Genomic DNA, 86429 nt, shown 5'->3' on the forward strand with positions numbered 1-86429 from the left:
GCCGGCGGACGCCCAGCGAATTAAAGATATCGCCAATATTCAGGGGGTGCGTTCGAACCAACTGATTGGTTACGGCCTGGTGGTGGGTTTGCCCGGAACCGGCGAGAAAACCCGGTATACCGAACAGACTTTCAAAACCATGCTGAAAAACTTCGGCATCAACTTGCCGGACAACTTCAGGCCCAAGGTGAAAAACGTGGCCGTGGTGGCAGTGAATGCCGATATGCCTGCCTTTATCAAGCCGGGCCAGACTTTGGATGTCACCGTGTCCAGCCTGGGTGAGGCCAAGAGCCTGCGTGGCGGCACCTTGCTGCAGACCTTTCTGAAAGGGGTTGATGGCAATGTGTATGCCATTGCCCAGGGCAGCATGGTAGTCAGTGGTTTCAGTGCTGAAGGTCAGGATGGCTCTCAGGTTATTCAGAACACACCGACTGTGGGTCGTATTCCCAATGGCGCGATTGTTGAGCGCAGCGTGCCCAATCCTTTTGCCAGTGGCGATTTTCTGACCTTTAACCTGCATAGAGCTGATTTCACCACCGCCAGAAATATGGCGACTGCAATCAACAGCTTACTGGGGCCTGAAATGGCCAGAGCGCTGGATGCTTCTTCTATTCAGGTGAATGCGCCAAGAGATGCTTCTCAGCGGGTGTCATTCCTGGCAACGCTGGAGAATATTCAGGTGGATCTGGCTGAAGAAGCCGCCAAGGTGATAGTGAATTCACGTACCGGCACCATAGTGGTTGGCGAGAACGTCAGATTGTTGCCAGCGGCGGTCACCCATGGTGGCATGACGGTGACTATTGCTGAATCACTCAATGTGTCTCAGGGGAATCCTCTGGGGGGCGGCGATACTGTGGTGACACCTGAAAGCACCATAGGTGTGGAAGAAGACAACCGCCGCATGTTCCTGTTTAACCCCGGAACCACGCTGGATGAGTTGGTCAGGGCAGTTAACCTGGTGGGCGCTGCGCCTTCCGATGTACTGGCAATTTTAGAAGCTTTGAAAGTGGCAGGCGCTTTGCATGGTGAGCTTATCATCATCTGATTTCCGGCACTGGCCATGGATAAGCTTTCAAATTCGGCACAATATCTTGACCTCGGTGCCCTGGATAATCTCAGGGCCCGGGCACAACAGGATGACAAGGCAGCCCTCAGGGAAGTGGCGCAGCAATTCGAAGGTATCTTCGTACAAATGCTGATGCAAAGCATGCGGGATGCCAACGAAGCCTTTAAATCAGACAGTCCTTTCAATACCCAATACACCCAGTTTTATGAGCAGATGCGTGACCAACAGATGTCGGTCGAGCTCGGCGCTCAGGGCGCACTCGGTCTGGCAGACCTTATGGTGCAGCAGTTGTCTCCGGTTGAGTCGGGCATTATGCCGGCCAGTGTGCTCAGAGGCGGCTTCAATGGTCCGGTTGTATCTCAGTCTGCTTCAACACTGGAGTCGTTACCGGCTCAATCACAAACACAGCTTAAGCCACTGAGCGAAAAGCTGGACGAAGTGATCAGTGGCAAATCTTTGCCGTCGCGGCAAGCCGGAGAGGAAGCGGTGCGCTTTGCCTCCCCTGAGGAGTTTGTCAACGCCCTGCATCCTTTGGCGCAACAGGCCGCCGATAAGCTGGGCACCGAGCCGGAAGTGTTATTGGCTCAGGCCGCTCTGGAGACTGGCTGGGGCCAGAAAATGGTGCGCCGTGGTGATGGCAGCCCCAGCAACAACCTATTCAATATCAAAGCTGACAAGCGCTGGGATGGTGAGCACGCCAGAGTGTCTACCCTGGAGTTTGAACAGGGAGTTGCTGTGCGTCAGCAGGCTGACTTCCGTGTTTACGACTCCCTGGCAAGCAGCTTTGAAGACTTTGTGAACTTTATCAGTAGCAGCGACAGGTACAGTGATGCCCGTGCTGTGGCCTCAGACCCCAATCAATTTATCAAAGCGCTGCAGCAGGCGGGTTATGCAACTGACCCGGATTATGCGGACAAAGTGATTGGTGTGATGGGCAGAGTAGTTGAACAAGTGGCGTCCGGTGTTGCCGGGATTACCGTTAACAAGGCGTCCGGAGGATAACTAGATGGGTGTAGATTTACTGAATATTGCCCGTACAGGGGTATTGGCGTCCCAGTCACAACTGGGTGTGACCAGTAACAATATCACTAACGTCAACACTGAAGGGTATCACCGCCAGGTTGCTCAGCAGTCTGCCCTGTTACCTCAGCAGATTGGTGGCAACTTTTATGGTACGGGTACCTATGTCAGTGATGTAAAGCGTATCTATAACGAGTTTGCATCCCGTGAACTGAGACTGGGCCAATCTACCCTGAGCCACGCCGAAACCAGTCATACCAAGTTGACCGAACTGGATGCCCTGTTTTCTCAGATAGGCAAAGCCGTGCCACAGGGACTGAATGACCTCTTCAGCGATTTGGGGAATCTGGTGGATCAGCCCGAAGACCTGGGGATCCGTGGCGGGGTGCTCAATTCTGCCGGTCAGCTGGCCAATGCCATTAATCAGATCCAGTCAGGACTGGATGGTCAGATGCAGTACACCAATGACCAGATAGAAGGTGTCACCAAGCGGATTAATGAAATTTCCTCTGAGTTGGCCAACCTTAACGGTGAACTGCTGAAGACCGGCGAAGGCAATATGCAGCTGCTGGATGAGCAGGACAGATTGCTTAAAGAGCTCAGCGGTTATGTTCAGATTAATGTTATTCCTCAGGAAGGTGGAGTTAAGAGTGTCATGCTGGGCGGCTCCGCCATGTTGGTGTCCGGTCAGGAGGTGATGACCGTCAGCCTGCAGGATGGTGACCCATTCCCACAGGAGCCTAAATTGGCTGTAGAGGTGGGCGGTAATCCGGTGGCCATTGATGGCACCAAGGTCGGTGGCGAACTCGGTGCTTTGTTCCAATATCGGGATGAAACCCTGTTGCCATCGATGCATGAGGTTGGTCAGCTGGCGCTGGGTGTTGCCGATGCATTCAATGAAATGCAGAAGCAGGGCCTGGATCTCAACGGTGAAGTTGGCAGCAACATCTTTAACGATATCAATGATCCTCTGGCCAGTTTCGGCAGGGTAGGTGCTGTGTCTGATAACGCAGGTACGGCCGCGCTGTCGGTAGAGATAACCGATACCGCTGCGCTTAATGGCACGCAATATGAGCTTAGCTTCACCGCGCCTTCAACCTATGAACTGAAAGATTCACGCACCGGTAATGTTCAGAATTTGACCCTGAGCGGAACCACATTGACCGGTGGTGATGGCTTTACCATCAATATCGATTCCGGTGCCCTGGCCGATGGTGATGAATTCATTATTCGTCCCACTGCCGGTGCTGCAACCGGCTTAAAAGTCGAAATGACCGACCCTAAAGGTATAGCGGCGGGCACAGGCGTCAGCGCCGATGAGAATAATGCCGGTGATGTGGAGGTACAGATCACCAGCATAGACAACCGCGGTGCGGCCAACTTCCCGGTGACCGGCAGTGAGCTGACCTTTGAAATCAACACCGCCACCAACCAATACCAGGTGTATGACAAAGATGGCAATGCGGTGGGTGGCCCCACGGCTTACACGCCACCTTCCATCAGTGCATTCGGCTTTACCTTCGACGTCACTGCCAATGGCACAAGTACTGAACGTTTTACCTTCGACTTATCAATCAAGCCAGGTGACAACAGTAATGCTCTGCAGATGGCCAAGTTGAATGAAGCCAAGTTGATGAATGGCGGTAAGTCCAGCTTTGCCGACGTGTATGAAACCACCAAGCAGAATGTGGGACACAAAACCAAGTCTGCTGAAGTAAGCATGGAAGCTGCGGAAGCCGTTTACCTGCAGGCACAGGCCAGGGTGCAAAGTACATCTGGCGTCAACCTCGACGAAGAAGCCGCCAATCTGATGCGCTTTCAACAGTCTTATCAGGCTGCAGCCAGGATCATGACGGTATCTCAACAGATTTTCGACAGTCTTATCACCTCGGCGCGGTAGGAGATTAGGTTATGCGTATTTCAACGACTCAAATGTTCAACCAGAACATTAACAGCATTCTGAAGCAGCAAAGTTCTGCCGCCGGAGTACTCGAGCAGCTTTCCAGCGGCAAAAAGGTGAATACATCTGCCGACGATCCTGTGGCGGCCAACGGCATAGATAACCTGAATCAGCAAAATGCGCTGGTGGATCAGTATATGCGCAACATTGACTATGCCACTCACAGACTGTCTTTGGCGGAAACCAAGTTGGGCGCGGCTGAAGAGATGTCCATGTCGATGCGGGATCAGATCCTCAATGCCGTCAACGGCAGCTTGAGTCAGTCAGAGCGGCAAATGATTGCCGATGAGATGCGCGACACCCTGGAAGAGCTGCTGAATCTTGCCAATACCAAGGATGAAACCGGCAATTATCTGTTTGCCGGTTACAAAACCGACACCCTGCCTTTTGAAACTGATGTAAACGGTGAATATCTGTATGCCGGAGACGACGGCAGGCGCGACGCTGCAGTGGCGAATGGCGTGGTGGTGGCAACCAATATTCCTGGTGACCAAGCCTTTGTTTTTCCTAATGCACTTGGTGATTATTCCGTCAATTATTTGGCTGGACAGACAGGTGAATTTGAAGTCAAAAGCGCCAAAATCACCAATCCGGCTACCCATGTGGAGCAGGACTATACCTTCAACTTTATCGATAACGGTGCGGGTGGCGTCAATCTGGAGGTCAGGGATCCCGGCAACGGCCTGGTGACCACTGTAAATAACTTCGATTCCGCTAATCCCGTGAGTTTCAATGGTATTGAGGTCAAGCTCAGCGGTACCCCGAAAGCCGGAGACAGCCTGACTTTGACGCCTGAGCCAGAGATCAATCTGCTGAATAATTTCGCCGACGCGATCGCGCTGCTGGAAACAGAAGACATTAATACTCCGGCCGGTAAAGCACAGTTGGCACAGCTTTTGAATAACACTGATAGCGGTCTTAACCAGATCAGTATTGCCAGAGGCGAGACTGGTAACAGTCTAAAGAGCTTTGACAGTTATGCCTCCAGGCACGAGGAAGAGAAGTTGGCCAATACCGGCGCTCTTTCTCTGCTGGAAGACCTGGATTACGCCTCGGCCATTACCGAGTTCGAAAAGCAGCAGTTGGCTTTGAATGCGGTGTCGAGTGTGTTTGGCAGAGTCAGTAATTTATCTCTGTTTGATTATCTCTAGAGATTTAGCTGACCAAGTGCAAAGCGAATTTAGTTTGAAGATTAGCCAAGCTCCAAGCCTTGGCGTTACAACTAGGAAGAGGAACTGAAAATGGCTATTACTGTTAATACAAACGTAACGTCCATGAAGGCTCAAAAGAATCTGAATATGTCCAGCAGCCACCTGTCAACGTCTATGGAGCGTCTGTCCAGTGGTCTGCGGATTAACAGTGCAAGAGACGATGCGGCAGGTCTGGCGATCTCCAACCGTCTGAACTCTCAGGTTCGTGGTCTGGAAGTGGGCATGCGTAACGCCAACGATGCTATCTCTATCGCACAGATTGCCGAAGGTGCGATGCAGGAGCAGACCAACATGCTGCAGCGTATGCGTGACCTGGCAATCCAGGCGGAGAACGGTGCAAACAGTACTGATGACTTGCAGGCACTGTTGGATGAGATTAATCAGCTGAAGTCAGAGATTACTGCTATTGGTAACAGTACTGCCTTCGGTAATACCAAGCTGATGACAGGTGGTTTCTCAGCAGGCAAGCTGTTCCAGGTGGGTCACCAGGATGGCGAGGATGTAACTATCTCTGTGAACACCAATAACGCCAGCAGCTTGTCAGTTAACGCCATTACGGTAATGACATCTGCCGGACGTGACTCTGCTATTGGTCGTATTGATGATGCGATCAACAGAATTGATACCCAGCGCGCGAAGTTGGGTGCGGTGCAAAACCGTCTGTCCCACAACATCAGTAACAGTGCCAACACTCAGGCCAACGTTGCCGATGCGAAAAGCCGGATTGTGGATGTCGACTTTGCTAAAGAAACATCCACCATGACCAAGAATCAGGTACTGCAACAGACAGGTTCGGCCATGTTGGCTCAGGCAAACCAGTTGCCACAGATCGCCCTGTCTTTGCTGGGATAAATTGGTAAATAAAAAGATTTGCACCGATGAAATTGAATTTCTTTGGTGCGTTTTTTGTTTTTAAATCATAATGTTAGTTATGGATATTCCGTTAGGGGTAAATTTTTAAAAAAAGGCTAAAGTTCATCCAATTGGTGCCGTTAAAGTGACTGTAACGAGAAAGACCCGCCTGGCTTGACATGAAAGACAGGCATGTTTCCAAGCCAGGTTATTCAAGAGGATAGGATTATGGCGATTACAGTTAACACGAACGTGACCTCACTGAAGGCGCAAAAGAACCTGACCATGTCAAACAACCATCTGGCTACGTCCATGGAGCGTTTGTCCAGTGGTCTGCGGATTAACAGTGCCAAGGATGATGCCGCCGGTCTGTCGATCTCCAACCGACTCAACAGTCAGGTACGTGGCCTTGAAGTGGGTATGCGTAATGCGAATGACGCTATCTCCATTGCACAGATTTCTGAAGGTGCGATGCAGGAGCAAACCAACATGCTGCAACGTATGCGTGACTTGGCCGTTCAGTCGGAAAACGGTGCCAACAGCACTGCTGACTTACAGGCCCTGCAGGATGAGATTACTCAGCTGGCCACAGAGATCACTGCAATTGGTGACACGACTGCTTTCGGTAACACCAAGCTGCTGGATGGCGATTTTTCTGCCGGTAAGCTGTTCCAGGTAGGCCACCAGGACGGAGAAGACGTTGCTATCTCTGTAGGTGAAAGTAACGCTGGCTCATTATCAGTCAATGCCCTGACAGTAACTACCTCTGCGGGTCGTGACTCTGCAATTGGCAGGATTGATGCGGCGATTAACTCTATCGATACCCAGCGCGCAAAACTGGGTGCGATTCAGAACCGTCTGAGCCACAACATCAGTAACAGTGCCAATACTCAGGCCAACGTTGCAGATGCCAAGAGCCGTATTGTAGATGTGGATTTCGCGAAAGAAACCTCCACCATGACCAAGAATCAGGTGCTGCAACAGACTGGTTCGGCCATGTTGGCTCAGGCTAATCAGCTGCCACAGATTGCGCTCTCCCTCCTCTAAGTTTGAGGAAAGCACCGAAAATCTGAGGTTTGGAGGGAGATTCGGTGACGGATCTCCCTTCGTGCTTTGAAGTTAAAGCACATTGAGATAGCTAGTTGAGGTGAGAAATCGCTATGGATATTCAAACAGCAACGACATCAACTCTCGCTAAGCAGGATGCAAGTGGGATTCAGGTCAAACAGTCGCAGCAAATGCAGCCTGAACTGGACCCACGTGGCACGATCAATGCAGTGGAAGAAAGTGCCAAAAAAGAGAATGCGAAAGAGCAGCCCACCGAGAAGCAGCTTGAGGATTTGGCAACTAATATGTCAGATATGATGTCCATGATGCGTAAAGGCTTGGCCTTTCGGGTGGACGACAGTTCGGGCACCAGTGTGGTGAGTGTTTTGGATGTGGAGTCAGGGGAAGTTTTGCGTCAAATTCCCAGCGAAGAAGCGTTGGAGCTTGCGGCAAAACTGACTGAAGTCACAGGACTTTTGATGAAGACGGAGGCATAAAGCTTACGTCTTCCACTTTTCAGAGGTTGTTATGGGTCTGACGGCAACAGGTATAGGTTCAGGGTTAGATATTACCGGCATTGTGCAGGTATTGGTTGATGCGGAAAAGGTTCCAAAGGAAGCCATTTTCGACAAAACCGAACAAACCATTGAGTCCAAGGTGTCGGCGATTGGCACCCTGAAAAGTAAATTGTCCACCTTCCAGGACGCGCTTGAAAAGCTGAAAGATGGAGACAGTCTTAACCAAAGATCTGTGTCTACAGGTGACAGCAGTTTTTTCACTGCCGAAGCGACCAAATCAGCTCAGCCTGGCAGCTATAACATTATTGTTGAGCAATTGGCGCAGGCTAACAAAGTCGGTGGCACCAATGTAGCTGATGCCACTGCCGGAGTGGGTGAGGGCAGTCTTGACTTTACCGTCAATGGTGCAAGCTTCAGCGTGGATATCGCCAGTGGTGATGATTTGGCCGCCATTGCCTCCAAAGTCAACAGTGCCGCAGACAATGTAGGTATTACTGCCGCCGTGGTGAAAAGCGATGCCGGCAGCCGATTGGTGTTCAGCTCCCAGGAAACCGGCACTGACAGTGCTGTCAATGTGACGGCGACCGATACCACTGGAACTGGGCTTAACGATATGTTTGGCACTGGCAACCTGGAGACTATTCAGGACGCCAAAGACTCCATTATTTATATTGATGGCCAGAAACTCACTTCTCAGTCCAATGAGGTGGAGGGGGCGATTTCAGGCGTCTCTTTGACATTGACCGATGCAGACCTCAATGAAACCAGCACCCTGACCATTGCACAGGATAACGAAGCTGTGACAGCAAACGTCAATGCGTTTGTGACAGCTTACAACGACCTTATCAGTTCCATTGATAACCTCTCCTCCTACGACGCCGATAAGAAAGAGGCCGCTGCTTTGCAGGGCGACTCTATGATCCGCTCGCTGGAGTCTCAGCTCAGAAATACCATCAGTGAACGAGTCGATGATGGCAGCGGTTCAACTATCGCTCTTTATGATATCGGCATCTCGGTAGACAGATACGGCAAGATGTCGGTAGACAGCAGCAAGCTATCCGACGCTGTCGAAAACGATATGAGTAAGCTGGAAAGTCTGTTTTCCACTGAAACTGCCGGTTTGGCAAATCGATTGGATACCACGGTTGAAAGTTATGTCAAAGCCGGTGGCGTGATCGACAGCCGTAAAAACTCATACACGTCTGAACAGCAAAGGCTGGATGATCAGAGAGAAGCCTTTGCCAGAAAAATGGAACTGTTGGAAGCACGGCTACTTAAGCAGTTCAATGCTATGGATCTGGTGGTTGCTCAGCTTAACCAGCAGAGTGCCGGACTGGCGGACAGACTGAACTCTCTGCCCGGCGTAATCGGCTAAGGATGTGATGATGCAGGCGTTGGATGAATTGAATACTCAGCTGACTGAGTTGCTCGGCAAACTTACAGCTTTGCCGGCTGAAGATGAAAATGCTGACAACTTGGTATCAGATTTGCTTGCTTTAGTAGGCAAGCGTCAACTTTTACTCAATACCTTGTTGGCCGACGAGAGTTTTACAGACAAAGCCTATCTGCAGCAGCAATTGGCATTAACTGAAAGCTTTACCCGTCAGTCGACAGAGATGAGAGCCCATCGTCAGGCCCTGTTGCATCTCGGGAGTAAGAGCAAACGTCAGGTTAATGTTTACAAAGCGATAGATGCAAATAGGTAGGTGAGTTATGAGAGGATCGCTGCAGTCATATCGAAAGGTTTCGCTGGAAAGTGAAATTGCCGTTGCATCGCCCCACAGGATTATTCAGATGATGTTCGCCGGGGCGCTGGAGAGACTGGCGCAAAGCCGTTATGCCATTGAACAGCAAGACTTTTCCAATAAAGGTATTTTGATTGGTAAAGCCGTGGGTATTATCAATGGATTGAATAACAGTCTGAATATGGATGAAGGTGGTGAGATTTCAGATAATCTCAGTGAGTTATATAGCTTTATGCTCCGCCGTATCTCCGAGGCTAATTTGAACAATGATGTTCAAGCCATCGACGATGTTATGGAAATCTTGCGTAACATCAAAGAAGGTTGGGATGCTATCCCTGAAGATCAGCACCATATGACTTCTCACAGTGAAGCTGTGTGACCAGGGATATCGACCAGTAAGGCGCATCAATGCGCCTTTTTGACGTTTGACGGTTATTTGACGTTATTGTCGCATTCGAAGGCTTGAATTGAACTATCATTAGGTTACCGAGCAATTAGAGTGCACAGAAACTTGCGTCCGGGGCATCGATATAAGAATATGCCCTTGGTAAAATACTCAGAACAGAAAGCTGTGCCCCACCAAAACAGGGTGTCTGAGCAACTAACATCAAGAATAAATGCCACAAACCCGATAACTGAGCTTTACGGCCTACTGAATGATGCAAACAGAACAACAAATCTTAATTGTCTCAAAGCCGTCAGAGCGGTTAACCCGCCTGAACTGTATCTTTGAGTTTTTGGGCGAGCAGGTTGAACACCTGTCCATGGATGAACTTTCAGCCAAGCTGGATGCGACTCGTTTTCGGGCCCTTATCATCTCTTTGGATAATGTTTCCTTTGATGATGCGAAGTCCATCTCGGCAAAATTTCCCTGGCAACCTATGTTGCTGCTGGGCTCAGTAGACGGTGCACTTGCCGGTAACATGCTGGGTACCATTGAAGAACCTTTTAATTATCCCCAGCTCACTGAGCTCCTCCATTTCTGCCAGGTTTTCGGCCAGGCCAAGCGCCTTGAAGTGCCTACCAGTGGTAACCAAACCAAGCTGTTCCGTAGCCTGGTTGGTCGAAGCGAAGGCATTGCCCGGGTTCGTCATCTGATTAATCAGGTTGCTGGCTCGGATGCTACAGTGCTGGTGCTGGGACAGTCAGGTACAGGTAAAGAGGTGGTTGCCCGTAATATCCACTACCTGTCTACGCGACGTGATGGCCCCTTTATTCCGGTGAACTGTGGTGCTATTCCGCCTGAGCTGCTGGAAAGTGAACTGTTCGGTCATGAAAAGGGCTCTTTTACCGGGGCTATCAGCTCCCGAAAAGGCCGTTTTGAACTGGCTGAGGGCGGTACCCTGTTCCTCGATGAAATTGGTGATATGCCGCTGCAGATGCAGGTTAAGTTGCTGCGAGTGTTGCAGGAGCGGGTATATGAGCGGGTCGGTGGCACCAGGACATTGAAAGCGGATGTACGGGTAGTCGCTGCGACTCACAGAGATCTTGAAAAGATGATCGAGGGGAATGAGTTCCGTGAGGACCTCTTCTATCGTCTGAATGTGTTCCCGGTAGAGATGCCATCACTGAGCGAGCGTGCGGAGGATATTCCGCTGTTGCTGCAGGAGTTGGTCAGCCGGGTATATAACGAAGGCCGTGGTAAGGTTCGTTTTACCCAGCGTGCCATTGATTCCCTGAAAGAGCACAGCTGGACGGGTAACGTCCGTGAGCTTTCCAACCTGGTTGAACGCCTGACCATCCTGTATCCGGGTGGCCTGGTCGATGTAAATGACCTGCCGGTGAAATATCGTCATATCGATGTGCCTGAATACTGTGTTGAAGTCAGTGAAGAGCAGATGGAGCGTGATGCGCTGGCGTCTATTTTCAATGACGAAGAGCCGGTAGAAATTCCCGATTCCCGCTTCCCCAGTGAGCTGCCTCCTGAAGGGGTTAACCTTAAAGATCTGTTGGCCGAACTTGAAATCGATATGATACGCCAGGCGCTGGAGCAGCAGGACAATGTGGTTGCCCGGGCTGCTGAAATGCTGGGTATTCGCCGTACGACTCTGGTCGAGAAGATGCGTAAATACGGTATGGGTAAAGATTAAAGTCCATAAATAACATTGGCTTAAAAGTAAGTCTTTTGTTGGCATAGTGAATGCATAAACCCCGTCAGAAACGTTTTTTTGACGGGGTTTTTTATGTCAGCGAACTCTTTGGCTTCGTTTACTACCATAGAGCACACGGGAAAGCAGTGGATCCCCATGCAGGAGGCGGCCAATATGTCGTCCCGCATGGAGCATATTCTGCAGGCCATGCCTTCAGGAGTGATCCTGCTGAATGGTGACGGTGTTGTGTATGAGGCCAACCCGGTTGCGGTGGAGCTTCTGGGGGAACCCCTGGAAGGAGAGCGCTGGCTGAATATCATCAAGCGATCTTTTGCGCCTCAAGATGATGATGGTCATGAGGTATCGCTGCGAAATGGTCGTCGGGTCAAACTGGCGATGACACCTCTGGACCCAGAGCCTGGTCAGCTGATTGTATTAACTGATCTGACTGAAACCCGCCTGCTGCAAAAAAACCTGTCTCACCTTCAGCGGTTGTCAGCGCTGGGCAAAATGGTTGCCACGCTGGCGCATCAAATCCGTACTCCTTTATCTGCCGCACTTCTGTATGCCTCCAATCTTGGTAGTGCCACGTTGCAGCCCGACTCCAGAAACCGCTTCCAGCAAAAGCTGGTGGACAGGCTCAATGATCTTGAGCGTCAGGTAAACGACATGCTGCTGATGGCTAAAGGTCGCCAGGATGGGATGGCGGAAAGCCTGCAATTGCAGACGGTACTGCATGCTGTGATGGCCAACTGTGAGCCCATCGCCAAACGTCAGTCTGCAGTCATTAGCCGTGATGAACGCAGTGAGGGTATGGTCCTTGGCAACAGCAATGCCCTTGCCAGTGCCATTGGCAATCTGGTGATGAACAGTCTGGAAGCGGGGGCGTCACAGGTTGCCCTGGTCACCCGGGAGCAAGGTGGCAGTCTTATCTTGCAGGTGATAGACAACGGCAAGGGATTGGATACCAAGTTGCAGCAACAGGTATTGGAACCTTTCTTTACCACTAAGGCACAGGGAACCGGACTTGGGCTGGCCGTGGTGCAATCGGTTATCCGCAATCACGGTGGCCAGCTACAGCTGAGTTGCCAGCCCGGCAAAGGTTGCATAGCCACAGTGACTCTGCCTTTGTGTCAGCACAGTCAGGCAGCTGAAAAACAACCGGAGGTAATCTGATGGTACAGGCAAAAATACTGCTGGTTGAAGACGACCACTCATTGCGTGAAGCGCTGCAAGATACGCTGATGCTGGGACAGTATGAATGTATTACCTGCTGTGACGGTGAAGAGGCCATTATTGCGCTCAAATCCAATACTGTAGATATGGTGATTACTGATGTTCAGATGCCTGGGGTAGATGGCATGGGGCTGCTGAATTTTCTGCAGCAGAATTATCCTAAGATCCCTGTGTTGCTGATGACGGCGTATGCCACGGTTAATAATGCGGTCAATGCGATTAAGCTGGGGGCCGTGGATTACCTGGCCAAGCCATTTGCGCCGGAGGTACTGCTCAATCAGGTTAGTCGTTATCTGCCGCCAAAAGCGCCGGGCAATGACCCTGTGGTTGCCGATGAACGCAGTCATGCGCTGCTGGCGCTGGCTCAGCGTGTTGCGACTTCCGATGCCTCTGTGATGATTACTGGCCCAAGCGGCAGTGGTAAAGAGGTGATGGCTCAGTATATCCACAGACACAGCAACCGACAGGATGAACCCTTTGTCGCTATCAACTGTGCGGCCATTCCTGAGAATATGTTGGAAGCCACTTTGTTCGGCTATGAGAAGGGCGCCTTTACCGGTGCCTATCAGGCCTGTCCCGGTAAGTTTGAGCAAGCTCAGGGCGGCACTTTGTTGCTGGACGAGATCTCCGAGATGGATTTGGGACTGCAGGCCAAGTTACTGCGGGTGCTGCAGGAGCGGGAAGTGGAAAGACTGGGTGGTCGCAAGACTATCAAGTTGAATGTCAGAGTACTGGCCACATCCAACCGGGACCTCAAGCAGATGGCTGCTGAAGGCGGGTTCCGCGAAGACCTTTATTACCGAATCAACGTGTTCCCGCTGGCCTGGCCTGCATTGTGTGAGCGTCCAAAGGATATTCTGCCTTTGGCTGAGCATCTGCTGGGACGTCACAGTCAGCAACAGGGAATGACTCATACGCCAATACTGGATGATGACGCCAGACATAAGTTGCTTGCCCATCGCTGGCCGGGGAATGTGCGGGAGCTGGATAACGTGATGCAAAGAGCATTGATCCTGGCTCAGGGAGGCAGGGTGGTTGCCGACGACATTATTCTGGATCTGCAGGATGTGCCCATGGCTATGAGTGCGCCTGTTGAGCAACCTATTAGTCAGGACGCATCGGCAGATAGTCTTGGACGGGAACTGCAGGCGCAGGAGCATGTCATTATTCTGGAGACGCTGAGTCAGTGTAACGGCAGCCGTAAACAGGTGGCCGAGAAGCTGGGGATCAGTGCCAGAACCCTGAGATACAAGATGGCGAAAATGCGCGAATTGGGCATTGAACTGCCTGCCTAATATTTAACTCTTTCCTATTTATCAATATTTAAGCAGGCCAATTGGCCTGCTTTTTCAGTTTGGCAAACTAATTGCATTAACTCATATAAGGGATATTGACTCGTCAACAATTCGACGCCAGGAGTCCAGCATGCAGATTACAGACAACCCACTAATGATGGAAATGCAACGCCTCAGAGGAGAGGTTGCGCCTTCACAGGGGCTTGAAACTCAGGTTACCCAGCAGGTCAACAACACCAGTGGTGCCGATTTCAGTGCTTTGCTGTCTCAGGCTCTGGGGACAGTCACTGAGCTGCAGTCAAACTCTGCTCAGCTGGCTACCCGTTTAGAGATGGGGGACTCCAGAGTCACCCTGTCCGACACTGTGATTGCCAGAGAGAAGGCCAGCGTCGCTTTTGAAGCAACAGTGCAGGTTCGCAACAAGTTTGTTGAGGCCTACAAAGAAATTATGAGCATGCCGGTGTAATGCCAGGACAGGAGTGAGCTGTGAGTACTGAAATGGTTGTGGGCAGTGGAGATTCGGCAGACGCCGCCACTGCACAGGAAAACAAACCCGGCGTGGTTGCCAGTATGGGCGGAGTGGATGTGTTAAAGCAGATCACTATGATTCTCGCGCTGGCTATCTGCCTGGCTGTTGCCGTGTTCATTATGTTCTGGGCGCAGGAGCCTGAGTATCGTCCGCTGGGCAAGATGGATACCCAGCAGATGGTTGAGGTACTGGATGCCCTGGATAAGGCCAGAATCCCCTACGAAATTGACGTCGATGTTATCAAGGTACCGGAAGAGCAGTATCAGGAAGTCAAAATGCTGCTGTCCCGGGAAGGTGTTGATGCCATTGGTGCCGGTGAGCAGGACTATCTCAGCAAGGATTCAGGTTTTGGTGTCAGCCAGCGTATGGAACGTGCGCGTCTGAAAGCCAGCCAGGAGCAGAATCTGGCTCGTGCCATCGAAGAGCTCAACAGTATTAACCGTGCCAAAGTGATTCTGGCGCTGCCCAAGGAAAATGTATTCGCCCGTCACCGCAGTCAGCCAAGCGCGACTGTGGTACTGACTACTCGTCGTGCCGGCCTTGATCAGGGGGAAGTGGACGCGGTAGTGGATATTGTGGCGTCAGCGGTTGAAGGTTTGGACCCGACCCGGGTGACAGTAACAGACGCCAACGGCCGTTTGCTTAACTCCGGCAGCCAGACAGGTGTCTCTGCCCGTGCCAGACGCGAGCTTGAGTTGGTGCAGCAGAAGGAAGCTGAATACCGGGCCAAGGTTGAATCCATTCTGATCCCTATTCTGGGCCCTGAGAATTTTACATCTCAGGTTGATGTGAATCTTGATTTCACTGCCGTGGAAGAGACTGCACAACGTTATAACCCGGATCTGCCTGCTCTGCGCAGTGAGATGACGGTTGAAAACAACTCCAACGGTCAAACCATTGGCGGCATTCCCGGTGCATTGACCAATCAGCCCCCTATGGAAGCCAACATTCCACAGAATGCGGCAGATGCTGCGGCAGCCGGCTCAGAATCCAGTGGCAGTAGCCACAGAGAGGCAACCCGCAACTATGAGCTGGATACGGTTATCAGTCATACCCGTCAGCAGGTGGGCAATGTTCGTCGTGTCAGTGTGTCGGTGGCTGTGGACTTCAAAGCTGGTGCTGCCGCTGAAAATGGCGAAGTGACACGGGTTCCCCGCACCGCCGAGGAGCTGGCCAATATCCGCCGCTTAATCGAGGGAGCTATTGGTTTCAGCACCCAAAGAGGCGATGCCATCGAAGTGGTAACAGTGCCCTTTATGGACCAATTGGTGGAGTCTGGCCCGGCGCCGGAAATGTGGGAGCAGCCCTGGTTCTGGCGAGCAGTTAAACTGGTATTGGGGGCGCTGGTTATTCTGGTGCTGATCCTGGCTGTGGTAAGGCCTATGCTTAAGCGTCTGATCTACCCCGATGCGGACAATATGCCTGATGAACCGGGACTGGGTAATGAGCTGGCAGAAATTGAAGATCAATATGCTGCTGATACCCTGGGTATGCTCAAGCCTCATGACTCTGAATACTCCTATGCAGAAGATGGCTCCATTACCATTCCTGATCTGCACAAGGATGACGACATGATTAAAGCAATTCGGGCTCTGGTAGCCAATGAGCCGGAATTGTCGACCCAGGTGATTAAGAACTGGTTGGCAACAAATGAATGATAAAGTGAAAGAAAAAGGCGGTGAGGGCGGAGCCTTCAACGTTGAAGAACTCTCTGGCATTGAGAAAACGGCAATTTTGCTGCTTAGCCTGAGCGAATCCGACGCTGCATCCATTATGAAGCACCTTGAGCCGAAAGAGGTTCAGATGGTGGGTAAGAATATGGCGGCAATGCGGGACTTTGGTCAGGAAAAGGTGATTGCCGTTCACAAGCTGTTTCTGGACGATATTCAGAAATACTCCTCCATTGGTTTCAACAGTGAAGAGTTTGTGCGTAAAGCACTGACTGCTGCACTGGGTGAGGATAAAGCCGGCAATCTGATTGAACAGATTGTGATGGGCAGCGGCGCCAAAGGTCTGGAGTCACTCAAATGGATGGACCCACGTCAGGTGGCGACCATTATTGCCAACGAACACCCGCAGATCCAAACCATTGTATTGTCCTATCTCGAACCGGATCAGGCCGCTGAGATCTTCTCTCAGTTCCCTGAAAATACCCGTCTTGACCTGCTGATGCGCATCGCCAACCTGGAAGAGGTTCAGCCAGCGGCTTTGCAGGAATTGAACGACATTATGGAGAAGCAGTTTGCCGGTCAGGGCGGTGCTCAGGCCGCCAAGATGGGTGGCCTGAAAGCGGCGGCCAACATTATGAACTTCCTGGATACCGCGGTGGAGTCTCAGATTATGGAGACTATGCGCGAAGCAGACGAAGAGATGGCACAGCAGATTCAGGATCTGATGTTCGTGTTCGACAACCTGATCGATGTCGACGACAGAGGTATTCAGGCCTTGCTGCGTGAAGTTCAACAGGAAGTGCTGATGAGAGCGCTTAAAGGTGCCGAGGAAGGACTCAAGGAAAAGATTCTGGGCAATATGTCCAAGCGTGCGGCAGATATGCTGCGTGACGACCTTGAAGCCATGGGCCCAATCCGTATCAGCGAAGTGGAACTGGCTCAGAAAGAGATCCTCGGTGTTGCCCGTCGATTGGCTGATGCCGGTGAAATCATGCTAGGCGGCGGTGGTGGCGATGAGTTCCTCTGATACTGACACCAAGGTTGTAACAGCTCGCAAGCCCTATTTGAGCGGCGATGATACCCGGGTGTTTGAAGCCTGGGATTTGCCCAATGTCGGCATGTCAGATACTGCTCCGAAGTCGGATGCTTTTGGCTACAAAGAGCGCCTTGGCCGACCTGATGAGGAAGAGCCCGAGAACATGATGCCGCCCACCATGGCGGAGCTGGAGCAAATTCGGGCTGAGGCTGAGCAGGAGGGCTTTGCCGAAGGAAAGGAGAAGGGCTACCGCGAAGGCCTGGAGCAGGGTCATACCCAGGGGCATGAACAGGGCATGGCAGAGGGGTTGGAGCAGGGGCGTCAACAGGGATTCGATGAAGGGATGCAGCGCAGCACAGAGGTGCTGGCCAAACTCGAGTCCGCCATGGCTAAGCTGCAGGCTCCTTTGGCGTTACTGGATACCGAAGTGGAAATGGAGCTGGTGAAGTTTTCCATGATGTTGGCACAGTCTGTGGTGATGGCAGAGTTGAAAACGCATCCAGAGCATGTGCTCACTGCCTTGCGTCAGGGCGTTGATGCCCTGCCCATTAAGCAGCAACAGGTGAGTATCAGAGTTCATCCTGAAGATGCCCGACGGGTGGGCGAAGCTTACAGCCACAGCCAGTTGGAAAAACAGGGGTGGGAGATTGAATCAGACCCTACCTTGAGTGAAGGCGATTGCCTGGTGCAGACGCAACGTTCTCAGGTTGACCTGAGACTGTCTGAGCGACTCGCCAAAGTGCTGGCTATGCCGGATGAGCAGCTGGCTGAACTGCAGCGTGACTATGACAATCGCAGGCATGAACTCGAGGCATCCAATCAACTCAGCCAGCAATCCATCAATAAGGAACAGCCCATCGATGGCAATGCTGTTGACGTTGAGGGTGTTGCTGAAAGCTCTCTCACTGAGGAGCCTGTGCAGGAGCTTCAACCCGATGACACATCCCCTTTGAGCAGTGAGCACCAGCCGATTGCCGGCGACGAAGGTGAATCAAACACTGCAGAGCAGGCTGATAAGCAGGAGGCTGATGATGGACAGCAGCAAGAGCCAACTGCTGACTAATATCCGTAAGCAGCAACACAGTATTCCCCCTTATCGTCCGGTAGCCAGCGGTCAGCTGGTACGCGTGGTGGGGTTAACTCTGGAGGCTTGTGGTTGCCGCGCGCCTGTAGGCAGTCTGTGCGCCATTGAGACCATGGGTGGTGAGATGGTCGCCGAAGTCGTGGGCTTTGATGATGAACTGCTTTATCTGATGCCGGTGGATGAACTCCTGGGCGTACTGCCCGGAGCCAGAGTCACACCACTGGGGGAGAAAAGCCGTCTGCCGGTCGGATTGGCACTGCTTGGAAGAGTATTGGATGGCAGTGGTCAGCCTCTTGACGGGCTGGGGCCGCTTAAAACCAGCGAAACGGCACCGGCACATAGCCAACCTATCAATCCCCTGGCCCGCGAGGCTATCACTCAACCTTTGGATGTTGGGGTACGGGCAATCAATGCCATGTTGACCGTAGGTAAGGGCCAGCGTATGGGGCTGTTTGCCGGCTCGGGTGTGGGTAAAAGTGTGATGATGGGCATGATGACCCGTGGCACGGCTGCCGATATCGTGGTGGTTGGTCTGGTGGGGGAACGTGGCCGTGAGGTGAAAGAGTTTATTGATGAGATCCTGGGTGAGCAGGGGCGGGCAAGATCCGTTGTCGTTGCTGCACCGGCTGACAACTCGCCATTAATGCGTTTACGTGCCTGTGAAACGGCAACTCGTGTCGCTGAGTATTTCAGAGAACTGGGGTACAGCGTACTGCTATTGATGGATAGTCTTACCCGATATGCTCAGGCGCAGCGGGAAGTGGCTTTGGCAGTGGGTGAGCCGCCTGCAACCAAAGGATATCCGCCATCAGTATTTGCCCGTTTGCCCCGCCTGGTTGAGCGTGCAGGCAATGGCGCCCCGGGAGAGGGCTCAATTACCGCTTTCTATACGGTACTGACCGAAGGGGATGACCTGCAGGATCCTATTGCCGATGCCGCAAGGGCGATTCTGGATGGTCATATCGTGCTGTCCCGAACCCTGGCAGACGCCGGACATTATCCCGCGATTGATATTGAAGCTTCTATCAGCCGGGTCGCGCCCATGGTGATCTCACCTGAGCATCTTGATGCTATGCGTAAGGTGAAGCAAACCTATTCCCTTTATCAACAAAATCGCGACCTTATTTCTATTGGTGCTTACAGTCAGGGCAGTGATCCCAGAGTGGATAACGCCATCAGGTTACAACCGGCGATGAATGCTTTTTTGCGTCAGACCATGAAGGAGACCGTTTCGCTGGAAAGCAGTCAATTGATGATGACTCAAATGGCCGCCCAGTGTCAGGTCTAGCGTCGGTTGTAGTCAGGGAGAAGTTGAATGGCGAAAGATCCTTTGTTCACCGTGCTCTCTTTGGCCAAAGAGGCTGAAGATCAGGCTGCACTGCAGTTGCGGGCTGCCCGGGGCGAGCTGCAAAAGCGTCAGGCTCAACTGCAGGCATTGAACAGCTATCGTCTTGAGTATATGCAGCAGCTGAAAGATAAAGCCGGTGGCCATATCAGTGTGACTTTTTACCAGCAGTTTCATAAGTTCATCAAGCAGATTGATGATGCAATTGAGCAGCAGGTTAACTCGGTTGCCGAAGGCCAGGAGATGCAACAGCACAGGCAGCAAAACTGGCTGCAAAAACAGCAAAAGCGGAAAGCGGTAGAGCAGCTACTGGACAAAAAAGCCAAAGCTGCCGAGCAAAGGATGGTGAGACTGGAGCAGAAGCAAACCGATGAGTTCGCCATGCAACAGTTTCATCGGCGTCATCTGAGATAATGTCCGGTGCCAAACCTGTTCTTGACTCCTTCCAGTTCTAACTTCTTATCGATTTAACCACACTAACCTAAAGTTTTTGGCAAGGTATTTGCTTTATATATTCCAGTCTATTGTGACTGTCGGCGGAATGACACAGGGCCGACAGAATAGCGGAGGTTAATATGCAGCAGGTCAGTTCTATTCTTTTGGGTGGTAATAAAGCCCCTTCCGGCTCGAACAAAGAGAGCCAGGCGGAAGGCTTTTCAGAGATGTTTTCCGAGATCCAGAAGCAATATCAGGACGCCGAAACCCATGAGGCAGCCAAGACCCAGAAAGGCTCTGTAACCCTTGATGGAGCTGAAGAAGTCAGCACTGTGGACGAGTCTATGTTGGCGCAGCAGGGCGTGTCTGATGAGGAGACCCGTGCAGAGGAATCTGATGAAGAGTTGAAGCTGGCGGCTGAAGAACAGGTTGAGTCTGGGCTCACAGGCTCAGAAGATACTGAAGGTGATGCTATACCTGCTGCAGTGGATCTGCTGTTCGCGCAAATCGGCCTGGCCCAGAATTGGCAGACTAAGCCAGAGGGGGGCGTTGAGTTGCCGCCTGAGGGGGAAATAATTGTCCACCTCCAAAGCAATCCAGGCAAAGTCGAAGGGTTGGAGCAGCTGATGACTCTGCTGGGCAGTGATGAGGTTGACCCTGCTGAGATTGAAAAACTGCTTACTCAGCAGCCAGAGCTGAAAAGCCTGATTGGGGCGTTATTGTCCTCTGACCCGGAAACAAAAGCTAAAGTGGACGCAGTGTCCGCCCTGAACAAAGAGGGAGAGCTTGATCTGCAAGCCCTTTCCAAGCTGACCGATATTCCTGTCACCAGCCTGGCCAAAATGGATAAGGCTGAGTTGCAGGCTCTTATTTCAAAGCTGGATATGTTGCCGCCAAAGATACAGCAACAACTCACGGCTTTAATTGAAAATAATGTGCAGCCTATCAAGGCTGAAAACAGTGTTGGCAAGGGTGGAGAGCTGCAAATCAGTGGTCGTGAAGCGCAGACTCTTAATACCGCTGCACAGACTGCTGAATCGATAAAATCTGTGACTGGATTGAACGCCGCTACTTCTGTGGCAGTCTCGTCTCAGGCAGTGCCGTCCGCAAACAGTAAAGAGCTGTCGAAGCACAATCCTGATATCAAATTACTCACGCCTGAGCTGGTTGGCAAAGGTGAAAAGGTCAGCTTGTCCGATGCTGCAGTCCAACTGCAAAGGGCTGAATTGACGCTAACCGGCGGGGATGTGGAAGATGCCGCAGAAAGAGTCAATCAACTGACGCAGAACCAGGGGGCCACGACTCAAACTCACCGCAGTGAAGTTCCTCAATTCCAGCTTTCTGTGCGTCAGGGGCAGGAAGCTCAAGTGCAACAGCAGAATATGGTTCAAAAGTTTGCGCCTTTGATGCAGCAGCAACTGGTCAATATGGTGAGCAAAGGTATTGGGCAGGCAGAGATTCGACTGGACCCGCCTGAGCTGGGGCAGATGATGGTCAGGATCCAGGTCAATGGTGACCAAACTCAGGTGCAGTTCCAGGCTATGCAGCAGCAAACCCGGGATATGCTGGAACAGGCCATTCCCAGACTGAGAGAAATGCTGCAGTCACAGGGAATGGAGTTGGCAGACAGTCAGGTTTCATCCCAGGACAGTTCATCCGGTGGTCAGGGCGACGGTGAAGCCAACAGTGCTTCAGCCGGGAATAACCCGGATTCGGATGAAAATGCAGCAGACGTTCAGACAAGTACAATAAATCCGACCCGCACAGGAACCTCAGGTATAGATTATTACGCCTGAGTGAGTAACCTATACTGGAAGTCAGGAGTCGGAATATAAATGAAATTATTCCGGGACTTAGCGGGTAGATAAAACACAAGGATGCAAATATGGCTGACGAATTGGAGTTGGAAGAAACAGAAAAGCCCAAAGGTAAGGGCAAGCTGTTTCTGATTATCGGTATTGTGGTGGTTTTACTGGGCGGTGGCGCAGCAGCATTTCTGATGATGGGAGGCGAAGAGCCTGCCGCAGAAGCAACTGCAGGCGGAGAAGCCGTTGAACAGGTTGAAGAAACCAATACCGGGGAAGCCAAGTATGTGGGAATGCCCAGACCCTTCCTATTTAACCTCGCCGGACCTCAACGAAGTCGGCTGGTCGAAATCAAAGTGCAGTTAATGGTACGCGGTGATGACAATGAAGTGACCGCCAAGAAGCACATTCCCCTGATTGAAGACGCGCTGCTGTCCACATTCAGTACCGCAGATGTCAGCAAGTTAAAAACTCAGGTTGGTAAAGATGACCTGAGGCAGAAAGCCCTGCTGAACGTGCAGAACACCCTGAATCCGGTTGCCGGAAAGAAAGTGGTGGAGAAAGTACTGTTCACCGGTTTTGTAATGCAGTAACCCGTTACCAGAGGCCTTAGCGTGACCGACTTATTAAGCCAAGACGAAATTGATGCTCTGCTCCATGGAGTCGATGACGTTGAAGAAGATTCTCCCGGCGATGGTGGGGGTTCCACCCAGTCGTTTGATTTTTCTTCGCAGGATCGAATCGTCCGTGGTCGGATGCCGACCCTTGAGCTGGTGAATGAGAGATTCGCCCGCCACCTGAGGATCAGCATGTTCAATATGATGCGTCGCGCAGCCGAGGTGTCTATTAACGGCGTGCAGATGCTCAAGTTCGGTGAATATGTACACACTCTGTTTGTTCCGACCAGCCTTAATATGGTGCGCTTCAACCCACTGAAAGGCACCGCACTGATTACCATGGAAGCCAGGTTAGTCTTTATTCTGGTGGATAACTTCTTCGGTGGTGATGGCCGCTTTCACGCCAAGATTGAGGGCCGGGAATTCACTCCAACCGAGCGCCGGATTGTGCAACTGCTGCTGAAAATCATCTTTGAAGATTACAAGGATGCCTGGGCACCGGTAATGGATGCCGAGTTCGAATATCTGGACGCTGAAGTTAACCCGGCGATGGCTAACATTGTGAGCCCGACAGAAGTTGTGGTGATTAGCTCCTTCCATATCGAAGTGGACGGTGGTGGTGGTGATTTCCATATCACCATGCCGTACTCCATGATTGAGCCGATTCGTGAGCTGCTGGATGCCGGTGTTCAGAGTGATACTCAGGATACGGATATTCGTTGGTCCAAGGCTCTGCGCGAAGAAATTATGGATGTGGAAGTCGGCGTTGAGGCTCAGGTAGTCGAGAAGACAGTGAGTCTGCGGGACGTGATGGAGCTGAAAGCGGGTGACATTATTCCGGTGGAGATGCCTGAATACATCATTATGGATGTTGAAGAACTCCCCAGTTTCCGCTGTAAACTCGGCCAGTCGAAAGACAACCTGGCATTAAAGGTCTACGAAAAGATACCGCGGCCTGAAACTGTGAAATCAGAATTGCAGCTGATTACCCGTAAAGGGAAATCCAAAAATATAGATGACTTATAAGGTGTTTGTATGAGTGAAGAAGATATCGGAGATGATTGGGCTGCTGCCATGGCCGAGCAGGTCGAAGAGGAGGCTGCTGCACAGGCGGTAGAGCTTGATGAGCTTAAAGATGAGTCCAGCCCGCTGTCTGATGAAGAGCAGGCCAAGCTGGACTCGATTCTGGATATTCCTGTGACCATTTCAATGGAAGTGGGGCGCAGTTTTATCAGTATTCGTAACTTGCTGCAGTTGAACCAGGGCTCAGTGGTTGAATTGGACCGGGTGGCTGGTGAGCCTCTGGATGTGATGGTTAATGGCACCCTGATCGCCCACGGCGAAGTGGTTGTGGTTAACGACAAGTTTGGTATTCGTCTCACAGACGTGATAAGTCAGACAGAGCGGATCAAGAAGCTCAAGTAAGCAGGCAAGTAATGATGACAATAATGGCGGCCTCTGCGGCCGCTCAGACGGCGACACCTTCATCCAACCTCGCCACCATGGCCAGCATGGTGGGTGGTTTGATTTTGGTGCTTTTGCTGATCTTCGCGCTGGCCTTTTTGGTTAAGCGTTTCAATCTGGTTCCCAGCAGTAACGGCAAGATGAAAACCCTGGCGGTAACGCCTTTGGGACAAAAAGAGAAGTTGGTGTTGGTGGAGGTCGGGGAGCAGCAGTACCTGCTGGGCGTAACTCCTCATCAAATCAATCTGATAGACAAACTTGAACAGCCCTTAGAGATAACCCCCACAAGTTTTGCTGAACAACTGCAAAAGGTGAGATCACAGCAATGATGAAAAGGATGGTCTGGTTGGCAGGGATGCTGCTGATGATATTGAGCAGCGCGGCGTTTGCAGATAATGGCATACTGCCTGCTGTCACTGTCACTCAAACTCCCGACGGCGGCACTCAATACTCCGTGACCATGCAGATCCTGCTGTTGATGACAGCGCTGAGCTTCCTGCCCGCCATGGTCATCATGCTCACCTGCTTCACCCGTATTATTGTCACTCTCTCTATTCTCAGACAGGCAATCGGTCTGCAGCAAACCCCGTCCAATCAGGTATTGATTGGCCTGAGTCTGTTTATGACTATGTTTATTATGTCACCGATTTTCAGCGAGATTTACGATGTCGGTGTAAAGCCCTATATGGATGAGCAACTGACACTGCAGCAGGCCTATGACAGGGGCAAAGAGCCGCTGAAAGCCTTTATGCTGGCTCAAACCCGGGTGACAGATCTCAAGACCTTTATTGATATTGCCGGTTACGACGATATCAGTACGCCGGAACAGAGTCCCATGAGTGTCATAGTCCCGGCGTTTATTACCAGCGAGCTTAAAACCGCTTTCCAAATCGGCTTTATGTTGTTTATCCCATTTCTGGTGATTGACCTGGTAGTGGCCAGTATTCTGATGGCCATGGGTATGATGATGCTGTCTCCCATGATTGTGTCGTTGCCTTTTAAAATCATGTTGTTTGTGTTGGTGGATGGCTGGACTCTGGTAATGGGGACGCTGGCCAATAGCTTTGGACTCGGCACATGACACCAGAATCCCTAGTCGATATCTTTCGTGAAGCCCTGGCGGTGATTGTGATGATAGTCTCCGCCATCGTCGTTCCTGGCTTGTTGGTGGGATTGGTGGTCGCCGTATTTCAGGCAGCGACCTCCATCAACGAACAAACTCTGAGTTTTCTTCCCCGTCTGCTGGTCACCCTGCTGGCGTTGATGTTTTTGGGCCACTGGCTTATTCAGAAGTTGATGGATTTCTTTATGCAGATGGTGCAGTTAATCCCGGTTGTGGTGGGGTAGCTTTTGGATATCCTGATGGATACCATCAACAGTGCGTTGGCTGCGTACCTGTGGCCCTTTGTTCGCGTGTCTTCCATGTTGATGGTGATGGTTGTTTTTGGTGCGACTACCACGCCTGCAAGGATCAGGCTGCTGGCCGCTGTAGCTATTACCTTTGCCATTGCCCCTATATTGCCTCCCATGCCGGGAATAGAGCTATTCTCTCTGGCAGCAGTGTTTGTGATCGCCCAGCAAGTTCTGATTGGCAGCGCCATGGGATTGGTGACCATTCTTATCGTACAGACCTTTGTGCTCACGGGGCAGATTATTGGTATGCAGACCAGTTTGGGTTTTTCCTCCATGGTCGACCCGTCTTCCGGTCAGCAGACTCCAGTGGTAGGTAATCTTTTTTTGCTGCTGACGACCATGATTTTTCTGGCGGTGGATGGTCATCTGACCCTTATTCGCATGGTGGTGACCAGCTTTGAGACTCTGCCGGTTTCCATGGAGGGGATAAGCGTCGAGAACTACCGTACTTTGGCGGAGTGGGGCAGCACCATGTTCACCAATGCGCTGACCATGGCGATGTCCTCAATTGTAGCGCTGTTGATGATTAACCTCTCCTTTGGGGTAATGACCCGGGCAGCGCCCCAGCTCAATATTTTTGCCATTGGCTTTCCTATTACAATGATCAGTGGTCTGATCATTCTGTGGCTGACGCTGTCACCTGTGATGGCCCATTTTGATCAGGTCTGGACCAGTGCTCAAATCCTGTTGTGTGACATTGCCAATCTGCAGTGCCGCGTGGATGGAGGGCTCTGATGGCGGAGAATGATACCAGTCAGGAAAGGACTGAAGAGGCCACCCCCAAACGATTACAGGATGCGAAATCCAAAGGGCAGGTGGCCAGATCCAAAGAGTTGGGCACGGCCGCTGTGTTGCTTGCCGCTGCGTTTGGATTTTTGATTACCGGCCCCTCACTGGCGTTGGCGTTGGACAGCGTCATGACCCGCTTGTTTACCATGACGCGGGAGCAGGTATTCGACACCAACCATATGCTGAATATCTGGCAGATAGTGTTTGCCGAGCTGGCCATGCCTATGCTGGTGTTTATCAGTATTCTTGCTGTGGTCTCTTTTGTGGGGAATATCTTGCTGGGGGGAATCACATTTTCCTCCTATGCCATTATGCCCAAAACGTCCAAAATGAGCCCTATTAACGGCTTTAAGCGAATGTTTGGTATTCAGGCGCTGGTGGAGTTGGGCAAGGGACTGGCAAAATTCTCTGTGGTAGCGATAACGGCTTTTACCCTGCTGTATATCTATTTTGAAGAGATTCTCTCCCTGTCTAAGGAGTATATGCCGGGCAATCTGCATCATGCGCTGGATCTCCTTGTGTGGCTGTTTATCCTGCTCTGTTCATCGATACTGATTATTGTGCTGATTGATGTGCCGTTTCAGATCTGGAATCACAATAAGCAGCTGCGGATGACCAAGCAGGAAGTGAAGGACGAGTACAAGGACACTGAAGGTAAGCCGGAAGTCAAAGGTAAGGTCAGACAGCTGCAGCGGGAGATGGCACAGCGACGTATGATGGCTGAGGTGCCAAATGCTGACGTTATCGTTGTTAACCCGGAGCATTATGCGGTTGCGATCAAATATGACATCAGCCGTTCTTCAGCGCCTTTTGTACTGGCCAAAGGGGTGGATGAAGTCGCATTCAAGATCCGTGAAATTGCACGGGAGTATGAAATTCCTATCGTCTCAGCGCCGCCGCTTGCAAGGGCAATTTACCACACTACCAAAATCGACCAACAGGTCCCTGAAGGTCTGTTTACCGCGGTGGCACAGGTACTTGCTTATGTATTCCAGCTTAAGCAGTACCAGCAGGGGAAAGGCCGACGTCCCACTCCGATCCCTTTTAATCAGCCTATTCCCGATGAGCTGAAACATTGATCTCTGGTGCTGTCTCTGTCATCTAAGATTATCCGGGCTAACCCTTTCAAACATTGCACTAATTAAACTTGGTGCGCAATTTGCTTTTCCACTGGTGATGTCAATTATCAGTCGGAAGTTGAGATGGATGTAAAAGCCACTTTAGGGCGGGTGAAAGAGGTCAGGCCCAAGCACCTCAAAGGCATAGGGACCCCAGCATTGGTACTGGCTGCCCTGGCTATGGTCGTACTGCCCATGCCTGCCTTTTTGCTGGATATTCTGTTTTCTTTCAATATTGCTCTGGCTTTGGTGGTGTTGCTGGTTGCCATCTATACCCAGCGTCCTCTCGATTTTGCCGCATTCCCCACAGTACTGCTTATTGCGACGCTGCTCAGACTGGCACTGAACGTTGCTTCCACCCGGGTGGTTTTGCTTGAAGGCCACAACGGTGGGGACGCGGCCGGTAAGGTGATTGAGGCGTTTGGCTCTGTGGTGATAGGTGGCAACTATGCCGTGGGCCTGGTGGTGTTCCTGATCCTGATTATCATCAACTTTGCCGTGGTCACCAAAGGTGCCGGTCGTATTTCAGAAGTGAGTGCCCGCTTTACTCTGGATGCCATGCCAGGTAAGCAGATGGCGATTGATGCCGACCTTAACGCAGGCATTATCAATCAGGAACAGGCCAGGCAGCGACGTGATGAAGTCACCAAAGAGGCTGATTTTTACGGTGCGATGGATGGTGCCTCAAAGTTCGTTAAAGGGGATGCCATTGCGGGCATCATGATCCTGGTTATCAATATTATCGGTGGCTTCGTTATCGGCATGCTGCAGCATGATCTGGATTTCTCCACCGCAGCCGAAATTTATACCCTGCTGACCATAGGTGACGGACTTGTCGCGCAAATTCCGGGTCTGTTGCTCTCTATTGCCGCCGCTTTGATGGTGACTCGTCAGAATGAAACCGGTGATATGGGCCAGATGGTGATGAGCCAGATGTTTGACAGCCCAAAGGCACTGGCTATCGCTTCTGGTGTATTGCTGATTATGGGGCTGGTTCCCGGCATGCCGCATCTGGTGTTCCTGAGTTTTGCCGGTTTAACAGGTTACGGTGCCTGGTACATTCGCAAACGGGCCGAAGTTAAAAAGCAGGAAGCACTGGAGAAGGCCAAGGAGGGCGAGCTGGACCCCATGAAGAGTCAACCCAAAGAGCTCAGCTGGGATGATGTACAGCATGTTGACACCATAGGCCTGGAGGTGGGCTATCGACTTATCCCTCTGGTTGATAAAGGGCAGGGCGGTGAACTGCTGGGCCGAATTAAAGGAGTCCGTAAAAAGCTGTCTCAGGAGCTGGGTTTCCTGGTGCCTGCAGTGCATATTCGCGACAACCTCGACCTGGCGCCTAACGCCTATCGTATTTCACTTATGGGAGTAGTTGTCGGTGAAGCAGAAGTACGCCACGACTGTGAGCTGGCAATTAACCCAGGCCAGGTGTTTGGCAAGCTGGAGGGCACGCCAACCCGGGATCCGGCCTTCGGTCTGGAGGCTGTGTGGGTAACACCTCAGCAGCGTGAACATGCGCAAACCCTGGGTTATACCGTTGTTGACGCTGCCACAGTGGTGGCGACACATATCAGTCAGTTGTTGACCAACAATGCTTCCAAGTTGCTGGGTTATGAAGAAGTTCAGCAGTTGCTGGATATGCTCAGCAAGCAATCACCCAAGCTGGTAGATGGCTTTATTCCTGATGTGATGAGCCTGGGTAATGTGGTCAAGGTGATGCAGAACCTGCTCAATGAAGGTGTTTCTATCCGGGATATGCGCACCATTATTCAGACTCTGCTGGAGTATGGCAGCAAGAGTAATGATACCGAAGTTTTGACCGCCGCTGTTCGTATCGCCTTGAAGCGGATGATAGTGCAGGAGATAGCCGGACCTGAAGCTGAAATCCCCGTCATTACTTTGGCGCCAGAGCTGGAACAAATGTTGCATCAGTCTATGCAGGCAACCGGAGGGGAAGGCCCGAATATCGAGCCCGGCCTTGCAGAGCGAATGCAGCAGTCACTGGCAGATGCGGCTCAAAGGCAGGAAATGGTGGGGCAACCGGCAATTTTGCTGACATCAGGCATGCTGCGTTCCACCCTGTCCCGGTTTATTAAGTACACCATCCCCAATATGCGGGTGATCTCTTATCAGGAAGTCCCTGATGAGAAACAGATAAGAATTGTGTCTGCCGTCGGTCAATAGAGGGTTGATAAGTGAAGATAAAACGATTTTTCGCAAGAGATATGAGAACGGCCCTGGCTCAGGTTAAAGATACCCTGGGGTCTGATGCCGTCATCATGTCCAACAAGAAAGTGGCCGGTGGCATCGAGATTGTCGCTGCAGTTGATTATGACGACCCCAAGCCAAGACAAAGTCCGGCGGCTCCCGCAACCATGGGTATGAACGAGGATAAAGTTTCCATAGGTCAGAGCAATGTGGTTAAGACTCGCAGCAATGCACCTGCACAGGCTCAAAAGGTCCCGGCAGACTCGCTGCAGGCTCTGCTTGAACGTCAGCAGCAAAGGTTGAGTGAACAAAGTCGTCAGCCTGAACCTGAGCCGGAACTGCCTGCCTGGGCTCGCGGCCTGACAGAAGCGGCGCAGCCACAGTCTCAACAACAATCAAGACCAGAGCAACTTCGTGCTCAGGCACCATCGCAGGCACAAATGCAGGATGTGGCTCCCGGCGTTGCCGAGTTACGTGAAGAGATGTCAGCGTTGCGTGCGCTGCTGACTCACCAGGTTTCAAGCCTGATGACGGAGCAAAGGGAGCGTCATGATCCCGTCGGTGCCATGTTGCAGCAAAGATTGCGTCAGGCAGACTTTTCTCCTGAGTTGGCGGCGAAATTATCAGCACTCAGTCAGCATTATGAGCCAGCTGAACTGGTAAAAACTCTGCCTCAGAGCCTGGCGAATATGTTGGATAACCGGGGGGACGATATCGTCAAGCAGGGCGGTGTTATCGCTTTTGTGGGTCCAACCGGAGTGGGTAAAACGACGACGTTGGCAAAAATAGCCGCCAGATTTGCCGCATATCATGGGGCCGATCAGGTTGCACTGATAACAACTGATCATTATCGTATCGGTGCCTATGAGCAACTGGCAACCTATGGCAAAATAATGGGGTGTCCGGTAAAGCAGGCTCATGATTTTAATGAACTTGAGCAGGTTCTTTATCAATTCCGTAACAGGAAACTGGTGCTGATAGACACAGCCGGTATGGGCCAGAGAGATATGCGCCTGTATCAGCAACTGGACAATTTGGCTGCGAACAAACGCTTACCCATCAGAAGCTATCTGGTGATGTCAGCGACAGCGCAACGCAAAGTCATGCAGGATGCAGTGAAACATTTCAAGCGAATTCCTCTTTCCGGTGCAATACTGACAAAGCTGGATGAGTCTGTTTCTTTGGCCGGTGCTCTCAGCGTTTTGATTCAAAACGCATTGCCATTGAGCTATGTGACGGACGGGCAGCGGGTACCTGAAGACCTCAGTGTTGCCGACACCCTGGCGCTGGCTAAACAGGCGCTGGCGGTGCTGGAGCAAAGAGACGAAGAGGAATTCATGCCACAATCTGGCCGGTCAGAAGAGATGACCTATGCATTTGAGTAGAGAGATGACCCGGGATCAAGCAAGCGGTTTACGTACTATGAATCAACCATATAACGAAAAAGTAAAAGTAATAGCCGTAACCGGTGGTAAAGGTGGCGTTGGAAAAACCAGCGTATCGATTAACACCGCGGTTGCGTTGGCAGAAAAGGGTAAACGTGTTCTGGTTTTGGACGCTGATCTCGGTTTGGCCAATGTCGATGTCATGTTGGGCTTAAGAGCCGAGCGAAATCTGTCGCATGTATTATCCGGTGAAGCTGAACTGGACGATATCGTGGTGCGTGGTCCCAAAGGGATTGGCATTGTGCCGGCGACATCCGGTACTCAGGGCATGGTGGAATTGAGCCCTGCACAGCATGCGGGTCTGATCCGTGCTTTCAGTGAAATGCGCACTCAGTTTGATGTACTGATTGTGGATACTGCGGCAGGTATTTCAGACATGGTGCTGAGTTTCTCCCGTGCGTCGCAGGATGTGATGGTCGTGGTTTGTGATGAGCCTACCTCCATTACCGATGCCTACGCATTGATCAAAATTCTCAGCCGTGAGCATGGTGTATTCCGCTTTAAGATTGTCGCCAACATGGTGCGCAGTTTACGTGAAGGAATGGAGCTGTTTGCTAAGCTGAGTAAGGTTACTGACAGATTTCTGGATGTGGCTTTGGAGTTGGTTGCGACAATTCCCTTTGATGAAAACTTGCGTAAATCAGTACGTAAGCAAAAATTAGTAGTAGAGGCGTTTCCAAAATCACCGGCTACTATTGCTTATCACGGACTGGCAAACAAGATAATCAGCTGGCCGGTTCCCCAACAGCCCGGGGGACATCTTGAGTTCTTCGTAGAACGTTTGGTTCAGCGTCCAGAATATCAAGGGGACAGGGCGAGTGAATAAAGCCGCAGCGTATACCTGCTTTGACAATAAAACCGCTATCGTCGAACAGTATGCACCGCTGGTCAAAAGAATTGCGCATCATCTCTTGGCCAGGTTACCGGCCTCGGTGCAGCTGGATGACTTGCTGCAGGCCGGGATGATAGGTCTGCTGGAAGCTGCCGCCAAGTTTGACGGCAGCAAAGGCGCTAAGTTTGAAACTTTTGCCGGGATCCGTATTCGTGGCGCCATGTTGGATGAGATACGGCGTGGGGATTGGGTTCCCCGTTCAGTTCACAAGAATCAGCGTATGGTCGCTCAGGCGATGGATGAGTTGGAGCAGGAGCTGGGTCGGGACGCAAAAGATGCAGAAATTGCCAGTCGACTTGATATGTCGCTGGATGAATACCATCATATTCTTAACGATGTTTCCGTCGGGAAAATCATAGGGATAGAAGATTTAGGGGGCACGACTGATTATCTGACTCACAAAGAGGACCTCGATGACGGTTCCTATGAGTTGGTCGCTCAGTCTCAGTTCCAGTCCGCAATGGTAGAGGCGATTAAGCAGCTGCCGGAGCGAGACGCACTGGTGTTGTCGCTTTATTACGATGAAGCACTGAACCTTAAAGAAATTGGTGCCATACTTGAAGTCAGTGAATCGCGAGTCAGCCAGATCCTGAGTCAGGCATTACTGAGACTCAAAGCAAAGCTCAAGCATTGGACGCAGACATAATATTAATAATCGAGCAATTACTAAGGCTCATCGGAGGAAACCTTGGACAAGAATATGAAAATTCTCATTGTTGATGACTTTTCAACCATGAGACGGATCATCAAGAACTTGTTGCGCGACCTGGGATTCAACAACACTCAGGAAGCAGATGATGGATCAACCGCACTGCCTATGCTGCAAAAAGGCGATTTCGATTTTGTGGTGACAGATTGGAACATGCCGGGCATGCAAGGTATCGATTTGCTTAAGGCCATTCGCGCCGATGACAGCCTGAAACACCTTCCCGTACTCATGGTTACCGCCGAAGCCAAGCGCGAGCAGATTATTGCTGCTGCCCAGGCCGGTGTGAATGGCTATGTGGTCAAGCCTTTTACAGCGGCAACGCTGAAAGAGAAGCTGGATAAAATCTTCGAACGACTGGGCTAAGGTAGGCGCGGATGCAGCAGGAAGGGATGTCTGGACTGATTAGCCTGGAAGACGCTCAACGCCTGGTTGAGCTGCTCAGTGCCGGAGAGCAGGAGCAGGCTGATGAGCTGTTCCGGGAAATGGCTTCACCTTTACAGAAAGATCTGTTTGACGAGGTGGGCAAACTCACCCGGCAATTGCACAGTGCTTTGGTGGACTTTCAGGTAGACAGCAAGTTGCAGGAGTTGGCTCAGTCTGAGCTGCCTGACGCCAAAGAGCGCCTGAACTTCGTTATCGATATGACTGAAAATGCGGCCAATAAAACCATGGACGCAGTTGAGGAGTGTTTGCCGCTGGCCGATGCGCTGGCAGTAAACGTTCAGCAGGTACAACCGTCGTGGGACAAGCTGATGCGCCGTGACCTGGACATTGCCGAGTTCAAGAGTCTGTGTCACGACGTTCAACAGTTTATTCAACGCACTGAGCAGGACTCATTACGGGTCAAAGATCTGCTCAACGAAATTCTGCTTGCGCAGGACTTCCAGGATTTAACCGGTCAGATGATCCGCAGGGTGATTCAGCTGGTGAAAGATGTAGAAACCAATTTGGTATCGCTACTGACGGTCTTTGGGGATATCCCTCATTTGGAATCTGAGCCAGAGAAACCTTCGGGTATCGAGGCAGAAGGACCGATTATGAACGCCGAAATGCGAGAGGATGTGGTCGCCGGACAAGATGAAGTCGACGACCTGTTGTCGAGTCTCGGGTTCTAAGCTAAGGAGTCAATTGAATGGCCTTTGATGTGGATGAAGAGATCCTGCAGGATTTTCTGGTCGAAGCCGGGGAAATTCTGGAGTTACTCCAGGAACAGTTGGTATCCCTTGAGAACAATCCGGATGATACGGAGTTGCTCAATGCGATTTTCCGTGGTTTTCATACAGTTAAAGGCGGCGCCGGATTCCTTGGGCTGAACCCCATGGTGGCAGTCTGTCACGAATCAGAAAATACCTTCGACTTGCTGCGAAATGGCAAGCGTGCCGTGACACCGGAATTGATGGATATCATTCTCCAGGCTGTCGATACCATTAATACCCAATATGAACAGACACAGTCCGGTCAGGAACAGGAAGATGCTTCAGATGAACTGCTGGACAACCTGAAGTTGCTGGCCAGTGGCGCTCCTTTACCCGCAGAAGGTGGTGAAGAGCCTGCTGCTGAATCAGAAACCGCAGAGGAAGTGGCTGAGGCCGCACCGGTGGATGACGATGGCCTGTTTGAGCCTGAACCGGCTCCAGCTCCTGAGGCCAGTGACGGTGGTTCGATTGATGAGATCGACGAGGGTGAGTTCGAAGCCATGTTGGATGCTCTTCATGGCGAGGGCAACGGACCCGGTGCTGAATCTGAGCCTGAAGCCAAGTCCCAGGCTCCTGCATCTGACAGTGACGACATTACCGATGATGAGTTTGAAGCTCTGCTTGATGAGCTCCATGGGTCAGGCAGTTTTAAAGGTGAAGCCGGCGGCGATGAGAAGGCGGCAGACGCCGCTCCATCAGATGACATCACAGATGATGAATTTGAAAAGTTGTTGGATGAACTTCATGGCGAAGGCACTGGGCCAAGCCTGAAAGAGACTGAAGCTCCGGCTGCTGCAGCAGCGCCCAAAGCGGCCCCCAAAGCTGAAGCCAAGCCTGAGTCCCCCAAGGCTGCACCCAAAGCCGCTCCGAAGGCGGCAGCTCCCGCGGCTAAATCAGCTCCTGCCCCTGCTAAAGATAAGGCGCCGGCTAAAGCCGTCCCTCAGGGGGAAACCACAGTACGTGTGGACACTGCACGCCTTGACCAAATTATGAATATGGTAGGTGAGCTGGTACTGGTGCGTAACCGTTTGGTCAGTTTGGGCATCACCCGTGAAGACGAGGAGATGAGTAAGGCGCTGGCTAATCTGGATCTGGTGACCGGTGATCTGCAGGGTGCGGTAATGAAAACCCGCATGCAGCCCATCAAGAAGGTGTTTGGCCGATTCCCCCGCGTGGTAAGGGACCTTGCCAGAAGTTTGAAGAAAGATATTGAACTTGTGATGGTGGGTGAGGAAACCGACCTGGATAAGAACCTGGTTGAAGCGCTGGCGGATCCTCTGGTTCACCTGGTTCGAAACTCAGTGGACCACGGTATTGAAATGCCGGATGTGCGCGAGAAGAACGGCAAATCCAGAACCGGTACCATTACCCTGTCTGCAAGCCAGGAAGGTGATCATATCCTGCTGACCATCGAAGATGATGGCGGTGGTATGGACCCGGACAAGCTTAAAGAGATTGCGATTGAGCGTGGTGTTCTGGACGAAGATGCCGCATCGCGTATGTCAGATAACGAAGCCTATAATCTGATTTTTGCGCCCGGCTTCTCTACCAAAACCGAGATTTCTGATATTTCCGGCCGCGGTGTGGGTATGGATGTGGTGAAAACCCGAATTACCCAGCTCAATGGTACCGTGAATATCGACTCTTCCAAGGGCAAGGGCACCATACTGGAAATTAAAGTACCACTGACGCTGGCGATTATGCCGACGCTGATGGTCGAAGTATCCAAGCAGGTGTTCGCTCTGCCTCTATCCAATGTGAATGAAATCTTCCATCTGGATTTGACCAAAACCAATGTGGTTGATGGTCAGCGTACAGTGAATGTCAGAGACAAAGCGGTGCCGCTTTTCTATCTGGAAAGCTGGTTGACCAAGGACAGCGCATTCAAACATGGCGATAAGTCTTTTGGCCATGTGGTGATAGTGCAGTTGGCCAATGTATTGGTGGGCTTTGTGGTTGACTCTCTGATTGGCCAGGAAGAGGTGGTGATTAAGCCTCTGGGCAAACTGTTGCAGGGAACACCTGGCATGGCCGGTGCGACGATTACCTCTGATGGTGGTATTGCACTGATTTTGGATATTCCCGGACTGATAAACGCGTACGCAAAAAAACAATAACAAGCCGAAGGATTTAAATGGCGATCAAAGTACTGGTTGTCGATGACTCCAGCTTTTTCAGGCGTCGAGTGTCTGAAATTGTTAACCAGGATCCTGGTCTGGAAGTCATCGGTGCAGCCACTAATGGGGAAGAGGCAATTGCCATGGCCGCCCAATTGCGGCCGGACGTCATCACCATGGACGTTGAAATGCCTATTATGGATGGGATCACTGCCGTAAGACGCATTATGGCGACGACTCCGGTTCCAATTCTTATGTTTTCCTCTCTTACCCACGATGGTGCCAAAGCCACGCTGGATGCCCTTGATGCCGGCGCGCTGGACTTCTTACCCAAGCGCTTCGAAGATATCGCGACCAATAAGCAGGAAGCTATCACGCTGCTGCAAAATCGCATAAAAGGGATTGCCAGACGCAGAGGTGGCAGTGTTGCCCCTGTCAGACCAAGTTCAGCTGCTGGCCCCACGACGGTCAGAGAGTCTTTGGTAAACCGCAGGCCAGAGCGTGTGCCCCCAAGCCCAGTGTCCGGCCCTGCTGTTGGCAGCGCTCCTGTACCCAAACGGTTTTCAAACGCTTCGGGTAAACGCTACAAAGCTTTGCTGATTGGAACCTCGACCGGCGGGCCTGTGGCGCTTCAAAAGGTGCTGACGCAGCTACCGACCAATTACCCATTGCCGATCCTGCTTATCCAGCATATGCCAGCAGCATTCACGCCGGCTTTTGCCAGTCGTTTGGATGGTCTGTGTAAGATTCGGGTGAAAGAAGCTGAAAACGGAGAGATGTTGCAGCCGGGTTGCGCCTATCTGGCACCCGGAGGCATGCAGATGATGATCGAAAAATCCGGCGGATATGGTCGCATTAAAATTCTCGCCGGTAAGGCCGATATGAATTATAAGCCGAGTGTGGATATCACCTTTGCCTCAGCATCTAAAATTTATGGTGGGGATATTCTGGCGGTAGTGCTCACTGGCATGGGGGCTGACGGTCGGGAAGGCTCACGTATGCTTAATAACCTTGGCGCGACAATCTGGGCTCAGGACGAAGCCAGTTGTGTGGTTTATGGAATGCCTCAAGCTGTGGTTAACGCCGGCCTTGCCAGCCATATAGTGGGTATTGAGCAGATGGCTGATGCGATTTTGAAAGAGTCATTCAATGGTTAAGTTGTCACCAGTTACTCTGCTGTTGGTGCTGGCGCTGGCAATCAGTATTGGTTGCCTCACCTGGACCGGCTTTATGTTGGTTAAACAGTGGGATGTAAACAACAAGCTGCAAGCTGAAGTGACTGAGTTAAAAGCGTCTCAGGTGATGCTGATGGTGCCTGATAACCAGGCGCAGCAATTGTCTGACTGGCTTGGCAGGAATCCCGAGCAGGTGGATGAGTTACTGGAGATGGCCAGAGACAGCGAAAGTCTCAGTGTCGAAATTGAAGGCGATGCTAACTCTGGTTCCAAAGCTGCAGTTGCTGAAACCGTCACTCCAGTACAAACGCCTTTGAGGCCTGAGGCTGCTTTGCAACAACCGCCTGCGCAGGGTGTAACAGTCGAATCAGTGAATGACCAGGGTATTAAAATTATTCGTTTGCCCCATGGTGGTATCCGGGTAACGACGCGCGACGATAACTAAATAAAAACGTATTTAGGGTAGAAATTGAAGGTCTGGACGATAGCCAATCAAAAAGGTGGGGTAGGGAAAACCACCACTGTAGCCAGTCTGGCCGGTTTGTTGGCGAGACAGGGGCAAAGAGTGCTGATGGTGGATACCGATCCCCATGCCTCTCTGGGGTATTACCTGGGGATTGACTCTGAAGAGGTCCCAGGCTCTTTGTATGACCTGTTTCTGGCGCATAAGAGCCTGAATACAGAGCAGGTAAAAGGGCTCATTGTCCCGACTCTGGTGGAAAATCTGGATTTGTTACCAGCGACTATGGCGCTGGCAACTCTGGACAGAGCATTGGGGCATCAGGAGGGCATGGGGCTGATTTTACGCAACATGCTTAAGCTGCTTGATGATGACTACGATGTTGCCATTATCGACTGCCCACCGGTTCTGGGGGTTCTGATGGTAAACGCCATGGCTGCAAGTCAGCATATTGTGATCCCGGTACAGACTGAGTTTTTGGCGATAAAAGGGCTGGACCGCATGCTTAAAACTATGGAGCTGATGGGGCGCTCCAAGCATACACAATATAGCTTCACCATAGTGCCGACCATGTATGATCGACGAACCAAGGCGTCGCCGGCGGCATTGCAAAAGCTGGGTGAAGATTACGGCGACAGTCTTTGGCCTGATGTTGTGCCGGTTGATACTAAATTCAGAGACGCCAGCCTGGCTAATTTACCGGCACCTCAGTACGCACCATCCAGTCGAGGTGTTAAAGCCTATGACAAGTTATTGGATTATTTAATTGCCGGGGAATTTGACCATGTCAGCAACGGGTGATTCCGCGGTATTTGATTACTTCAGTTTATTGCTGAAAGAGCCGATATCATCTATTGGGGATGACGAGGCGGATTTAGCTGTGGCTAAACCTGACCTGGATAGAAGGCCAACGCCTGAAATAGAGCCCGTTGCCAAATTGATGGCTGAAGACATCGACAATTTGATGACAGCGACTCTGGATAAGCCTGAGGTTGACAGGGCTGTGCTTGAGCGCTTGTTAGCGCCCGTGGTGTCACCTGAAGTAGCGACCGAGAAGGTTGGCCCAGGAGTCATGACCTCACCTGAGGTTAAGATAGCGCCCCGGGTAAAGGTGAACACCAAAGCTCAAACCAAAGCGAAAACCAGCGCCAAAACGGAAACCGGAGTTGAAGAGAGTTCGGTAAGCAAGCTGGCTGAACCTGAGGTTAAGACTAAGCTTAATGCCAGCGCGGAAGAGCCAGTCAGCGCCAAAGAACCTGTCAGGCGTCTGGCGGATATCGTGGCTGAAGATCTTGCTGGCTTGACCAGTACCAAGGTTACCCCAGAGACGCAAACGGGCAGCGTACCCCCTGCGAATACCGGGTTACTTGCCGATAATCTGGAAGATGATTTCCAGGTGTTGTTTTTCAAAATTGCAGGTTTGACGCTGGCAGTTCCTCTGGTGAGCCTGGGTGGGATCGTCAGGCTGGAGAAGTTGAATCATATTATTGGTCGTCCAGCCTGGTATCTTGGGTTGCAGAACCACAGAGGTGAGCAGATTAATGTCGTGGATACCTGCGCCTGGGTGATGCCGGAACATATAGATAAAGAGTCGGTTGAATCGAAAAATTATCAATATGTTGTACAATTAACAAAGAGCAACTGGGGTTTGGCTTGCGAATCCCTGTTGAATGCGACCCGAATCGACAAGTCGCAGGTCAATTGGCGCACCAAACCAGGGAAACGCCCATGGTTGGCGGGGGTCGTCAAGGAACAGATGTGTGGCATTTTGAATGTAGACGCTTTGATTACTATGCTTGATGCAGGGTTAGGGTGTCAGGATCCGATTGGCTGAGGTAATTATGACCGAAACTAGTAGCGTAGCAGCAGTGGCAACCAAGGAAGACGCTGTATTGCAATGGGTAACGTTTCATCTTGATAATGAAACGTACGGCATTAATGTGATGCAGGTGCAGGAAGTGTTGCGGTACACGGAGATTGCGCCGGTTCCAGGTGCGCCGCACTACGTGCTGGGCATTATCAATCTGCGTGGTAACGTGGTTACCGTGATTGATACCCGTTCTCGCTTTGGTTTGCCTTCCACCGAGGTTGACGACTCTACCCGGATTGTGATCATCGAGGCTGAAAAGCAGGTTATCGGTATCCTGGTAGACAGTGTTGCTGAGGTGGTTTATCTGCGCAGCAGTGAAATTGATAACACGCCTAATGTTGGCACTGAAGAAAGCGCCAAGTTCATTCAGGGGGTTTCTAATCGTGAAGAAGAGCTACTTATTCTGGTGGACTTGGATAAGCTGCTGACAGACGAAGAATGGGCTGATTTGAAAGAGATGTAGACCTCAGCTTCATATTAAAACCCGCTTATATGCGGGTTTTTTTGTACCAGTGACTGGGAAAATGACCTTAGGGTAGAGTAGATTTTTGGTATCTAAATTGCAGGAATCAACCAAAATGAAGAATCGGTGGCAGAATTCTGACACGCCATTCTTGGTTTATGTTGGCTAAAGTGAGAGTCCTAATGTCGGTAAATCCTGAATTATTGGTTGTAGTCGCGGTATTCCTGATCGCTTTATTGAGTTTGGGGATATGGGTAAGACAAGGTATGCGTTTGATGACTGGCAAACTTGAAGCAACAACTCTGGTGCTGAGAGAAGCGGAGAAACAGACTGAGCAGTTGCGTCAGGAGTTAACAGAGCTAAGAAGTGGGACTATAGGTGTGGGACGTCGTGTCCTCGATCTGGAAAAGTCACTCAAACAACAACAGGCCCGATTGGAAGAGAGTGCTGAACAGGATCCCGGGGCCAGACTTTATACCAGGGCGGCGAAGATGGTCGGTTTGGGGGCGGGGGTTGATGAACTTGTCGCTGAGTGTGAATTGCCCAGAGCTGAGGCAGAGTTGCTGTTGAGACTTCATCGTAAGGCGGGATAAGTTGCGTTGTTAAACCCAGCAAGCCTCCCCGGGGACTGTGGAAAAGTAAGCTGGCGCGGACCCTGTGTTGCCCCTATAAAGTGACATCTATACCTTCATCCTCCCATCCGGGAGGTGTTTTCCCTTCCAGCAGATATATAAAGGCCAATAGTTCAGCCACGACCCGATATATTTCCTCCGGAATTGCTGTTCCCTCGTCCAGCATCGACAGGTATTCGCACAGGTAGGGATCTTCATGAATTGGGATTCCTGCTTGCTTACCCAGGGCGATCAGTGACTCTGCATTAACGCCTTTTCCTTTGGCTAATAGAATAGGGGCGCCTATACCTTCGTAGTGGAGTGCTGTTGCCTTTTTTATTGTCATTATCTATTTCGCCTCGTCGGTGTCACTGAAATGGCCGTCTGTCTCGTTGATAACGGCCTGTAATGGTGCCAGTTGAAACCCAAGGCGAGTCAACCTGGAGCAGATAGCTGGGAAAAACGTGTGGGCTTTTGCTACCCACTCCTCGCTTGGCAAGCTGAGTTTAATTGTCAGTCGTTGCAGCTGATTTGATATATCGGCGATCACAGGCCCTTTTTCTGACATCAATGAAAGCTTGAGCTGCCAGCCGCTTTCGGCGAGAGAGGAGTTACTCCCGGGGCTCTGATGATATGTTTGTACGGTTAACTGAGATAACCGAACTTCCCCCGAGCCTTTTTCGCTTTGATAAGGCAGCAACCACTCGTGCTTTCCAGCGTTATGGCTATGGTTTCTCAGCTGGATGCTTTGCAAGGCTGTGAACAGGTCTGCCACTGAGGAGAGGCTGTTTGTACTGCGTTGTAAGGGCTCACTTTGTCGATATCGCTTGCTGATATTGGATGATTGCCTGCCGAGTAATGAGAGCAGCAAGCTGGCCAGAGGCGAAGCGCTTGCAGGTTGCTGACTGTTGAACTCGAGAAGGTGCGCTTTAATTAGTGCAGGGTTAAATAACTGCAGCAAGGTCGGCAAGGGGGAAAGCGAAAGCTGGGATTGACGGTCTGAATGATACAGGTAAGCGAGAGAGCGAAGGATAAGCTCTGAAGATGAGCATTGTACGGCTGGCTTTATGATGCCCAATGAAGAAGGTTTTTCTATTGTATTTAATTGCTGTCCTGAGCCATGCAGTCGGGTCACCTTTCCCTGGAGGATGGCTGGATAAAGGAAAATCTTTGTAGTACTGCTGTTTTCGAGGCGAGCGAAAATAACCGGGTCGCCTTGCAAAAGGTGCGGCAGTGACAGACGCAATGTTCCCAGTTCTATTTTCCCTTGCTCTGTTCTTAGCTGAAGGTAATCCGATGGCTTAATGCTGTGCTGGATAGCAGCCAATTGCCTGGGGGACAGAGTGAGCTGTTCACCCGCTCCAAGACGGTAAAGCACTGCTTGTTCACCCAAGAAACCAAGCAACATGTTGGATTGGGGAAGCGGCGTTTTAGACAGATATTGAACACCGCCGCTCATCACTGTATGAGGGCCGATCCTGACAGCAGTTTGCCAACCAGTTGACTCGCTCACGGCATTTCTAGGCGAGCTTAAGGGTGTTATTGCATTTTCAGGGGATTTGACTGTATTGAGCATGTCTGATCCCATATTCGACTGAATAGACACTATTATTCACAAATAAAAATTGATTCTGTTTTCACAGTCAGTATCCTTTCCCGGCTAAGGCTATTTTAACCCTTGGAGCGATATTTGACTCTGCAGAGCGTCGCCACAGGGGAAAAGGGCACATATACAAAAGCGATAAAAAGCGCTTATGGACTTATCGTCATCTGCGCCGGAATACTTTAGGGCGATACTCTGTTCCGGTGACAACAAGAGAGAAATATGAAATATCAGCTGATATTTATGGTGCTTTTCGCCGGACTAGGGTCTGGCTGGGCGTCAGCGCAGGAGCAGGAAAGCTCCACTACCGATACCATTGAAGTGGTTTACGATGATCCCAGAGACCCATTGGAAGGTTTTAACCGCGCCATGTGGGACTTCAACTATGACTATCTGGACAGGTATATCGCCAAGCCTGTTGCTCATACCTACAAGGACTATGTGCCGGATCCGGTTAAGCTGGGCCTGATCAACTTTGTGTACAACCTGGAGGAGCCCTCCAGCCTGGTAAACAACACGCTTCAGGGTAAGTGGGGCTATGCGGCCAACGCCGGTGGTCGATTTGTAGTTAATACCACCATAGGTCTGGCCGGGCTTATTGACGTCGCCGACATGATGGGACTGCAGCGTAAGCAGGATGACTTTAATGAAGTACTTGGTTACTACGGTGTGCCTAATGGTCCCTATGTGATGGCTCCTGTATTGGGTCCTTATGTTACCCGTGAAATCGCGACAGATTGGGTGGATGATCTATACTTTCCTTTGTCGGAATTGACCTTTATTCAATCGGCATTGAAATGGGGTATTAAAAGTCTGCATGCACGAGCAGATGCTATCGATCAGGAGCGTTTGATTGACAACTCGCTGGATCCCTATACCTTTGTAAAGAATGCTTATTTTCAACATATGGATTATAAGGTTTATGACGGCAATGTCCCTGTAACTCAGGACGATGACGAATTGCTGGATGAATACTTAGACGAGCTGGATTAACCCCGACAACAATAAAAGGGTAACCGGCCAGAAGGATCTGACATGGCGTTACCCGATGTATCCGTGTTGTTGGTGGAGGACGACCCGGTATTCAGAAAATTAGTCGCAGACTTCCTGCACAGCCGTGGTGCTGCAATAACGGAAGCCTGTGATGGTCAGGATGGCATCGATAAGTTCCAACGAGCTGATTACGATGTGGTGCTGGCAGACCTCTCCATGCCCAATCTCGGCGGGCTGGACATGCTGAAAGAGATGTCCCGCATTAAGCCCGGCACTCCCTCTATCGTCATTTCAGGCAATAATGTCATGGCTGATGTTGTTGAGGCATTGAGGATCGGGGCCAATGACTACCTGGTGAAACCTGTGATGGACTTGCTGGCTATCGAGCAGGCAATACATCAATGTCTGCAACATAGAATGACGCAACCACTGACTGCCGATCTCGAAATGCTGTCGCATCAGGAGCTGGAGGATAACCTAGAACTGCTAGCGCAAAATGCCCAGGCAGCAGGGCAGATTCAAACCCAACTCTTCCCCGAACCTGTTCAAAAATCCGCCCTGGCGGAAGTGTCCTATACCCTGTTTAAGCAGAGTGAGGTCAGCGCTTACTTCGTTGATTCCGCCATGATTGGCAAGCGCCATATGATGATGTACATGGCGCATTTCAATCCTGAGGATAACCGCTCCGCATTTGCTTCAGTGTTGCTCAGGAGTTTTATCAATCAAAAACTTAAGGCTCATCGCAACGGTGCTAACAGCGTAGTGCTGGAGCCATACAATCTGCTTTGTTATCTCAACGATAGATTGGTGAAGTCGGGGTTGGACCTTACAGTCGATATGATTTACCTGGTAGTGGATACAGAGCAACACAGAGTCGCGATTGCTCAGGCTGGCCAAGGACTAAGATGTTACATCCGCAATTCAGAAGGGATTATGCCTCTGGCGATGCATGACTCATTGCAGTTGGGAATACTTGGGTGGGGGAAGCCAAGTTCCCAGTTTCGCAGCCTTGAGATAGGTGAGTCACTCTGTATTGTCAGTCATGCTGCAGAGCATAAAGAAAGGCTTCTTGGTAACAGGTTCACTGGGTTGACCTATGACTCTGGAGTCAGTGGTGGGGGCTATATTCAACTGTCACTGAACTGATTTTTCGTTGGTCGCCACAAGGCAGATTCAATTGCCATTGAACCAATAGAAAACGCCTCGATGAGAGGCGTTTTTTAATTCAGAAACGAACCGCCAAATTAAGCTTTAGGAGCGTCTTTAATAATGGCTTCGTGCTCACCGGTTACAGCGATCTCTTCTTCCAGTGCTTCTTCTTCGTTTTTATGGTGGCTTTCTTCAGCACCATGCATCCAATCAACCAGCTTATCAGCCATGAAGTACAGCAGGACTGCAGAAACTGTTGCCGTGATTGCGATACCAGAGAAGATAGCCATGGCGTTTGCCAGCTGGTCTTCCTGAGAACCACCGCTGCCAATCAGAGAGCCAACCAGACCAGCGACTTTGTTTGCGGCCGCAATAAACAGGAACCAGGCACCCATCATCAGCGAGGCGATACGCAGCGGAGCCAGTTTGGTCACCATGGACAGACCGATTGGAGACAGACACAGTTCACCCATGGTGTGGAAGAAGTATGCACCTACCAACCACCACATGCTTGACTTGTTGGTTGGGTCACCATCCATTTCAACTACGGCGCCCATCATAAATACAAAGCCCACAGCCAGCAGAAACAGACCCATGGCAAACTTCACTGGGGAGTTAGGCTCTTTGCTGCCCATGCGCACCCAGATGGACGCGATAACAGGAGCAAACAGTACGATGAAGATAGCATTCAGGGACTGGAAGTAAGTGGTTGGAACTTCCCAGCTGCCAATGTAGCGGTCGGTAAAGTCATTGGTAAACAGGTTCATCAGACCACCGGCCTGCTCGAAGCCAGCCCAGAAGATGATGGTGAACAAGCCCATGACCATGATGACTTTAATACGGTCACGCTCTTCTTTGGTCAGAGGCTCTTTGCGGACTTCTCCACGTTCGGCAGCACGCTCTTTTTCCAGCTTGGCTGCTGGCACAGTACCAATGTCACCCAATAATTTCTGGGCGAACAGGAACTGGATAATCAGCGAAAGCACCATACCAATACCAGCACAGAAGAAACCAGCCTGCCAGTTGTTCACGAAGATCTCTTCGCCATTAACGATTTCAGTATGACCGAAGTGAGTGTAGGCCCATGCAACAACGAAGCCGGACAATGCCGCACCCAGGTTAATCCCCATGTAGAAGATGGTGAATGCACCGTCACGGCGATGGTCGCCTTCTTCATACAGGTCACCCACCATGGTGGAGATGTTTGGCTTAAACAAGCCGTTACCCAGGATCAGAATACCCAGGCCGATATAAAATACTGTAGTCTCAAGACCCGGAACCCAGGCGTGCGGGGCGGCCAGAGTGAACTGGCCAATGGCCATCAGTGCACCACCCAGATAAATAGCTTTACGCTGACCCAGATAGTTATCGGCCAACCAACCACCAATCAGGGGGGTCAAATATACCAGTGCGGTAAAAGTACCGTAGAGGGAAAGGGCATCTGCCTGGGTCCAACCCAGACCACCACCACCTTGATTTTGAACCTGATCAACCAGATACAGTACCAGAATGGCACGCATCGCGTAGTAACTGAATCGTTCCCATAGCTCAGTTGTAAACAACAGGAACAATCCCTTAGGGTGACCCAATACAGTCCCCTGGGGTTTTGCTGCGCTCATTAAAACTCCACCTTCAGCTTGTGTACGTCTGACCGGCTACATTGGCCGTCAGAATTTATCGGCAAACTGACTTTTCCACGACAGCAACGACAAATGTCAGGTCTGGGTTGCTACCACCAAAAAGGCAATTCACTGGACTTTTTTATAGTTGTCGGCATCGAAATGCCCAAAATGCCCAGTTTATATACCCTTTAAGCAGGGTAGAAGTCAACGAAAGAGGGTGTTTGGCTGATGTTTATCTTGACCTGAACGTACCGGTCAATTTGAACGAATCAAAGGTGTGCTACTGAGACTTTTGCGTTACAGGATTAACCAAATTGATACAAGGTGATACAAAGTGACCAGCCGGTTAATGGATGCTTTTAAATAGGTCTGCATTTTAGTACTATTCATGGCGGCAAATGGATTGCTGAGCCCATCTTATTGATACCGTGAGAGTTGCAAATGAATGCCTGGTACCTGCTGTACTGTAAGCCCAAGAATGAAATACGGGCACAACAAAATCTGAATTTGCAACATATCCAGACTTATCTTCCTATGGTTCGACAAAAACGAACCCTGCGAGGTAAAGAAGTCGTCGAGTCTGTGCCTCTATTCCCCAATTATATTTTCGCCCGATTTGATCCTGCGGTGACCAGTGTCGCCCGTATTAAATCAACCCGAGGTGTCGCCAGTATTATCGATTGCCGTGAGCAGATGACACCCTTGTGCCACCTGGTTTTTGCGTTGCGCAGGCAGGAAAAAGCACTGGGGATCCTTAATGAGGATGGTATGCCACTGGAAGAGATAGCGACAGATCTTGATGTTGAAATACCTGAGTTCCAGCCTGGTGAAAAAGTGAAATTCAAAGATGGTCCTTTTGCAGCCCTTGAAGGAGTGTTTGAGCAAAAGAGTGGCGACAAAAGGTGCATGGTATTGCTGCAGGTTCTGGGGAAATTGCAGTCAACAAAGGTATCGATTGAGCAACTGGTCAGAGTAGAGGTTTGAGATATCCCCTTTTGTGCGTGTAAGACATTTGCCATAGCTGACCTCGTTCATTTCGAGTTCAGTTAAATAAATAAAGAATAAATTCGCGGAAATTGTGACTGGGTGGCGAATAACTGACTAAACAGAGTTCCAACCAGAGACATTACGCACGATAAAAAATGTGTTGGTTACTCATTGGTCACCATCAAAAAACAGAGCCTGTTATAATGCGTCGCTTAAATTTTGGGGCTTGGGAGTGAATCAAGCTCTTGAGTGACGTTAAGCGCTTTGAAATTTGCGCGGGGAAGGCGAGTTGTTTACGAATAGCTATTGCAACGAGTAGGTATTCGTAAGTTACTAAAAATTAGATGTTTAGAGGAATCTAAGGGCAATTTGGAGGCCGTAATCCATGGGCGGTAGCGTGTCTAAAATGCTATGAATGAACAGTTTCTGTTCATTTACGAAAGCCGACCCCCCGGGGCCGCCACGCGGGTTGGTAGTGCGTCTAAAGCCTTAACCAGGCTTGAGTACTTGCCTCAATCAGCAGTGAAACATGCTCTGCTAGAACCTAGAACCTAGAACCTAGAACCTAGAACCAAATTCTGCTCATCCCTTGAGCATTCAAAATAATTCCAATCGTTAATCTTGTTGTTTTTGCCACGGAGAGACCGGTGTTTAACAAAACCAAAACCCTGATCATTGCAGGCCTTAGTGCTTTGGCAATCCTGACGGGACAGGCCAATGCCATTACCCCATCCCCCCAAATGATTGAGCAATTCAAGCAACTGCCAAAAGCTGAGCAGGAGCGACTGGCTCGTCAATATGGTATTGACCCATCAATGCTCAATGGCACAACTGGAGGGAACAACAACCAGACATTGGAAAACCCCAACTTGGTTAACCCTCGCACCGGGATGCAAATGGGCAACGACCCAATGACGTCAATGCAAGTGCAGGAAGGGGACCAAAAAAAACAGCTCACTTTTGAGGAAAGTGAAGAGAAGCAAGAACTGAAGCGTTTTGGTATCGACCTGTTCGCTGGCGAACCCACTACTTTCGCACCAGTATCAGATGTACCTGTTCCTTCCGAGTACGTGGTGGGTCCTGGCGATAACATCAAGGTACAGCTCTATGGCAAGGACAATAAAGAACTTAACCTGATGGTTAACCGTGACGGCACCATTCAGTTTCCTGATTTGGGCCCAATCTCAGTTGCTGGATTAACCTTTTCTGAATTGCGTCAATCTCTGGCGAAACAAATTAAAAACCAGATGATTGGCGTTGAGTCCAATATCACCATGGGTGAGTTGCGTTCAATCCGTATCTTTGTTGCAGGCGATGCTTATAAGCCCGGGTCATACACTGTTTCCAGCTTGTCCACCGTTACTCAAGCCTTATTTGTAGCCGGCGGAGTCAACGACATTGGTTCCTTGCGTCATATCCAGGTCAAGCGAAACGGTAAACTAGTAGGGTCATTTGATCTCTACGACTTGCTAATGAAGGGCGATGCATCCGGTGATGTACGTTTGCAGTCAGGTGACGTGGTATTTATTCCTCCTGTTAAAGATCAAATCAGAGTGACAGGAGAGGTGCGTCGTCCAGCAATCTATGAGCTTACTAAAGGCGATACACTGGCTGATGTTTTGACTATGGCCGCAGGTCTCAAATCCGGTGCCTATCCAAAGTCCAGCTCAATTGAACGATTCAATGCTCAGGGATTGAAATCTGTTATCAATGTTGACTTAACACTTGCTAAAGGAAAGCAGCTTAAAGCCCGCGGTGGTGATGCTCTGAATGTTAAAAGCGCATCAAACCAATTTGAAGACGCGATTACTGTTGTTGGCGCTGTAGTGCGTCCAGGTAAATACCAATGGTATCAAGGACAGCATGTCAGTGACCTGTTGCCATCAATCTGGGGTGAGCTGGCGATGTCCGCTGACCTGGACTTTGGCTTGATTATCCGAGAGAAGAACGATTTCGGTGATATTGAAGTCCATCAATTTGCCCCAGGTCTCGCCATCATTAATAAAGATGCTTCCCAAAATCTGGAGTTAAAGGCTCGTGATAAAGTCATTATCTTCAATTTCAATGACGAAACTCAAAATCGTTATGCGCTGAACAAGCTGGTTAAAGAACGTGTTGAGAAAGTTACCGCACTTTCCGGTGACAGCTTGATTGGATCAGATCTTTTCAAGGCTGGTTTCTCTCAATTGCAGCAAAGAACGCTTTCACAACGCCATGAATTGGGCGGTGTGGTGATCAGCAGTGACTCTGAAACTATGTCTGATGAGCAGCAAAAGCTAATTACTGGTGAAGTGAACAAAATGCTTGCCAACATGTTTGAAGATGCCGATCTCATTAAGCTTAGCGGCGAGATGAACCGTAATGAGCTGCTCTATCCGATAATCATCAAATTGAACAGCCAGGCCAGGGCTGGCGACCCTGTTCAGGTCGTCGCTATCAATGGCGAGGTTCGTGCTCCAGGCTTATACCCATTATCAGTTGGTGGAACAGTGAATGACCTGGTTAAGGCAGCCGGTGGCTTAAAAGAAGGAGCCTATACTACTCGTGCTGAGTTGACCCGTACCGTAACCAGCGATGCAGTTTCTACAATTGAACATAAAACTGTTGCCCTTAATCAAGCGCTAAAAGGTGAATCAAACGCCAATATCTTGCTGGAAGGCCGCGATATATTAACTGTTAAAACTACCCCAGATTGGCAGGATTATCAGTCTGTCGAAGTTCGTGGTGAAGTGAAGTTCCCAGGCGTTTATAACATCCGACGTGGTGAAACCTTGGCCGATGTTCTGAATCGTGCGGGCGGTTTTACTGAGTACGCTTACCTTCCTGCTTCCGTGTTCGTCCGTGAGTCAGTGCGGAAACAGGAACAATTGGAAATTAAAAAGCTTGCTGATCAATTACGTCGTGATATCGCAACCCGTGGTGTATCGAAAGACGGTAACGTAGTTAATTATGCTGATGCCCAATTGATGCTAACTGATTTAGAGAACATCCAACCAGTAGGCCGCTTGGTTGTCGATTTACCTGCAATTGCTCTTGGTGTTCAGCAAGCTGACCTGCAGTTGGAAGATCAAGATGTGCTGTATGTTCCATCTACCCGTCAAACAGTATCTGTTATGGGAGAAGTGCAACACGCAGCTACTCACAGATATAAGAAAGGGCTAACAGTAGATGACTATGTAGATATGTCTGGTGGTCCCCGTCGTCGTGCTGATGATGGACGCACATATGTATTGAAAGCTGATGGCAGCGTAATGCTCCCAAGCGCGTCGATGTGGTTTAACAACCGAGATGAACTCATCCCTGGTGATACAGTCATCGTTCCTCTGGACACTGAGTACAAAGACAACCTGACACTGTGGAGCCAGGTTACCCAAATCATATACAACACCGCAGTAGCAGTCGCCACAATCTCAGGACTATAACAAAGCGTAGGAACTTAAGGAACTAGGTTCTAGGACGCCTCTTCGAGGTGCTAGGACCCAGAACCCAAAACCTAAAGTAATAGGTATGAAATTCGAGAATCTTGACGTATGGAAGCGTACATGCCGGTTGTCTTGCAATATCTATAAGGCACTTAGAGACTGTCGTGACTTTGACCTTAGAGATTAGATGACACGTGCAGCTGTGTCTATTGCTTCAAACATTGCAGAGGGTGAAGAAAGAGAAACTCAGGCTGAGTCTGCAAGATTTCTCTACTTTGCAAAAGGTTCTACAGGTGAATTTGTCACTAAGTTATATATTGCTATAGAGATCGGAGTTGTTGAGAAAGAATCAGGCTTGCTGCTAATAAAAGAAGCAAAGGAAATCTCAGCAATGATTGCAAGCCTGAAAAAAATTCGAAAAGGCAGTGTGAAAGAAGATGCTGCTGACTACAATTTAAACCTAGAACCTAAAAATATGACCAATCAAATTCAAAATCATCAGAATTGCAATGATGCTCAATTCACGCAGTCTATGCGGGATGACGAAATCGACCTGCGCGAACTTTTCTCAGCTATTTGGCAAGGTAAATGGCTAATTATTGCTGTTACAGCAGTATTTGCTGTCGGTTCTGTAATTTTTGCACTGAGCCAACCGAATATTTATAAATCAGAGGCCCTGCTCGCTCCCGCTGAATCAGATAACAGTGGTGGTGGTCTGGCAGCTTTAGCAGGTCAATTCGGTGGCCTAGCAAGTATGGCGGGCATTAATATTGGCAGTGGTAGTGTTGACAAGTCGCAGTTAGCCATAGAAGTGATGAAGTCTCGTCAGTTCATCAGTGATTTTATTCAAAAGCATAAGATTCTTCCTGAATTGATGGCGGCAGAAAAATGGGATATGCCTAACAATGAATTAGTTTATGACCCTGAGCTGTATGATTCTGAATCAGCAAATTGGGTACGAGACGTTAAAGCGCCATTTAAGTCAGAACCTTCAATGCAGGAAGCCTTTAAAGCGTTCTCGAAGATGTTTTCCGTTAATGCTGCTAAAGATACAGGTATGATAACCGTGTCAGTTGAACATTTGTCACCGGTAGTCGCCCAACAATGGGTCAACTGGTTGGTTGCCGATATTAATCAGGTAATGAAACAGCGTGATGTCGAAGAAGCTGTTCGTGGCCGAGATTTTTTAGAAGACCAGCTTAGAAAAACCAGTATTGCAGATATGCGCACTGTTTTGTACCAATTAATGGAAGAGGCACAAAAGACAATTATGTTTGCGAATATAAGGGAAGAGTATGTGTTTAAAACGATAGATCCTGCACTAGTTCCTGAAGAAAGATCGAAACCAAAGCGGGCACAAATATGTATTTTGGGTACTATGCTTGGCGGAATACTTAGTTTGATGATTGTATTTGCAAAATATTTTATAGATGTTAGGGTGAAATAAATCGTTATCATACTCAAAGGAATTCAAACTTGGATATTGATGTCTTTGAACCAATTTATCATTCATACTAGAAAACTCAATTTATGTTGCTTTGAGATATGATTAATTGGATAGCCTAAACTAAAATAGACACTTTGAAAATGAGTGAATCTAATGTTCGTTGGATTGGGATAAGCAAAGAATTTAGTCTTGAAGGATGAAATGATGGAATATGTTATACCTATAATTGCGACATTTGGAATTTCATTTGTTGCGATTAAGCTGATAAAGCCTATCGCGGTTAAAGCAGGACTAGTTGACTTACCAAGTGATAGAAAACTGCATGTTGGAGCAATACCACTAATCGGCGGGATCTCAATTTTTATTGGTGTGCTGATGGCATCAATGTTTTTTATTGAACAAAGCCAGTCATTCAACATCTACCTTATTTCGGCGGCATTGATCCTATTTTTAGGTGTACTTGATGACAAATACGATCTATCGGTGAAACTTCGTATTTCTGCTCAGATTTTAACTGCGTCTCTCATGATATTTGGTGCAGGATTCTATCTTAAGAGCCTTGGCCACATAGTTGGACCGACCGAACTGTTTCTGGGACCGGTGGGAGTAGTTGTTACCATTGTTGCGGTGCTTGGAGCGATAAACGCATTTAATATGGTAGATGGGATTGATGGATTAGCTGGTATGTTAAGCCTTGTAACTTTCTCTGCGCTAGCTTTTCTTTTGAGTCGAGTTAACAATGACTGGTACTTGTTACCGGTTCTATTTATTGCAGCTCTACTTGCCTATTTGATGTTTAATTTAAGCTGGCCAAAGAATCTTGGTAAGATTTTTATGGGCGATGCTGGTAGTATGTTAATAGGCTTAACTATAGTCTGGCTTCTTGTAATTGGGACATCTGAGGAAGTAAGCGCATTTAGACCAGTAACCGCATTATACCTTATTTCTATACCGCTTATGGATATGGCTGCAATTATGTACCGTAGGCTAAAAAAAGGGGTCTCTCCTTTTAAAGCTGATCGCGAACATCTTCATCATATATTTGAGAGAGCGGGATTCAATAGAAGAGAGACGCTAGTTATTATAACAGTCTTGGGTGGCTTCTTAGCATCTCTGGGTTGTGGTGCTGAAATAGTTAATGCTCCAGAGTGGTTGATGTTTTTGATATTTATATTGTTATTTATTATTTATTGTGTAGCTTTAAATTATGTATGGCAAATATTGAGCTGGTTTAGAAGAAAAGTGTAAGTGGCTCTTTTGTGTTAGTGCTTGTCAGGAATTGTAGTAATATATTTTGTAATTTAAGTGTGGTTTTTTATGAAGTTTGAATTAAGTAAATCTAAAATTGCGATAATTGGGCTAGGCTATGTAGGACTTCCTCTTGCCGTTGAGTTTGGAAAGAAATTTACGACTGTTGGTTTTGATATCAATCAAGGCCGAATTAACGAATTATCTCAAGGCAACGACAGTACGTTGGAATGCTCTGATAATGAGCTGGCTGAGGCAACACATCTTACTTATACCACGTCACTTGAAGATTTGTCTGAGTGCAATGTTTATATTGTTACAGTACCAACCCCAATTGATGAACATAAACAGCCGGATTTATCTCCTCTGATTAAAGCCTCAGAAGCTTTGGGTAAAGTGATTCGCAAGGGCGATGTCATTGTTTACGAATCAACCGTATACCCTGGAGCTACTGAAGAAGACTGTATTCCGGTAGTAGAACGTGTATCGGGGCTTAAGTTTAATCAGGATTTTTTTGCAGGTTACTCGCCAGAGCGTATAAACCCGGGCGATAAAGAGCACCGTGTAACCAATATTTTAAAGGTTACGAGTGGATCTACGCCTGACGTGGCAAAATATGTCGATGAGCTTTACAAATCCATCATTGTTGCAGGCACCCACAAAGCCTCTTGTATCAAGGTGGCTGAAGCGGCAAAAGTGATTGAAAACACTCAGCGAGATGTAAACATTGCGCTGATTAATGAACTTTCAATCATATTCAATAAGCTCGGCATTGATACGCTGGAAGTGCTTGAAGCAGCTGGTACTAAATGGAACTTTCTGCCCTTCCGCCCAGGCTTGGTTGGCGGCCACTGTATAGGCGTAGACCCTTATTATTTGACTCATAAAGCTCAGACAGTCGGATATCACCCTGAAATGATCCTCGCTGGTCGTCGCTTAAATGATGGTATGGGCCAGTACGTTGTTTCGCAGTTAGTAAAAAAAATGCTTAAGAAGCGTATTCACGTTGAAGGTGCAAATGTTCTGGTGATGGGACTTACCTTTAAAGAGAATTGCCCCGACCTACGTAATACCAAGGTCGTTGACATCATTAGTGAGCTCAAGGATTACAACATCAATGTGGATATTGTTGATCCTTGGTGCGCCAATGATGAGGCTGAGCATGAATATGGCCTTAGCCTGTGCCGGAAACCTAAAGCTGGGCATTATGACGCTGTGATTTTGGCTGTAGCCCACAACGAGTTTAGCGATATGGGCGCAGGGGCGATTCGCGACTTTGGTAAACCAAACCATGTGCTTTATGACTTAAAATACGTGCTTGCCAAAGAAGACGTTGATATGCGTCTATAATTTTGTCTTCTCACAGCTGGGTGTTGGTATTTTTCCTAGCACCTAGCACCTAGCACCTAGCACCTAGCACCTAGCACCTAGCACCTAGCACCTAGCACCTAGCACCTAGCACCTAGCACCTTATAGTATTATCGGAATCATCATGTCTCGTTACGAACAAATTCAACAACAACTTATCGAATCACCAAAAATCTGGCTTGTTACTGGTGTGGCCGGTTTTATTGGCTCCAATCTGCTTGAGAAATTGCTTAAACTCAACCAAACCGTTATTGGTCTCGATAACTTTGCTACTGGGCATCAGCACAACCTGGATGAAGTAAAGTCGCTGGTATCTGTGGAGCAGTGGGCCCGCTTTAGCTTTATTAAGGGCGATATTCGTGATTACAAAACTTGTGAACAGGCGGTCGAGGGCGTTGACTACGTGCTGCATCAGGCTGCATTAGGCTCTGTGCCTCGCTCCATTGCTGACCCAATTACCAGTAACATGGCCAACGTCACTGGCTTTTTGAATATGTTGCAAGCAGCAAAAGAAGCTAAAGTTAATAGCTTCACTTATGCGGCTAGTAGTTCAACCTACGGCGACCATCCAGCACTGCCAAAGGTTGAAGAGAACATTGGTAACCCTTTGTCACCGTATGCTGTCACTAAGTACGTTAACGAGTTGTACGCTGGTGTTTATGCGCGCACCTACGGCTTTAACACCATAGGCCTGCGCTATTTCAACGTATTCGGTCGGCGCCAAGACCCGAATGGTGCCTACGCTGCTGTAATTCCGAAATGGACAGCAGCTGCAATTAAGGGGGAGGATGTTTTTATTAATGGCGACGGAGAAACCAGTCGTGATTTTTGCTATATTGATAATGTTGTACAGATGAATATTCTGGGTGCGACAGCCCCACAAGAAGCTAAAAACGAAGTGTACAATGTTGCACTTGGTGATAGAACCAGCTTGAATCAACTATATCAGTCGATAAGAGATGCACTGATAGGTAAAGATATAAAAGTAAAGGGTAATCCTATTTATCGGGAATTTAGAATTGGTGATGTAAAACATTCTCAAGCAGATATTAATAAAGCAAAAATCAAACTGGGCTACCTACCTGCATATAAGATAGCAGAGGGTATTGAAGAGGCGATTTCTTGGTATATCAATAATATAGAATAATAAATTTTGTCAAATATCAACGTAAAAACTCTGAAAGCTCTAATTTATATTGTGTCCTTGATTTTCTTTACAAAAACATTAGGGTTTTTCAAAGAGATTTATTTGGCATCAAAATTTGGAGTTGGTACAGAGATAGATAGTTATACTTTCGTATTTTCACTTGCTAACTGGCCGATATCATTAGCTTTAAGTCTATTGACAGTTCTTTTAATACCTATATTAAATGATAAAGATACGAACGATAAGGATAACTTTTTAAAAGAAATATTTGGTTCAATAATTTATACCTCGGCCACTGTTTCACTCGTATTTTTTTTGTATTTCTATTTCTATGGTAAGAATTATAATGCATCAAATGAAATAAATAATATCGTTAAAGAAATTTATCCAATCTATATACCATATATTTTTATCTCTCTACTCGCAGCGTTCTTTTCAACTGTGATGATGGCTCATGGAGATAATAAAAATAGCCTGTTTGAATCGTGTGTTCCAATCGCAACTTTAATGTTGACTGCACTATTTTCGACCTATTTAGCAGTTTCATATGGTGTTTTATTAGGAGCTGTTTTTCAATTCATATTGTTGTACACTTTTGTCTCGAAGTTTGTGATTTATCCGAGATTTAGTTTTAGAAATAGTGGGTGGAAGAAGATTAAACTCGGTGCGTTCACATTAATTGTCGGGCAAGTGTTAATAAGTTCGACAACGATTATTGATCAATTAATAGCATCTAATCTTTACACAGGTTCTCTCAGTAGCATATCATATGCAACTAAAGTTTCTTCAATTTTTATGGTTATTGTATCTTTAGCTATTACAAGAGCAATGTTGCCAATCATTTCTAAGAGTATTGCTCTACCTAATAATCCAGTAGACAAAGCGTATATTTTAAAGTGGTGTTTAGGGTTGTTCTTCTTGGGGGGCATAATTACTACGGTTTGCTGGATATTTTCATATGAAATTATCGAAATAATCTATTTTCGTGGTGAGTTTAGTGAAAATGATATAGTTCTGGTATCTAAATTACTTTCCATATCTGTTTTGCAGTTTCCATTCTATTTTTCAGCAATGGTTTTGGTCTGTTTCTATAACGCGAAGCGCATGTACAAAGTGATAATGTTTAGTGGAGTCGTGGGTTTTATAGCAAAATTGTCTTTTTACTATATAAATAGAGCAAGCTTTAATTCTGAACTAATAATGCTTTCCACTGTTTTTATGTATATTACTACGTTTTTGTTTCTTTTGATTTTACTCATTTTTAAGCGTGAACTCTTCGATGAATAACAAGAAAATACTAATAATAACACAAAGTCTTGCGATGGGAGGTGCTGAAAGAGTATCTTCAACATTGGCTAATTTGTTAGCAGAGGAGTTTGAAGTAGAATTAGCTACATTTGCAAATGGAAATATTGACTTTTACTCATTGAATAGGAAGGTGAAACGGGTAGAGTTAAATTTAGATCAAAACTCAAACTGCTTTTTCACGGGCTTGAAGAATAATATTATAAGAATTTATGTTCTGAGAAACTATATAAAGCATTCTAAATCGAGTACCGTTATTGCAATGATGTCAATGCCGACTATACTAACGGCTATAGCTTGTATAGGACTTAAAGTAAAACTTATTGGCTCAGAACGTTCTTACCCTCCTGCAATGCCCTTAGGAACATTATGGGAGTCATTGAGAAAATATAGCTATAGTCGCTTAGACAACCTAATTGTTTTAACAAAGGAAAGCAAGCGCTGGTGTTTAAAAAATACATTGGCCAAATCGATTAACATTATCCCTAATCCTGTAGTTTACCCATTGCGGGATGTTGAACCAATAGTTTCAGTTGATAAATATATCAAGCCTGGTATGAAGGTTATCTTAAGTGTAGGGAGACTAAGTATTGAAAAGAACCAAAAAGACATTATACAAGCATGTTATGATTCTAAGTTGTTCGAAAAAGGTTGGTATTTGTTTCTGGTTGGTGACGGTTCCGAATTAGAAAGTTTGAAGCGCTTATCGGAAGATTTGGAAGCTTCAGAACATGTAATTTTTGTTGGCAAAGTGGGAAATGTTGGTAATTGGTACAAAAGGGCAGATATTTATGCCTTAACCTCATTGTTTGAAGGTTTTCCCAATACATTAATCGAAGCTATGTCTCAAGGCACTGCTGTAATTAGCTATGATTGCGATACGGGCCCCCGAGACATTATAACTAACAATGTAGATGGAAAGTTAATAGAGCCAAATCTTGGTTCGTTAACTGAGGCTCTGGTATGGCTGGCAGAAGATGAAACTTTGAGGGGCCAGCTAGGTAGAGAGGCTACTAAAGTAAGAGAAAGATACAGTATCGACAATACTTTGAAAAAGTGGATAGTGAATTGCTTTTTATGAAAGCTATGTTCTTACAATTATCTCCCGAGTTAGTGTTCCAGTTTATATTACTTTATATTGTCATATTTCTGATTTTATTTAGACACTTTAATCTGTTCGAAACGATTCTAATCTCGGTTGTAAAGAGTGCTTTTTTCCTGCTATATTTTAGTGGGGTCTTGGATTTTTGGACTCATTTGGATGATGTTACTTACTACGTTGATGGCCAAAAAATACTAAATAGATTTTGCCATTCGGGTTGTCTATTTACTACAGATATTTTTGAGTATGCGTTTGCCCTGTCTGGCGGCAGGCACATCCTATATTCTTTATATAACGCAACAGCACAATACATACTTGGACCATTCTATAGTTCAGCTGTGTTTTTTAACATAGTTTTATCTGTTTTATCTGGCGTACTAATAAAATATATTTTCACATTGTGCGGATATAGTAGGCAATACTCGAAATTACTTGCTCTTTTCTACATACTCCATGTGGACGTCTTTGTATGGTCAGGAATGATAAATATTAAAGGAACTCTCGTAATATTCTTGACGATCCTTTCTTTTTATATTGTATTTCGTTTTATAAAGAACGGAGGGTATAGATATATTTTTGCTTTCATTGTGGTGACGCTCTTACTTTCGTTGCTAAGATTTTATATTCCTGCTTTAATAATTGCTTCTGTAGTATCTTATTTCATATCAAGTAATTTCAGGCTTAAATATTTTGTTCTGTTGACCACTATTTTGATCGTGGTTTCATTTTATCTATGGCCATATGTAAATCTGTCAATAATAGAGCCAGCTACGGTTGTTACAGGGGTGTTTAGATTTCTTCTTACCCCGCAACCATGGTCAATTGAACCAACATATAAATATTTGTTTATTCCATCGATAATCAATTTAATTTTATTCCTTCCTATGGTTTTTGGATTGATACTGATACTTCGAGATAAAGGCTATGTACGGATCCTAGTAATTTATTTTTTGATATGTGTTGCTCTCTACTCCATGATTCCTGAGTTACAGGGACCTAGACATAGGTACCAATTGATTCCTTTTATTGCATTGTTCCAATTTAATTTCCTATATTATCTCTTAAAAAGAAAGGTTTGAAAGTAGTTTATGTGTGGATTTTCAGGTTTTTTTACCGTTGATGAAAAGATGGTTTGTGAGCATGACCCATATCAGTTGTTAGCTAGAATGGGAGAGAGTATCTATTCTAGAGGTCCAGATGATCATGGAGAATTTTTCGACGAAACTAGTAATATTGGTTTTTCACACCGGCGACTATCAATTCATGACCTGTCACCTCTAGGGCATCAACCAATGGTTAGCAATAGTTCTAGATTTGTGATAGTTTTTAATGGTGAAATATATAACTTTAAGCAAATAAAATCTGAGTTGGAAGGCTATTCTTTTAAAGGTAAGTCTGATACCGAGGTTTTACTGGCTTCAATTGAAGTATTTGGTATTGAAGAAACACTGCTTAAATTAGAAGGTATGTTTGCATTTGCATTATGGGATAGACAAGATAAGGAACTAATTCTTGCTAGGGATAAATGTGGTGAAAAGCCACTTTATTACTATAATACCGGAGATAGCTTGGTTTTTGGGTCTCAGCTTAGTCCTTTAAAGTTTTTTCCTACATGGAAGGGGGATATTAATCGAAGTTCGATCAACTACCTACTTAAGCATAAGTATATACCGGCACCACACTCGATCTACCTTAATACATATAAGTTGCAAGCCGGTTTTTACATGTGCTTCAAGGTAGTTGACAATCAAATTCGTGATCGAAAGTACAAATATTGGTCTTTAGACAGTGTAATCAGTGCCAATAAGAACTCATCTGACGTTAATATCGACAACGCAGTGTTGACTCTTGATTCTCTCTTGAATGAGTCAATTAGAAATCAGATGCTATCGGACGTTCCACTTGGTGCATTTTTATCAGGAGGGATAGACTCCTCTACTGTTGTTGCCATTATGCAAAGGAACTCATTGAAACCAATTAAAACATTCTCTATTGGTTTTGATGTTGAAGGCTATAATGAAGCAGAATTTGCGAAGGAAACTGCGCAGTTTTTGGGAACTGAGCACTCTGAACTATATGTCAGTGAAAAGGATGCTTGGTCACTTTCTCCCCAATTATATGAGGCCTACGATGAACCTTTCTCTGATTCGTCGCAAATTCCCACATTATTAGTTAGCAAAATGGCAAGGGAAGATGTCACTGTCGTTCTATCCGGCGATGGCGGTGATGAAATCTTTTCGGGATATGAACGTTATCGATTTGCAAACAATCTCTTCAATAAGGTCGATTCGTATCCTCGTCAACTGAAATCACTATATTCAAATTTGACAAGAGCTTTGCCTCGAGGTGTAGTTGAAAAGTTAGTAGGCCAAGTATTTAATAGAGCAGATTTAGTCGATACTATTTACTCCGCTGATAGATATTTTCAACATAACAATTTTATAGATTTCTATGAGGATGTAATTTCCGATGTTAAACAGCCCCAAATGTTTACAAAGATTGAAAATAATGAAAGTGTTTTTAATGCCTATTTAAATAATGAGAGTTTGGACTCATTATCTAACATTGAAAAGGCTATGTACTTAGATTTTGTAACATATTTAAGCGATGATATTTTAGCAAAAGTCGACAGAGCCTCAATGCACCATAGCCTTGAAACTCGAGTTCCGTTTTTGAACAAGGATATAATAAATTTTGCTTGGTCTTTACCACTAGACTTTAAAGACAATGGATATGAACAGAAGCATATTCTAAAACTAGTTCTGGAGCGTTATGTACCGAGGAAGTTGTTTGAGCGACCTAAGAAAGGTTTTGGCGTCCCTTTATCTAGTTGGCTTAGGGGGCCTCTAAGGGATTGGGCTGAATCTCTGATAGGCTCTAAAGAAACAAGGGCTAAGAACTTTTTTGATTACTCACTGGTTGATAAATTATGGCATGAACACCAAATGCTTATTAGAGATCATAGTGCACGACTTTGGAGTATTTTGATGTTCTTGTCTTGGTACGAAAATACAGAGCATTCTTATATCGAACGCAAATTTTAATTTATGGGTCAGTTAGATGATCACCAAAATATTTTTTCATATTTTTTCTTTTATTTATTTGAAGTTACGTGGAGGTGTTGCTCATGCTAGATGGTGTGGCGTTACAGTTGGAGAGAGGTGCCGCATATTTAGTAATGAATATGGCAGCGAACCATTTTTAATTGAAATTGGTAATGATGTTACGATATCTACTAAGGTTATATTTGTCACTCATGATGGGTCATTATCGTTGGTAAAAGACCATAATGGGCGAAGATTTAAGTTCTCTCCTATAAAAATAGGCAACAACGTTTTTATCGGTTCGGGTTCCATTATTATGCCTGGAGTTACTATCGAGAATAACGTGGTTGTCGGTGCCGGTACTATTGTCACAAAATCACTAAAGTCAAATACAGTTTATGTTGGGAATCCAGCACGGAAGATTAAGAGTTTTGACAGTTTTTATCGCGAAAAAATATCACTTGATCCGCTACCCATGAAAACTGATACAGAATCATACAAGCAATGGGTTTTGCGATGTGTCAAGAAATAAAAAGATATCTATTTATTCTTCCCTCTACGACAATTGGTGGTGCAGAGCGAGTTTTATTTAATATTGTCAGACATTTAGGGAAGTATACATATAACAGTGTACAAGTAGTTTTTATTACAAAATCTGAAAATAATGACTGGGAAGCTCATTCTTGGTCTGAAAATGTAGTTTTCAAGTATATTAACGAAAGAAAAGAATTTAGAGGTTTCTTAAAGTACTTTCTTTGTAGTTTGTTCGAAACTTCAAAAGTGTACAATTACGCTGTTACTACTCATGTACACACGAATTCCTTTATTTGTCTGTTAAGAAAACTTAAGGTGTTAAATATTAAGAAGCACATTGTCCGCGAGTCAACACTAATATTTGAACGTTTTTCCGGTAGGCAATTATTTGTTTTTAAACTTCTTTATCGCTTCTATTCAAATATAGATTTGTTGGTGTGCCAAACAGACGAAATGAGGTTATCCCTTCTTACCAATGTTCCTAAACTTTCACATTTTTCTGTGAGAGTAATAAGTAATCCGTTGAATCTTGAGTTTATTCGTTGCTCATTGAATAGTAGCTATGTTGACACTGATAGTGAAAGCTTTAGAATTCTTTATGTTGGCAGATTGCATAAGGTAAAGAGAGTTGATTTACTTTTGATGTCAGTGTTTTGTTTGAAGAAAATCTCAGACGTTAATTTCAAGTTAATTATTGTTGGCGATGGCCCAGAGAGGGCGAGGCTGGCTGAGCTGGCAAACTCCTTGGGTGTTCAAGCTAACGTACTTTTTCTTGGGAGGCTGGACTCTCCATATTCGATAATGGCTTCTTCGGATCTTGGTATTTTAGTATCAGAGCGTGAAGGTTTTCCAAATGTTCTGTTGGAAATGATGTGCAGTGGTACAAAAAACATCTTTAGTACAGATTGTACTGCTAGTGTGTTAAATCTCCCAAGGGTTAATATTATAAGTTCTGACCCAGACCAAATTGCAAATCAAATACATAGGGTTATTTTAAGTAATAGTGATAATAGTGATTTCTTTAAACGTTACGCTACTTCTTATGATGTTGACCGGTATTGTGATAAATTGTTTGATTAGTTTATAATTTTTGGTGGTGTATAATGAAGGTGTTGCATATAATCACTGGCTTAGGTTCTGGCGGAGCAGAGAATATGCTTTATAAGATTATTAAAAGCCAAGCAGAACACGAGCATCTGGTTATTTCAATAAATGGTGGAGGTGAATTTTACGACAGATTGATTGATCTTAATGTTATGGTTTTAATAATTAACAAAGTTGACTACCTCAAGGTTTTTCCGTTATATCTTTTGAGAAAAAAAGTATCAAATTTTTCGCCCGACGTAATAATGTCATGGATGTATCATAGTTTTATTTTTTCTTTTATTTTTAAATCGGCACGATGTAACATTTGGAATGTAAGACATTCACTATCTGATTTGTCAAAGGATAAATTATTGACACGTATAGTTATTAAGTTAACATCTTTGCTTTCTTCCAAACCCGACTTTATATGTTTCAATAGCATTCAGAGTTTAGAGCAACACAAGCTATATGGATATAACAATAATTTAAGGTACATACCAAATGGTTTTGATATCGAATTATTTGGGAACTATAGTTATAGTTCTGATGTCATAAAGTTTACTAATTTCTCTAGATACCATCCTGTGAAGGGGATTGAACGACTGATTCACGGATTTCTTAATTTTGTTGAAGTTTCAAATGCCAATGCAGAGTTACATTTATACGGTACCGGTATTTCCCAAGAAAAATTTGATCTATCGATGTACTCTAGTTCCCTTATTAATCGAGTCATTTTTAATGGGAAGTGCGATTTTGTTCCTGCTACGATGTATAAGCATGATGTATATATCTTGTCATCTTACAGTGAGGCATTTCCTAATGTAATCGGCGAGGCTTTATTGTCTGGGTTATTCGTTATATCCACAGACGTCGGAGATGCTTCTAAGATTATTAGGCAAGGGGAGGATGGGGTCTTGATTAGCAGTGAGTCTTTTGATGAGGAATTTTATGATGCCCTGATTTGCTCATTGAATTATATTCGAAATGATACACTGCGACATGCTCGACATAAATATGTTGCTGAAAATTTCAGTATTCAACAGATTTCGGAAAACTATAACGAATTATATGAAGGTTTTTGATGAGGGTCACTATCGTCCAGAACTCACTTAAAACTGTAGTGCTATTTAGGTCCAATTATATTCGCAAGATGTTGGAAAATGGAGACGAAGTTTGTGTTATTGCTCCTTGCGATTGCCTTTTATCACTAAAGATACTACGTAGTATCGGTGTTGAAGTTTACAATTTAACTCCTGGTCGCGGAATATTTTCTAAATTAGGATTGATACTTAAGCTTAACTATTATGTTTTGAAAGAAAGAATCAGGGGTTCTTTTTTTATATGTCACTTTATATCAACATTTATACTTATTTTTTTTTCGATTTCCCCTTTTAATAGGCGGTTTATAGTTTATGTGGAGGGCTTGGGTACTTTATTTGAATCAAGTCTTTGCTTCAGGTTTTTAATAAGGTTCTTATTTAAGTTGAGTTCTGGTTATAATTTATTATGTAATACGAATGAACTTAAAGAACTCAATCTTAGAGCGGAAAATAGTTATGTGACGAATGGTATAGGAATTGAACTAAATAGGTTTAAGAGGAGAGTCCCATTTTCGCCCATGCCGAGTGGTAAGATAAGGATGCTATATGTAGGAAGGTTAATCAAGGATAAGGGTGCCCAGATAGCGGTAGAGGTTCAACGCAAGCTTGAGGAACTAGGTTTAGACGTTGAGCTTAATTTTGTTGGTGACATTTATCCGAGCAACCCTAGTTCTTTTACAAACTCTGATATTTCAAAGATTAAGGAAGAGTTTGGTGGTCGCGTCAAGTTTCACGGTTTTACTGATGATGTGATAGCATGGTATGAAAACTCTGATTTGTTGTTACTACCCTCTGTACGGGAGGGGTTTCCAGTCTGTGTAATGGAAGCTTCAATGGTTGGCATACCTACATTTGGATTTAGTGTTCCTGGGATGCGAGATGCTATTGTGTGTGGAGTCAATGGACAACTAGTTTCAGAAGGTGATTTAGACGATTTGGTTGAAAGCATCAGATTTGCAGCTAATAAAATTAGGCTTGCAGAGTTCTATATTACTGCACAAGAATATGCTATTTCGAACTTTGACCGAGACGTGAAAAGCAATTACCTAGTTTCTATGGTTAACACTCTTTCTTGCAAAAGGAATTAGGAGCGTAGGGCTCCATTTTTGCAGGCTGAGTGTGTGCGATTTTTAGAATGCTTAAGTAACTCTTATGAGTGAGTTGCTTTTTGGTATTCATATGGTAGTGGTATTTTTAATTATTTATCATTTCCTCTTGTTGCTAATATTGTCTCGTCCCACTGTGAATGTACTACATTGAACTTTTGATGCTTAAGAGTATAGTCCTTGCCTTAAATTATGGAGTGCTATTACTAGCGAGTCTTATTGTTTAGGTTAATTATTTGTGATCTCGGAAGTGTTTTTTGGGGAATGTAGAACGTGCCTCCAAATTGTCATTTAAACCTTTGGCGTGATAAGTGTAAATATTGAACTCGGAATTTTGATTGCAATTTTAAGCAAGTCAAGGCAGTGGTGGCCTACAATCCTATTTTTTTGTAATGTAACCTTCTGGATCTAGAGTGTTTTAAATGCTTTGGGCTGATGGCTGCCTACTTTATATCGGTTCTTGTGATTGTTGTTTAACCAAATTGCTTTGTTGGTGCCCTTTTCTAGTAAAAGTAAATTGTTTTTGTTTTTAACTTTCTCTAGGTAGAGCGCAGGTTGCTCAATTTAAATAGATAAGGCTGATAGTTATTCCCTATCACAAGGTTAAGTGTTTAGTGTGCTAATTTTAATTTTCTTATTTTATAAGATGCATAACGTTAGGTGAGACGTTTTATGCGTAAAGGTCTTCTGCTGGCCGGAGGCACTGGTTCTCGGCTTTTCCCTATGACTCAGGTCGTGAGTAAGCAGCTGCTGCCTGTCTATGACAAACCCATGATTTATTATCCTCTGGTCACCTTGATGCTTGCTGGGATCCGCGATGTACAGCTGATTTCAACCAGTCGTGATATCCCTTTGTTTGAAGCGCTGCTGGGTGATGGCAAGCAGTGGGGAATGCAAATTAGTTATGCCGTGCAATATCAGCCCTTGGGTCTGGCCGATGCCTTAAGAGTAGGGGCGCCATTTATTAAAGGCGAGCCTTGTGCCCTGGTATTGGGGGATAACCTGTTTTATGGTCAGTCGCTTGAAGAGCAGCTTACTGAGGCCAGCCAATGTCGGGGGGCTTGTGTATTTGCCTATCATGTAGCCAATCCATCCGCCTACGGGGTTATCGGCTTTGGCCCCAATGGGCAAATTGAAGGAATCGAAGAGAAGCCGGCTGAGCCAAAGTCAAAGTATGCTATGCCGGGTTTGTATTTCTTTGACCATAGAGCCGTTGAATTTGCAGCTGAGGTTTCTCCATCTGCGCGGGGTGAGCTGGAGATAGTCGATGTGGTGAACCGATATTTGGCGTTGGGCGAACTCGAGGTGTGTAAACTCGGCAGAGGCGTCGCTTGGCTAGATACAGGTACGCCTGATGCGCTTGCGGAAGCAACTCAGTATGTTGCGGCACTGGAGAAGCGGCAGGGCCAAAAGGTAAACTGCCCCGAGGAAGCTGCTTGGCAACAGGGCTGGATTGGAGATGAAGAGTTGAAGCAACTGGCAAGTCAAATCGGCGGAAGTTACGGTGCTTATTTACTGGGTTTGCTGGAGCGTACGTGAGTTATCTTCAACACCTATTATCCACGAGAGAAAGCTGAAAATATGAAGGTTAAAGAGACCTCTTTGCCTGGTGTACTGTTATTCGAGCCTCAAGTCTTTGGGGACAGCAGGGGCTTTTTTATGGAGACCTTCAGGCAAGCCGATTTTGATAAAGCTTTGCTTGAATATGGTCAAAATCCCGTTACATTTGTTCAGGATAATCACAGTCGTTCGTGTCAGCATGTATTGCGCGGGATGCACTATCAAGAAATGTATCCCCAGGGTAAGTTGATTCGAGTGCTTCGAGGCCAAATATTTGATGTTGCCATCGATATTCGTGACGGCTCTGAGACCTATGGACGGTGGTTTGGGCAGCATTTATCTGAAGAGAACAAACTGCAGATGTGGGTCCCTCCAGGCTTTGCTCATGGTTTTTATGTGCTATCCGATATTGCTGAGGTAGCTTACCGCTGCACTGAATATTACATGCCTGAATCAGAGCGAATTGTCGCTTGGAATTGTCCTAAATTAGCGATCAATTGGCCGTTGGGCGGTGAGCCGCTGTTATCTGAGAAAGATATGCTGGCACAAGGTTTGGCATAGCAAAACCTTGTGCCGAGATGTACTAGAGCGAGAGCAGCAATTACGCTGGTGGGATCTTTTTTAGTCTATAAGCTTCTGCCAGAGGTCCCTGGACTCTGTTTCCATCAGAATTCAACATGAACAGCTGATTTTCACCAGCGAGGTACCTGTGTCCGTTGCTCAGCACGATTTTGTTCCCTGCCACGTTCCATTGAAAGGTACCTGTTTCAGTGAACTTCCCGCCTTTTTCCCCCTGATAGTCACTTCGAAGCTGGTATTTCCCATTTTTTTCAAGTGTTAACTCTGTGCCAATTCCTGAGCAACTAGCGCAGGGAAGCGTCCCTGTGCATGTGCCTGACCAGTCCAAAGATGTTTTGCTGCTGTCTGCAATACTAGTTGCAGGTTCAGCCTTGTGTTCTGTACTCAGTTGTGTGGTTACCTGGGCACAAGCGGTTAACCCAACACAACATAAAGCTGTCAGCACAACTGATTTTCTGAGTTTCATAACAGTTCCAAGTGTATGAGGTATCAAATCGACATGATAAATATACCAAGCAGCAGATCCCAGAGCATATGAATTTCTGTTTAATTGCTGGTTGTAAATCTGTTGTATCTTGGTCTTTCAAATATCTTTCTCTGACTCATTTGTGCGCTTGCGGTAAACTTGCCGGCAATTGATTTGGTGTTGGTATCTATATGGCAGTTGTATTGGTAACTGGGGGCGCGGGTTTTATTGGTGCTCATTTTTGTAATCTACTCATGTCATCCTGGGGGGATGAGGCATCAAGCTCTAATCACCTGATTGTATTGGACTTGATGACTTATGCTGCCAATCCTGACTATTTAGCTGCTATTGCAAAGCGAAAAGACTTTACGCTGGTAGAAGGCAATATCTGCGATGAAGTGTTATTGCGTCGGATTTTCGATGAGCATCAAATCGACACTGTGATTAATTTTGCCGCAGAATCTCACGTTGACCGTTCTATTCATGACGCTGATGAGTTTGTACATACCAACTTTGTCGGTACTTACACCTTACTAAAGGTTTGTCGACATTATTGGACTTTGAGTGATGGCATGTTCAAAGCTGGGTGTCGATTTCATCAAGTCTCCACTGATGAAGTGTATGGGACGTTAATGCCCGACGAGCAGGCATTTACCGAGAATAATGCTTTTTTGCCGAACTCCCCTTATTCAGCCAGTAAAGCAGCAGCCGATCATATGGTCAGAGCTTTCTTTCAGACTTGGGGGCTCCCGGTGACGACCAGCCACTGCTCCAATAATTTTGGTCCTTTTCAGTACAAGGAGAAATTGATTCCTTTGACTATCGAAAGGCTGCTGAATAACAAGCCCGTGCCTGTTTACGGCGATGGCTTACAGGTCAGAGATTGGTTGTTTGTGGCTGACCATGTGGCAGGAATCAATTTGATTTTGGCGAAAGGGCAAATAGGTGAGCACTACAACATAGGTGGTGATTGGGAGTTGACTAACCTTGAACTGATACATCGATTGTGTTTTATGCTGGAGGGCAAGTTTGCTAAGCAGCCTGAACTTAGAGAGCACTTTCCAAATGCTGAAGCCATTGTATTGGGGCAATCTGCAAAGTTGATCACCCATGTCGCCGACCGCCCAGGTCATGACCGCCGCTATGCAATAGACCACTCCAAATTGCAAGCCTTGGGGTATCAGCCTGAAGCCAATTTTGACCAAACCCTCAGTGACACTGTGGATTGGTATCTGGATTACTTCCGCGATAATTAACAGTGAGCATAGCCTTTCGTTAAGTCTACTTTCATTTGGTTATTAAACACTTGAGACGTTAACTGGCATAATGGCTGCAATTTAGTGATTTACAGGAGTGATCATGACTTCTCCCTATCTGAGTCAGGAAGAGTTAGAGCTGTTGGTTGATATAGCCAAAGAAGCTGGTGAAGCCATTATGGATATTTACATGGCTGATGAGCGCGGTATTGAGTTAAAGGATGATAATAGTCCACTGACCACTGCGGATCTCGCCAGTCATAATGTGATATGTCGTCGACTCGAGCAGACGTTTCCGACGACTCCTGTGATGTCCGAAGAGTCCAATGAGATCCCTTTTGAGAGGAGAAGTACATGGAGCAAATATTGGCTGGTAGACCCGCTTGATGGCACCAAGGAGTTTATTAACCGCAATGGTGAGTTCACCGTCAATATCGCGCTGATCGTTGACGGTCAGGCCGTCGCTGGTGTGGTTTATGTGCCGGTAACCGGTAAGTGTTATGTCGGTGAGTTGACACAAGGAGCTCGGGTAATTCATCAGGGCAAGAGCATAACATTGGTTGGTAATACCGCTGGTAAACGGGCTCCTGTGGTTGTGGGGAGTCGCTCTCACCCCTCTCCTGAGCTGGCTGGTTATCTGGAACGTTTGGGGGAGTACACTATTTTGCCGGTGGGCAGTTCTCTCAAGTTTTGTATGTTGGCAGAGGGTAAGGCAGACCTTTACCCAAGATTGGGCCCCACCAGTGAGTGGGACACTGCTGCTGCCCAGGCAGTGCTCGAGAGTGCAGGGGGCCAGGTGGTTGACTATGTTTCCGGTGAGCCCCTCAGATATAACAGCAAAGAGTCTTTACTTAATCCCTGGTTTGTTGCGTGCGCCCCTGGTGTTGGGCCTGTAGTTGAGTAAGCCAAGGTTTTGGTTTGGAATGGGGTTGAAGCCTGAACGTTACGATTGGCCGGAATTGATTGGTGTTAGATGGATAGTATTTGGACTGTTAGCAATGCGGAGGGAATCGCATGACCTTTTGGCTTAAAAAAGTCGTATCTCAACTTATTATGCCGATACCTTTGACGCTGTTGCTGCTGGTGATGGCTTTGGTGTTTTGGCGCAGCGCTGGTAAAAAGCTGGTGATCGCTGCAATGCTTCTTTTGGGAGCTTTGTCCTCCAATGGGGTTAGCAATTGGTTGACTGGTATGTTGGAGCAAGAGTATCAGGTTAACAATGCCCCTATGTCTGACGGATGTGTGGTGATGGTTCTGGGCAGCGGTATGGACGACAGTATTGAAGGCAAAGCTTTACACCAACTTTCATCCGTTGGGCTGGCAAGACTCAGCGAAGGGCTTCGACAGTTAAGCCTAGGTCGCGATTGTATGTTGGTAACCAGTGGTTGGTCGGGGGAGTTAAGCAGGAACTCCTATGCCAGGGTTGCGGCAGACGCAGCCGTAGAGTTGGGTGTTGACCCAGCCAGGATTATTCAATTGCCGCTGGCAAAAGACACGATAGAAGAAGCCCAGTATTTGAAAATGGAACTGGGAGATGTCCCGTTTCGTTTAGTGACATCCGCGGCTCATATGCCAAGAGCTATAAAGATATTTGAGCATGCGGGAATGCACCCTCAGGCTGCGCCAGCGGACTTCAGACGTCGAAGTTCGCACTGGTGGGTACTAAGTGCAGATAATTTACTCACATCTCAGAGGGCAATTCATGAGTGGGCAGGGCAGCTATGGTTTAACCTCAAGTATGATGATGGACAAGCTAAACACGATGACTGATGTTCTATTCGTCCGCCCCGTAAATAAGCGTAATGGCATAACCCTGTCTGCTGTTGGAGCTGTGCTCCTGTCACTGGCTTTCTGGTTATTTGTTAGCTTCCCGCAGGGTTTTGCCCCCGGCCTGGTACTTTTCACGTTTGGTGCTATTTCTCTAATCCTTGGGGTCAGCAAACTGGGCGAGCCAGAAATAAGCTTTGAATTGTCTCAGTCAGGTTTATTGTTTCGACATCGCAAAGGCCAGCTGTATGTGGATTGGAACAATATTCAGCGAATGGATATTCCGAGGGTGACTCAGGGCGTGGACATTACAGAGTTACCTTACATAGGGATAAAGCTCAGGCAGATAAACCCTGTGCTGGACTCTATTTCCCCCAGGTTGGCAACCGGTTTGGTGAGTGAACAGCGCCCTTTATTGATGACCGCCACGACCCAAACGGATGATCTTGGCAAACTGGAGGATCAGTTAAGCGCCGAGTTTACCCCTTATGAGTCCAATGGCGACAGATACCGTGGTGTATTGGCTATGTTTGGCCACAGATGTGAGTTGCTGAGTGATACTCTGGGTTTTCACCTGTTTTTGCCTCAGGACAGTATGGATAGAGACCTGGGAGAGTTTTTAGCTTTGTTGAAGGAGTTCAGAGCTAAAGCATGCCAATATGAACTCGATGGTGTGGCCCCGTAGCACTGGGTATACCTTTAAGTTAGTCAGGCTTTTTGTAGCTTTTGTGTGATATGGGGCTAAATAAAAAACGCCCCGCAATCTAATGTGGGGCGTTTTTCTACTCAATGAGTAATCTGTGCCAGAGGCTTACGCCTGGGCTTTATCCAGATCCATAATCTGCTGTAATTTTTGCTCATCCACCAGATTTGGATTTTGCAGCAGCTCAGTCTGCTCTTTAACTCTCACCCCGATGAACTGGCCGCCTTCAAAGATCTCCATTTGACTGCTGGCTACTTCACCTTCAACCGTGCCACTACCTGTGATGGTTAACTTTTCGCACTGAAGCTTACCTTTAAAGTAGCCGGAGATTTTTATCTCTCTGCACGCTACCTCGCCGTTAATCAGTCCCTGTGGCTCTATGGTAATGCTGGATTCGGACTGGACAGTCCCATGGATTTCACCGCCGACCAGAGCGTCACCCGAAAACTGAGACTCGCCAGTTATTTTGGTACCTTGAGCAATATAGGTCAGTCCCGCCTGTGATTTCTTTTTTCCGAACATAATTATTATTGGCGTTTGTTATTTTAGCTTCTGATGTTACCTGCTCAGTCTAAAGTTACAAGCCTTAAAATTTGACACTTTAGTCATAAATTTGGCAACGGGCCAGATTGGCAGCATTTAACGAAAACGCCATGGAGATAGCACTCAGCTATCAGTTGTTTAGGTGGGAATTAACAAAAGAAAAGGGCCATTAGGCCCCTTCCTGCTTACTCACTGTATCCATTAGGATTTTTGGATTGCCACTTCCAGCAGGAGTTGGCCATATCCTCGATGGAATGAGTTGCTTCCCAGCCAAGATCCGTTCTGGCTTTATCAGGATTGGCATAACAGGCGGCAATGTCACCCGGGCGACGGGGGGCGATTTGATAAGCAATAGACTGACCGCAAGCTTTTTCGAACGCCTTTACCATATCCAGCACACTGTAACCGGTTCCGGTCCCAAGGTTGTATGTCACCAGGCCTGGTTTGGTAGCCAACTTATCCAACGCTTTAAGGTGGCCCATTGCCAGATCCACTACATGGATATAGTCACGTACCCCGGTTCCATCATGTGTGTTGTAGTCATCGCCAAATACACTCAGGTATTCGCGTTTACCTACGGCAACCTGACTGATAAATGGCATCAGATTGTTTGGGATATCATTGGGGTCTTCACCAATTCGACCACTGGCGTGAGCGCCAACAGGATTGAAGTAACGCAGGCGGGCAATGTTCCAGCTGTTATCTGAGTGGTGAAGATCAGCAAGGATATGCTCTACCATGAGTTTGGACTGGCCATAGGGGTTGGTAGCCCCGGTAGGAAACTCTTCAGTGATCGGCAGGCTGGCAGGATCTCCGTATACAGTTGCAGAAGAGCTGAATACCAGATTCTTAACCTTATACTCAGCCATTACCTGACACAGAATTACCGTACCTGTCACATTGTTCTCATAGTAACGCAGAGGTTGCGCAACCGACTCTCCCACAGCTTTCAAGCCAGCGAAATGAATCACGGCCTCAAATGAATAGTCGGAAAACAATTTTTGCAGCAGTGGTTTATTGAGAATATCGCCCTGGACAAAGGTCACAGACTTACCAGTGATCTCTTCGACCCGTCTCAATGACTCTACGCTGGAGTTTGATAAATTATCCAGTACCACAACATTGGCTCCGGCGTTAAGCAACTCTACTACAGTGTGGGAGCCAATGTAGCCGGCACCGCCAGTAACAAGAATCGTCATTACTTCAATCCTTTCGCTATGGTTTTCAGGTAAGCAGTGAACTCTTCGCCTATGGCAGGGTGACGCATACCGTATTCCACTATGGCCTGCATATAGCCAAGCTTGTTACCACAGTCATGGCTTTTGCCTTTCATGTAGTAAGCGTTAACAGTTTGCTTCTCCATCAGCATGGCAATGGCGTCGGTCAGTTGGATCTCATCACCAGCACCCACTGGAGTTTTCTCCAGCAGGTCCCAGATAGCTGCTGGCAATACATAACGGCCTACAACAGCCAGGTTTGATGGGGCATCATCCAGGCTCGGTTTTTCCACTAACTGGATAAGGGGATGAGATTCCCCTTGAGCTAACTTGTGCCCATCCACATCGGCAATACCGTACTGATTAACCAGTTCATGGGGGACGCCTTCCACCATGATCTGTCCAATTTCGGTTTCATCAAACAGGTTAACCATTTCCGCCAGGTTGTCCTGACTAGGGTTTGCGCTGGCGTCATCAATTATGACATCCGGTAACAGCACAGCGAATGGCTCATTACCCACAATTGGGCGGGCACAAAGAATGGCGTGCCCGAGACCTTTCGCCTGTGCCTGACGGATACCAATAATGGTGACCCCTTTAGGACAAATACTTTGTACTTCTTCCAGCAGTTGTCTTTTAACCCGTTTTTCAAGCTGGGCTTCCAACTCGAAGCTGGTGTCAAAGTGGTTCTCAATTGAATTTTTACTGGCATGGGTCACCAGCACAATCTCTGTAATACCGGCCGCGATCGCCTCGTTGACCACATGTTGAATCAGCGGTTTATCGACTACCGGTAACATCTCTTTCGGAATAGCCTTGGTGGCAGGCAGCATACGGGTTCCCAGCCCAGCCACTGGTATAACGGCTTTTCTGACTTTGTGCTTAATCATGAGCGACTAACATCTCCATTTTTCAGTTGAGCCATATTGTAATTGCAGAGGTTACAAACGCCATCATTAACTTAATTGAACTACTGCCAAATTCGATTTTTTATTGACGCGTCAACAAAACCCAACAGTGGAAGTTGTGGCTATACACTTGATTGTAGGTGAGTGGTTTTGGTTTGTAACGCCTGGTTTACGTATTTCAACCCCATGCCACCAGACTTCCGTACCGCAAAAAGTTAACAATCCGTGCGCGCTGTCACACTATGACTGAGAGCAAACAATCAAGAGATCATCAGGATGAGCAAGAATACGGAATATGCTGCACGTCTGCCGGATGAAGAAGGTTTTATCTTCTATCCCGATGATGAGCATGACACCTGGCAACAGCTGTACGCTCGCCAGGAAGGGAATTTACCGGGGCGTGCCTGCCAGCAATATATGGATGGCCTGCAGGCGCTGGGCTTACCGACAGATAGAATCCCGCAGCTTAAAGAAGTGGACAAGGTATTACTGGATGCCACTGGTTGGAAGACGGCACCAGTGCCGGCCCTTATCTCGTTTGGTAAGTTTTTTGAGCTCCTGGCCAGTCGTCAGTTTCCGGTAGCGACCTTTATCAGGTCCAAAAAGGAGTTCGACTACCTGCAGGAGCCGGATATTTTTCACGAAATATTTGGTCATTGCCCCTTACTGACGAATCCCGCATTTGGCCACTTCTCTGAGGTGTATGGCAAGTTGGGCCTCGCAGCAAGTAAAGAGGAAAGGGTATTTTTAGCCAGACTTTACTGGTTTACCGTGGAGTTTGGCTTGGTTCAGGCCAAAGGTGAACCTTTACGGATTTACGGCGGAGGTATCCTCAGCTCTCCCGGTGAGACGCTTTATGCCATGGGCGATGAGCCGATTCGTAAACCTTTCGAACTGCTGGATGTATTGAGAACGCCATACCGCATCGACATTATGCAGCCAATCTATTATGTGATTGATAAGATTGATTTCCTCGATGAAATTGCAAGCATGGATATTATGGCGGCAGTGAAAGAGGCACAGAGATTGGGCTTGCATGAGCCGATGTTTGAACCTAAAGCCAAAGCGGGTTAAGGCCATAAAGAATAATTACAAGGAGTAACAAATGTCTGATTTAGCATCTATGAAGTGTGAAGCCTGCCAGGCTGATGCCCCTAAAGTAACCGATGCCGAGTTACCTGAGCTTATTCGCGCTATTCCTGACTGGAGTGTGGAAGTGCGGGACGGCATTATGCAGCTGGAGCGCGTTTATAAGTTTAAGAACTTTAAGCTGGCGATGGCGTTCACCAACAAGCTGGCGGATCTGGCCGAAGAAGAGTTCCACCATCCGGGGATTCTTACCGAGTGGGGTAAAGTCACTGTGACCTGGTGGTCGCACTCCATCAAAGGCCTGCACAAGAACGATTTCATTATGGCGGCCAAGACTGACAAGCTGCTCGACTAATTAAGCGACTAGCTGAGATCTTCAACTCTGCAAAACGCGTAGTAATTACTGCGCGTTTTTTATTGCATTGTATTAATGCTGTAAACAACTCTTGCCAGCAAACTCTTTTCCTTTTAACGTATACCCCGCGAGCGTCCGAGCGGGAAGCTCACATCATATGTTCAGGCTGACTTTTTGTCTGGGTATAAGGTCATGCTTACGGCACCTCAATCAATAATTAAAAGCCGTAGGCCACTGAATAGGAATCATACAATGCGCTTGGAAGTCAGTTGTCAGGATAGAATCGGGTTGGCCAAAGATATTCTGGTGGTACTGGAGCGTTACGGCATCAACCTGATTGCCATTGATGCCAGTAATAAAGGTTTTCTCTATTTTCAGTTTGCTGAGGTGACATTCAATACTCTCAGTGAGCTCATGCCCCAAATCCGTAAAGTAGAGTCGGTTAACGATGTCAGAACTGTCTCATTTATGCCCTCAGAGCAGGAGCACTATGCCCTCAAAACACTGCTAAAAACTTTGCCGGACTCGGTATTTTCCCTCGATTCCAAAGGGCGGATCCGTATCGTCAATGAATCAGCACTGCTGACGCTGGGAATGGCTGAACATGAAGTGGTGGAAGAACCACTGAACCATTGGGTGCAGGGGTTTAACTTCAGTCGCTGGTTGTCTGAACCTCAGGTATTGGCCCAGGCCACCAGAGTGCATATAGGGCAAAGCGAATATTTGGCCGAGATGTTGCCGATTTATCTGCCCGATGAGAATCAGGGCAGTATTCTGGCAGGGGCAGTCGTGTCTCTTAAGTCACCGGCCCGCGTGGGTAAGCAGTTTAACGCATTGCAGAACCAGACCGCAGGATTCGAATCTGTGCTTGCGATCAGCGACAAGATGAAACAGGTGGTCGAGCAGGCCAAGCGTATGTCGCAATTGGATGCGCCTTTGCTGATTACTGGCGAGACTGGAACCGGTAAGGAGTTGATGGCGCGAGCCTGCCACGATGCCAGTATGCGTCGCGAGCATCCATTTATCGCCATTAACTGTGCCGCGTTACCTGATAGCGTGGCCGAAGAGGAGCTGTTTGGTTATGTCAGTGATGGCAAGGTGGTGAAAAAAGGCTTCTTTGAAGAAGCCAAGGGCGGCACCGTATTTTTGGATGAAGTGGCTGAGATGTCTAAAGCTGCTCAGGTTAAATTGTTGCGCTTACTTCAGGATGGTAGCTTCCGCCGTATTGGTGGCGATGAAGAGGTCAGGGCAGATGTACGTATTATTTGCTCGACCCAGAAAAATCTGGCTGAGCTATGTCAAACCGGAGATTTTCGCGAGGATCTCTACTATCGGATTCATGTACTGAGTTTCCACCTGCCATCGTTGCGGGAGCGACGTGTTGATATCCTGCCGCTGACCGAGATGTTCCTTGAGCATTACAGTCAGCAGCTTTCCAGTCCGGTTAGACGGATATCGGCTGAGTGCCGTGACCATTTAATGACTTATGCCTGGCCAGGTAACGTGCGACAGTTGAAAAATGCCGTATTCAGGGCTGTGTCAATGTGGGATGGCAGCGGCGAGTTGACGGTGGAGCAACTTAAATTACCTTCTTATGCTGAAGGCTTTGGTTACTTTGACCATGAGTTTGAAGGCTCTTTGGATGAAGCCATGAAGCAGTTTGAGGCCAGTTTGCTCAGACGCCTTTACCCGGCTTATCCAAGTACTCGCCAGTTGGCGCGCAAGTTGGGAGTCTCCCATACTGCCATTGCCAATAAGCTTAGAGAGTACAAAATCAGCAAACCCAAATAATAGTGACAATGCCCGAAGTTGACTGCTTTGGGCATTTTTATATCCATGAAAAACAGAGTGGCTTCGCCTCAAGTTAGCTCGTGTAATCGAGGGTTTACAAAGTCACTGATGACAGCCGAACCAGTGATCTGCGTCACATGGTTTATTTGTGTAAACACATAAGGTAAATCTAACTGCCAGAAGAGCAGTGGGCAGGATCCTGCCGGAATATATAAGGATAGAGATAATGAAATTAGCCACTTATCAAAATGGTCGTCGCGATGGACAGTTAATGCTGGTCAGTCGTGATCTCAGCCGCGCAGTTGCTGTTCCTCAGGTTGCTCAGACAATGCAACAGTTACTGGATGATTGGAATGAATTGGCCCCCAAGCTGGAAGAGATCTATCAGGCTCTTAATGCCGGTTCGGTACAAGGCGCTGTGGATTTTGACGAAACTCAGTGTCACTCTCCACTGCCACGCGCTTTCCAGTGGGCGGACGGCAGCGCTTACGTCAACCATGTAGAGTTGGTACGTAAAGCCCGTGGTGCTGAAATGCCACAAACCTTCTGGACTGACCCTTTGGTATATCAGGGCGGTTCAGACAGCTTCATAGCTCCCCGCGCCGATATCCCACTGGCCAGCGAAGATTGGGGTATCGATTTCGAGTCTGAAATTGCAGTGATTACCGATGATGTGCCTATGGGGGTATCCGCCGACAATGCTGAAGCCCATATCAAGTTACTCATGCTGGTCAACGATGTGTCACTGCGCAACCTTATTCCTGGTGAGCTGGCCAAGGGCTTTGGTTTCTTCCAGTCCAAGCCATCCAGCGCCTTTTCTCCGGTAGCTGTAACCCCGGATGAGCTGGGCGATAAGTGGCAGGATACCAAGCTGCATCTGCCTCTGGTGACCCACCTTAACGATGAGTTGTTTGGTAAGCCTAATGCCGGCGTTGATATGACCTTTAACTTCGCCCAGCTGGTTGCTCATGTGGCCAAGACCCGTCCTTTGGGCTCTGGTGCCATCATCGGCTCAGGAACTATCTCCAATTATGATCGTAGTGCCGGTTCAAGCTGCCTGGCTGAAAAGCGTATGTTGGAAGTGATTGCCGATGGCAAGCCGTCGACTCCATTTATGGGCTTTGGTGACAAAGTACGTATTGAAATGTTTGACGACGAAGGCAAGAGCATTTTCGGCACTATCGATCAGCAGGTGGTCGAGTATAAAGGGTAAGACCTTGAGCTGCTTAGCTAATATAGGGAGAGGGGAAAGAGCATGATGACTTTGTATGGATACTGGCGTTCGAGTGCTGCTTATCGGGTGCGCATTGCGCTCAATCTCAAAGGTATCGAGGTTGAGCATAAGTCTGTGCATCTGGTCAAGGATGGTGGTCAGCAACATCATGCTGATTTTATTTCCCTTAACCCGCAGCAGTTGGTGCCCGCTTTGGTGCTTGATGATGGCGAAGTGCTGACTCAGTCTATGGCTATGCTGGAATATCTGGAGGACACCTATCCCGAGGTACCATTGCTACCTTCTGACACTTTGGCTAAAGCTAAAGTCAGAGCTCTGGCCAATGCCATCGCCTGCGATGTTCATCCTCTCAATAACTTGCGCGTGTTGCAGTATTTAAAAGATGAGGCGGGTTTGGATGATACAGCGAAGGACGCCTGGTATCAGCACTGGATAGTCACAGGTTTCAACGCCTATGAGGCTATGCTGCGGGACACCGCAGGCGAGTTCAGCTTTGGTGACTCACCAACACTGGCGGATATCTGTTTGGTGCCTCAGGTCTACAATGCTCGTCGATTCAAAGTACCTTTGGGCAATTACCCCCACATAGTGCGTATCGTCGAAAACTGTAACCGACTGGCAGCTTTTGCTGACGCGGCGCCCGAAAACCAGGCTGACGCGGTGTAGTTTTTACAGAGAGACGAGTTAACGAAAAAGCCCGGCCATGAGCCGGGCTTTTTGCCTGGAGCCCGTGTGTTCCATGAGCGGCCGATTGTTCCGCTGGCACAGTTCACTTTGTCGACCCGCCCTCTGAATCGTCGTCAAACTGTTTGTCCCCCGACTCTGAATGTTGATTGGTACAAGTTAATCTGACGTTCATTATCAGGTTACAAACTGGGTGTAACTATTCAGTGGTTGAATATCTCAATATTCCCGTTGTCGTGATGAAAGTCATTAAAAATGGCGTAAAAAGCAATCTATGGTTATCAAATGTTGATCTGGATATAGATTTAAGGTCAGTAAAGATTGCTATCTTTCATAGCGTTTGGAACCAGATGACTGATAAGTGCGGCTTAAACTATCAGGTTAATCGGTTAAATCTGATTTTCTTAACTACATTTGTAGATTAGTTTAAACCTATGCAATCGGTGGTCGACAGTGGTGACTATCGGGATTTATCCAGTTTGATTTGTTGAGTGTGGCAAAATTGTCGCGCGGCTAAGGAGAATACAAAATGAGTTCAGGTAATAAATGTCCGGTGATGCACGGCGGAGCTACATCTGAAGGCACTGCAAAAATGGAATGGTGGCCTAAGGCCCTTAACCTAGACATCCTGCATCAGCATGATGCTAAAAGTACGCCATTTGGTGCTGATTTTAACTATCGTAAAGAACTGCAAAAGCTGGACGTTGAAGCACTTAAGGCCGACGTTAAAGCCCTGATGACCGACAGTCAGGACTGGTGGCCTGCGGACTGGGCGCATTATGGCGGCCTGATGATCCGTATGGCATGGCATTCAGCCGGTACCTACCGTATTGCCGATGGACGTGGTGGTGCCAGTACTGGCAACCAGCGTTTTGCTCCTCTGAACTCCTGGCCTGACAACGCCAACCTGGATAAAGCCCGTCGTCTGCTGTGGCCAATCAAGCAGAAATACGGCAACAAAATCAGCTGGGCTGATCTGATGATCCTGGCTGGTACCATTGCATATGAATCAATGGGATTGAAAACCTTTGGCTTCTCCTTCGGTCGTGAAGATATCTGGCACCCAGAAAAAGATACCTATTGGGGAGCTGAGAAAGAGTGGTTGGCGCCTAGCGGCAGCGAAAACAGCCGCTATTCAGGTGAACGCGATCTGGAAAACCCGCTCGCAGCTGTGATGATGGGTCTTATCTATGTAAACCCTGAGGGTGTGGATGGCAATCCAGACCCACTGAAAACCGCCAAAGATATGCGTGTGACCTTCGAGCGTATGGCGATGAATGATGAAGAAACCGTTGCCCTGACCGCTGGTGGACACACTGTTGGTAAGGCACATGGTAATGGTGATGCCGGCAAGCTGGGTGCTGAACCTGAAGGTGCTGAGCTTGAAGAGCAGGGCCTGGGCTGGAACAACCATACATCACGCGGTATCGGTCGCGACACTGTCACCAGTGGTATTGAAGGTGCCTGGACCACCAACCCAACTCAGTGGGATGATGGTTATTTCCGCTTGCTGTTCAATTACGAATGGGAGTTGAAGAAGAGTCCAGCTGGTGCATGGCAGTGGGAACCAATCGATATCAAAGAGGAAGACAAGCCTGTCGATGTGGAAGACCCAAGCATCCGTTATAACCCAATCATGACCGACGCTGATATGGCGCTGAAGATTGACCCTGAGTATCGCAAGATTGCTGAGCGCTTTGCTCAGGATCCTGATTACTTCTCCGAAACCTTTGCCCGTGCCTGGTTTAAACTGACACACAGAGATCTCGGTCCCAAGTCTCGTTACTTCGGTCCTGATGTACCTGCTGAAGAGCTGATTTGGCAGGACCCAGTCCCAGCAGGTCGCACTGACTATGATGTGGATGCCGTTAAGGCCAGGATCGCTGCCAGTGGTTTGACTCAACAAGAGTTATTGAACACTGCATGGGACAGTGCCCGCACTTTCCGTGGTTCAGACCGTCGTGGTGGTGCCAACGGTGCCCGTATCCGCCTGGCTCCACAGAAAGACTGGCAGGGTAACGAGCCAGAACGTCTGGCCAAAGTGCTGGCAGTACTTGAGCCTATCGCCACAGAGTTTGGCATCAGTGTTGCCGACACTATCGTACTGGGTGGTAATGTCGGTCTGGAAATGGCGGTTAAAGCCGGAGGCTTTGATCTGCAGGTGCCTTTCGCTCCCGGTCGTGGTGACGCCAGTGCCGAGCAAACCGATGCTCACTCGTTTGAAGTGTTGGAGCCGGTGGCCGATGGTTTCCGTAACTGGCAGAAACAGCATTATGTGGTAAACCCTGAAGAGATGATGCTGGATAAGGCTCAACTGCTTGGGCTGACCGCTCCTGAAATGACGGTACTGATTGGTGGTATGCGTGTTTTGGGCACCAACTATGGTGACAGCAAACATGGTATGTTCACCGACAGTGTTGGTGCTCTGAGCAACGACTTCTTTGTAAATCTGACGGATATGCGTAATACTTGGAAGCCAACCGGTCGCAACTCATATGATATCTGTGACCGTACCTCAGGTGATGTGAAGTTCACTGCAACCCGTGTAGACCTGGTATTCGGTTCCAACTCTATTCTGCGTGCTTACGCCGAGTTGTATGCTCAGGACGACAACAAAGAGAAGTTTGTGAAAGACTTCATTGCTGCCTGGACCAAGGTGATGAATGCAGACAGATTCGACCTGCTGTAATTTGTACCAGGTCCCTTACTAACAAAAATCCCCGGCTTGTCCGGGGATTTCTTTATGCTTTTTTTAGTTCAGGCATTGGCCAGCAGGAAATCAACAAAGACCCTGTCTGCTTGTCCCAACGGTCTTTGTTGCTTCCAGGCGATGTGCAAGTCCAGGAATACCGGTGGCGAAAATGGTTTGCAGACAATTCCCTCATCGCTGGATACCGCCATATCCAACATACTGGTAATAGCAAAGCCCTGGGCGACCAGTTGCTTGATAAGATTGATCAAGTTGGTTTCGAAAGCGATATCCGCTTTGAGACCCAATTGCTCTGCTTGCTGTTGCAACCACTCCCGGTGAAAGTAGCCCTTTTTGAACATCACCAGCTCATGCTGGAAAAAGTCCTCAAGAGTGACACTGTGGTTCTCTGCCAACGGATGCTCATTCGAAACAGCAACCACCATCTGCTCTCTGACCAGATGCTCATGGCCAAATTCAGGCCTGAGATCTTCAGCTGTAATAATGGCGACGTCGACCTCTTCCTGCTGCAACATTTTTAATGCGTCCCGGGTGCCTCCGGAGAACAGTGACAGCTTCAGCCCCGGGTACTGATGCCTGAATGCCATGAGCCGACTGGGCAGGTAAAATGAGCCCAGCATACCCGGCACGGCAATGCGTACCTCGCCCGCCTCCAATGAGGCCATCGACCGGATTTCATTCCTGGCAGTATTTATCTGGCTTAACACCAGCCTGGCATGCTGCAGCAAAACTTCCCCTTCGGCGGTAAGGATTACTGAACCATTTTGTTTTCCTGCCCGACGTACCAGCAGAGTCACTCCAAGATCTTGCTCCAACTTCTTCATACTCTGACTCAGAGCGGGCTGGGCAATGTTCAATTGATTGGCTGCCTGGGTATAGCTTTTGGCGTTGGCCAGAGTACAAAACTGGTTGAGCTGTCTGATTTCCATAAACAGAACTGACAAAGGAGATTTAATATAATTTTTGCATATATTTAGCGTGTGAAATATCTATTATTTTTATTTTTAATCACTTGCTAATATCACTACAGGTAAGTCTTCTGCGCGATGCAGGTTTAGGGGCTGTCGACCTTTGAAGATGGTTTTTGCAGCTTTTTGTCGTTGTTTTATACAAAGCAACGCGATTGAGGTGTAGTTGTTCTACATAAATGAGCGTTAATGCAGTAGAAAGCGACGACAAACGCTGCCCGGAGGGCTCGGCTACACGCGCTTTACTCTTTGTTGCAAGGTATTTGCTTAGGCCCCTAGGCGGCACACCTTGCGTCGTGATTAAAGCGCGTCTAGCGCGAGCAAAATTCAACCATGAAAGGTCAACAGCCCCTAGTGAACAACTCTTTTTTATCTCGTCTTAATATCGTGAATCCTGGCTTCAGCGCCTCACTGATCTGGTCGCTGTCTTTGGCGTCTGTCGTGGTGTACGTCAATCTGTATGTGATGCAGGGAATGCTGCCACTGATTGCTGAACACTTTCATACTACACCGGGGCATGCCACCTTGCTGCTATCGGCGACAGTATTCTCACTGGCACTGTCACTACTCTTGATGGCGCTGCTGTCAGACCGGTTTGGTCGGCGTCGGCCTATTATCTGGTCGTTGGTGTTATTGGCTATCACCAACCCCTTGTTGGTATATGCCACAAGCTTTGACCAACTGATGTGGCTGCGCTTGATGCAGGGCATTATTCTGGCAGTGATCCCCGCTACTGCGATGGCCTGCTTTAAAGACCATTTAACCGGTGACTGGTTGTTGAAGGCTGGTGCCTTTTATATTGGTGCCAACAGCCTGGGCGGCATTGTCGGAAGGTTAATTGGTGGGGCTATGGCGCAACATCTTACCTGGCAGGAGTCTATGTGGTGTCTGTCATTGATGACGGCTGCAGCGTCCGCATTGATTATCTACATCATGCCTATGCCAAAAACAGCAGCAGTCAGTGCAGGCAGAGATACATTGAGTGCTGAGGTGAGGGGCTTCTGGTTGCACCTTAAGGACCCTCAAATGTGTCTTGTCTATCTGATAGGCGGCAGCGCATTTATGGTGACGGTCAATCAGTTCAGCTTTATTCAGTTGCACTTGATGAGTGCCCCTTATGGCTTCAGCCGGTTTGAAGCAACATTGATATTCCTGTGTTATCTCAGCGGTACCTGGGTGTCATTCAAATCCGCCAAAGCCATTGCACGTTATGGAAGTCACAAGCTTTGGCGACTGGCAGCTATAGCCATGTTGGTGGGCAGCCTGATGACCCTGTATGACCATATACTGACGATCTTATTGGGTTTTCTTATCTCTGCCTGGGGTTTTTTTCTGACTCATGCCTGCTGTAATTCATATGTTGCAACCAGAGCGGTGAGCCACCGGGCCAAGGCAACGGCGCTGTACCTGTGTTGTTACTATCTCGGAGCAGCATTGGGTGGACCTTACCTTATGCCTTTTTGGCAGCAGGGCAAATGGCCCGGAGTGGTGTTGGGTTCGTTGCTGGTAATCTCAGGCTTGTTTGTGCTCCAACATCTGTTGGCCAAATATAATGGCAGGGCAGCAGAACACTAAACTCGCGAGCTATAGCCTTTGAAAAAGGGAAGGGGAGGGCTGGTACTCGAGTTCAATATCGGCTCAGCCCTTGTCAAGCTTATCCATCACCGCATCGCTGGGGAGTAACTCCAGGTGTCCCTGTTCATCGAAGTACCAGCCAGTGATAAACCCTTTCTGGCGCATGGTCACCAAATTGTGCATCACCTCTTTGGCCTCACGCATGGCAGTTGGGCTGTCATAATTATTGGCATGTTTTAGATACTCGGCAATGCTATCCAGTGACGCTGATTGGCTGACGTTGGCCATGGCGTGACTCCTTCTACTGAGTGCGTTGGCGTTAGCTTAGTTGACCAAGGTTTACGGAGTAAAACCAATTTCGGGTCAATCGCTATGCTGTTTTTTTCTATCAATATTGCCCGAATATCTATACCGGATATATGGTGCTGTAAATCCAATTCCAAGCCTTTGATAATCCGGGAATCGGTATGGGCTGGCGTGATCTATCCATTAGCATGGAAGAGGAAGGGGAGTTGTTACACATTTATCCTGGTTAACAAACTGCGGGCATGTGTTCTCTTTTCCGTTTCAGTAATTGACTGTTAGAATAAGTGCCACTTTTTCTCGTGAAAGCCTGACTTCTCAGGCGAAATTGATAGGTTAGTGTCCCGTTATGACAATCAAGACGCGTTTTGCTCCAAGCCCAACCGGCTTTTTGCACGTTGGTGGTGCCCGTACTGCGCTGTATTCCTGGCTTCAGGCCCGCGCCAATCAGGGGGAATTTGTTCTGCGTATTGAAGATACCGATCTTGAGCGTTCGACTCAGGAAGCGGTAGACGCCATTCTGGAGGGTATGGAGTGGCTGGGTCTGAACTGGGACGAGGGTCCTTACTATCAGACCAAGCGTTTCGATCGCTACAACGAAATCATTGCCAAGATGCTGGAAGAGGGCACTGCATACAAGTGTTACTGCTCCCGTGAGCGTATTGAAGCTCTGCGTGAAGAGCAGGCCGCCAAAGGCGAACGTCAGAAGTATGATGGCCACTGCCGTGATCAGGCGCCTCGTAATACCGATGAGCCATTCGTTGTTCGTTTCAAAAACCCAACTGAAGGCAGCGTAGTCTTTGATGACCATGTTCGCGGTCGTATTGAAATTGCCAATGAAGAGATGGATGACCTGATCATTGCCCGCAGTGACGGTACTCCTACCTATAACTTCTGTGTAGTGGTTGATGACTGGGATATGGGGATTACCTGTGTTGTTCGTGGCGAAGACCATATCAATAACACTCCACGCCAAATCAACATCCTGAAGGCACTGGGTGCACCTATTCCTGAATATGCCCACGTGTCCATGATTCTGGGTGATGATGGCGCCAAGCTGTCCAAGCGTCATGGTGCAGTGAGCGTGATGCAGTACCGCGATGATGGTTACCTGCCAGAAGCTCTGCTCAACTACCTAGTGCGTTTGGGCTGGTCCCATGGTGATCAGGAGGTTTTCTCTCTTGAAGAAATGAAGCAGTACTTCAAGCTGGATGACATCAATAAAGCCGCTTCTGCATTCAACACTGAGAAGTTGGTATGGCTGAACCAGCACTATATTAAGAGCCTGGATCCTGTATATGTTGCCAAACATCTTGAGTGGCACATGGCTGACCAACAGATCGATACCGGCAATGGCCCAGCACTGGCCGAAATCGTGACAGCTCTGGCTGAACGCGCCAAGACCCTGAAAGATCTGGCTGCATCCAGCCGCTATTTCTATGAGGACTTTGCTGAGTTTGAAGAGTCTGCTGCCAAGAAGCATCTGCGTGGTGTAGCGATGGAGCCTCTGCAACTGATTCAGAAGAAGCTGGCTGCTCTGACTGAGTGGACTCAGGAAGCGATTCACAATGCGATTGAAGAGACTGCAGCAGAACTGGAAGTTGGTATGGGCAAAGTGGGTATGCCATTGCGTGTTGCCGTAACAGGTGCAGGCCAGTCTCCTGCGCTTGATTTGACCATGTTGCTCATTGGTCAGGCACGTTGCGAACAAAGAATCTCCAAGGCGATTGAATTTGTAGCAACCAGAATAAATTCCTAAAAAAGCCGTTGACACATTTGGGTGTGCTGCATAGAATGCGCCTCGCAGTTGAGGGGAGCGTCGAGTTACGGCAGCGCACTCAAATGCAAAGGAATTTCGGGGCTATAGCTCAGCTGGGAGAGCGCTTGCATGGCATGCAAGAGGTCCGCGGTTCGATCCCGCGTAGCTCCACCAACTTTTCCAGGTGAAAAGTTAAAGCGTTAAACCT

At 47.8% G+C, this 86429-nt stretch carries 79 protein-coding genes and 1 tRNA gene (1 of these 80 only partly in view); 71 read left to right on the forward strand and 9 right to left on the reverse strand.

The genetic code is table 11. The features are described from left to right. The 41 genes from L2725_RS04860 to L2725_RS05060 all read left to right on the forward strand — a co-directional run. On the forward strand, window positions 1-1045 hold the 3' portion of the coding sequence (locus L2725_RS04860; protein ID WP_249247900.1) for a flagellar basal body P-ring protein FlgI. The gene continues 47 nt to the left of window position 1, outside the view; the window shows 1045 of its 1092 coding nt (coding positions 48-1092); the start codon falls outside the window, past its left edge; it ends in the stop codon at window positions 1043-1045. Window positions 1046-1060: 15 nt separating this feature from the next. Next, the gene (gene flgJ, locus L2725_RS04865) at window positions 1061-2068 is read left to right on the forward strand and encodes a flagellar assembly peptidoglycan hydrolase FlgJ (RefSeq protein WP_249247901.1); all 1008 of its coding nucleotides are present in this window, start codon (window positions 1061-1063) and stop codon (window positions 2066-2068) included. Between the two features lie 4 nt (window positions 2069-2072). Beyond that, the gene (gene flgK, locus L2725_RS04870; RefSeq protein ID WP_249247902.1) at window positions 2073-3986 is read left to right on the forward strand and encodes a flagellar hook-associated protein FlgK; all 1914 of its coding nucleotides are present in this window, start codon (window positions 2073-2075) and stop codon (window positions 3984-3986) included. An 11-nt stretch (window positions 3987-3997) separates the two neighbouring features. After that, on the forward strand, window positions 3998-5197 hold the full coding sequence (flgL, locus tag L2725_RS04875; protein ID WP_249247903.1) for a flagellar hook-associated protein FlgL: 1200 nt from the start codon (window positions 3998-4000) through the stop codon (window positions 5195-5197). A gap of 90 nt (window positions 5198-5287) precedes the next feature. After that, window positions 5288-6109, forward strand: a complete 822-nt coding sequence (locus tag L2725_RS04880) for a flagellin N-terminal helical domain-containing protein (RefSeq protein WP_248934666.1) — start codon at window positions 5288-5290, stop codon at window positions 6107-6109. A 228-nt stretch (window positions 6110-6337) separates the two neighbouring features. After that, on the forward strand, window positions 6338-7156 hold the full coding sequence (locus L2725_RS04885; RefSeq protein WP_249247904.1) for a flagellin N-terminal helical domain-containing protein: 819 nt from the start codon (window positions 6338-6340) through the stop codon (window positions 7154-7156). 113 nt (window positions 7157-7269) lie between these two features. Further along, a complete protein-coding gene (locus L2725_RS04890; RefSeq protein WP_249247905.1) occupies window positions 7270-7653 on the forward strand; it encodes a flagellar protein FlaG in 384 nt (127 codons plus the stop codon). Between the two features lie 31 nt (window positions 7654-7684). Continuing rightward, on the forward strand, window positions 7685-9049 hold the full coding sequence (gene fliD / locus L2725_RS04895) for a flagellar filament capping protein FliD (protein WP_249247906.1): 1365 nt from the start codon (window positions 7685-7687) through the stop codon (window positions 9047-9049). A gap of 7 nt (window positions 9050-9056) precedes the next feature. Then, window positions 9057-9380: a flagella biosynthesis chaperone for FliD, FliT gene (locus tag L2725_RS04900; RefSeq protein WP_428985257.1), complete on the forward strand. Its 324-nt coding sequence runs from the start codon at window positions 9057-9059 to the stop codon at window positions 9378-9380. A 7-nt stretch (window positions 9381-9387) separates the two neighbouring features. Beyond that, window positions 9388-9798 (forward strand): flagellar export chaperone FliS, encoded by a 411-nt coding sequence (fliS, locus tag L2725_RS04905; RefSeq protein WP_249247907.1) that lies wholly within the window; start codon window positions 9388-9390, stop codon window positions 9796-9798. A 277-nt stretch (window positions 9799-10075) separates the two neighbouring features. Further along, window positions 10076-11509 carry a sigma-54 dependent transcriptional regulator gene (locus L2725_RS04910; RefSeq protein WP_249247908.1) on the forward strand — a complete coding sequence of 478 codons (1434 nt, stop codon included), beginning with the start codon at window positions 10076-10078 and terminating at the stop codon, window positions 11507-11509. 93 nt (window positions 11510-11602) lie between these two features. Then, complete coding sequence (locus L2725_RS04915) at window positions 11603-12685, forward strand: sensor histidine kinase (protein WP_249247909.1); 1083 nt, start codon at window positions 11603-11605, stop codon at window positions 12683-12685. Continuing rightward, window positions 12685-14040 carry a sigma-54-dependent transcriptional regulator gene (locus L2725_RS04920; protein WP_249247910.1) on the forward strand — a complete coding sequence of 452 codons (1356 nt, stop codon included), beginning with the start codon at window positions 12685-12687 and terminating at the stop codon, window positions 14038-14040. The genes L2725_RS04915 and L2725_RS04920 overlap by 1 nt, the downstream gene beginning before the upstream one ends. Window positions 14041-14170: 130 nt before the next feature. Further along, window positions 14171-14506 (forward strand): flagellar hook-basal body complex protein FliE, encoded by a 336-nt coding sequence (fliE, locus tag L2725_RS04925; protein ID WP_248934675.1) that lies wholly within the window; start codon window positions 14171-14173, stop codon window positions 14504-14506. A gap of 32 nt (window positions 14507-14538) precedes the next feature. Next, complete coding sequence (fliF, locus tag L2725_RS04930; RefSeq protein WP_249247997.1) at window positions 14539-16227, forward strand: flagellar basal-body MS-ring/collar protein FliF; 1689 nt, start codon at window positions 14539-14541, stop codon at window positions 16225-16227. Then, window positions 16220-17266, forward strand: coding sequence for a flagellar motor switch protein FliG (gene fliG, locus L2725_RS04935; protein WP_249247912.1), 1047 nt, complete (start codon window positions 16220-16222; stop codon window positions 17264-17266). Before fliF ends, fliG begins: the two co-directional genes overlap by 8 nt. Further along, a complete protein-coding gene (gene fliH, locus L2725_RS04940; RefSeq protein ID WP_249247913.1) occupies window positions 17253-18338 on the forward strand; it encodes a flagellar assembly protein FliH in 1086 nt (361 codons plus the stop codon). The genes fliG and fliH overlap by 14 nt, the downstream gene beginning before the upstream one ends. After that, complete coding sequence (gene fliI / locus L2725_RS04945) at window positions 18307-19647, forward strand: flagellar protein export ATPase FliI (RefSeq protein WP_249247914.1); 1341 nt, start codon at window positions 18307-18309, stop codon at window positions 19645-19647. The genes fliH and fliI overlap by 32 nt, the downstream gene beginning before the upstream one ends. Before the next feature lie 27 nt (window positions 19648-19674). Beyond that, window positions 19675-20118, forward strand: coding sequence for a flagellar export protein FliJ (gene fliJ, locus L2725_RS04950; protein ID WP_249247915.1), 444 nt, complete (start codon window positions 19675-19677; stop codon window positions 20116-20118). Between the two features lie 161 nt (window positions 20119-20279). Then, window positions 20280-21935, forward strand: a complete 1656-nt coding sequence (locus L2725_RS04955; RefSeq protein ID WP_249247916.1) for a flagellar hook-length control protein FliK — start codon at window positions 20280-20282, stop codon at window positions 21933-21935. Between the two features lie 89 nt (window positions 21936-22024). Continuing rightward, entirely contained in the window at window positions 22025-22537 is a 513-nt protein-coding gene (fliL, locus tag L2725_RS04960) for a flagellar basal body-associated protein FliL (RefSeq protein ID WP_249247917.1), read from the forward strand. 21 nt (window positions 22538-22558) lie between these two features. Beyond that, entirely contained in the window at window positions 22559-23587 is a 1029-nt protein-coding gene (gene fliM, locus L2725_RS04965; protein WP_115134917.1) for a flagellar motor switch protein FliM, read from the forward strand. A 9-nt stretch (window positions 23588-23596) separates the two neighbouring features. Further along, window positions 23597-23986: a flagellar motor switch protein FliN gene (fliN, locus tag L2725_RS04970; protein ID WP_248934683.1), complete on the forward strand. Its 390-nt coding sequence runs from the start codon at window positions 23597-23599 to the stop codon at window positions 23984-23986. 11 nt (window positions 23987-23997) lie between these two features. Beyond that, window positions 23998-24354, forward strand: coding sequence for a flagellar biosynthetic protein FliO (gene fliO / locus L2725_RS04975; RefSeq protein WP_249247918.1), 357 nt, complete (start codon window positions 23998-24000; stop codon window positions 24352-24354). Between the two features lie 8 nt (window positions 24355-24362). Beyond that, window positions 24363-25106: a flagellar type III secretion system pore protein FliP gene (gene fliP, locus L2725_RS04980; protein WP_428985270.1), complete on the forward strand. Its 744-nt coding sequence runs from the start codon at window positions 24363-24365 to the stop codon at window positions 25104-25106. Next, complete coding sequence (gene fliQ, locus L2725_RS04985; RefSeq protein WP_115134909.1) at window positions 25103-25372, forward strand: flagellar biosynthesis protein FliQ; 270 nt, start codon at window positions 25103-25105, stop codon at window positions 25370-25372. The genes fliP and fliQ overlap by 4 nt, the downstream gene beginning before the upstream one ends. A gap of 3 nt (window positions 25373-25375) precedes the next feature. After that, window positions 25376-26173 (forward strand): flagellar biosynthetic protein FliR, encoded by a 798-nt coding sequence (gene fliR, locus L2725_RS04990; RefSeq protein WP_249247920.1) that lies wholly within the window; start codon window positions 25376-25378, stop codon window positions 26171-26173. After that, window positions 26173-27306: a flagellar biosynthesis protein FlhB gene (flhB, locus tag L2725_RS04995; RefSeq protein WP_249247921.1), complete on the forward strand. Its 1134-nt coding sequence runs from the start codon at window positions 26173-26175 to the stop codon at window positions 27304-27306. Before fliR ends, flhB begins: the two co-directional genes overlap by 1 nt. Window positions 27307-27429: 123 nt before the next feature. Then, a complete protein-coding gene (flhA, locus tag L2725_RS05000; RefSeq protein WP_248934687.1) occupies window positions 27430-29529 on the forward strand; it encodes a flagellar biosynthesis protein FlhA in 2100 nt (699 codons plus the stop codon). Window positions 29530-29540: 11 nt separating this feature from the next. Further along, on the forward strand, window positions 29541-30938 hold the full coding sequence (gene flhF / locus L2725_RS05005; protein WP_249247923.1) for a flagellar biosynthesis GTPase FlhF: 1398 nt from the start codon (window positions 29541-29543) through the stop codon (window positions 30936-30938). 4 nt (window positions 30939-30942) lie between these two features. After that, a complete protein-coding gene (locus L2725_RS05010; RefSeq protein WP_115134902.1) occupies window positions 30943-31824 on the forward strand; it encodes a MinD/ParA family protein in 882 nt (293 codons plus the stop codon). Then, window positions 31817-32536 (forward strand): RNA polymerase sigma factor FliA, encoded by a 720-nt coding sequence (locus tag L2725_RS05015; protein WP_115134900.1) that lies wholly within the window; start codon window positions 31817-31819, stop codon window positions 32534-32536. Before L2725_RS05010 ends, L2725_RS05015 begins: the two co-directional genes overlap by 8 nt. Window positions 32537-32578: 42 nt before the next feature. Further along, the gene (gene cheY, locus L2725_RS05020) at window positions 32579-32962 is read left to right on the forward strand and encodes a chemotaxis response regulator CheY (RefSeq protein WP_115134899.1); all 384 of its coding nucleotides are present in this window, start codon (window positions 32579-32581) and stop codon (window positions 32960-32962) included. 26 nt (window positions 32963-32988) lie between these two features. Beyond that, complete coding sequence (locus L2725_RS05025) at window positions 32989-33714, forward strand: protein phosphatase CheZ (protein ID WP_428985258.1); 726 nt, start codon at window positions 32989-32991, stop codon at window positions 33712-33714. A gap of 17 nt (window positions 33715-33731) precedes the next feature. Then, window positions 33732-35912 (forward strand): chemotaxis protein CheA, encoded by a 2181-nt coding sequence (locus tag L2725_RS05030; RefSeq protein ID WP_249247924.1) that lies wholly within the window; start codon window positions 33732-33734, stop codon window positions 35910-35912. A gap of 17 nt (window positions 35913-35929) precedes the next feature. Further along, window positions 35930-37069 carry a protein-glutamate methylesterase/protein-glutamine glutaminase gene (locus tag L2725_RS05035; protein ID WP_249247925.1) on the forward strand — a complete coding sequence of 380 codons (1140 nt, stop codon included), beginning with the start codon at window positions 35930-35932 and terminating at the stop codon, window positions 37067-37069. Further along, entirely contained in the window at window positions 37062-37532 is a 471-nt protein-coding gene (locus L2725_RS05040) for a hypothetical protein (RefSeq protein WP_249247926.1), read from the forward strand. The genes L2725_RS05035 and L2725_RS05040 overlap by 8 nt, the downstream gene beginning before the upstream one ends. 24 nt (window positions 37533-37556) lie before the next feature. Then, window positions 37557-38348 carry a ParA family protein gene (locus tag L2725_RS05045; protein WP_249247927.1) on the forward strand — a complete coding sequence of 264 codons (792 nt, stop codon included), beginning with the start codon at window positions 37557-37559 and terminating at the stop codon, window positions 38346-38348. Next, window positions 38332-39381, forward strand: coding sequence for a chemotaxis protein CheW (locus tag L2725_RS05050; protein WP_249247928.1), 1050 nt, complete (start codon window positions 38332-38334; stop codon window positions 39379-39381). The genes L2725_RS05045 and L2725_RS05050 overlap by 17 nt, the downstream gene beginning before the upstream one ends. Before the next feature lie 7 nt (window positions 39382-39388). Further along, window positions 39389-39880, forward strand: coding sequence for a chemotaxis protein CheW (locus L2725_RS05055; protein ID WP_249247929.1), 492 nt, complete (start codon window positions 39389-39391; stop codon window positions 39878-39880). A gap of 182 nt (window positions 39881-40062) precedes the next feature. Further along, window positions 40063-40473 carry a DUF2802 domain-containing protein gene (locus L2725_RS05060; protein WP_249247931.1) on the forward strand — a complete coding sequence of 137 codons (411 nt, stop codon included), beginning with the start codon at window positions 40063-40065 and terminating at the stop codon, window positions 40471-40473. A 73-nt stretch (window positions 40474-40546) separates the two neighbouring features. On the opposite strand, the gene L2725_RS05065 is transcribed toward L2725_RS05060, so the two are convergent. Both L2725_RS05065 and L2725_RS05070 read right to left on the reverse strand, forming a co-directional pair. Continuing rightward, a complete protein-coding gene (locus L2725_RS05065) occupies window positions 40547-40837 on the reverse strand; it encodes an EscU/YscU/HrcU family type III secretion system export apparatus switch protein (protein ID WP_249247932.1) in 291 nt (96 codons plus the stop codon). Between the two features lie 3 nt (window positions 40838-40840). After that, the gene (locus L2725_RS05070) at window positions 40841-42067 is read right to left on the reverse strand and encodes a hypothetical protein (protein ID WP_249247933.1); all 1227 of its coding nucleotides are present in this window, start codon (window positions 42065-42067) and stop codon (window positions 40841-40843) included. A gap of 249 nt (window positions 42068-42316) precedes the next feature. Here L2725_RS05070 and L2725_RS05075 point away from each other — a divergent pair, with 249 nt between their 5' ends. Together L2725_RS05075 and L2725_RS05080 are read left to right on the forward strand one after the other, a co-directional pair. Beyond that, entirely contained in the window at window positions 42317-43087 is a 771-nt protein-coding gene (locus tag L2725_RS05075; RefSeq protein WP_115134881.1) for an MlaA family lipoprotein, read from the forward strand. Between the two features lie 42 nt (window positions 43088-43129). Continuing rightward, complete coding sequence (locus L2725_RS05080; RefSeq protein ID WP_249247934.1) at window positions 43130-44233, forward strand: response regulator; 1104 nt, start codon at window positions 43130-43132, stop codon at window positions 44231-44233. 98 nt (window positions 44234-44331) lie between these two features. On the opposite strand, the gene L2725_RS05085 is transcribed toward L2725_RS05080, so the two are convergent. Next, entirely contained in the window at window positions 44332-45855 is a 1524-nt protein-coding gene (locus L2725_RS05085) for a peptide MFS transporter (RefSeq protein WP_249247935.1), read from the reverse strand. 444 nt (window positions 45856-46299) lie between these two features. On the opposite strand from L2725_RS05085, the gene rfaH reads away from it, so the two are divergent. From rfaH to rfbC, 15 genes are all read left to right on the forward strand, one after another. Beyond that, complete coding sequence (gene rfaH, locus L2725_RS05090; protein ID WP_249247936.1) at window positions 46300-46842, forward strand: transcription/translation regulatory transformer protein RfaH; 543 nt, start codon at window positions 46300-46302, stop codon at window positions 46840-46842. A gap of 650 nt (window positions 46843-47492) precedes the next feature. Continuing rightward, window positions 47493-50267, forward strand: a complete 2775-nt coding sequence (locus L2725_RS05095; protein WP_249247937.1) for an SLBB domain-containing protein — start codon at window positions 47493-47495, stop codon at window positions 50265-50267. Between the two features lie 187 nt (window positions 50268-50454). After that, window positions 50455-51714 carry a four helix bundle protein gene (locus L2725_RS05105; RefSeq protein ID WP_428985259.1) on the forward strand — a complete coding sequence of 420 codons (1260 nt, stop codon included), beginning with the start codon at window positions 50455-50457 and terminating at the stop codon, window positions 51712-51714. 204 nt (window positions 51715-51918) lie between these two features. After that, window positions 51919-52962: a UDP-N-acetylglucosamine--undecaprenyl-phosphate N-acetylglucosaminephosphotransferase gene (gene wecA, locus L2725_RS05110; protein WP_249248000.1), complete on the forward strand. Its 1044-nt coding sequence runs from the start codon at window positions 51919-51921 to the stop codon at window positions 52960-52962. 69 nt (window positions 52963-53031) lie between these two features. Further along, complete coding sequence (tviB, locus tag L2725_RS05115; protein ID WP_249247938.1) at window positions 53032-54312, forward strand: Vi polysaccharide biosynthesis UDP-N-acetylglucosamine C-6 dehydrogenase TviB; 1281 nt, start codon at window positions 53032-53034, stop codon at window positions 54310-54312. 142 nt (window positions 54313-54454) lie between these two features. Beyond that, window positions 54455-55477 carry an NAD-dependent epimerase/dehydratase family protein gene (locus tag L2725_RS05120; protein WP_249247939.1) on the forward strand — a complete coding sequence of 341 codons (1023 nt, stop codon included), beginning with the start codon at window positions 54455-54457 and terminating at the stop codon, window positions 55475-55477. Window positions 55478-55579: 102 nt separating this feature from the next. Then, a complete protein-coding gene (locus tag L2725_RS05125) occupies window positions 55580-56764 on the forward strand; it encodes a lipid II flippase MurJ (RefSeq protein WP_249247940.1) in 1185 nt (394 codons plus the stop codon). Beyond that, window positions 56757-57863: a glycosyltransferase family 4 protein gene (locus tag L2725_RS05130; RefSeq protein WP_249247941.1), complete on the forward strand. Its 1107-nt coding sequence runs from the start codon at window positions 56757-56759 to the stop codon at window positions 57861-57863. Before L2725_RS05125 ends, L2725_RS05130 begins: the two co-directional genes overlap by 8 nt. 1109 nt (window positions 57864-58972) lie before the next feature. Beyond that, entirely contained in the window at window positions 58973-60928 is a 1956-nt protein-coding gene (gene asnB, locus L2725_RS05135; protein ID WP_249247942.1) for an asparagine synthase (glutamine-hydrolyzing), read from the forward strand. Between the two features lie 16 nt (window positions 60929-60944). Next, the gene (locus L2725_RS05140) at window positions 60945-61460 is read left to right on the forward strand and encodes an acyltransferase (protein WP_249247943.1); all 516 of its coding nucleotides are present in this window, start codon (window positions 60945-60947) and stop codon (window positions 61458-61460) included. Continuing rightward, on the forward strand, window positions 61433-62542 hold the full coding sequence (locus L2725_RS05145; protein ID WP_249247944.1) for a glycosyltransferase: 1110 nt from the start codon (window positions 61433-61435) through the stop codon (window positions 62540-62542). The genes L2725_RS05140 and L2725_RS05145 overlap by 28 nt, the downstream gene beginning before the upstream one ends. Before the next feature lie 23 nt (window positions 62543-62565). Beyond that, window positions 62566-63630, forward strand: coding sequence for a glycosyltransferase (locus L2725_RS05150; RefSeq protein WP_249247945.1), 1065 nt, complete (start codon window positions 62566-62568; stop codon window positions 63628-63630). Window positions 63631-64106: 476 nt separating this feature from the next. Beyond that, window positions 64107-64736, forward strand: a complete 630-nt coding sequence (locus L2725_RS05155) for a glycosyltransferase (protein WP_249247946.1) — start codon at window positions 64107-64109, stop codon at window positions 64734-64736. A 690-nt stretch (window positions 64737-65426) separates the two neighbouring features. Then, on the forward strand, window positions 65427-66293 hold the full coding sequence (gene rfbA / locus L2725_RS05160; protein WP_249247947.1) for a glucose-1-phosphate thymidylyltransferase RfbA: 867 nt from the start codon (window positions 65427-65429) through the stop codon (window positions 66291-66293). A 42-nt stretch (window positions 66294-66335) separates the two neighbouring features. Continuing rightward, complete coding sequence (gene rfbC, locus L2725_RS05165; RefSeq protein ID WP_249247948.1) at window positions 66336-66875, forward strand: dTDP-4-dehydrorhamnose 3,5-epimerase; 540 nt, start codon at window positions 66336-66338, stop codon at window positions 66873-66875. A 40-nt stretch (window positions 66876-66915) separates the two neighbouring features. On the opposite strand, the gene L2725_RS05170 is transcribed toward rfbC, so the two are convergent. Next, window positions 66916-67359, reverse strand: a complete 444-nt coding sequence (locus tag L2725_RS05170) for a copper resistance protein NlpE (protein ID WP_249247950.1) — start codon at window positions 67357-67359, stop codon at window positions 66916-66918. 191 nt (window positions 67360-67550) lie between these two features. Between L2725_RS05170 and rfbB the strand changes: the two genes are divergently transcribed. From rfbB to L2725_RS05190, 4 genes are all read left to right on the forward strand, one after another. Then, on the forward strand, window positions 67551-68615 hold the full coding sequence (rfbB, locus tag L2725_RS05175) for a dTDP-glucose 4,6-dehydratase (RefSeq protein ID WP_249247952.1): 1065 nt from the start codon (window positions 67551-67553) through the stop codon (window positions 68613-68615). Between the two features lie 103 nt (window positions 68616-68718). Further along, on the forward strand, window positions 68719-69519 hold the full coding sequence (cysQ, locus tag L2725_RS05180; protein ID WP_249247953.1) for a 3'(2'),5'-bisphosphate nucleotidase CysQ: 801 nt from the start codon (window positions 68719-68721) through the stop codon (window positions 69517-69519). Between the two features lie 110 nt (window positions 69520-69629). Beyond that, the gene (locus L2725_RS05185; RefSeq protein WP_249247954.1) at window positions 69630-70385 is read left to right on the forward strand and encodes a YdcF family protein; all 756 of its coding nucleotides are present in this window, start codon (window positions 69630-69632) and stop codon (window positions 70383-70385) included. Continuing rightward, a complete protein-coding gene (locus L2725_RS05190; RefSeq protein ID WP_249247955.1) occupies window positions 70378-71067 on the forward strand; it encodes a DUF2982 domain-containing protein in 690 nt (229 codons plus the stop codon). Before L2725_RS05185 ends, L2725_RS05190 begins: the two co-directional genes overlap by 8 nt. Window positions 71068-71193: 126 nt before the next feature. Here the strand turns inward: L2725_RS05190 and L2725_RS05195 are convergent, their stop codons facing one another. From L2725_RS05195 to galU, 3 genes are all read right to left on the reverse strand, one after another. After that, the gene (locus L2725_RS05195; RefSeq protein WP_115134843.1) at window positions 71194-71607 is read right to left on the reverse strand and encodes a bactofilin family protein; all 414 of its coding nucleotides are present in this window, start codon (window positions 71605-71607) and stop codon (window positions 71194-71196) included. A gap of 206 nt (window positions 71608-71813) precedes the next feature. After that, on the reverse strand, window positions 71814-72827 hold the full coding sequence (galE, locus tag L2725_RS05200; RefSeq protein ID WP_249247956.1) for a UDP-glucose 4-epimerase GalE: 1014 nt from the start codon (window positions 72825-72827) through the stop codon (window positions 71814-71816). Then, window positions 72827-73735 carry a UTP--glucose-1-phosphate uridylyltransferase GalU gene (gene galU / locus L2725_RS05205; RefSeq protein ID WP_249247957.1) on the reverse strand — a complete coding sequence of 303 codons (909 nt, stop codon included), beginning with the start codon at window positions 73733-73735 and terminating at the stop codon, window positions 72827-72829. The genes galE and galU overlap by 1 nt, the downstream gene beginning before the upstream one ends. 294 nt (window positions 73736-74029) lie before the next feature. On the opposite strand from galU, the gene phhA reads away from it, so the two are divergent. The 6 genes from phhA (at window position 74030) to katG (ending at window position 81595) form a co-directional block, all read left to right on the forward strand. Then, window positions 74030-74827 carry a phenylalanine 4-monooxygenase gene (phhA, locus tag L2725_RS05210; protein WP_249247958.1) on the forward strand — a complete coding sequence of 266 codons (798 nt, stop codon included), beginning with the start codon at window positions 74030-74032 and terminating at the stop codon, window positions 74825-74827. A 31-nt stretch (window positions 74828-74858) separates the two neighbouring features. Further along, window positions 74859-75197, forward strand: a complete 339-nt coding sequence (locus tag L2725_RS05215; RefSeq protein ID WP_248934731.1) for a 4a-hydroxytetrahydrobiopterin dehydratase — start codon at window positions 74859-74861, stop codon at window positions 75195-75197. Window positions 75198-75449: 252 nt separating this feature from the next. Further along, window positions 75450-76988: a transcriptional regulator TyrR gene (tyrR, locus tag L2725_RS05220; protein WP_115134838.1), complete on the forward strand. Its 1539-nt coding sequence runs from the start codon at window positions 75450-75452 to the stop codon at window positions 76986-76988. Window positions 76989-77214: 226 nt separating this feature from the next. Then, window positions 77215-78201: a fumarylacetoacetate hydrolase family protein gene (locus L2725_RS05225; RefSeq protein ID WP_249247959.1), complete on the forward strand. Its 987-nt coding sequence runs from the start codon at window positions 77215-77217 to the stop codon at window positions 78199-78201. 45 nt (window positions 78202-78246) lie between these two features. After that, window positions 78247-78888 carry a maleylacetoacetate isomerase gene (gene maiA / locus L2725_RS05230; RefSeq protein WP_249248001.1) on the forward strand — a complete coding sequence of 214 codons (642 nt, stop codon included), beginning with the start codon at window positions 78247-78249 and terminating at the stop codon, window positions 78886-78888. 547 nt (window positions 78889-79435) lie between these two features. Next, window positions 79436-81595, forward strand: coding sequence for a catalase/peroxidase HPI (gene katG, locus L2725_RS05235; RefSeq protein WP_249247960.1), 2160 nt, complete (start codon window positions 79436-79438; stop codon window positions 81593-81595). Between the two features lie 68 nt (window positions 81596-81663). On the opposite strand, the gene L2725_RS05240 is transcribed toward katG, so the two are convergent. Beyond that, complete coding sequence (locus L2725_RS05240; RefSeq protein ID WP_249247962.1) at window positions 81664-82545, reverse strand: LysR family transcriptional regulator; 882 nt, start codon at window positions 82543-82545, stop codon at window positions 81664-81666. 393 nt (window positions 82546-82938) lie between these two features. On the opposite strand from L2725_RS05240, the gene L2725_RS05250 reads away from it, so the two are divergent. Next, window positions 82939-84159, forward strand: a complete 1221-nt coding sequence (locus tag L2725_RS05250; RefSeq protein ID WP_249247963.1) for an MFS transporter — start codon at window positions 82939-82941, stop codon at window positions 84157-84159. Between the two features lie 63 nt (window positions 84160-84222). Here L2725_RS05250 and L2725_RS05255 read toward each other — a convergent pair whose 3' ends face one another. Then, window positions 84223-84447, reverse strand: coding sequence for a hypothetical protein (locus L2725_RS05255; protein ID WP_248934735.1), 225 nt, complete (start codon window positions 84445-84447; stop codon window positions 84223-84225). A gap of 364 nt (window positions 84448-84811) precedes the next feature. Here L2725_RS05255 and gltX point away from each other — a divergent pair, with 364 nt between their 5' ends. Together gltX and L2725_RS05265 are read left to right on the forward strand one after the other, a co-directional pair. Further along, a complete protein-coding gene (gene gltX, locus L2725_RS05260; protein WP_249247964.1) occupies window positions 84812-86221 on the forward strand; it encodes a glutamate--tRNA ligase in 1410 nt (469 codons plus the stop codon). A 98-nt stretch (window positions 86222-86319) separates the two neighbouring features. Next, window positions 86320-86395, forward strand: a tRNA-Ala gene (locus L2725_RS05265). The last annotated feature ends 34 nt before the right edge of the window (window positions 86396-86429 follow it).

It is taken from the genome of Shewanella corallii (genome assembly GCF_023349125.1).
GTDB classification, from domain to species: domain Bacteria; phylum Pseudomonadota; class Gammaproteobacteria; order Enterobacterales; family Shewanellaceae; genus Shewanella; species Shewanella corallii.

What these genes read in the sequence shown, in the direction of transcription:
- fliD (WP_249247906.1), top strand. Translation starts at nt 7,685, where the DNA reads ATGGGTCTGACGGCAACAGGTATAGGTTCAGGGTTAGATATTACCGGC.
- L2725_RS05255 (WP_248934735.1), bottom strand. Translation starts at nt 84,447, where the DNA reads ATGGCCAACGTCAGCCAATCAGCGTCACTGGATAGCATTGCCGAGTAT.
- gltX (WP_249247964.1), top strand. Translation starts at nt 84,812, where the DNA reads ATGACAATCAAGACGCGTTTTGCTCCAAGCCCAACCGGCTTTTTGCAC.
- L2725_RS05215 (WP_248934731.1), top strand. Translation starts at nt 74,859, where the DNA reads ATGTCTGATTTAGCATCTATGAAGTGTGAAGCCTGCCAGGCTGATGCC.
- L2725_RS05010 (WP_115134902.1), top strand. Translation starts at nt 30,943, where the DNA reads ATGACCCGGGATCAAGCAAGCGGTTTACGTACTATGAATCAACCATAT.
- L2725_RS05035 (WP_249247925.1), top strand. Translation starts at nt 35,930, where the DNA reads ATGGCGATCAAAGTACTGGTTGTCGATGACTCCAGCTTTTTCAGGCGT.
- L2725_RS05060 (WP_249247931.1), top strand. Translation starts at nt 40,063, where the DNA reads ATGTCGGTAAATCCTGAATTATTGGTTGTAGTCGCGGTATTCCTGATC.
- L2725_RS05195 (WP_115134843.1), bottom strand. Translation starts at nt 71,607, where the DNA reads ATGTTCGGAAAAAAGAAATCACAGGCGGGACTGACCTATATTGCTCAA.
- fliH (WP_249247913.1), top strand. Translation starts at nt 17,253, where the DNA reads ATGAGTTCCTCTGATACTGACACCAAGGTTGTAACAGCTCGCAAGCCC.
- flgK (WP_249247902.1), top strand. Translation starts at nt 2,073, where the DNA reads ATGGGTGTAGATTTACTGAATATTGCCCGTACAGGGGTATTGGCGTCC.
- L2725_RS05085 (WP_249247935.1), bottom strand. Translation starts at nt 45,855, where the DNA reads ATGAGCGCAGCAAAACCCCAGGGGACTGTATTGGGTCACCCTAAGGGA.
- fliO (WP_249247918.1), top strand. Translation starts at nt 23,998, where the DNA reads ATGATGACAATAATGGCGGCCTCTGCGGCCGCTCAGACGGCGACACCT.
- L2725_RS05080 (WP_249247934.1), top strand. Translation starts at nt 43,130, where the DNA reads ATGGCGTTACCCGATGTATCCGTGTTGTTGGTGGAGGACGACCCGGTA.
- tyrR (WP_115134838.1), top strand. Translation starts at nt 75,450, where the DNA reads ATGCGCTTGGAAGTCAGTTGTCAGGATAGAATCGGGTTGGCCAAAGAT.
- L2725_RS05240 (WP_249247962.1), bottom strand. Translation starts at nt 82,545, where the DNA reads ATGGAAATCAGACAGCTCAACCAGTTTTGTACTCTGGCCAACGCCAAA.
- L2725_RS04955 (WP_249247916.1), top strand. Translation starts at nt 20,280, where the DNA reads ATGCAGCAGGTCAGTTCTATTCTTTTGGGTGGTAATAAAGCCCCTTCC.
- L2725_RS04885 (WP_249247904.1), top strand. Translation starts at nt 6,338, where the DNA reads ATGGCGATTACAGTTAACACGAACGTGACCTCACTGAAGGCGCAAAAG.
- L2725_RS04920 (WP_249247910.1), top strand. Translation starts at nt 12,685, where the DNA reads ATGGTACAGGCAAAAATACTGCTGGTTGAAGACGACCACTCATTGCGT.
- L2725_RS05055 (WP_249247929.1), top strand. Translation starts at nt 39,389, where the DNA reads ATGACCGAAACTAGTAGCGTAGCAGCAGTGGCAACCAAGGAAGACGCT.
- L2725_RS05185 (WP_249247954.1), top strand. Translation starts at nt 69,630, where the DNA reads ATGACCTTTTGGCTTAAAAAAGTCGTATCTCAACTTATTATGCCGATA.
- L2725_RS05170 (WP_249247950.1), bottom strand. Translation starts at nt 67,359, where the DNA reads ATGAAACTCAGAAAATCAGTTGTGCTGACAGCTTTATGTTGTGTTGGG.
- fliP (WP_428985270.1), top strand. Translation starts at nt 24,363, where the DNA reads ATGGTCTGGTTGGCAGGGATGCTGCTGATGATATTGAGCAGCGCGGCG.
- fliE (WP_248934675.1), top strand. Translation starts at nt 14,171, where the DNA reads ATGCAGATTACAGACAACCCACTAATGATGGAAATGCAACGCCTCAGA.
- L2725_RS04890 (WP_249247905.1), top strand. Translation starts at nt 7,270, where the DNA reads ATGGATATTCAAACAGCAACGACATCAACTCTCGCTAAGCAGGATGCA.
- L2725_RS05190 (WP_249247955.1), top strand. Translation starts at nt 70,378, where the DNA reads ATGACTGATGTTCTATTCGTCCGCCCCGTAAATAAGCGTAATGGCATA.
- flhB (WP_249247921.1), top strand. Translation starts at nt 26,173, where the DNA reads ATGGCGGAGAATGATACCAGTCAGGAAAGGACTGAAGAGGCCACCCCC.
- galE (WP_249247956.1), bottom strand. Translation starts at nt 72,827, where the DNA reads ATGACGATTCTTGTTACTGGCGGTGCCGGCTACATTGGCTCCCACACT.
- flgL (WP_249247903.1), top strand. Translation starts at nt 3,998, where the DNA reads ATGCGTATTTCAACGACTCAAATGTTCAACCAGAACATTAACAGCATT.
- L2725_RS05040 (WP_249247926.1), top strand. Translation starts at nt 37,062, where the DNA reads ATGGTTAAGTTGTCACCAGTTACTCTGCTGTTGGTGCTGGCGCTGGCA.
- L2725_RS05070 (WP_249247933.1), bottom strand. Translation starts at nt 42,067, where the DNA reads ATGCTCAATACAGTCAAATCCCCTGAAAATGCAATAACACCCTTAAGC.
- L2725_RS05145 (WP_249247944.1), top strand. Translation starts at nt 61,433, where the DNA reads ATGGGTTTTGCGATGTGTCAAGAAATAAAAAGATATCTATTTATTCTT.
- fliS (WP_249247907.1), top strand. Translation starts at nt 9,388, where the DNA reads ATGAGAGGATCGCTGCAGTCATATCGAAAGGTTTCGCTGGAAAGTGAA.
- galU (WP_249247957.1), bottom strand. Translation starts at nt 73,735, where the DNA reads ATGATTAAGCACAAAGTCAGAAAAGCCGTTATACCAGTGGCTGGGCTG.
- rfbC (WP_249247948.1), top strand. Translation starts at nt 66,336, where the DNA reads ATGAAGGTTAAAGAGACCTCTTTGCCTGGTGTACTGTTATTCGAGCCT.
- tviB (WP_249247938.1), top strand. Translation starts at nt 53,032, where the DNA reads ATGAAGTTTGAATTAAGTAAATCTAAAATTGCGATAATTGGGCTAGGC.
- fliF (WP_249247997.1), top strand. Translation starts at nt 14,539, where the DNA reads ATGGTTGTGGGCAGTGGAGATTCGGCAGACGCCGCCACTGCACAGGAA.
- L2725_RS05065 (WP_249247932.1), bottom strand. Translation starts at nt 40,837, where the DNA reads ATGACAATAAAAAAGGCAACAGCACTCCACTACGAAGGTATAGGCGCC.
- L2725_RS04910 (WP_249247908.1), top strand. Translation starts at nt 10,076, where the DNA reads ATGATGCAAACAGAACAACAAATCTTAATTGTCTCAAAGCCGTCAGAG.
- L2725_RS05225 (WP_249247959.1), top strand. Translation starts at nt 77,215, where the DNA reads ATGAAATTAGCCACTTATCAAAATGGTCGTCGCGATGGACAGTTAATG.
- katG (WP_249247960.1), top strand. Translation starts at nt 79,436, where the DNA reads ATGAGTTCAGGTAATAAATGTCCGGTGATGCACGGCGGAGCTACATCT.
- fliG (WP_249247912.1), top strand. Translation starts at nt 16,220, where the DNA reads ATGAATGATAAAGTGAAAGAAAAAGGCGGTGAGGGCGGAGCCTTCAAC.
- rfbB (WP_249247952.1), top strand. Translation starts at nt 67,551, where the DNA reads ATGGCAGTTGTATTGGTAACTGGGGGCGCGGGTTTTATTGGTGCTCAT.
- rfbA (WP_249247947.1), top strand. Translation starts at nt 65,427, where the DNA reads ATGCGTAAAGGTCTTCTGCTGGCCGGAGGCACTGGTTCTCGGCTTTTC.
- wecA (WP_249248000.1), top strand. Translation starts at nt 51,919, where the DNA reads ATGGAATATGTTATACCTATAATTGCGACATTTGGAATTTCATTTGTT.
- L2725_RS05140 (WP_249247943.1), top strand. Translation starts at nt 60,945, where the DNA reads ATGATCACCAAAATATTTTTTCATATTTTTTCTTTTATTTATTTGAAG.
- L2725_RS05075 (WP_115134881.1), top strand. Translation starts at nt 42,317, where the DNA reads ATGAAATATCAGCTGATATTTATGGTGCTTTTCGCCGGACTAGGGTCT.
- L2725_RS04900 (WP_428985257.1), top strand. Translation starts at nt 9,057, where the DNA reads ATGATGCAGGCGTTGGATGAATTGAATACTCAGCTGACTGAGTTGCTC.
- L2725_RS05050 (WP_249247928.1), top strand. Translation starts at nt 38,332, where the DNA reads ATGTCAGCAACGGGTGATTCCGCGGTATTTGATTACTTCAGTTTATTG.
- L2725_RS04880 (WP_248934666.1), top strand. Translation starts at nt 5,288, where the DNA reads ATGGCTATTACTGTTAATACAAACGTAACGTCCATGAAGGCTCAAAAG.
- L2725_RS05130 (WP_249247941.1), top strand. Translation starts at nt 56,757, where the DNA reads ATGAATAACAAGAAAATACTAATAATAACACAAAGTCTTGCGATGGGA.
- L2725_RS05030 (WP_249247924.1), top strand. Translation starts at nt 33,732, where the DNA reads ATGGCCTTTGATGTGGATGAAGAGATCCTGCAGGATTTTCTGGTCGAA.
- L2725_RS05150 (WP_249247945.1), top strand. Translation starts at nt 62,566, where the DNA reads ATGAAGGTGTTGCATATAATCACTGGCTTAGGTTCTGGCGGAGCAGAG.
- rfaH (WP_249247936.1), top strand. Translation starts at nt 46,300, where the DNA reads ATGAATGCCTGGTACCTGCTGTACTGTAAGCCCAAGAATGAAATACGG.
- L2725_RS05025 (WP_428985258.1), top strand. Translation starts at nt 32,989, where the DNA reads ATGTCTGGACTGATTAGCCTGGAAGACGCTCAACGCCTGGTTGAGCTG.
- phhA (WP_249247958.1), top strand. Translation starts at nt 74,030, where the DNA reads ATGAGCAAGAATACGGAATATGCTGCACGTCTGCCGGATGAAGAAGGT.
- cysQ (WP_249247953.1), top strand. Translation starts at nt 68,719, where the DNA reads ATGACTTCTCCCTATCTGAGTCAGGAAGAGTTAGAGCTGTTGGTTGAT.
- fliQ (WP_115134909.1), top strand. Translation starts at nt 25,103, where the DNA reads ATGACACCAGAATCCCTAGTCGATATCTTTCGTGAAGCCCTGGCGGTG.
- maiA (WP_249248001.1), top strand. Translation starts at nt 78,247, where the DNA reads ATGACTTTGTATGGATACTGGCGTTCGAGTGCTGCTTATCGGGTGCGC.
- flgJ (WP_249247901.1), top strand. Translation starts at nt 1,061, where the DNA reads ATGGATAAGCTTTCAAATTCGGCACAATATCTTGACCTCGGTGCCCTG.
- fliL (WP_249247917.1), top strand. Translation starts at nt 22,025, where the DNA reads ATGGCTGACGAATTGGAGTTGGAAGAAACAGAAAAGCCCAAAGGTAAG.
- fliJ (WP_249247915.1), top strand. Translation starts at nt 19,675, where the DNA reads ATGGCGAAAGATCCTTTGTTCACCGTGCTCTCTTTGGCCAAAGAGGCT.
- L2725_RS04915 (WP_249247909.1), top strand. Translation starts at nt 11,603, where the DNA reads ATGTCAGCGAACTCTTTGGCTTCGTTTACTACCATAGAGCACACGGGA.
- asnB (WP_249247942.1), top strand. Translation starts at nt 58,973, where the DNA reads ATGTGTGGATTTTCAGGTTTTTTTACCGTTGATGAAAAGATGGTTTGT.
- flhA (WP_248934687.1), top strand. Translation starts at nt 27,430, where the DNA reads ATGGATGTAAAAGCCACTTTAGGGCGGGTGAAAGAGGTCAGGCCCAAG.
- fliN (WP_248934683.1), top strand. Translation starts at nt 23,597, where the DNA reads ATGAGTGAAGAAGATATCGGAGATGATTGGGCTGCTGCCATGGCCGAG.
- L2725_RS05105 (WP_428985259.1), top strand. Translation starts at nt 50,455, where the DNA reads ATGACACGTGCAGCTGTGTCTATTGCTTCAAACATTGCAGAGGGTGAA.
- L2725_RS05120 (WP_249247939.1), top strand. Translation starts at nt 54,455, where the DNA reads ATGTCTCGTTACGAACAAATTCAACAACAACTTATCGAATCACCAAAA.
- fliI (WP_249247914.1), top strand. Translation starts at nt 18,307, where the DNA reads ATGGACAGCAGCAAGAGCCAACTGCTGACTAATATCCGTAAGCAGCAA.